Origin of the sequence: Pseudomonas sp. HD6422, from assembly GCF_025377065.1 — a bacterium.
Lineage (GTDB): Bacteria > Pseudomonadota > Gammaproteobacteria > Pseudomonadales > Pseudomonadaceae > Aquipseudomonas > Aquipseudomonas putida_U.
Map to the genome: position 1 here is coordinate 1 of NZ_JAHWIW010000013.1, position 113,367 is coordinate 113,367.

At 63.5% G+C, this 113,367-nt stretch carries 107 protein-coding genes and 1 riboswitch (1 of these 108 only partly in view); of the genes, 52 read left to right on the top strand and 55 right to left on the bottom strand.

Going from position 1 to position 113,367, the window contains the following annotated elements; translation table 11 throughout:
* Window positions 1-842: 842 nt before the first annotated feature.
* A complete protein-coding gene (locus tag KY379_RS11390; protein ID WP_261239951.1) occupies window positions 843-1,124 on the top strand; it encodes a DUF3077 domain-containing protein in 282 nt (93 codons plus the stop codon).
* Window positions 1,125-1,314: 190 nt separating this feature from the next.
* A complete protein-coding gene (locus KY379_RS11395; RefSeq protein ID WP_261239954.1) occupies window positions 1,315-1,566 on the top strand; it encodes a DUF3077 domain-containing protein in 252 nt (83 codons plus the stop codon).
* A gap of 179 nt (window positions 1,567-1,745) precedes the next feature.
* Here the strand turns inward: KY379_RS11395 and KY379_RS11400 are convergent, their stop codons facing one another.
* The 3 genes from KY379_RS11400 to KY379_RS11410 form a co-directional block, all read right to left on the bottom strand.
* Window positions 1,746-2,189, bottom strand: a complete 444-nt coding sequence (locus KY379_RS11400) for a hypothetical protein (protein WP_261239956.1) — start codon at window positions 2,187-2,189, stop codon at window positions 1,746-1,748.
* Between the two features lie 342 nt (window positions 2,190-2,531).
* Window positions 2,532-2,894, bottom strand: coding sequence for a ribonuclease toxin immunity protein CdiI (cdiI, locus tag KY379_RS11405; RefSeq protein WP_261239959.1), 363 nt, complete (start codon window positions 2,892-2,894; stop codon window positions 2,532-2,534).
* Between the two features lie 595 nt (window positions 2,895-3,489).
* Window positions 3,490-3,873 carry a hypothetical protein gene (locus tag KY379_RS11410; protein ID WP_261239963.1) on the bottom strand — a complete coding sequence of 128 codons (384 nt, stop codon included), beginning with the start codon at window positions 3,871-3,873 and terminating at the stop codon, window positions 3,490-3,492.
* Between the two features lie 426 nt (window positions 3,874-4,299).
* On the opposite strand from KY379_RS11410, the gene KY379_RS11415 reads away from it, so the two are divergent.
* Window positions 4,300-4,581 (top strand): DUF3077 domain-containing protein, encoded by a 282-nt coding sequence (locus KY379_RS11415; protein ID WP_261239965.1) that lies wholly within the window; start codon window positions 4,300-4,302, stop codon window positions 4,579-4,581.
* Window positions 4,582-4,687: 106 nt separating this feature from the next.
* The gene (locus KY379_RS11420; protein WP_261239967.1) at window positions 4,688-4,939 is read left to right on the top strand and encodes a DUF3077 domain-containing protein; all 252 of its coding nucleotides are present in this window, start codon (window positions 4,688-4,690) and stop codon (window positions 4,937-4,939) included.
* 276 nt (window positions 4,940-5,215) lie between these two features.
* On the opposite strand, the gene KY379_RS11425 is transcribed toward KY379_RS11420, so the two are convergent.
* The 5 genes from KY379_RS11425 to hrpB form a co-directional block, all read right to left on the bottom strand.
* Window positions 5,216-5,608: a hypothetical protein gene (locus KY379_RS11425; RefSeq protein ID WP_261239969.1), complete on the bottom strand. Its 393-nt coding sequence runs from the start codon at window positions 5,606-5,608 to the stop codon at window positions 5,216-5,218.
* Complete coding sequence (locus tag KY379_RS11430) at window positions 5,605-16,566, bottom strand: hemagglutinin repeat-containing protein (RefSeq protein ID WP_261239971.1); 10,962 nt, start codon at window positions 16,564-16,566, stop codon at window positions 5,605-5,607. Before KY379_RS11430 ends, KY379_RS11425 begins: the two co-directional genes overlap by 4 nt.
* A 123-nt stretch (window positions 16,567-16,689) precedes the next feature.
* Window positions 16,690-17,970 carry a filamentous hemagglutinin N-terminal domain-containing protein gene (locus KY379_RS11435; protein WP_261239972.1) on the bottom strand — a complete coding sequence of 427 codons (1,281 nt, stop codon included), beginning with the start codon at window positions 17,968-17,970 and terminating at the stop codon, window positions 16,690-16,692.
* A 24-nt stretch (window positions 17,971-17,994) separates the two neighbouring features.
* A complete protein-coding gene (locus KY379_RS11440) occupies window positions 17,995-19,677 on the bottom strand; it encodes a ShlB/FhaC/HecB family hemolysin secretion/activation protein (protein WP_261240142.1) in 1,683 nt (560 codons plus the stop codon).
* Between the two features lie 166 nt (window positions 19,678-19,843).
* Entirely contained in the window at window positions 19,844-22,372 is a 2,529-nt protein-coding gene (hrpB, locus tag KY379_RS11445; protein WP_261239973.1) for an ATP-dependent helicase HrpB, read from the bottom strand.
* Window positions 22,373-22,489: 117 nt separating this feature from the next.
* On the opposite strand from hrpB, the gene KY379_RS11450 reads away from it, so the two are divergent.
* Window positions 22,490-22,909 (top strand): polyribonucleotide nucleotidyltransferase, encoded by a 420-nt coding sequence (locus KY379_RS11450; protein WP_261239975.1) that lies wholly within the window; start codon window positions 22,490-22,492, stop codon window positions 22,907-22,909.
* A 23-nt stretch (window positions 22,910-22,932) separates the two neighbouring features.
* The gene (locus KY379_RS11455; RefSeq protein ID WP_261239976.1) at window positions 22,933-23,802 is read left to right on the top strand and encodes a cation diffusion facilitator family transporter; all 870 of its coding nucleotides are present in this window, start codon (window positions 22,933-22,935) and stop codon (window positions 23,800-23,802) included.
* Window positions 23,803-23,814: 12 nt separating this feature from the next.
* Here KY379_RS11455 and KY379_RS11460 read toward each other — a convergent pair whose 3' ends face one another.
* Window positions 23,815-24,639 carry a DUF6515 family protein gene (locus KY379_RS11460; RefSeq protein WP_261239978.1) on the bottom strand — a complete coding sequence of 275 codons (825 nt, stop codon included), beginning with the start codon at window positions 24,637-24,639 and terminating at the stop codon, window positions 23,815-23,817.
* Between the two features lie 395 nt (window positions 24,640-25,034).
* On the opposite strand from KY379_RS11460, the gene KY379_RS11465 reads away from it, so the two are divergent.
* Window positions 25,035-25,511, top strand: a complete 477-nt coding sequence (locus KY379_RS11465) for an Lrp/AsnC family transcriptional regulator (RefSeq protein WP_003249795.1) — start codon at window positions 25,035-25,037, stop codon at window positions 25,509-25,511.
* An 18-nt stretch (window positions 25,512-25,529) separates the two neighbouring features.
* Window positions 25,530-25,733, top strand: a complete 204-nt coding sequence (locus KY379_RS11470) for a DUF2788 domain-containing protein (RefSeq protein WP_133330244.1) — start codon at window positions 25,530-25,532, stop codon at window positions 25,731-25,733.
* A 15-nt stretch (window positions 25,734-25,748) separates the two neighbouring features.
* Here KY379_RS11470 and KY379_RS11475 read toward each other — a convergent pair whose 3' ends face one another.
* The 4 genes from KY379_RS11475 to KY379_RS11490 form a co-directional block, all read right to left on the bottom strand.
* The gene (locus KY379_RS11475) at window positions 25,749-26,378 is read right to left on the bottom strand and encodes a pseudouridine synthase (protein ID WP_261239984.1); all 630 of its coding nucleotides are present in this window, start codon (window positions 26,376-26,378) and stop codon (window positions 25,749-25,751) included.
* Window positions 26,379-26,384: 6 nt separating this feature from the next.
* Window positions 26,385-27,848: an AMP nucleosidase gene (gene amn / locus KY379_RS11480; protein WP_133330240.1), complete on the bottom strand. Its 1,464-nt coding sequence runs from the start codon at window positions 27,846-27,848 to the stop codon at window positions 26,385-26,387.
* A 72-nt stretch (window positions 27,849-27,920) separates the two neighbouring features.
* Window positions 27,921-29,573 carry an acyl-CoA dehydrogenase family protein gene (locus KY379_RS11485; RefSeq protein WP_261239995.1) on the bottom strand — a complete coding sequence of 551 codons (1,653 nt, stop codon included), beginning with the start codon at window positions 29,571-29,573 and terminating at the stop codon, window positions 27,921-27,923.
* Between the two features lie 95 nt (window positions 29,574-29,668).
* A complete protein-coding gene (locus tag KY379_RS11490; protein WP_133330236.1) occupies window positions 29,669-31,660 on the bottom strand; it encodes a hybrid sensor histidine kinase/response regulator in 1,992 nt (663 codons plus the stop codon).
* A 266-nt stretch (window positions 31,661-31,926) separates the two neighbouring features.
* On the opposite strand from KY379_RS11490, the gene KY379_RS11495 reads away from it, so the two are divergent.
* The 4 genes from KY379_RS11495 (at window position 31,927) to KY379_RS11510 (ending at window position 35,398) form a co-directional block, all read left to right on the top strand.
* On the top strand, window positions 31,927-32,724 hold the full coding sequence (locus tag KY379_RS11495) for a hydroxymethylpyrimidine/phosphomethylpyrimidine kinase (RefSeq protein WP_133330234.1): 798 nt from the start codon (window positions 31,927-31,929) through the stop codon (window positions 32,722-32,724).
* Between the two features lie 14 nt (window positions 32,725-32,738).
* On the top strand, window positions 32,739-33,362 hold the full coding sequence (gene thiE / locus KY379_RS11500) for a thiamine phosphate synthase (protein WP_261240006.1): 624 nt from the start codon (window positions 32,739-32,741) through the stop codon (window positions 33,360-33,362).
* A 17-nt stretch (window positions 33,363-33,379) separates the two neighbouring features.
* The gene (gene hemL, locus KY379_RS11505) at window positions 33,380-34,663 is read left to right on the top strand and encodes a glutamate-1-semialdehyde 2,1-aminomutase (protein WP_196171947.1); all 1,284 of its coding nucleotides are present in this window, start codon (window positions 33,380-33,382) and stop codon (window positions 34,661-34,663) included.
* A gap of 189 nt (window positions 34,664-34,852) precedes the next feature.
* Entirely contained in the window at window positions 34,853-35,398 is a 546-nt protein-coding gene (locus KY379_RS11510) for a tetratricopeptide repeat protein (RefSeq protein WP_261240009.1), read from the top strand.
* A gap of 3 nt (window positions 35,399-35,401) precedes the next feature.
* On the opposite strand, the gene KY379_RS11515 is transcribed toward KY379_RS11510, so the two are convergent.
* Window positions 35,402-35,728, bottom strand: a complete 327-nt coding sequence (locus KY379_RS11515) for a DUF1820 family protein (protein WP_133330226.1) — start codon at window positions 35,726-35,728, stop codon at window positions 35,402-35,404.
* Between the two features lie 184 nt (window positions 35,729-35,912).
* On the opposite strand from KY379_RS11515, the gene KY379_RS11520 reads away from it, so the two are divergent.
* The 4 genes from KY379_RS11520 to lnt are packed head-to-tail and all read left to right on the top strand — an operon-like array spanning window position 35,913 to window position 39,770.
* The gene (locus KY379_RS11520; RefSeq protein ID WP_133330224.1) at window positions 35,913-36,911 is read left to right on the top strand and encodes a PhoH family protein; all 999 of its coding nucleotides are present in this window, start codon (window positions 35,913-35,915) and stop codon (window positions 36,909-36,911) included.
* The gene (ybeY, locus tag KY379_RS11525) at window positions 36,904-37,377 is read left to right on the top strand and encodes an rRNA maturation RNase YbeY (RefSeq protein WP_261240143.1); all 474 of its coding nucleotides are present in this window, start codon (window positions 36,904-36,906) and stop codon (window positions 37,375-37,377) included. Before KY379_RS11520 ends, ybeY begins: the two co-directional genes overlap by 8 nt.
* 27 nt (window positions 37,378-37,404) lie before the next feature.
* Window positions 37,405-38,244 (top strand): HlyC/CorC family transporter, encoded by an 840-nt coding sequence (locus KY379_RS11530; protein WP_201173128.1) that lies wholly within the window; start codon window positions 37,405-37,407, stop codon window positions 38,242-38,244.
* 8 nt (window positions 38,245-38,252) lie between these two features.
* Entirely contained in the window at window positions 38,253-39,770 is a 1,518-nt protein-coding gene (gene lnt, locus KY379_RS11535; RefSeq protein ID WP_261240016.1) for an apolipoprotein N-acyltransferase, read from the top strand.
* A gap of 35 nt (window positions 39,771-39,805) precedes the next feature.
* On the opposite strand, the gene KY379_RS11540 is transcribed toward lnt, so the two are convergent.
* Together KY379_RS11540 and KY379_RS11545 are read right to left on the bottom strand one after the other, a co-directional pair.
* A complete protein-coding gene (locus KY379_RS11540) occupies window positions 39,806-40,567 on the bottom strand; it encodes a YdcF family protein (protein WP_133330218.1) in 762 nt (253 codons plus the stop codon).
* A gap of 128 nt (window positions 40,568-40,695) precedes the next feature.
* Window positions 40,696-41,010, bottom strand: coding sequence for a hypothetical protein (locus KY379_RS11545; protein ID WP_133330217.1), 315 nt, complete (start codon window positions 41,008-41,010; stop codon window positions 40,696-40,698).
* A gap of 226 nt (window positions 41,011-41,236) precedes the next feature.
* Here KY379_RS11545 and leuS point away from each other — a divergent pair, with 226 nt between their 5' ends.
* The 5 genes from leuS to KY379_RS11570 all read left to right on the top strand — a co-directional run bounded on the left by leuS (window position 41,237) and on the right by KY379_RS11570 (window position 47,313).
* The gene (leuS, locus tag KY379_RS11550) at window positions 41,237-43,843 is read left to right on the top strand and encodes a leucine--tRNA ligase (protein ID WP_261240026.1); all 2,607 of its coding nucleotides are present in this window, start codon (window positions 41,237-41,239) and stop codon (window positions 43,841-43,843) included.
* Window positions 43,844-43,903: 60 nt separating this feature from the next.
* Complete coding sequence (lptE, locus tag KY379_RS11555) at window positions 43,904-44,509, top strand: LPS assembly lipoprotein LptE (RefSeq protein WP_196171949.1); 606 nt, start codon at window positions 43,904-43,906, stop codon at window positions 44,507-44,509.
* A 38-nt stretch (window positions 44,510-44,547) separates the two neighbouring features.
* Window positions 44,548-45,585, top strand: coding sequence for a DNA polymerase III subunit delta (gene holA / locus KY379_RS11560; RefSeq protein WP_133330212.1), 1,038 nt, complete (start codon window positions 44,548-44,550; stop codon window positions 45,583-45,585).
* A gap of 186 nt (window positions 45,586-45,771) precedes the next feature.
* Complete coding sequence (gene arfA, locus KY379_RS11565) at window positions 45,772-45,936, top strand: alternative ribosome rescue factor ArfA (protein WP_016489355.1); 165 nt, start codon at window positions 45,772-45,774, stop codon at window positions 45,934-45,936.
* A 60-nt stretch (window positions 45,937-45,996) separates the two neighbouring features.
* The gene (locus KY379_RS11570) at window positions 45,997-47,313 is read left to right on the top strand and encodes a lytic murein transglycosylase (protein WP_261240049.1); all 1,317 of its coding nucleotides are present in this window, start codon (window positions 45,997-45,999) and stop codon (window positions 47,311-47,313) included.
* Window positions 47,314-47,400: 87 nt separating this feature from the next.
* Here the strand turns inward: KY379_RS11570 and KY379_RS11575 are convergent, their stop codons facing one another.
* From KY379_RS11575 to KY379_RS11635, 13 genes are all read right to left on the bottom strand, one after another.
* Complete coding sequence (locus tag KY379_RS11575) at window positions 47,401-48,339, bottom strand: LD-carboxypeptidase (protein WP_261240050.1); 939 nt, start codon at window positions 48,337-48,339, stop codon at window positions 47,401-47,403.
* Between the two features lie 86 nt (window positions 48,340-48,425).
* Window positions 48,426-49,442 carry a lipoyl synthase gene (lipA, locus tag KY379_RS11580; protein ID WP_133330206.1) on the bottom strand — a complete coding sequence of 339 codons (1,017 nt, stop codon included), beginning with the start codon at window positions 49,440-49,442 and terminating at the stop codon, window positions 48,426-48,428.
* 2 nt (window positions 49,443-49,444) lie between these two features.
* Window positions 49,445-50,092, bottom strand: a complete 648-nt coding sequence (gene lipB / locus KY379_RS11585; RefSeq protein ID WP_133330204.1) for a lipoyl(octanoyl) transferase LipB — start codon at window positions 50,090-50,092, stop codon at window positions 49,445-49,447.
* Window positions 50,092-50,367: a DUF493 domain-containing protein gene (locus tag KY379_RS11590; protein ID WP_133330202.1), complete on the bottom strand. Its 276-nt coding sequence runs from the start codon at window positions 50,365-50,367 to the stop codon at window positions 50,092-50,094. The genes lipB and KY379_RS11590 overlap by 1 nt, the downstream gene beginning before the upstream one ends.
* A gap of 73 nt (window positions 50,368-50,440) precedes the next feature.
* The gene (locus tag KY379_RS11595) at window positions 50,441-51,601 is read right to left on the bottom strand and encodes a D-alanyl-D-alanine carboxypeptidase family protein (RefSeq protein WP_133330200.1); all 1,161 of its coding nucleotides are present in this window, start codon (window positions 51,599-51,601) and stop codon (window positions 50,441-50,443) included.
* A 214-nt stretch (window positions 51,602-51,815) separates the two neighbouring features.
* Window positions 51,816-52,817, bottom strand: coding sequence for a septal ring lytic transglycosylase RlpA family protein (locus KY379_RS11600; RefSeq protein WP_133330198.1), 1,002 nt, complete (start codon window positions 52,815-52,817; stop codon window positions 51,816-51,818).
* Complete coding sequence (mltB, locus tag KY379_RS11605) at window positions 52,817-53,839, bottom strand: lytic murein transglycosylase B (RefSeq protein ID WP_397466503.1); 1,023 nt, start codon at window positions 53,837-53,839, stop codon at window positions 52,817-52,819. The genes KY379_RS11600 and mltB overlap by 1 nt, the downstream gene beginning before the upstream one ends.
* Before the next feature lie 5 nt (window positions 53,840-53,844).
* Complete coding sequence (gene rodA, locus KY379_RS11610) at window positions 53,845-54,948, bottom strand: rod shape-determining protein RodA (protein ID WP_165976092.1); 1,104 nt, start codon at window positions 54,946-54,948, stop codon at window positions 53,845-53,847.
* Window positions 54,949-54,986: 38 nt separating this feature from the next.
* Window positions 54,987-56,876: a penicillin-binding protein 2 gene (mrdA, locus tag KY379_RS11615; protein ID WP_196171954.1), complete on the bottom strand. Its 1,890-nt coding sequence runs from the start codon at window positions 56,874-56,876 to the stop codon at window positions 54,987-54,989.
* A 16-nt stretch (window positions 56,877-56,892) separates the two neighbouring features.
* A complete protein-coding gene (rlmH, locus tag KY379_RS11620) occupies window positions 56,893-57,360 on the bottom strand; it encodes a 23S rRNA (pseudouridine(1915)-N(3))-methyltransferase RlmH (protein WP_196171955.1) in 468 nt (155 codons plus the stop codon).
* A gap of 9 nt (window positions 57,361-57,369) precedes the next feature.
* Window positions 57,370-57,789, bottom strand: coding sequence for a ribosome silencing factor (gene rsfS, locus KY379_RS11625; protein ID WP_133330188.1), 420 nt, complete (start codon window positions 57,787-57,789; stop codon window positions 57,370-57,372).
* Window positions 57,790-57,832: 43 nt separating this feature from the next.
* On the bottom strand, window positions 57,833-58,492 hold the full coding sequence (gene nadD / locus KY379_RS11630) for a nicotinate-nucleotide adenylyltransferase (RefSeq protein ID WP_196171956.1): 660 nt from the start codon (window positions 58,490-58,492) through the stop codon (window positions 57,833-57,835).
* A gap of 1 nt (window position 58,493) precedes the next feature.
* Complete coding sequence (locus tag KY379_RS11635; RefSeq protein WP_261240071.1) at window positions 58,494-59,765, bottom strand: glutamate-5-semialdehyde dehydrogenase; 1,272 nt, start codon at window positions 59,763-59,765, stop codon at window positions 58,494-58,496.
* A 244-nt stretch (window positions 59,766-60,009) separates the two neighbouring features.
* Here KY379_RS11635 and KY379_RS11640 point away from each other — a divergent pair, with 244 nt between their 5' ends.
* Window positions 60,010-60,702 carry a DNA-3-methyladenine glycosylase gene (locus KY379_RS11640; protein WP_261240072.1) on the top strand — a complete coding sequence of 231 codons (693 nt, stop codon included), beginning with the start codon at window positions 60,010-60,012 and terminating at the stop codon, window positions 60,700-60,702.
* A 3-nt stretch (window positions 60,703-60,705) separates the two neighbouring features.
* On the top strand, window positions 60,706-62,022 hold the full coding sequence (locus tag KY379_RS11645; protein ID WP_261240073.1) for a bifunctional DedA family/phosphatase PAP2 family protein: 1,317 nt from the start codon (window positions 60,706-60,708) through the stop codon (window positions 62,020-62,022).
* 25 nt (window positions 62,023-62,047) lie between these two features.
* On the opposite strand, the gene KY379_RS11650 is transcribed toward KY379_RS11645, so the two are convergent.
* The 3 genes from KY379_RS11650 to KY379_RS11660 are packed head-to-tail and all read right to left on the bottom strand — an operon-like array spanning window position 62,048 to window position 63,723.
* Entirely contained in the window at window positions 62,048-62,638 is a 591-nt protein-coding gene (locus KY379_RS11650) for an LON peptidase substrate-binding domain-containing protein (protein ID WP_133330178.1), read from the bottom strand.
* A 9-nt stretch (window positions 62,639-62,647) separates the two neighbouring features.
* Window positions 62,648-63,364, bottom strand: coding sequence for an LrgB family protein (locus KY379_RS11655; RefSeq protein ID WP_133330176.1), 717 nt, complete (start codon window positions 63,362-63,364; stop codon window positions 62,648-62,650).
* Entirely contained in the window at window positions 63,361-63,723 is a 363-nt protein-coding gene (locus tag KY379_RS11660) for a CidA/LrgA family protein (RefSeq protein WP_133330174.1), read from the bottom strand. Before KY379_RS11660 ends, KY379_RS11655 begins: the two co-directional genes overlap by 4 nt.
* A gap of 145 nt (window positions 63,724-63,868) precedes the next feature.
* Here KY379_RS11660 and KY379_RS11665 point away from each other — a divergent pair, with 145 nt between their 5' ends.
* The 3 genes from KY379_RS11665 to KY379_RS11675 all read left to right on the top strand — a co-directional run bounded on the left by KY379_RS11665 (window position 63,869) and on the right by KY379_RS11675 (window position 66,801).
* Complete coding sequence (locus KY379_RS11665) at window positions 63,869-64,324, top strand: MaoC family dehydratase (protein ID WP_133330172.1); 456 nt, start codon at window positions 63,869-63,871, stop codon at window positions 64,322-64,324.
* Window positions 64,325-64,394: 70 nt separating this feature from the next.
* Window positions 64,395-66,128 carry a C13 family peptidase gene (locus tag KY379_RS11670; RefSeq protein WP_261240075.1) on the top strand — a complete coding sequence of 578 codons (1,734 nt, stop codon included), beginning with the start codon at window positions 64,395-64,397 and terminating at the stop codon, window positions 66,126-66,128.
* A 28-nt stretch (window positions 66,129-66,156) separates the two neighbouring features.
* The gene (locus KY379_RS11675; protein ID WP_133330168.1) at window positions 66,157-66,801 is read left to right on the top strand and encodes an oxidoreductase; all 645 of its coding nucleotides are present in this window, start codon (window positions 66,157-66,159) and stop codon (window positions 66,799-66,801) included.
* A 49-nt stretch (window positions 66,802-66,850) separates the two neighbouring features.
* Here the strand turns inward: KY379_RS11675 and KY379_RS11680 are convergent, their stop codons facing one another.
* The 4 genes from KY379_RS11680 to KY379_RS11695 form a co-directional block, all read right to left on the bottom strand.
* Window positions 66,851-67,138, bottom strand: a complete 288-nt coding sequence (locus KY379_RS11680; protein ID WP_133330166.1) for a YceK/YidQ family lipoprotein — start codon at window positions 67,136-67,138, stop codon at window positions 66,851-66,853.
* On the bottom strand, window positions 67,135-67,764 hold the full coding sequence (gene ubiX / locus KY379_RS11685; protein ID WP_133330164.1) for a flavin prenyltransferase UbiX: 630 nt from the start codon (window positions 67,762-67,764) through the stop codon (window positions 67,135-67,137). The genes KY379_RS11680 and ubiX overlap by 4 nt, the downstream gene beginning before the upstream one ends.
* Entirely contained in the window at window positions 67,761-69,110 is a 1,350-nt protein-coding gene (gene mpl, locus KY379_RS11690; protein WP_133330162.1) for a UDP-N-acetylmuramate:L-alanyl-gamma-D-glutamyl-meso-diaminopimelate ligase, read from the bottom strand. Before mpl ends, ubiX begins: the two co-directional genes overlap by 4 nt.
* A 66-nt stretch (window positions 69,111-69,176) precedes the next feature.
* A complete protein-coding gene (locus tag KY379_RS11695) occupies window positions 69,177-71,090 on the bottom strand; it encodes a sigma-54-dependent Fis family transcriptional regulator (protein WP_133330160.1) in 1,914 nt (637 codons plus the stop codon).
* 259 nt (window positions 71,091-71,349) lie between these two features.
* On the opposite strand from KY379_RS11695, the gene KY379_RS11700 reads away from it, so the two are divergent.
* From KY379_RS11700 to chrA, 10 genes are all read left to right on the top strand, one after another.
* Window positions 71,350-72,870 carry an aldehyde dehydrogenase family protein gene (locus KY379_RS11700; protein WP_133330158.1) on the top strand — a complete coding sequence of 507 codons (1,521 nt, stop codon included), beginning with the start codon at window positions 71,350-71,352 and terminating at the stop codon, window positions 72,868-72,870.
* A gap of 197 nt (window positions 72,871-73,067) precedes the next feature.
* Complete coding sequence (gene eat, locus KY379_RS11705) at window positions 73,068-74,516, top strand: ethanolamine permease (protein WP_133330156.1); 1,449 nt, start codon at window positions 73,068-73,070, stop codon at window positions 74,514-74,516.
* A gap of 49 nt (window positions 74,517-74,565) precedes the next feature.
* Complete coding sequence (locus KY379_RS11710) at window positions 74,566-75,960, top strand: ethanolamine ammonia-lyase subunit EutB (protein WP_133330154.1); 1,395 nt, start codon at window positions 74,566-74,568, stop codon at window positions 75,958-75,960.
* Between the two features lie 9 nt (window positions 75,961-75,969).
* Window positions 75,970-76,788 carry an ethanolamine ammonia-lyase subunit EutC gene (gene eutC, locus KY379_RS11715; protein ID WP_133330152.1) on the top strand — a complete coding sequence of 273 codons (819 nt, stop codon included), beginning with the start codon at window positions 75,970-75,972 and terminating at the stop codon, window positions 76,786-76,788.
* Window positions 76,789-76,886: 98 nt separating this feature from the next.
* Entirely contained in the window at window positions 76,887-77,345 is a 459-nt protein-coding gene (locus KY379_RS11720) for a GNAT family N-acetyltransferase (protein ID WP_133330150.1), read from the top strand.
* 286 nt (window positions 77,346-77,631) lie between these two features.
* Window positions 77,632-78,279 carry a DedA family protein gene (locus KY379_RS11725; RefSeq protein ID WP_133330148.1) on the top strand — a complete coding sequence of 216 codons (648 nt, stop codon included), beginning with the start codon at window positions 77,632-77,634 and terminating at the stop codon, window positions 78,277-78,279.
* A gap of 7 nt (window positions 78,280-78,286) precedes the next feature.
* Window positions 78,287-79,102 (top strand): zinc-dependent peptidase, encoded by an 816-nt coding sequence (locus tag KY379_RS11730; protein ID WP_261240098.1) that lies wholly within the window; start codon window positions 78,287-78,289, stop codon window positions 79,100-79,102.
* 92 nt (window positions 79,103-79,194) lie between these two features.
* Window positions 79,195-79,722: an inorganic diphosphatase gene (ppa, locus tag KY379_RS11735; protein ID WP_003255365.1), complete on the top strand. Its 528-nt coding sequence runs from the start codon at window positions 79,195-79,197 to the stop codon at window positions 79,720-79,722.
* 174 nt (window positions 79,723-79,896) lie between these two features.
* On the top strand, window positions 79,897-80,607 hold the full coding sequence (locus tag KY379_RS11740; protein WP_261240100.1) for a helix-turn-helix transcriptional regulator: 711 nt from the start codon (window positions 79,897-79,899) through the stop codon (window positions 80,605-80,607).
* A gap of 322 nt (window positions 80,608-80,929) precedes the next feature.
* Window positions 80,930-82,291, top strand: coding sequence for a chromate efflux transporter (gene chrA, locus KY379_RS11745; RefSeq protein WP_261240104.1), 1,362 nt, complete (start codon window positions 80,930-80,932; stop codon window positions 82,289-82,291).
* Between the two features lie 45 nt (window positions 82,292-82,336).
* Here chrA and KY379_RS11750 read toward each other — a convergent pair whose 3' ends face one another.
* The 3 genes from KY379_RS11750 to KY379_RS11760 form a co-directional block, all read right to left on the bottom strand.
* A complete protein-coding gene (locus KY379_RS11750; RefSeq protein ID WP_196173186.1) occupies window positions 82,337-82,999 on the bottom strand; it encodes a hypothetical protein in 663 nt (220 codons plus the stop codon).
* The gene (locus tag KY379_RS11755; protein WP_207955640.1) at window positions 82,992-83,657 is read right to left on the bottom strand and encodes a hypothetical protein; all 666 of its coding nucleotides are present in this window, start codon (window positions 83,655-83,657) and stop codon (window positions 82,992-82,994) included. Before KY379_RS11755 ends, KY379_RS11750 begins: the two co-directional genes overlap by 8 nt.
* Before the next feature lie 166 nt (window positions 83,658-83,823).
* Complete coding sequence (locus KY379_RS11760; protein WP_261240115.1) at window positions 83,824-86,001, bottom strand: TonB-dependent siderophore receptor; 2,178 nt, start codon at window positions 85,999-86,001, stop codon at window positions 83,824-83,826.
* Between the two features lie 355 nt (window positions 86,002-86,356).
* Here KY379_RS11760 and KY379_RS11765 point away from each other — a divergent pair, with 355 nt between their 5' ends.
* The 3 genes from KY379_RS11765 (at window position 86,357) to KY379_RS11775 (ending at window position 89,411) form a co-directional block, all read left to right on the top strand.
* Complete coding sequence (locus tag KY379_RS11765) at window positions 86,357-87,049, top strand: response regulator transcription factor (protein WP_314733524.1); 693 nt, start codon at window positions 86,357-86,359, stop codon at window positions 87,047-87,049.
* Window positions 87,049-88,395, top strand: coding sequence for a sensor histidine kinase (locus KY379_RS11770; protein ID WP_133330136.1), 1,347 nt, complete (start codon window positions 87,049-87,051; stop codon window positions 88,393-88,395). Before KY379_RS11765 ends, KY379_RS11770 begins: the two co-directional genes overlap by 1 nt.
* An 89-nt stretch (window positions 88,396-88,484) precedes the next feature.
* Window positions 88,485-89,411: an alpha/beta hydrolase gene (locus tag KY379_RS11775; RefSeq protein WP_196173194.1), complete on the top strand. Its 927-nt coding sequence runs from the start codon at window positions 88,485-88,487 to the stop codon at window positions 89,409-89,411.
* Here KY379_RS11775 and KY379_RS11780 read toward each other — a convergent pair.
* On the bottom strand, window positions 89,402-89,677 hold the full coding sequence (locus tag KY379_RS11780) for a hypothetical protein (protein WP_261240116.1): 276 nt from the start codon (window positions 89,675-89,677) through the stop codon (window positions 89,402-89,404). The genes KY379_RS11775 and KY379_RS11780 overlap by 10 nt on opposite strands.
* Window positions 89,678-89,854: 177 nt before the next feature.
* A riboswitch (FMN riboswitch) is annotated at window positions 89,855-89,996 on the top strand.
* 79 nt (window positions 89,997-90,075) lie between these two features.
* Between KY379_RS11780 and ribB the strand changes: the two genes are divergently transcribed.
* The 5 genes from ribB (at window position 90,076) to KY379_RS11805 (ending at window position 95,998) form a co-directional block, all read left to right on the top strand.
* The gene (gene ribB / locus KY379_RS11785; protein ID WP_261240117.1) at window positions 90,076-90,732 is read left to right on the top strand and encodes a 3,4-dihydroxy-2-butanone-4-phosphate synthase; all 657 of its coding nucleotides are present in this window, start codon (window positions 90,076-90,078) and stop codon (window positions 90,730-90,732) included.
* Between the two features lie 155 nt (window positions 90,733-90,887).
* Window positions 90,888-91,130, top strand: a complete 243-nt coding sequence (locus tag KY379_RS11790) for an exodeoxyribonuclease VII small subunit (protein WP_133330127.1) — start codon at window positions 90,888-90,890, stop codon at window positions 91,128-91,130.
* On the top strand, window positions 91,127-92,014 hold the full coding sequence (ispA, locus tag KY379_RS11795; protein ID WP_133330125.1) for a (2E,6E)-farnesyl diphosphate synthase: 888 nt from the start codon (window positions 91,127-91,129) through the stop codon (window positions 92,012-92,014). The genes KY379_RS11790 and ispA overlap by 4 nt, the downstream gene beginning before the upstream one ends.
* Window positions 92,015-92,124: 110 nt before the next feature.
* Window positions 92,125-94,020, top strand: a complete 1,896-nt coding sequence (gene dxs, locus KY379_RS11800) for a 1-deoxy-D-xylulose-5-phosphate synthase (protein WP_261240118.1) — start codon at window positions 92,125-92,127, stop codon at window positions 94,018-94,020.
* Between the two features lie 106 nt (window positions 94,021-94,126).
* Window positions 94,127-95,998: a TonB-dependent receptor domain-containing protein gene (locus KY379_RS11805; RefSeq protein ID WP_261240119.1), complete on the top strand. Its 1,872-nt coding sequence runs from the start codon at window positions 94,127-94,129 to the stop codon at window positions 95,996-95,998.
* Here KY379_RS11805 and KY379_RS11810 read toward each other — a convergent pair.
* From KY379_RS11810 to nrdR, 11 genes are all read right to left on the bottom strand, one after another.
* On the bottom strand, window positions 95,976-96,785 hold the full coding sequence (locus KY379_RS11810; protein ID WP_133330118.1) for a cobalamin-binding protein: 810 nt from the start codon (window positions 96,783-96,785) through the stop codon (window positions 95,976-95,978). The two genes, KY379_RS11805 and KY379_RS11810, sit on opposite strands and share 23 nt — an antisense overlap.
* A gap of 12 nt (window positions 96,786-96,797) precedes the next feature.
* Window positions 96,798-97,415 (bottom strand): GTP cyclohydrolase II, encoded by a 618-nt coding sequence (gene ribA / locus KY379_RS11815; RefSeq protein ID WP_133330116.1) that lies wholly within the window; start codon window positions 97,413-97,415, stop codon window positions 96,798-96,800.
* A gap of 128 nt (window positions 97,416-97,543) precedes the next feature.
* Window positions 97,544-98,281 carry a substrate-binding periplasmic protein gene (locus KY379_RS11820; RefSeq protein ID WP_261240120.1) on the bottom strand — a complete coding sequence of 246 codons (738 nt, stop codon included), beginning with the start codon at window positions 98,279-98,281 and terminating at the stop codon, window positions 97,544-97,546.
* Window positions 98,282-98,303: 22 nt separating this feature from the next.
* On the bottom strand, window positions 98,304-98,807 hold the full coding sequence (locus KY379_RS11825) for a phosphatidylglycerophosphatase A (protein WP_133330112.1): 504 nt from the start codon (window positions 98,805-98,807) through the stop codon (window positions 98,304-98,306).
* Window positions 98,804-99,766 (bottom strand): thiamine-phosphate kinase, encoded by a 963-nt coding sequence (gene thiL / locus KY379_RS11830; protein ID WP_133330110.1) that lies wholly within the window; start codon window positions 99,764-99,766, stop codon window positions 98,804-98,806. Before thiL ends, KY379_RS11825 begins: the two co-directional genes overlap by 4 nt.
* Window positions 99,767-99,784: 18 nt before the next feature.
* Window positions 99,785-100,285 (bottom strand): transcription antitermination factor NusB, encoded by a 501-nt coding sequence (nusB, locus tag KY379_RS11835; protein ID WP_261240122.1) that lies wholly within the window; start codon window positions 100,283-100,285, stop codon window positions 99,785-99,787.
* Window positions 100,282-100,758, bottom strand: coding sequence for a 6,7-dimethyl-8-ribityllumazine synthase (gene ribE / locus KY379_RS11840; protein ID WP_133330105.1), 477 nt, complete (start codon window positions 100,756-100,758; stop codon window positions 100,282-100,284). Before ribE ends, nusB begins: the two co-directional genes overlap by 4 nt.
* A 91-nt stretch (window positions 100,759-100,849) precedes the next feature.
* A complete protein-coding gene (gene ribBA / locus KY379_RS11845; RefSeq protein WP_133330103.1) occupies window positions 100,850-101,941 on the bottom strand; it encodes a bifunctional 3,4-dihydroxy-2-butanone-4-phosphate synthase/GTP cyclohydrolase II in 1,092 nt (363 codons plus the stop codon).
* A 16-nt stretch (window positions 101,942-101,957) separates the two neighbouring features.
* Window positions 101,958-102,623, bottom strand: a complete 666-nt coding sequence (locus KY379_RS11850; RefSeq protein WP_261240123.1) for a riboflavin synthase — start codon at window positions 102,621-102,623, stop codon at window positions 101,958-101,960.
* Between the two features lie 40 nt (window positions 102,624-102,663).
* A complete protein-coding gene (gene ribD / locus KY379_RS11855) occupies window positions 102,664-103,794 on the bottom strand; it encodes a bifunctional diaminohydroxyphosphoribosylaminopyrimidine deaminase/5-amino-6-(5-phosphoribosylamino)uracil reductase RibD (RefSeq protein ID WP_196173204.1) in 1,131 nt (376 codons plus the stop codon).
* 2 nt (window positions 103,795-103,796) lie between these two features.
* Window positions 103,797-104,261 (bottom strand): transcriptional regulator NrdR, encoded by a 465-nt coding sequence (gene nrdR, locus KY379_RS11860; protein ID WP_165976087.1) that lies wholly within the window; start codon window positions 104,259-104,261, stop codon window positions 103,797-103,799.
* A gap of 105 nt (window positions 104,262-104,366) precedes the next feature.
* On the opposite strand from nrdR, the gene KY379_RS11865 reads away from it, so the two are divergent.
* The 3 genes from KY379_RS11865 to trxA are packed head-to-tail and all read left to right on the top strand — an operon-like array spanning window position 104,367 to window position 106,397.
* Window positions 104,367-104,819 carry a YbaY family lipoprotein gene (locus KY379_RS11865; RefSeq protein ID WP_261240124.1) on the top strand — a complete coding sequence of 151 codons (453 nt, stop codon included), beginning with the start codon at window positions 104,367-104,369 and terminating at the stop codon, window positions 104,817-104,819.
* Window positions 104,819-105,478 (top strand): class I SAM-dependent methyltransferase, encoded by a 660-nt coding sequence (locus tag KY379_RS11870; RefSeq protein ID WP_133330093.1) that lies wholly within the window; start codon window positions 104,819-104,821, stop codon window positions 105,476-105,478. The genes KY379_RS11865 and KY379_RS11870 overlap by 1 nt, the downstream gene beginning before the upstream one ends.
* 31 nt (window positions 105,479-105,509) lie before the next feature.
* A complete protein-coding gene (gene trxA / locus KY379_RS11875; protein WP_133330091.1) occupies window positions 105,510-106,397 on the top strand; it encodes a thioredoxin in 888 nt (295 codons plus the stop codon).
* A 79-nt stretch (window positions 106,398-106,476) separates the two neighbouring features.
* Here trxA and KY379_RS11880 read toward each other — a convergent pair whose 3' ends face one another.
* A complete protein-coding gene (locus KY379_RS11880) occupies window positions 106,477-106,818 on the bottom strand; it encodes a hypothetical protein (RefSeq protein ID WP_133330089.1) in 342 nt (113 codons plus the stop codon).
* Window positions 106,819-106,949: 131 nt separating this feature from the next.
* Between KY379_RS11880 and KY379_RS11885 the strand changes: the two genes are divergently transcribed.
* From KY379_RS11885 to KY379_RS11905, 5 genes are all read left to right on the top strand, one after another.
* A complete protein-coding gene (locus tag KY379_RS11885) occupies window positions 106,950-107,525 on the top strand; it encodes a DUF2796 domain-containing protein (RefSeq protein ID WP_261240125.1) in 576 nt (191 codons plus the stop codon).
* A gap of 2 nt (window positions 107,526-107,527) precedes the next feature.
* Window positions 107,528-108,238 (top strand): ATP-binding cassette domain-containing protein, encoded by a 711-nt coding sequence (locus tag KY379_RS11890; RefSeq protein WP_196173209.1) that lies wholly within the window; start codon window positions 107,528-107,530, stop codon window positions 108,236-108,238.
* The gene (locus tag KY379_RS11895) at window positions 108,238-109,503 is read left to right on the top strand and encodes an ABC transporter permease (RefSeq protein ID WP_261240126.1); all 1,266 of its coding nucleotides are present in this window, start codon (window positions 108,238-108,240) and stop codon (window positions 109,501-109,503) included. Before KY379_RS11890 ends, KY379_RS11895 begins: the two co-directional genes overlap by 1 nt.
* A gap of 10 nt (window positions 109,504-109,513) precedes the next feature.
* Window positions 109,514-110,038 (top strand): DUF3299 domain-containing protein, encoded by a 525-nt coding sequence (locus KY379_RS11900; RefSeq protein WP_261240128.1) that lies wholly within the window; start codon window positions 109,514-109,516, stop codon window positions 110,036-110,038.
* 109 nt (window positions 110,039-110,147) lie between these two features.
* The gene (locus KY379_RS11905) at window positions 110,148-110,831 is read left to right on the top strand and encodes an OmpW/AlkL family protein (RefSeq protein WP_133330079.1); all 684 of its coding nucleotides are present in this window, start codon (window positions 110,148-110,150) and stop codon (window positions 110,829-110,831) included.
* 115 nt (window positions 110,832-110,946) lie between these two features.
* Here the strand turns inward: KY379_RS11905 and KY379_RS11910 are convergent, their stop codons facing one another.
* From KY379_RS11910 to KY379_RS11920, 3 genes are all read right to left on the bottom strand, one after another.
* The gene (locus KY379_RS11910; RefSeq protein ID WP_133330077.1) at window positions 110,947-111,879 is read right to left on the bottom strand and encodes an NAD-dependent epimerase/dehydratase family protein; all 933 of its coding nucleotides are present in this window, start codon (window positions 111,877-111,879) and stop codon (window positions 110,947-110,949) included.
* Window positions 111,872-112,756, bottom strand: a complete 885-nt coding sequence (locus KY379_RS11915) for a sugar nucleotide-binding protein (protein WP_133330075.1) — start codon at window positions 112,754-112,756, stop codon at window positions 111,872-111,874. Before KY379_RS11915 ends, KY379_RS11910 begins: the two co-directional genes overlap by 8 nt.
* 102 nt (window positions 112,757-112,858) lie before the next feature.
* Window positions 112,859-113,367, bottom strand: partial view of a helix-turn-helix domain-containing protein gene (locus KY379_RS11920; protein WP_133330073.1) — the 3' portion only. Its footprint extends 301 nt past the window's final position; the window shows 509 of its 810 coding nt (coding positions 302-810); its start codon lies off the right edge, out of view — the gene reads right to left on this strand; it ends in the stop codon at window positions 112,859-112,861.

The following is a 113,367-nucleotide window of genomic DNA, read 5'->3' on the forward strand; positions in this document are numbered from 1 at the left end:
CCTCACCGAACTGCTCCAGCAGTTCTTTGGGGATTTTGGGCAGGTCACGCAGGGGTTTCTTTTTGGTTGGCATACATACACCTCTTACTCATGTTATGCCCGAACACAAAATTTCTGACACCCTCACAGCGACGCCATCTTTCAATCACCGCACTGTTCTCTCCAGTAAGACTTTTCCCAGCTTGAAACCAATTCCTTCAAAGCGAAACAGTCCTTTTTTGAACTTTTGCCGCACAAGCCACGGTGTATTCATTTCTGTCCGAAACAATCCGAGCAAATAGTTGAGGCAGAAAAATCAGATTTGGGCTCTTTTCTGTAGGACGTTTCCCAAAGATACTTCCAAAGCCTGTTTCTCGTTGCGCATGCCAACTATGGGTTCTAGTCTCGATCTGTCGCTGCCAGATCAGCGACCGGTCTTGACGGGCCGTCTATCGTTGTCCGTGTGCACACGCTTATGGCGACTGTACGTGCGGGCACCTCGTGTGCGCCGAGTGCCAACGATCTCGGTCCGTCAACCCTCGTACAGTTGCCACCCTCTTGCTTGACGGCTGGTGGATGGCAGCTCAACTATCGTTGGAGTTTGAGCATGCTGAAGATAGTCCCCGACCCGCCTAACAGTCCCCATCCAACCCGGAGGCATTTGGCCCTTGTCCAGATACCTCCCGGTCATCTGAAGCGCTACTAAGCCACCTCACGTCATGCCTGGCCTGACTTGATCACGAGCGACCTTGCCTTACATGTCCACCATCCCCTTCCCCTTGTTGAGACAGGTGGGCATGTAGGATTCGGCTTGCTGGCGATAAGGCCAGCCCAGGCACCCAAAGATTCAGGGAGATAGAACCATGCCCATGGACGATACCAGCCGCAGCTTCACAGTCGGCAAAACCAAGTTTTACCAAGGTGAAAACCAGACCCAACCCTTGTTCTGCATCGAGCCCGGCATTCCTTGCCAATACGCTCGAGAACAAGCTTCAGAGTTAATGGGCTGCGCCCGCGACATGAGCATCGCCGGCGTGATGGACGACAAACCTCAATGTGTGTGGGCTGCGCACTACCTCAGCGCCCTGGCCAAGGCGCTTTTAGATGATGCCGAGTTGGGCATGAAGCGCCGAGATGAGTGCTGACTGAGCCGGCCTCTTCGCGGGGCAAGCCCGCTCCCACAAGTACAGCGCCCAGCCCAACAACTGCGCGGATGCTGTGGGAGCGGGTTTACCCGCGAACACGGGCGAAGCCCGTGCCATCCCCCACCAAACCCGAGGACAAACCACCATGCCACCCTGCAAACCCTCCCGAATCCCGCCACCCGAAGACCCAATGCCGCTGCCAACCTTTCGCTCCTCCCAATCCATCTTCACCGTGACCCCAACCACAACCCTCTCCTACGCCCAGGCAGAGGCGCAGAAATTGATGGAATGTGCCCGTTATCTGAACCACACCGGTGTATTGACGGGGGATCATCGCATGACAGCGGCGTCCCACCACATCAGCGCCATGGTCAAGATGCTGCTGGATGAAATCGAACAGGGGATGCTGCCGTCGCGGCTTCGGGGGCAATATTACGCTTGACCTGATGGGGCGTGATCGAATTGTCGGTCACGCTCCATCAGGCCGACCTGGTGAAAATCAGGGCCCGGCTGATGGCAATCCCCGTTACCGGCCCGCACACAAAAAATCTGACACCCTCCGCGGGGCCGGTGTCAGATTAATATTGCATTTGAACACATAGCACAGTCAGTATTGTGCGTCTAAACCCACGAAACTGCATCACCATCTAGGTAGCCAAGGCCTTCAAGCACTCCAGATAACTCTGGCAGCCCAAGGAGTGGCTCCGATATATAAGTGATAGGTAAAGACTTTCTCAGTGCCTGAGCCTTCTCCGAATACTCCGCCCATGACGGTTTAGCTATACCAGACCAAAAAGAAATAGCTGAACCGTCATCAAGGAGCACCACAGGCTTCAAATACTCAACCCCCCCATTACCATCCCAGTACAAGTAGCCAAGATACCTAGCGCCATTTCGCCCCTCAAAGTGGGCTCGAACAATCAACTGGGCATCAGCACAAGACTCCACCTCCTGAAGAGGACGCACAGTCAGCTCATCCTCAACAGAGTCATCCATCGGGAAAAACCAGACGCCAGAATGAGCAAGATCGTCAATGGTCAGCTCGTAAACCTGCTTATCTGACATACCCACACACCTATCTAATCAAATATTCAACTGAATCAAACAGTTCCGGGCGCCCTATTTCACCATAAGCCTTCTGCAGGCCTTCCCTTATTTGCCCAGAAGTGTAATTCGCCTGCTTACCACCGACCATGGGCGGAAGGTACTTACTTATAGCCTTAAGCGAAAAAGAGCGAAAAAGGGGACAGATTTATTTAATATAACCAAATAGGGGCAGGCCATCTCTATTCGTCTAGCGAAAAATAAATCCGCCCCCATTTCTTTTTCTCGCCCCCTTTTCTCATTGGGTGATTACGACGGAGCGAAATAAATAGCCCGGTAGTGCCGGGCTATTTTTATTCAGATTTAGAAAGAGAGCTTATCCAAAATTTCGTTTACTTTCGCAGTATCCTCCGGATGGCGTTGAAGGTATTTTTCACAAGATAACCGAATATATTCAGAACAAACCGTTTCGCTCACAACAACTGTATCTTCATCCTTGGGGGGATAGCCATAAGCAAACTCAACCCCCTCAAAGCGCTCTTCATCAAACGGACTATTTTCATCAGGCAAATTACAGTACGCCCCGTCCGTACTGAACCCCCATCTCTTCACGATATAACCAACCGCCTCAATAAAATAGTCATCGTTATACATCCTATCAAAATACCCTTTAATTATCCAATAAGGGTCTGACTCGCTATATGGCTGACCGAACAGCTCTTTCATAAGTGCCTCACCATCACTTCGGGTGGAAGTTTGTCACCGTCCCCGTAGAAAAAAGGGGACAGATTTATTTAATAGAACCAAATAAGGGCAGACCATCTCTATTCGTCTAGCGAAAAATAAATCCGTCCCCATTTCTCGCAGAAATGGGGACAGATTTATTTAATGACCCAAATAGGGGCAGGCCAATCTATTTGTCTAACGAAAAATAAATCTGTCCCCATTTCTCATTCCTGAGAAATTATTTACTCTTCATCCCAAAAATTTCCGGGAGGCGCATACTCCCCACTCCGTAAGACAGCGCACCAGCCGTAACTTCTATAAAACATCTCAAGGTCAAGGATCCTGTAAACTCCTTCATCAATTTTCTGCAATGTAATCAAACCATTAGCGAAATGCGTATATTGACCGCCCGCCCCTGCAACGGCCCTTAACTCCAGCTCTCTACGATCCCATTCCGATACCACCCCCGATGAATGAGGGACAGTATCCGAAAACGAAACTTCAAACTCTTTTGAAACCTTGCAAAAGCAGGGAATTCGCTCCTGCCGGAGCAACTCATCCGTGATCAAGTTTCTAGGGAAGTCAATATTTAATTTCACTTAAGCGCACTCCGAGGAACAACAACCTCACCTGAAAAATTTCTTTGAAAGGTACTCACGGGACTAAAATATTGTGCCCCATGCGGATCGCGAATAGCTACAACGGAGACTCCATTTCTAGTTGTAACCCCATCCACCACAACAAAGTGGGAAAATTCAGTACCTTTCGTGTTGTCAACAATGCGGACAACCACCGGGGTTCCATCACTGGTGTACCTAGCCAAATCAGCAACATTTCTGCTCCCAAAGGCACTTGCAGGAACACCTTCAGCAGTCATCAGGCTTGCAACATCTCTAGCGTAAATCCCACCCTCAGAAGGCGCAATCCTTGACCAAAAGGGGACAGATTTATTTAATAGAACCAAATAGGGGAAGACCATCCCTATTCGTCTAGCGAAAAATAAATCCGTCCCCATTTCTTTCATTTCTTTTAAAAAATAAATTTTCTTCCCGGAAACTTAACCCAGATAACTGTAACCGTTGGTTAGCAGCGGCACGCCAACAAATAACAAAAAATAAATCCGTCCCCTTTTCGGTCTAAAAATAAATCTGTCCCCTTTTCTCCACAAGATATTGAAAAATCGTTAGATGACGTCATTCTGGCACCCACGTGTTGGTGGAGGAGTTAAATACCACTTTCCGCCCCTGAGGGTTTAAATACTTTGTATTAGCATCATAAATAGCGAAAAAAGGGGACAGATTTATTTAATATAACCAAATAGGGGCAGACCATCTCTATTCGTCTAGCGAAAAATAAATCTGTCCCCATTTCTCGCAGGCACCCAAAGATTCAGGGAGATAGAACCATGCCCATGGACGATACCAGCCGCAGCTTCACAGTCGGCAAAACCAAGTTCTACCAAGGTGAAAACCAGACCCAACCCTTGTTCTGCATCGAGCCCGGTATTCCTTGCCAATACGCTCGAGAACAAGCTTCGGAGTTAATGGGCTGCGCCCGCGATATGAGCATCGCCGGCGTGATGGACGACAAACCTCAATGCGTGTGGGCTGCGCACTACCTCAGCGCGCTGGCCAAGGCCCTGTTGGATGATGCCGAGTTGGGCATGAAGCGCCGAGATGCGTACTGACTGTCCCGCGAACACGGGCGCAGCCCATGCCATCCCCCAGCAAACCCGAGGACAACTCACCATGCCACCCTGCAAACCCTCCCGTATCCCACCATCCGAACACCCAATGCCGCGTCCAACCTTTCGCCCTTCCCAACCCATCTTCACCGTGACCCCAACCACGACCCTCTCCTATGCTCAAGCAGAGGCGCAGAAGTTGATGGAATGTGCCCGCTATCTGAATCAGACCGGTGTACTGTTGGGGGATCGTCGAATGACAGCGGCGTCCTACCACATCAGCGCCATGGTCAAGACGCTGTTGGATGAAATCGAACAGGGGATGCTGCCGTCGCGGCTTCGGGGGCAATTTTACGCATAACCTTGATGGGGCGTGATCGAATTGTCGGTCACGCTCCATCAGGCCGACCTGTTGAATATCAGGGCCTGCCTGACGGCAGGCCGTTACCGGCCCGCACACAAAAAATCTGACACTCCCGTCACCGTAGACCAAGGTCAGCCATTCTTATTTTTTCCTCTGGGATCAAATGGCTACCGCCTAAGTAAGTGCCATTCAAATCCGTCCAATTTCTCCCACCCCCCATTTCTCGCCCATTTTCTTGCCCCACTTCTTCATTTTAGGTCCTTTTTTTCAGTTCTACCCCACCATCTCCTTTAAGAAGCGAAGCCCATTCTCATCCCGGATCGCATATACGCTCTCATATTGAAACGAAAGAATAAACCTGCAGCCCTTCTTCTCAGAAAAAAAATTCAAAAAAAGCTTAATCTCACTAGCACTCGCTTCAAGAGAATCAATTGGGCAATGAAATGCACCTCTCACACCCACAACCCAATTTACAGCCACGCCTTCAGTTACAACCTCATCTAACCCATTAGAGTCGCGAAATACAAAATATGCATTAGAAAGCCTAAAATTTCCTGACACCCCGTCACTATCGACGCAAAGCTCAGCACCGAAATTAGATAAAGCTTGGGAAATCTCATCCAAAGCAAAACCAGACTCTATCTCAAGATTCATAGTCACTGTCATTTCGCAACCTCAATTACCTTGAACTCTCCATTCTTCATTATATATAGATTCTTCAGGCCCTCAACCGGCCTCACACTCAAGGCGTCCCCCAGTTGATTTATAGTCAGAGGAGAGTCAGCCAAATTAATCACCACACTACTGGCTTGCTTCCTGACTTTATCATTTATTGTCATAAGTACCGAGCCGACACTGCCAGTTCTTGGAGATGCTACATCGGCCAGCTCTCCATTAATACGCAAATCCGGGTTGGCCCCTTTCTTACCCGTATTAGCCAGTTGTTCGACGTTATAACCAGCTCTAGCAAGGCTCTTAGCGGCCTCATTCTGGCGCTCAATTGAGCGAATCATATCTGCATTCGCATTTTTTGGCGGTAATTCTGGCTCACCCTTCAGGGAGCCAATTCTGGGCAATCCGGTAGAGCCGGCTTCCGCGTCTGTAAGTGCACTGGATGGGTTTGGATTCTTGTGTACGACCTCTTTTGTACCGGACGCTATGTACGCACTGCTTTCATTAATCAACCGCGACGCTTCAGCAAGGTCCCCTTTCCTAAGGGCCGCTCTAGCCGCTTTAAGCGCCTTGCCTGCCAACGCTCCGACGCCCGGAAACACCCCAACTGCGGCGGCCAGATAATCCAGCGCACTCTCTGCTTCCGCAAAGCTTTTTATGTCACCAACGACCGGTACAAAATCCGCCCCCGTCGACGCAATGTCTTGCAGATTCTCCCGCCGCTGCTCATACATTTTGACCGAGCAGGCATCCGAGCTTAACCCCGCGCAATTCTCCTGCTTGAAGCGCTCGTTTTCTGCCTCGACACGCTCTCCGGCGACCACCTCCAGTGTCTTACCTGCCGCCACGGCCTCGGCAATATCACTCAGCGAGTTGTTTTCCACAGCGTTCCTTCCCGCCTGGCCCGCTGCGACGGCATCTCCCAGGCCGCCTCCCGTTGCAGCGCCAGCCAGCCCTGAAGCGAGCGTTGCCAGCGCAGATACGGTCTGCTTCTCTTCCTCACTCAGTTCATCCCGGGGCGTACCCGGGTAGATCTGCGCCGCTATCAGCTCACCCGTGGTCGCACCTGCCGCACCGGCGATTGCCGAATTCCCTTGGGCCTGCGCCACCACCGCGCCCAATACGGCATGGGCCATGATCCGGACGTTGTTGTTATCTCCCGCGACTTGCTTGATAACTCCGGCCAGGTAAGGTGCCGAGGCGCCGGCGAGTGCCCCACCGATATCGCCCCCCACCAGCCCCTGCAAGGCAGCGGTAACGGCTTGATTCACCTTCTGGTAGTCACCACCGGTGCCGTACTTACCCATGATCCGCTGGTAAGCGTCGGTGGCGATCAGCTGGTCTTGATACGCCTTGACGACCTTCTCACTTGCGCCTTCACCTGGCTCCTCGATGCCGCGCGCCTTCAGCTCCGCACGTGCCTCTTTATCGGCCTTGAGCTGGCCCTCGGTGCGGACGATATCCGACACCTGGGTGCCGATCTCGCCGATCAGTTGCACCTGTCGCAAGCGACGTTGCTCTTTCTCCTTGTCGAAGATCGGGCTGATGCTGTCGTTGGCGTGTTCGACGTCATGACTCAGGCTCGCGACATCTTGCTTCTGCTGGTCCGGGTCACGGATTTCCAGAGCACCCTCAGAAATGGCCGAGGACGTGGTACCGCTTGCACTGCCACTGTGGTTGTAAGCGATCAGCGTGCCGCTAGGCATGTTGCTGGTGAAACCCGACGAGCCACTGTTGCCACCACTGATGCTGGCGCTGGCCATCTGGCTCTTGAAGTGGGCCTTGTTCTCGATATCGCTCCAGCCCAACGTACCCGTGCTCAGGCGGTTCTTGCCCGCCTCTGCGGTACTGGAAATCACACTCCCATCAAGCTGGGTGTGCTTACCCACATCGATTTGATAACCATCCTTGCCAGCAAACAGTCCTGTCTGTTCCTGAACGCTCTGGTAGTTGGAATCGAGTTTGTTCTGGCTGACACTGAGACTGCCGCTCGCCCCGCCTGCACCGATGATGGTGACGCTCAGCCCGCCGCTGATATCGGTCTGCTTGGACTTGTAGTTGTCGGTGTCCTGCAGGCTTTGCAGGGTCAGGTCGCGCCCCACATCGGCGGTGATTTTCGCAGCATTGACCTGCGCCCCTTTGAGCGTGGTATCCCGCCCGCTGAGCAGGGTCGCCTCGTTACCGGCATCAAGTGTGGTTTCAGTCCAGGTGGTGCCGTTGCCTTTCTCGTTGCCGGTACCTTTGTTGGCGTTGGCGAAGATGCTCAGCCCCCCACCGTCGGAACCCACACCGATGCTGGCACCGATAGCCCCACCGCTGCTGCTGTTCTTGCCATCGAGCTTTTGCGTGTTCGCCGCAGCCTCAAGGTGAATATCACGTTCGGCGGACAGCAGCAGGTCATTGCCGGCTTTGAGTTGGCTGCCCTGAACTCGAATGTCTCCCCCGCTGCCGTCGGCAGCATTGCCGGTCGCCACGATCGTCAGGTCATTGCCACTGGTCAGGCTGCTGCCTTGGCTGACGGTCTGTTCCTGGGTCTGGCGAGAGCTCGACTTTTGCCCACCCAGCGATACAGCGATACCGACGAACTCGCTGACGTTATCTGCAGTCATGCCGCCGCTCTGTTGGGCCGCTTGCCAAGCTTGAACCCCGGTCAAGCCGGCTTTGATGCCCTGAAGAGCAGATAACCGACTGTCCTCTTCCTGGGTCGCTTGCTTGGTGGTCCGGTAAGCGGTGTCGATCGCACTGCCCACCGTACCGGAGAGCGCCAGGGTCAAGCCGCTGCTTTTGCTCTTGGACGTCTGCTCACTGGTGTTGTGGTTTTCGGCAGCGACAATCTCGACGCTCTGCCCGACCAGCGTGATGTCCTTGCCGGCAATGACCTCCGAACCCTTGACGCTCAGATCCTTGCCAGCCTCGATGGAGACATTGCCCAGCACACTGCCAATCGTGCTGGCCTTGCCGCTCTCGGTCTTGCTGGTAGAGGTGTTTTCCAGGCTGGTCGAACCAAGGGTGAAGCCGATACCGCCACTGCTCAGCAGGCCGGATTTTTTCTTCGAGCTCGCGTGGCTTTGTTCGAAGGTTTCCGTGGCGCTCTCGATCTGGACGTTGCCCCCGGCCAGCAGACTGGTATCGTTGGTCGAGACGATGCTGCTGCCGGAGACGCCAATATCCTGCCCGGCGCGGATCGCCACCGTGTCGCCGCTGACCGATGAGCCTACCTGGGTAACGGCATTCGAACTGTCGATCCGCGTCTTCTGGCTGCTGGATAGCCCGGAACGACTGGTCTTGGTCTTGCGGTAATAGCTGTAGTCGCTGTTCTGATCAGCGACGAGACTCACATCACCACCGGCGTATAGGTACGCCTCATCGCCTGCCGTCACACGGCTGGCGCTCAGGGCAAGATCTTCCCCTGCCTTCAAGGCCACATCACCACCAGCGACGACGGTACTGGCCACCTGCTGGACATGATCTTCCTGGCTCGTGACTTTTTTGGTCTTGCTCGCCGAGTGTTGCTCGTTGGCAGCGGACACCAGGCTCAGATCCCTGGTCGCCGACATCACCACATCCCGCTTGGCCTCAATCGCACTGGCCACCGCACTGACATCGCGCCCCGCACTCACCGTCAGGTCCCGCCCAGCCTGCACACTCGAGCCGTTCTGGGTCACGCTGCTGTCGGTATGGCGCACGCCGCGGTCATTGATCACCACCTGCTCGACCGAGGTCAGCTTCACATCGCGCCCGGCCTGCAGGGTGGTGTCGGCACCACTGCTGAGCACCCCGCCGTTGTTGTCCAGGTCACGCCCGGCCTTGATCACCAGGTCGTTCGCCGCTTCCACCCGGGCAGCGGTGTCGACGAAGTCGCGCTGCTGGGCGTAGCTGCCGTTGCTGCTCTGGTGCGAGGTCAGGGTGCGTTCGTTGATCACGTCCTGCACGGCAGTCAGGCTCACGTCGCGCCCGGCGATGATGCCGCCGGACTTGTTCACCAGGTCGTTGCCGGCCAGCAGGTCGAGGCGGTTGCCGGCTTGCACCAGGCCGCTGTTGATCAGGTCGTTGCCGGCCTGGGCCGAGAGGTTGTTGCTGGCGCGCAGGGTGCCGACGTTGTCGAGGTTCTGTCCGGCGATCAGGCTGACGTCGTTGCCAGCGATCAACGCGCCGTTGGGCGCCAGGCGGTCGGTGCCGTGGGCCAGGTAGAGCACCGGCACCAGCACTTGCTCGCCGTTCACCTCGGCGGTTTCCAACCAGACGATGTCGTGGGTCAGGGCGGCGACCTGCTCGGAGGTCAGGCTCACGCCCACGGCCAGGTCGAGCTGTTGCTTGCTCTGGATGGCGTTGTCCATCAGGTACTTGAACAACTGCTCGTCGCTGCTCTGGCCATCGATGAAGCGTTGGCCGGTGCGGGCGAGCACGGCTTGCTGGATCAGCTTCTGTTCGTAAAAGCCGTCGCCCAGGCGCTTGGCGCTGTCGTCGGGGTCGTAACCGAGGTTTTCCAACAGGTAGTCGGAGCTCATGAACTGCTTGAGGTCGGTGAGCACCGGGTTAGTTTCGATCAAATACTTGTGCGGGTTGCTGCGTACGCTGCTGTCCGGCAGGCCTTGCACCCGCTCGATGGTGAGCGGGCCCTGGCCATTGAGCACGGTCGCCTGGGTGATGCTGTCCTCCACGCCCAGGCGGGTGTCGACTGCGCTGGCGGGGCCGGCGCTAGCTGCCTGGGCACGCTCGGCGGTGCTCAATGCGGTACTGCTGGCGGTCGCCAGGCTGGCGTCGGCGGCACGAATGTCGTGCCCCTGTATCAGCGGCAGGGGTTGCTGACGTTGGGCCAGGCCCAGGCTTGCGCCGCCGATGCTCCAACTCTGCGGGCCGCTGGCGGAGGTGCTGCCCGCCTCGCTGCTGAGGCGGAACAGGCCGTTCTGGCCGGTGGGCAGGCTGAAACCTGGGAGCGCCAGCGGGTTGACTTGCTGTTGGGCGAGGTCCGGGGGCAGCTGCTGGTTGAGGGTGATACGGGTGGAGAACGCGGTGCCAGGTGCCGTGGTGTCGGTGCGCGCACCACTGCCGATGTAGGCATAGCCCGGGCGTACCACGCTGTTGTCGATGCCGTTGCCGGCGTTGATGCTGACGTTGCCGTTGGCCTGCATCACGGCGGCGTAGCGCTGATCACCTGCAGACAGTGTGCGAGTGCTGCCGAGGCTCACCAGCTCCGCTTCGGTCTTGCCGATGAACCGCGCCAGGTCGGCTTCCAGCCCACTCAGGTTAGCGGGGTCGTAGGTCGGACTCTCGAACCAGTACTTGCTGGTGATCGAGCTCGCGAGTTGGTACAGCGAGCCTGCATTGTTGGTGCGCTGCGAACGCACGATGCGGGTGGTCTCGGTCTCGCCGGTCTCCACGCCGGTGTTGGTCAGGTTGTCGACCGTGGCCACTAGGTTGCCGCCAGCGCCGATGGTGCTGCTGCTGTTGAGCAGGTCACCGCCGTGGATGGTCAGGTTACCGCCGGTGGTGATGCTGGAGGCGGCACTGGCGTCGATGACTTCGAACTTGTCGCGCTGGACGATTTCCCAGACGTGGTTGCGCTTGCCGCTGCAGTCGCCGGCGTTGTAGCCCTCGATACAGGCGACTTCGCCGACACGGGCGGTGTAGAGGCCTTTGTCATCGGTCTGCAGCACCGCACGCACGTTTTGAATGGTGCTGGCCGCCAGGCTCATGGACAGATCGCTCTGCAGCGAACCGGAACTGTTGACGATGCTGTTGGCCAGGCCGCCCAGGCCATCGCGGTCGATGCTGAGGCGACCCAGGCTGTAAACGTCGGCATAGCTGTTGGTCAGGCTGGCGACCCGCAAGCCCATGTCCTGGCCACTGAAGATCAGACCGCCGTCGCTGTTGAGCAGAGCGCCGGTGGTCAAGGTCAGTGCCTCGCCCGCCCCCAGGGTGCCCTGGTTGCTGACGCCGCCGGCGCCGAGGGTGAGCCCGGCAGCCGAGGTCAGCCGGCCAGCATTGTTCAACTGCCCCGCCACGGTAACGCGGGTGGCGCCGCCACCGGCAATGCTGCCCGTGCTGCCGAGATTCACCTGCCCGGCACCCAGGCCGAGGGTGCCGCGGCTGCTCAGGCGACCATTGCCGGTGTAGGTGCCGGTCAGATCGAGGCTCAGGCTGCCATCGCTGGCGATCAGGCCGTCATTGCTCCAGTTGCCGCCGCTGCCCGCCAGCGCCTCGCTGGCCAGTAACTGTCCGCTGGCGGTCTGGCTGAAGTCGCCGACATTGACGCTCAGGCGCCCGGCCTGGATGACGTTGCTGTTGCTCCAGCTGGAGGCGTTGAGGGTCAGGGCGCCGCGGGTGACGATGCTGCCGCCGGCGCCGGTGACGTTGGCGGTGCTGATGGCGAAGTTGCCGTTGCCGACGTGCAGCAGGTTGCCGCCACCATTGAGGAAACTGCCGACACCCAGGGAGAGATCGCTGTTGGCCGTTTCCAGGGTGCCGTTGCGGTTGTCGAACTGGCCACCGATCTGCAACCGCGTGGTGCCACCGCTGCCCAAGGCACGCAGTTGGCCGGTCTGGTTGTCGAGGCTGGCTGCGCTGATCGCCAGGGTGCTGTCGCTCTCGATGATGCCCAGGCGGTTGTTCAGTGCGCCGCTGAGGTCGAGGTCGATGCGTTGGCCGGCGATCTGGCCATCGTTGTCGCCGCTGTTATCGAAGCTGCCGCCGCTGACCTTGACCAGGCCCTGGGCGTACAAGCCGCCGTTGCGGTTGTCGAAGTCGGCGGTGGTGACCAGGGCGTCGCCGGCCTGCGCGGAGATCCGCCCACCGTAGTTGTCGATCCCCGCCAGTGCCTTGAGGGTGAGGGACTGCGCCTGGGTGATACCCCCTTGGCGGTTGTTGTTCAGGTCGTAGCCGTTCTTCAGCACGCCGCGCAGGTCGGCGTTGAGCGTTCCTTGCAGGCTCGACAGCACGCCGCCGCGGTTGTCCAGGTTGCCGGCCGTGACGCCGAGGTCGCCGGCGTCGGCAAGGAGGCGGCCACTCTGGTTGTCGATATCACCGGTCACCAGCACCAAGGCACCCTGACTCTGCAGGGTGCCCTTGGCGTTGCCCAGGCTGGCGGCGCGCACGTCGAGGCCGCCGTTCTGGCTGTAGATCAGGCCATCGGCGCCGTTGTGCAGTTCGCCGTCAACCGCCAGGGTCAGTTGCTGGTTGGCCGCGACGGTGCCGCGATTGCGGTTGTCCAGGCTGCTGGCGAACAGGCTCAGCAAGCCTTGGCTGGCGATCTGGCCGCCCTGGTTACCGACCTGGGTGGCGTCGATACGCAGCGGGCCGGCGCTGGCCAGCTTGCCGTTGACGTTGGTCAGGGCGCCGAGCAGCTTCAGGGTCACGGCGGCGTTGCCGATCAGGCTGCCGGCGCTGTTGTCCAGGCTATTGGCATTCACCTCCAGGGCCTGCTGGGCGCTGATGCTGCCGGCGCCATTGCCCAGGGCCATGGCGTTGAGGGTCAGGGCCGCGCCACTGTCGATCAGGCCGCCTTGGCCGTTGTTCAGCAAGCCACGGATGATCAGGCGTTGCCCGCCCGCACTGGACAGGATGCCGGCACCACTGTTGTCCAGGTTCGCCGCCGACACGCTCAGGGCCTGCTGGCTGACCAACGCGCCACCGGCGCTGTTCTGCAGCTCGCCGCTGACCTGTACATCAAGCGCGCCGCTGCGGCTGGACAAGGTACCTTGGTTGCGGTTATCGAGGCAGCCCAGGTCGGCGCCCAGGCCTTGCCAGCCCGAAACCAGACCGCCCTGGTTGAGCAGGCGCTGGGCAGTGACATGCAACTGCCCGCTGCTGATCAGTTTGCCGGCACTGTTGTCCAGGTCACGGCCGGACAGGTCGAGGCTTTGCTGGGTGGAGATTTCACCGCTGCGGTTGCTGAGGTCGCGTAGATGATCGAAGGTCAATGCGCCAGCGGTCGTGATCAGGCCGCCGTCGTTGTTCAGGTCGCCTGTGGCACTGCCGAAGTCGAAGCGAATGGTGTTGCCCAACAGCGAACCTGCCTGGTTGTCCACGGAGCGGGCAGCGATATCCAGCAGGCCTGCGGCGTTGATCAGGCCTTGCTGGCCGTTGTTCAGGCGGTCGAGCACCTGCAGGTCGAGGCCGCCACGGCTGCTCAGCGTGCCGCCGCTGTTGTCCAGGCTGGCAGCGTGAATATCGAGACTTTCGGCGGCGACCAGGCCTTTGATGGTGTTCAAGGCCTGGGCGATGCGCAGGGTCAGCGACTGGTTGCTCAGTACCTTGCCGCTGCCATTGTCGAGGCTGCGGGCAGCGAGGGTGAAGGCCTGTGCCGAGGAGATCTCGCCGCCCTGGTTGTTTACCTCGCCGAGGTTGTCGAGCACCAGCAGCGGGGCATTGATCAGGCCCTGACGGTTATCCAGCAGGCCGTGGTTCAAGTCCAAGGTCAATGCGCTGTTGCTGAACAGCTGCCCACCTTGCTGGTCCAGGCCAGTGGCATTGACCGCGAGCGCGCCGTCACTGGCGATGCGTCCGCCGTCGCGATTGCTCAGCTGACCGGTGGCCAGGTCGAGGCTGGCGCCACTGTCGATCCGGCCTTTGCGGCTGTTGTCGAGGCTGCTGGCCTCGATGCTGGCCAGCCCTTTGGCGCTGATGATGCCCAGGTCGGTGTTGGCGACCTGGGCCGCGCGCAAGTGCAGCGCGGCATCGGTGACCAGTTCACCGCCCTGGTTGAGCAGGTTGCCGGTGTGCTCGAGGGTCAACACACCTGCGCTGGACACACTGCCGGCGCGGTTGTCGAGTTCGCCGCTCGCCAGGCTCAGAGTGCCCTCGGCACTGATCAGGCCCTGGCGGTTGTCGAGCTTGCCTTGCAGCCTGGTGTCGATGGCGTGCTGGCTGAGCAGCAGGCCGCCGGTGTTGTCCAGGCTGTCACCGCGCATGCGCAGACCGACCTGACCAGAGAGCACCCCCTTGCTGCGATTGATCACCTCGGCGACGGCCATCTGCAACGAACCGTCGGCGAGTACCTTGCCGGCATCACTGTTGTCCAGGCGATTACCGCCCAAGGTGACGTCAGCCTTGCTCGACAGCTCGCCAGCGCGGTTGTCCACCGCTGCGAACTGCAGATCGAGGTTGTGGGTGGCGCCTACCAGGCCGCCCTGACGATTGTCGAGGGTGTCACCGCTGAGTGCCACGGCCCCGGTTGAGACCAGCACACCGGCCTGGTTGTCGAGGTTGCCGACCTGCGCGCTCAACTCGGTGCCGGCAGAGACCTGCCCCTGCTGGTTGACCAGGCTGCCGGCGCGGACGTCCAGGCGTCGATCAGCGATCAGCGTGCCGCCCTGGTTGAGCAATTCGCCAGCGACGACCAGTACCTGGTCGGCGCGACTGCTGATCAGGCCCTGGCGGTTGTCCAGGCTGGCGCTGTGCAGATCCAGGGCATCGGCCGAGACCAGCCCCTTGAGATTGTTCAGCAGCTGGTCGATGCGCAGGGTCAGGCCCTGTCCGGCGATCAGTCGACCGTTGCGGTTATCCAGGCTGCGCGCCGCTAAGGTGAAGCTGTGGTCACTGGATATCTCACCTTGCTGGTTGTCGACTTCAGCGAGATTTTTCAGCACCAGCAGCGGCCCGTTGATCAGGCCCTGGCGGTTGCTCAACACGCCGTGGTTCAGGTCGAGGGTCAACGCAGCTTTGCTGAACAGTTCGCCGCCATCCTGGGTCAGGCCGGAGACGCTGGCGACCAGTGCCTTTTCACTGGCGATACGACTGCCCTGGCCGTTGTTGACCTGACCCGCCGTCAGCTCAAGACCCTCGCCACTGACCAGTTGGCCGCCCTGGAGATTGTCCAGGTGACCGAGATTGGCAGTGAGGTGCCCTTCGGCACTGATCAGCCCCTGAAGGTTGGCCAGCCCGCCGCCCAGACCAATATCCAGATCCTCGCCACTGACCAGGCGCCCCTGCTGGTTGTCCAATCGCTGGCCGACGATGCTCATCGGCCCTGTGGCAGACAGCAGGCCGAGGTTACGGTTGAGCACCTCGGCGACCTGCACTTGCAGCGTGGTGCCGGCCAGGACCTTGCCGCTGTCGCTGTTGTCCAGTCGGCTGCCTTGCAGGGTCAGGCCTTTGCTGGTGGAGATTTCCCCGCCACGGTTGTCGACTTCGGCCACGTTCAGTTGCAACGCGCTGGTGCCACCGACCAGACCGTTGCCACGGTTGTCCAGGTGGGTGCCGGTGAGCAGCAGGTCACCTTGGGCTACCAGCTCGCCACTTTGGTTGATGACCCGACCAAGCTCGGCCACCAGCGCACGCTGGCTGGAAATCCGCCCACCGCTGTTGTCCAGGCTGTTGGCTTGCAGACGAACCGGGCCGCCGGCACTGAGCAGGCCGCCACGGTTGTCCAACTGCGTACCGCTGTAGCTGAGGGCTGCCAGGCTGCTGAGCAGACCTTGCTGGCGATTGTCCAGGCTCGCGGCACGCACATCGAGCCCGGTCGCGGAAATCACCCCGCCTACGTTGTTCAGCGCCTGGTCCAGATGCAGGGTCAGGCTCTGGTTGCCAAGCAGCTTGCCGAGGCTGTTGTCGAGGCTTCGTGCGATCAGCACGAATGCTTGGGCGCTGGAGATCTCGCCCTGGCGGTTATCCACGCTGTCGAGTTCATTCAGCGTCAGGCGCGGCGCATTGATCAGGCCGCCCTGGTTGTTCAGATGGCCTTTGTTCAGTGTCAGGCTCAGTTCGCTGACGCTGGTCAGGCGACCACCGTTGCTCTGGTCGAGCCCCGTGACATTGGCGGTGAGTGCCTGGTTGCTGGCGATACGCCCGGCATCGCCGTTGCTCACCTGGCCGGCCTTGAGGTCCAGCGTCTTGAGGCTGGTGAGCTGGCCAGCGCGGTTATCCACAGCGCCACTGGCCGTCAGGCCAAGGTGCTGGCCGGCGCGCACGGTCCCGGCAGCGTTGTCCAACTGGCCAACCTTGGCGTTGACCACGGTCGCGCCGTCGATCAGCCCGCCCTGGCCGTTGAGCAGGCGGGCGCCAGCAAGGTCGGCTTGGCCGCCGCTGAGCAGCCTGCCGGCGTTGCGGTTGTCGAGGGTGTCGGCGCTGGCCGTCAGTTACCGCTTGGCACTGAGGGTGCCGCCTTGGTTGTTCAAGGTTTGCTGCGCTGTGACGTTCAGGTCACGACTGGCCACCACGGTGTTGCCCTGGTTATCGACGTGCTGGGCATTCAGGCGTACGTCGCCCGTGGTATTGCGGCTGTTGTCGGCGTTGATACCCGCTTCGATGATGCCCTGGTTGCTCAGGCGCCCACCGCTGTCGAGGTTGATGCGCTGGCCGGCTGCGAGGGTCTGGCGGTTGTTCAGGTCACCGCGGGTGCGCACCTTCAGTTCATTGCCGGCATACACCGCCCCTTGGGCATCGAGCTGGCCAGCATTGATCGCGACCGAGCCCTTGGTTGCAGTGGCTTCGGCCATGCGCAACTGGCCGTTGGCATCGAGCTGGATATCGCCACCGCTGGCGATGAGTTTGCCGTCGAGCTTCACCCCGACACCGGCCTCGGTGCCCACCAACTTGATAGTGTTGGCGTACATGCCGCCCAAGGCCGAGGAATCGATGGCCAACTGCGGTGCCTGGGAGGGATCGCCAGCACGCGGGGTGGCGGCCAGCGTGCGTGCATCGACATCGTTACTGCCGGCCACCACCGCCAGGTTGCGGGCCTGGATCTCGGCGTTGATCTTGGCACTGCGGGTGATGATCTCGAACTGATCGACATTGTTGGCGTTGAGCCCGGCACCCTCGATGGCGACGCTGCCCTGCTCCACCTGGTAGCGCTGCAACTGGCCATTTTCGATGACCGGCTTGCCGGTGGTGAGCGTGGCCTTGGGCGTGTTGATGAAGCCGCAGCCATTGCAGGTGACGCCATAGGGGTTGGCGACGATGACGTGGGCCGACTTGCCCGCCACCTCGGTATAGCCCTTCAACTGGCTCGGGTTGCCACCGTTGACCTCGTTGAGGATGGTGCTCGCCGCACGCCCGCCCAGGTTGCTGTTACCGATGATGATCCCGCCCAACTGCGTTGACTGAGTGCGCTCGGTGGCGTTGTTGAGGATCACGCCCTGCTGGCCGACGTTGTAGTCGCTGAATTTGTTGTGCGACAGCCCGGAACCATTGGGCTTGGCGATATTGACGATGGGCACGCCATTGCCTGCCTGGCCGACGGTGGTGCCGCTGCCGTTGACCTTGATGCCGTCGGCCATGACCACCAGCGGATGCCAGAACATCATGTTGGCCAGCATGAATGCCAAGCCGCGCTTGGACAGGCCCCAGAAGGTCTGGCGGGGTTGCAGGGCAGCCGAAGGCTGACGGGCCAGGAAGGCGAATTGACGAACGTCCATGTCGGTACTCGGAAAAGTCGAAAATTAGAGGTAGAAGTCCAGGCGGAAGTAAATCGGAGCCTCTGACTGCTCGATGGCGCTCGGCCGTTCGAGGGAGTGGGCGAAGGTCACGCTGGCGGCCAGGTTCTTGCCACGGGCGAACAGTTCGATGGCATCGCTGGACAGCCGCCCGCTCTGCCCGCTGTTGTAGCGATCATGGCGAATGGCGCCGACGTCGTAGGCCAGTCCCAGGCCATACTCGGTCAGCGTCGGGCGCAGCCAATCCCAGGCCACCTGCCGGCTCCAGCGCAGGTCGTTGCGCCAGTAGTAGCCGCTGTCGCCATTGAGGCTTTGGTCCTTGTAACCGCGGATCGACGATTGGCTGCCCAGGCTCATGCGCTGCGAGCTGAACAGTGGGTCCTCGCTGCGCTGGCCGGTGACCAGGCTGCTGAACAGCAGCGACTCGCCCCAGAGCTGGAGCGGCTGCAGGTAGCTGACCGTGGCGGTGTACTTGCGGTAGCGGGCGTTGGCCAGGCGCTCGCCAGTTTTGTTGTCGCGCTGTTTTTCACGCTGGGCATCGAAGGCGCCAATGCCTTCCTGCATGCCCAGGTCGAAGTTGACGAACGCGTTGCCGATACGCCGCCCGTGGTTGATACCGAACTGCGCTTCACTCAAGCGGTTGCTGTTGACGTCCACCTTGCTGTCTTCGATGAAGTTGTTGGTGCGCAGGTAGCTCAGGCCAGTGTTGAGGGAAGTCTTGCTCAGGGCATCGCGGTGGATCACACGTTCCAGGCGCAGTTGGTGGCTCTGGCTGTCACCGGTCTGCTTGAAGGTGAAACCCTGCCCCTCGCCCAGTGCGCGGTACTCGTTCTGGCTGTAGCTGTAGCTGAGGTTCCACCAGCCGAACGGCAGGTTGTAATAGAGCATGGCGCTGCGCGAGGTCTTCTGGTGGTCGCTGATGGCATCGTGGCTGCCACGCAGCATCAGCTGGTCGGCCAGACCCAACGGGCTGTCCCACTCCAAGCTGCTGCCCCACTGCTGTTCACCGGTGCTGCGCTGGCCGTCGTTGCTGCGCGACAGCCCCACACGCCAGGGCTTTTGCGGGGTGTTGCGCACCACCACTTCGCTGCCTCCCACGGCCTTGCCTGGGGTCAGCTCCATTTGCGCCTGATTGGACGGCAGGCGGTTGAGCTGGTCGACCATTTGTTCGATCTGGCGCAGATTCAAAAGATCGCCAGCGCGACCCGGGAAGCTCATGTCCAGTTCGCGGGCCGACAGTTTGCTGCCGTCAGCGGGCCTGAGCCCCTCTAGTCGCCCCTCCACCACGATGACCTTCAGGTGGCCACTGGACAGGTCCTGCTGGGGCAGGTAGGCACGGCTGGTGACCAGGCCATTGGCGATGTAGCGATCGGTGATGTCCTTGAGCAGTGCGTTGAGCTGCACGACACCCAGGCATTGGCCCAGGTAAGGTTCGAGCAGGCGCTCACGCTCCGAGGAGGAAAGCCCATCGGCGCCGTCGAGCACGATCTCGTCGATCGGGAAGCAGCGGCTATCGCTGGGTTTTGCCGGCGCCACCGTTTCGGCTTCTTTACCGGGCAACGCCTTGAGTTGCTCCAGGCGCCGTTGCTGCTCTTCCAGCAGGCGGTTCTGGCGATCGCGGATCAGATCCTGATCACCCGGCGTGCCGAGGGAAGCACCCGCGGCAACGGGAGAAACAGCGACCAGCATGGCGTACACGAGCCAGTCTTTGGCGCGCAGGCGCAAGGAGGGGAAAAGCATGTTCGATCCTTCGAACCCGGGTAATACGGCAAAAAGCCGGTGATGTTAGGTGGCCATTATTTTGACGTCAATCACTCACCGACCTGCGGTATATGCTTAGCCCCCGCGCTTGCAATCAGGTCCCCCGCGGCTTGGCCCGCGCGGTGGCTTCGGCGATCAATGGATCTTCGGGCCAGTAATGCTTGGGATAGCGGCCTTTGAGATCCTTCTTCACCTCGGCATAGGTGGTGCGCCAGAAGTTGGCCAGGTCCTGGGTCACCTGCACCGGTCGCCGCGCCGGCGACAGCAGGTGCAACTTGACCTGCTGGCGACCTTGGGCGATGCGCGGGGTGTCGGCCAGACCAAACAGCTCTTGTAGGCGCACGGCAAGGATCGGTGGGTGTTCGCTGTAGTCCAGGCGGATGTTCGAGCCGGACGGCACCGTCAAGTGAGTCGGCGCCCACTCGTCCAAGCGCTGCGGCAAGGGCCAAGGCAGCAGGTTGCGCAGCATCGACGGCAGGTCCAGGGCGGCGAAATGGCTCAGCCGCGAAACCTTGCCCAGGTAAGGCTGCAACCAGTCTTCCAGGTTCGCCAACAGGGCCTCGTCGCCAAGGTCGGGCCATTGGCTGTGGCCGTCCTTGTCCAGGTCGAGCTGGCGCAGCAGCGCGACCCGCGCCTGCCATTGGCGCAGTTCAGGGGTCCAGGTCAGCAGATTCAGGCCTTTGCGCCGCACCAGGCCGAGCAGCGCCTTGGCCCGTGCCTCGTCGTCGAGGCCCGGCAGTGGTTCGCGGCTGAGGATCAGTTCACCGACCTTGGTCTGGCGTTCGGCACGCAGCAGCTGCTCGCGCTCGTCCCAGTCGAGGATATCGACGCGCTCGACCTGCTCGGCGAGCACATCGTCGAGCAGGCTCGGATCGAATTCGGCAGCGAGGTAAATCCGCTCTTCGCGCTGGCCCTGGCGGCTGCCCAGGTCGGCGATCACCAGCCAGGGACATTTCATCAGCGCATCGACCTCGGCGAACAACGCCGCCCGGCCATTGGCCAGGCGGTACTCGGCCCCCCCTTCGCGGCGCTGCTGGGCGACGCGGTCTGGGTAGGCCAGGGCCAGCAAGGCCCCCAACCAGCGTGGATGATCGGGGTCGGTAACCGCGGCCCGTGCCTTGCCGCGCAGCAGCCCGCGGTATTGGCGCGCCAGTTGCCGGGCTCGTTGCACACCGCCCTGCCCGCCTCGGCTGGCCTTGCTCTCGCCGCTGACCAGCGCCAGCCGAGTGTGCAGGTCGGCACCGCCACCACGCAGGATATCGCGCTCGCCGAGCAAGGCGGCGACATCGCAGGCCATGTTCGCCAGGCCCAGGTCCTGGCCTCGTAACAACAGATGGGCGATGCGCGGATGCGCCGGCAGTTCGGCCATGGCCTGGCCATGCTCGCCGAGCTGGTCACGGCTGCCCGGCTTGAACGCCCCGAGCCGCGCCAACAGGTCCTGGGCTTGGCCGTAGGCGGCAGTGGGCGGCTGGTCGAGCCAGCGCAACTGGTCGGGGGCGACGCCCCAGCGCGCCAGTTGCAAAGCCAGGCCAGCCAAATCGGCCTGGAGGATTTCTGCGCTGCCATGGGCGGCCAACTGCTCATGCTGGGCCTCGGACCACAGCCGGTAGCAGACGCCGGGCTCCAGGCGGCCAGCGCGGCCGGCACGCTGGGTGGCGCTGGCGCGTGAGATACGTTGCGTGTCCAGCCGGGTCATGCCACTACCGGGGTCGAAACGCGGTACCCGGGCCAGACCTGCGTCGATCACCACGCGCACGCCATCGATGGTCAGGCTGGTCTCGGCGATGTTGGTCGCCAGCACCACCTTGCGCAGGCCCTTGGGCGGCGGGTCGATGGCGGCGCGCTGGGCATTTAGGTCGAGCTCGCCGTGCAGCGGGCACAGCAGGATGTCCTCGCGCTGACCGAGCGCCTCCTGCAGGCTCTGGTGGACGCGACGGATCTCGGCTTGACCGGGCAGGAACACCAGCACGCTGCCGGGTTGCTCGGCCAGGGCCTGGAGCACGCTGTCGACGACCCGCGGCTCGATGAACTCGCCTGGCTGGAACGGGCGCCCCCAGCGGATATCCACCGGGTGCATGCGCCCTTCGCTGCTGATCACTGGCGCATCGTCGAGTAACCGCGACAAGCGCTCGCCCTCCAGGGTCGCCGACATCAGCAAGATCTTCAGCGGCGGGTCGTCGCGCAACAGCTCGCGGCCATTGAGGCTCAGCGCCAGGGCCAGGTCGGCGTCCAGACTGCGCTCGTGAAACTCATCGAAGATCACCAACCCCACGCCTTCGAGCGCCGGGTCGGCCTGCAGGCGGCGGGTGAGGATGCCCTCGGTGACCACTTCGATGCGGGTATTCGGCCCGACCTTGCTGTCCAGGCGGATGCGATAGCCCACCGTCTCACCGACCTTTTCACCCAGCTCGCTGGCCAGTCGTTCGGCGGCGGCGCGGGCGGCGAGCCGGCGCGGTTCGAGCATGAGAATGGTCTGCCCGGCCAGCCAGGACGCATCCAGCAGCGCCAGCGGCACGCGGGTGGTCTTGCCGGCGCCGGGCGGCGCCTCGAGCACGGCTTCGTCGCGGTTTTCCAGGGCCTGGCGCAGGGCGGGCAAGACAGCATCGATCGGTAATGAAATCATGGTGGTCCTCGAACAGTGCGGCGAGTATAACGGCGAACCGAGCCTGCCCTATCATGGTCTTAGCTTCAGGTGCTGGCGCTTCGCTTGCCCTGCTGAACATCTATTTCGGAGATCTACATGCGCATCCCATCCCGCGTCATCGGTGGCGCCCTCATCGTCACCCTGCTGACCCAGCTGACGGCCTGCGGCACGATTTTCTATCCCGACCGCCGCGGCCAGATCGGCGGCAAGATCGACCCCGTGGTCGCTGCAATGGACGCCATCGGCATCCTGTTCTACGTGATCCCCGGCCTGATCGCTTTCGGCATCGACTTCGCCACCGGCGCCATCTACTACCCAGGCGGGCGCACCGCCCAGGTCGATCCGGTCAAGCTGCGCGATGCGGTGAACGCGGACGGCAAGGTTGACAACGTCAAGCTGCAGGCCATTCTGGAAAGCGAACTGGGCCAGCGCCTACCGCTCAACGACCCGCGCCTGATCCAGCACCGCGGCAGCGTCGAGCAACTGGCTGCCTACGGCCTGGTCCCAGTCGCCTGAACCACGAGGACGCCAGCCCACGCATGATCACCTCGAGCGAACATCAGCGCCTGCTGCGCCTGGCCACCCGCGCTTCACTGTCGGTGGCCGTCATTCTGGTGGTCGGCAAGGCGCTGGCGTGGTGGTTGAGCGGCTCGGTCAGCCTGCTCGCGGGGCTGACCGACTCGGCCCTGGATGCGGTGGCGTCGTTCCTCAACCTGCTGGCCGTGCACTACGCCCTGCGCCCGGCCGATGATGACCACCGCTTCGGCCACGGCAAAGCCGAGGCACTGGCTGGTATGGCCCAGGCGCTGTTCATCGGGGTCAGCGCGGTACTCATCGGCCTGCAGGCGATCGACCGCCTGCAGGCGCCCAAACCCTTGGGCGACACGGCCATCGGCATCGGCGTGATGCTGCTGTCACTGGTGCTGACCATCGCCTTGCTGGCCTTGCAGCGCAAGGTCATCCGCCTCACCGGCTCGACCGCCGTGCGCGCCGATTCGCTACACTATCGCTCCGACCTGCTGCTCAACGGCAGCATCCTGCTCGCCCTGCTGCTGGCGCGTTTCGGCTGGCCACAGCTGGACGCGCTGTTCGGTCTGGGCATCGCCCTGTACATCCTCTGGAGCGCGCTGCAGATCGCCCGGGAGAGCACGTCGATCCTGATGGACAAGGAACTGCCAGGGGACATCGGCGAGGAGATGGTCGGGTTGGTGTTGGACATTCCTGGGGTGAAGGGCGTGCATGACCTGCGCACACGGGTGTCGGGCAACCAGTGGTTCGTCCAGTTGCATCTGGAGTTGCCTGGGCAGTTGCCGCTGCATGAAGCGCATACCTTGTGCGTGCGCGCCTCGGAGGTGATCCGCCAGCGTTATCCGCGAGCGGATGTGATGGTGCATGCCGATCCGGTGTGAGCGTGCCCGGCCTCAGTTGACGCTATACCCCCGCCCGCCGAAACAGGCTCCCAGGGCTCGTCGGTAATTGTCGGCGACATTGGTCGGCGGCGCATAGGTCGCCGTGGCCGGGTCGAACCCGGACTGGCTGACCGCCCAGCGGTGGCACTGGTAGCGGTCCTGGTCCTGTTGCTCCTGGCCCTGGCCGTACATGGGATAGGCCACCACGTCGTAGCCGCTGGCCGCCGGTGCCGCCACCACCGGTGCGGGCACTTGCGCCGGCGGGCTGACCACGACGTACTCCTGGCTGTCGGCCAGGTACTGGTAGTACGTGTCGGCCACCAGGAAGAACAACGCACCGCCCAGCCAGACCTCACGCGCGTAGGGCGGCAGGTAGCCCACTCGCACGCCGTAGGGCGGCGTCACCACCCGGTAGCCGCCGCCATGGGAGCGGTACCAGTAGCCACCGGAATAGAAATAATCCTCGCCGCGATACGGCACCTTCCAGTAGCGGTCCGGGAATCGGTCGACCTGTTGCCCTGGTCGGTACTGCGGTCCAGGTCCCCAGCCATTGCCATGGCCATCGGGACGGCCCTGCCAGTCGCCGCCGGGGCGCTGCCCGCCTTGCCAATGGCCGTCACCGCGACGGTGCGGGATATCCTGGTAATACCCTTGCCGCGCAGGCTGGGTCTGACGGACTTCGTCGCGCGAATTCAGTGCCCGCCCGCCGCCGTTGTCGTAAGCGCCTTGCGGGCCTGCGCCGGCATGCCCCTCCCCCGGGCCTTCGGCCTGGGCTCCCAGGCTGACCGCCAGGCCAAGCAAACCAACACCTGCCAACTGCCAGATGCGCGACTTCATGGTGTTCCTCTCGGTAATCAACGGCATGACGCCAGTTTACCCTGCCCCCAGGCGTGGCCCAGATGAAATTCGCGGCATTAAAAAAGGGAGGCCGTTGGGCCTCCCTTTGGGAATTGTCGTCCGTGCTCGACACTTGTGGCGTCGGCTCACCTCGCGCCGTCTTCTGGACGGTGCGTAGCCCGGGGGCCTGGCGGATCCTGTTGGATGGCTGGCCGCGACCGCCCGCTTGAGGCGCGTCGCCTTGGACTGTTGTCCGGGCAGTGATTCTGTAGGTAAAAAGATACGGGATGAGCTCCAGCAGCGGATTGCGAAGATTGCACGGATAAATAGCACTTGCGCAATTTTTCACCCTGGATTGATAATTCGACGCAATCCGAACAGAAAAGGCCTTTTCCATGAGCAAACTTGACCGCTACGACCTGAGCATTCTCGCCGAACTGCAGCGCGACGCCCGCATCTCCAACCAGGAGCTGGCCGAGCGCATCGGGCTGTCGCCGTCACCCTGCTCTCGTCGGGTCAAGCAACTGGAAGACGACGGCTACATCTCGCGCCAGGTCGCCCTGCTCGACCGCAAGAAGCTCGGCCTGAGCCTGACGGCCTATGTGTTGATCGGTATGGACCGCCACACTCCAGAGCGCTTCGAAACCTTCGAGGCGGCCATCCGCAACCTGCCGCAGGTCCTCGAATGCAGCCTGGTGACCGGGATGGATGCCGACTATCAGCTGAAAGTGGTGGTGCCGGACATGGACCACTACCAGAAACTGCTGCTCGGCAGCCTGACCCGCATCGAAGGCGTGACCAGCGTGCGTTCGAGCTTCGTGCTCAACCAGGTATTGGCCAGCACCGAACTCCCCCTGACCCACCTGCGTTGATCGCCCAGGAGAACATCGATGGATCCCGCCGTATTCGAAGAGTGGATGATGATCGTCCTGGTGACGATCCTCATCGGTTTCATGGGCTTCATTGTCTGGGACCTGGCGAAGAAGTCCAAAGCCGGGCGCTTCGGCACGTTGATTCTGTTCTTCGTGCTGGGACTGGGGGTGCTGGCCTTCATCATCAAGAGCGTGGTGGTGGCGTTTCTCGAAGGGGTCTAGCGAATGACCACCGACCTACAGCCGAGCCTCGACCTCACGCCAGCAGCCCTGCTCCAACCCCTCCAACGCCCACTTGCCAATCCGCACCCGCACCAGCCGCAACGTCGGCAACCCGACCGCCGCCGTCATGCGCCGCACCTGGCGGTTGCGCCCTTCACGAATCACCAGCTCCAGCCAGCTGGTCGGCACGCTCTTGCGAAACCGCACCGGCGGATTGCGCGGCCATAGCTGCGGTTCGTCCAGGCGTCGCGCCTCGGCAGGCAAGGTGGGGCCGTCGTTGAGCTCAACGCCGTCGCGCAGGCGCTGCAATTGCTCGTCGCTCGCTTGACCTTCGACCTGAACCCAGTAGGTCTTGGCCAGCTTGTGCTTGGGGTCGGCGATGCGCGCCTGCAGGGTGCCATCGTTGGTCAACAGCAGCAGACCTTCGCTGTCACGGTCCAGACGTCCCGCCGGGTACACGCCTGGGATGTCGATGTAGTCCTTGAGCGTGGCGCGCCCTTCACCGTCGCTGAACTGGGTGAGCACATCGAACGGCTTGTTGAACAGGATCAGGCGTGGTTCGGCCGGCGGCGCCTTGGGCTGGCGGCGCGGGCCAGAAGGCCGCGCCTGAGGACGGCGCGGCTTGTTACGGGGAGGCAGGGACATGGATCCTCAGCGGAACGGCGGTTCATCGAAGCTGCGCAGTTTACGCGAGTGCAACGAATTGAGCTCGGTACGCAGCAGATCGAGGGCCGCGATGCCGATCTTCAGGTGCTGACTGACCGCCCGGTTATAGAACGCATTGGCTGAACCGGGCAGTTTGATTTCGCTGTGCAGCGGCTTGTCGGAAACGCACAGCAAAGTGCCGTAAGGCACCCGCAGACGGTAGCCCTGGGCGGCGATGGTGCCGCTTTCCATGTCCACGGCCACGGCACGCGAGAGGTTGATCAATGGCCGCTCCTGGGCCCAGCGCAGCTCCCAGTTGCGGTCGTCGTAGGTCAGCACGGTGCCGGTGCGCAGGCGTTTCTTCAACTGCTCGCCTCGTTCGCCGGTCACTTGCGCGGCCGCTTCCTGCAATGCCAACTGCACCTCGGCCAGGGCCGGGATCGGAATGTTCGGCGGCACCACACGGTCAAGAATACCGTCGCGGCGCATGTAGGCATGGGCCAGCACGTAGTCGCCGATGGTCTGCGACTGACGCAGGCCGCCGCAGTGGCCGATCATCAACCAGCAGTGCGGACGCAGTACCGCCAGGTGGTCGGTGATGTTCTTGGCGTTGGACGGGCCGACGCCGATATTGACCAGGGTGATGCCGTCGCCGTCGGCGGCGATCAGGTGATACGCCGGCATCTGGTAACGGTGCCATACCACGCTGGCCACCAAGGCCTGGGCTTCGCCATTGTCCATGGCTTTTTCGATGATCACGTTGCCCGGTAGCACCATGCGCACGAAACGCGGGTCGTCACGCAGCTGCTCCAGGCCATGGGCGATGAACTGGTCGACATAACGGTGATAGTTGGTCAGCAGGATCCACGGCTGCATGTGCCGCCAGTCGCTGCCGGTGTAATGCACCAGGCGACGCAGCGAGAAGTCCACGCGAGCGGCATCGAACAGCGCCAGGGGCAGGCTCTCGGCCTTTTCCCAGTCATACAGGCCGTCGGCGATGTTGTCGGTGGCCGCCGACAGGTCGGTGCTGGGGAACACACGCGCCAGCTGGGCGGCGGTGATGCCGCTGCCGGCCAGTTCGTCACCCTGGTCGACGACGTAGGGGTATGGAATGTTCTGTTCGCTGACGCCGACTTCGACGGTGACGGTGTAGTCGTGCATCAGCGGCCGCAGCTGCTCCAGCAGATAGCCCCGGAACGCCGCCGGCTGAGTGACGGTCACGCTGTAAGTCCCGGCGACCTGCACCTTGGCATAGGCCCGGGTGGTGGCAGCCACCTCACCGTGGCTGAAGTAGGTCAGGCGCAGCGCCGGGTAGCGGAACAGCGCACGCGCATCGGCGTCCGGTTCGGTACGGTCCTTCAGATAACGCTTGAGGGCTTGGCTGAGGGCTCCGGTGGCCTGTTCATGCAGGGCCGCCAGACGATCGACGGCCTGTTCTGGGGTATCAACGACGATAAACGCTTGGCTCACACTGGGCTTCCTGTCTGGGCATGCATGGAAACATCTTGCCTGCCTTGCGTGGCAATTACACCCCCATCGTGATCAGCTCGGCCACAGTGGCGTGGCCCGCGCCACCAGCGCCTCGACATCCACGCCGCGGGGCAGTGCGCCATAGGCACGCCCCCCTCCCCCAAGACGACTGCCGATGAAGGCGTCGCTGACCGCTGTGTTGCCCGCTTCGAGCAGCAATTTGGCCTGCAGCGCCAGGGCGATGTCCTCTGTAAGTTGCCGGGCGCGGTACTGGATATCGCTGGTATCGGCGAACGTCCCCTTGAGGTTGCCGATGTGCGTCGCCAAGCGCGGGTCGCCATGACCATCGCCCAGTTCGGCGAACAGTGCCTCCAGCACACCCGGCTCTTTGGCCAGCGCCCGCAGCACATCCAGGCACTGCACGTTGCCCGAGCCTTCCCAGGTGGAGTTGACCGGCGCTTCCCGATACAGCCGGGGCAAAATGCTGTCCTCGACGTACCCCGCCCCGCCGAGGCACTCGGCGGCCTCGTTGATCATCCCTGGGGCGCGCTTGCAGATCCAGTACTTGCCCACGGCGGTGACCAGACGGGCGAAATGCGCCTGACTGGGGTCGTCCAACTGCTCCAGGGCCTGACCCATGCGCAGGCTCAGGGCCAACGCCGCCTCGCTTTCCAGGGCCAGGTCGGCCAGCACGTTCTGCATCAGCGGTTGCTCGTTGAGCAATCGCCCGCCGACCTTGCGGTGCGCGCAATGGTGGGCGGCCTGGGTCAGGGCCTGGCGCATCAAGGCGCTGGAGCCGACCATGCAATCGAAGCGGGTCATCGCCACCATCTCGATGATGGTCGGCACACCCCGCCCTTCCTCGCCGACCATCCAGGCCAAGGCCCCGCGCAGCTCGATCTCGCTGGAGGCGTTGGAGCAATTGCCGAGCTTGTTCTTCAGGCGCTGGATGTAGAACTGGTTGCGGCTGTCATCGGGGCGATGGCGCGGCAGCAGGAAGCAGGACAGGCCCTTCTCGGTCTGGGCCAGGGTCAGGAAGGCATCGCACATCGGCGCCGAGCAGAACCATTTGTGGCCGACCAGCTCGTAGGCTTCGCCGGGCCCTGGGGTGCCGACCGGATAGGCGCGCGTGGTGTTGGCGCGCACGTCGGTGCCACCCTGCTTCTCGGTCATGGCCATGCCCAAGGTGACCCCAGCCTTGTGCCGATCGCCGACGTTGCGCGGGTCGTATTCGCGGCTCAGCACCTTGGGCAGCCAGTATTCGGCCAGTCCAGGTTGCAACTTCAACGCCGGCACCGCCGCAAAGGTCATGGTCAGCGGGCAACCGCTTCCGGCTTCGGCCTGGCTGTGCAGGTAGGTCATGCAAGCGCGCGCGACATGTGCGCCTGGGCGGGGATCGGCCCAGGGCAGCGAAGGCAGGCCATGTTCGACCGCCGTGCGCATCAGTTCGTGGTAGGCCGGGTGGAACTCCACCAGGTCGATCCGATGACCATATCGGTCATGGCTGTGGAACTCGGGCTTGTGCGCGTTGGCCAGAAAGCCCGCTGCCATCAACGGCCCTCCGGCCAAAGCGCCGTAGGCATCGATTCGCGAAGCCGCCCAACCGGCGCCGAATCGGCTTGACCACTCCTGCAGCGGCAGGTCGAGGCGGTAGAGATTGGCACCGTCCAACGGCGGCGGCTGGTTGGTGACTTCGTGGGTCTCAGCGTACTGGTGCAGGTTCATCGGGTGCTCCTGGATCCGGGCATGCATGAACCCCCAGTGAAGCACCCCTCACCTCTCAGTCAAAGGGACAAAAATGACTAAACGTGTAGTTGACGCTAGAACCGCGTCACCCCAGACACCGCCCTCCCAGTCTGCGTCTGCACTTGGGCCAGGCTCACCTCGAGGCTGAATTCGAAGCGGCTGCCCAGCCCTCGCGTCGATTCATGGGACAGACGGGCTCCCAGCAACTCGCCCATCTGACGGCAGATCGACAGGCCGATGCCAAGACCGCCATAGCGTCGGGTCATCGAGCCATCGACCTGGAAGAAGCGTTGGTAGAGGATCGCCTGGTCGAGGTCGTCGAAACCAATCCCGCTATCGCTGACGACGAAGCTCAGGGCCAGCCGCTCAGGCCCCAGTCGGCGGCCCCTGACCTGCACGACCACGCCTCCCTGGTGCGTGAACTTGAGGCCGTTGTCCATCAGGCAGCCCAGGCAGCGCGCCAGTTTTTGCGCATCGCCCAGCAGTTCGTCGGGCACATCGGCAGGAATGTCCAAGCTCAGATACAGCCCTTTGCCAAGGGCCTGGGCGGCGCGGCCGGAGCGCAGGTCCTGAAGCATGCGCCGCAGGCCGAACGGCACGGCCTGAACCCGTAGGCGCCCGGCCTGCAGCTCAGTGAGAGTGAGGATGTCGTCGACCATCGCCATCATGTCCTGGGCCGAGCCTGCGGCCGTGCGGTGGTACTGAACCATCTCACCCTCCATGGGCAAGGTGTGCATCAGTTCCAGCGAGCCGATGACGCCGTTCATCGGCGTACGCAGCTCATGGGTCACGGTGGCGAGGAATTCGTCCTTCAGGCGATTGCTCCTGGCCAGTTGCTGGTTCAACTGCTCCAGGGTCCGGCCCGTGTCGCGCAGAGCCTGGGCCTGCTGCTCGCGCAAACTGTTGATGCGGTCGGCAAGGGCCAGCGACAACAGCGCCACTTCCAGCGCCGAACCGAGCTGGCTGGCATACATGGTGATGAACACATTGGGCAGATAGCCCAGCACCATCAAGGTGTTGACCAAGCCACCAAGGAGAAACGCCGACCAGGCGATAATGAACCAGCGCGCCACCCGCAGGCCGCGCCACCAGGCATAGATCCCGGCGGCGAAGATGCTGACGGTGAACAGCAGCGCCAGCAGCGTGGCCATGCGCAGGGCGATGCCGTAATGAAGGGTCACCGCCAGCACCATCACCAAGGCGCCGCCGACCATCAATAGCTGCAACAGCCGATCGAAACCTGGGCTGATCGTGCTCAGGCGCAGGAAATGGCGAGCGAACTGACAGCCGAACAGCCCTGCAGCACCGATGAACAATGGCGTCGCAGTGTTCGCCCACCAGGGGCTGTCGGGCCAGAAGTAGGCGACCCCGGCGCCGTTGACCGACACCTGGTAGAGCCCGAACGAGGCGATATAGAGGATGTAATAGAGGTAGCTGATGTCGCGCACGCTGAGGAAGATGAACAGGTTGTAGACCAGCATCACCAGCAATACGCCGTAGATCATGCCCAGTACATAGAGGCGCGTGGGCTGGGCTTCCAGGTAGGCTTGGGCGGACCACAGCGCCAGCGGCGCCTGCACCGAGCCCTCGCTTTGCAGGCGCAGATAGGCTGTGGTGGCCTGGCCCGGTTGCAGCGGCAGTTCGAAGAGGTAATTGTCCTGCTGGATCTTCCGACTGCTGTAGGGCAGCGTGTCGCCGGTGCGCTGGACCAGACGATGGACGCCCTGGGCATCCGGCAGATAGAGCTCGATGTGGTCCATCGGCGGATAGGCCAACTCCAGCAACCACTGTCGAGGCGCGGCTCCGGGCCTGGGCACGTAACGCAGGTCGACCTTCAACCAGAACACCGAGGTCGAATAACCGGCGTTGAGCACATTTTCATGATGGGTGCGAAAGCGGCTGGCGAAGGCGGCGGAGCTGACCTGGGCGATACTGGTGGTGCCATCCTGGTCTTCGAAGACCTGCATCGTCCGGCCCAATGGAAGGTGTCGGGTGGCGTCATCGAAGTCGACCGCCCCGGCCAGTGCGGGCAGCAGGCCCAACAGCACGATCAGCAAATAGCGCATACAGCCCCAGAATAGCCCGTCCAGTCGCGTCGCGTTTACCCTCCCATTCCTTTGAGGCGACGAAATCCGGCAGGCGCCGTTTATCGAGTTATCGGAGCACTCTAGCATAGCTATGGCAGCTATCAATGGGCCACCATTGAATTTGAAGAAACCGCTCTAATTCAATGCGTTAGACGATATTCCAGCACCGGAGCTGACCACTCGATCAGCAAATCCCGTTTGTAGGACGATCCGCGCAAAAGGGTTTGGTGGTAAGCTCGCCGACCATGAATACCTACAGCTCCCGCCCCGTTGTCCTCTGTCTCTCCGGCCACGACCCCAGTGGCGGCGCCGGCCTGCAGGCAGATATCGAAGCCCTGATCGCCCAAGGCTGTCACGCCGCCCCTGCAGTGACCGCCCTGACCGTTCAGGATACCGTCAACGTTTCCGACTTCCGCGTGCTCGACCGCGAGTGGGTGCTGGCCCAGGCCAATGCCGTGCTCGCCGACTCGACCGTGGCCGCGGTCAAGCTGGGCATGCTCGGTTCGATCGAGATGGTCGACACCGTCGCCGAACTGCTCGCCGCCCACCCGCACCTGCCAATGGTCTGCGACCCGGTGCTGCGTGCCGGGGGCGGTGGCCGTCTGGGCAAGGACGAGGTCGGCTACGCGCTGCGTGAACGCTTGCTGCCGCTGGCCACCATCGCCACGCCCAACCTACCGGAAGCGCGCATTCTTGCAGAGCTGCCCGAGGGCACCGCGGATGAGTGCGCCGAGAAGCTGCTGCCGTTCTGCCGGCACTTGCTGATCACCGGGGGTCACGGCGACGAGGAGGAGATTCACAATCGCCTGTACAGCCGCGACGGCCAGCACCATACCTGGACCTGCCAGCGCCTGCCGGGCAGTTACCATGGTTCGGGCTGCACCCTGGCCAGCGCCCTGGCCGGTCGCCTGGCCCTGGGCGAACAGCTCGACAGCGCCGTGCGCAGCGCCCTGGACTACACCTGGCGAACCCTGCGCGATGCCGAGCAACTGGGCAAAGGGCAGTTCGTTCCACGCCGTCTGCCCCTGGACTTCTGCTCCTGACACGAGGCCTTCAGATGAAGCTACGCGGTCTGTACGCAATCACCGATAGCCAGCTGCTCGCCGGCCGTTTCCTGTCCCATGTCGAGGCGGCGCTCGAAGGCGGCGTCTGCCTGTTGCAGTACCGCGACAAGAGCGACGACGCCGCGCGTCGCCTGCGCGAAGCCGAAGCGCTGATGAAGCTCTGCGAGCGCTACGGCACCCAGTTGGTGATCAACGACGACGCCGAACTGGCCGCGCGCCTGGGCGTGGGTGTGCACCTGGGCCAGACCGACGGCCCGCTGACCCCGGCCCGCGCCCTGCTCGGGCGTAATGCGATCATCGGCTCGACCTGCCATGCGCGCCTGGACCTCGCCCAACAAGCTGCCCACGAAGGCGCCAGCTATGTCGCCTTTGGGCGCTTTTTCAATTCCGTGACCAAACCCGGCGCCCCTGCTGCCAGCCTCGACCTGCTGGAGCAGGCCCGGGATCAGGTCAAGCTGCCGATCGCCGTGATCGGCGGCATCACCCTCGACAACGCCACCCCGTTGGTTGCCCATGGCGCCGACCTGCTGGCGGTCATCCACGGCTTGTTCGGTGCCGACAGCGCGCAGGAAGTCACCCGCCGCGCCCGCGCCTTCAACGCCCTGTTCGCTTGCTGATTTCGAGAGAAAATCCCATGTCCCGTTCCGAATCCCTGTTCGCCCAAGCCCAGAAGCACATCCCCGGCGGCGTCAATTCGCCGGTCCGCGCCTTCAAGAGCGTCGGCGGCACGCCGCTGTTCTTCAAGCACGCCGAAGGCGCCTACGTGGTCGATGAGGATGACAAGCGCTACGTCGACTATGTTGGCTCCTGGGGCCCGATGATCCTCGGCCACAGCCATCCCGAGGTGCTCGCCTCGGTGCGCAAGCAGCTCGAGCATGGGCTGTCGTACGGCGCACCGACGGCCATGGAAACTGAGATGGCCGATCTGGTCTGCTCGATCGTGCCCTCGATGGAAATGGTGCGCATGGTCAGCTCCGGCACCGAAGCCACCATGAGCGCGATCCGCCTGGCCCGTGGCTACACCGGCCGTGACGCCATCATCAAGTTCGAGGGTTGCTACCACGGCCACTCCGACAGCCTGCTGGTCAAGGCCGGCTCCGGCCTGCTGACCCAGGGCGTGCCGAGCTCGGCGGGCGTACCGGCGGACTTCGCCAAGCACACCCTGACCCTGCCGTTCAACGATATCGCCGCGGTGGAGAAAACCCTGAGCGAAGTCGGCAGCACCGTGGCCTGCATCATCGTCGAGCCGGTGGCCGGTAACATGAACTGCGTACCGCCGGCGCCGGGCTTCCTCGAAGGCCTGCGCGAGCAATGCGACAAGCACGGCGTGGTGCTGATCTTCGACGAAGTGATGACCGGTTTCCGCGTGTCGCTCGGCGGCGCCCAGGGCCATTACGGCATCACCCCTGACCTGTCGACCTTCGGCAAGATCGTCGGTGGCGGCATGCCGGTCGGCTGCTTCGGCGGCAAGCGCGAGATCATGGGCTGCATCGCCCCGCTCGGCCCGGTCTACCAGGCCGGCACCCTGTCGGGCAACCCACTGGCGATGGCCGCAGGCCTGACCACGCTCAAGCTGATCAGCCGCCCAGGCTTCCACGACGAGCTGACTGCGTTCACCAGCCGCATGCTCGACGGCCTGCAGCAGCGCGCCGACGCCGCCGGCGTGCCCTTCGTCACCACCCAGGCCGGCGCCATGTTCGGTCTGTACTTCACCGGTGCCGACGACATCGTCACCTTCGAGGACGTGATGGCCAGCGACGCCGAACGCTTCAAGCGCTTCTTCCACCTGATGCTCGACGGTGGCGTGTACCTGGCGCCGAGCGCCTTCGAGGCCGGCTTCACCTCCATCGCCCACGGCGAAACCGAGCTGAAGATCACCCTGGACGCAGCAGAAAAAGCCTTCGCCGCGCTGAAGTGATGGGGCAGTCTGCACGGCCTCTTCGCGGGCAAGTCGGAGAGGCCGGTGCGGGCAATAACTGCCGATGCAATCAGCAGATGCTTCTTCAAAAGAGAATTTCGCGTAAAACTTTGTAAGGTTGGCGCTGCTTATCCCATAATGTGCCACCAGAGACATTGGCCGTAGCTTTGCAGAGGTAAGTCGATCCCCATGAACCGCACCGGCCGCGCCCTGACCCTGGGCTGCCTGTTGCTTCTTCAGCCCCTGCTGGCCCTGGCGGAGGGTAGTAACTCGTTGCTGATTCCAGCCACGGGCCGCTGCACCCTGAATGTCCAACCGCAAGATCTGGACAATGCCATCAAGGCCTGCGAGAAGATCGCCAGCGACGGGGATGCGCAGGCGCAGTACGAGCTGGGCGAGTTCTACTACACGCAAACGCCAAAAGCCTTGGACAAAGCCCTGAACTGGTTCGAGAAGGCCTCGCTGCAAGGCCACGCCGAAGCCCAGTATCGTCTCGGCGCCATGTTCTTCCATGGCGAAGGCGTCAATGCCAACAACGTGCAGGCCTACATCCTGCTGAAAATGGCCGCGGTCAACGGCGCCGAGGATGCCTTGGACATGGCCGACGAAGTGACCGAGCAGATGCCCCGTGACGAGCTGGAACACGCCACCCAGGTGCTCGGCCAGATTTTCCGCAAGTACCTGCTGGAACTGCAGAACGCCGAAGGGCGCACGCCCTTCTCGCCGCTCCCCTGAGCCTTACCTCTCCGGCATCGGCATCGGGAACGGCATCACGTTGCCCCCGCCTTTGGCCTCGCTGATCTTCGCCGTGCCCAGCCGCTCCACTTCGTCGATGCGCACGATCGAATGCATCGGCACGAAACTGCGGATCACGCCCTCGAATTGGGTCTTGAGCTTTTCCTCGCTCGGATCGACGACCACCTGGGTGCGCTCACCGAAAACGAATTCCTCGATTTCCAGAAAGCCCCACAGGTCGCTCTGGTAGATCTGCTTGGCGTACATCTCGAAGACCTGACCCTGATTGAGGAAGATCACTTTATAGATGGCGGGTTCGCGTTTGCTCATGTTCGGCGGAATAACACATGCGTAAGAAAAGTCGCGCATGATACCTGCTCCGGCCCGTTCGCGGGCAAGTCGGGGTGCCGGAACACGCCGCACAGACCCTTGATCGTATCAGTGCTTTCGCCACTGCCCTTCTAGGGTTATTCTTGAGTTCACATTCATTGCCGTCGAGCGGCCAAAAAAGACCTTGAACGCACCCATACAACCTCATCGCTTCATCCTCGAGCCCTTCGAGGCCAACCGTTTCGCCAACTTGTGCGGCCAGTTCGACGAGCACCTGCGCCTGATCGAACAACGCCTGGCCATCGAGATCCGCAACCGCGGCAATCAGTTCGAACTGATCGGCGAACCCAAGACCACCTCCGCCGCCGAGCAGCTGCTACGCCGCCTCTACCGTGAGGCCAAGGCCACCGAGCTGTCCCCGGAAACCGTGCACCTGTACCTGCAGGAGTCCACGGTCGAGAACATCGACAACCCGGCGGTCAACGAAGTCAGCGTGTCGCTGCGCACGCGCAAGGGCAATATCCGCCCGCGTGGCGTCAACCAGCAGCGCTACGTCAAGGAAATCCTGGCCAACGACATCAACTTCGGTATCGGCCCGGCCGGCACCGGCAAGACGTACCTGGCCGTGGCCTGCGCCGTCGATGCCCTGGAGCGCGAGCAGGTGCGCCGCATCCTGCTGGTGCGCCCGGCGGTGGAAGCGGGCGAAAAGCTCGGCTTCCTGCCCGGCGATCTGGCCCAGAAGATCGACCCGTACCTGCGCCCGCTGTACGACGCCCTTTACGAAATGCTCGGCTTCGAGCACGTGGCCAAGCTGATCGAGCGCCAGGTGATCGAAATCGCCCCGCTGGCGTACATGCGCGGCCGCACCCTGAACAACAGCTTCATCATCCTCGACGAGAGCCAGAACACCACGCTCGAGCAGATGAAGATGTTCCTCACCCGCATTGGTTTCGGCTCCACCGCGGTGATCACCGGCGACATCACCCAGGTCGACCTGCCGCGTGGCACCAAGTCCGGTCTGGCCCACGTGATCGAGGTGCTCAAGGACGTACCGGGCATCAGCTTCACCCACTTCCAGCCCAAGGACGTGGTGCGTCATCCGCTGGTGCAGCGCATCGTCGAAGCCTACGACCGCTTCGACGCCCGCCAGACCAAGCCCGAGGTCAATGGCAAAGATGCTTGAACTCGATCTGCAACGGGCCACGGATGCCGTCGCCCCGGATGACGACGCCTTCCGCCGTTGGTGCGCGCTTGCCTTGCGCCAGCGCAGCGCCGACTCGGAAATGACCATCCGCCTGGTCGACGAAGCCGAAGGACGTGAGCTCAACCATACCTATCGGCACAAGGACTACGCGACCAACGTGTTGTCGTTCCCGGCCGACGTGCCCGACGAACTGCTCGATATCCCGCTGCTCGGCGACCTGGTGATCTGCGTCCCGGTGGTCGAACGTGAAGCGGCCGAGCAAGGCAAGGCGCTGGAGGCCCACTGGGCGCACCTGGTGATCCACGGCTGCCTGCACCTGCTGGGCTACGACCACATCGAAGACGACGAGGCCGAGGAAATGGAAGCGCTGGAACGGCAATTGCTTGCCGAACTGGGGCATCCCGACCCCTATGCCGAAGACGAATCAGATTCCCTTACACACTGAACACTGCAAGGATCACGAGTAACCGCCATGAGCGAAGACCGATCGAGCAACGGGCAAAAGTCCTGGCTGGGTAAACTGACCCAGGCTTTTGCCCATGAGCCGAAAAACCGCCAGGAGCTCCTCGAGCTGCTGCGCGAAGCCCATCAGAACAAGCTGCTCGACAGCGAAGCGCTGACCATCGTCGAAGGCGCCATCCAGGTCGCCGACCTGCAGGTGCGCGACATCATGGTCCCACGCTCGCAGATGATCAGCATCAAGGCCCACCAGTCGCCTCGCGAATTCCTGCCGGCAGTGATCGACGCCGCGCACTCGCGCTATCCGGTGATCGGCGAGAGCCACGACGATGTGCTCGGTATCCTGCTCGCCAAGGACCTGCTGCCGCTGATCCTCAAGGAGAACGGCGACAGCTTCAACATCAAGGATCTGCTGCGCCCAGCCACCTTCGTGCCCGAGTCCAAGCGCCTGAACGTGCTGCTGCGCGAGTTCCGCGCCAACCACAACCATATGGCCATCGTCATCGACGAATACGGTGGCGTGGCCGGCCTGGTCACCATCGAAGACGTGCTGGAGCAGATCGTCGGCGACATCGAGGACGAGCATGACGTCGAGGAAGACAGCTACATCAAGCCGCTGCCCAGCGGCGACTTCCTGGTCAAGGCGCTCACCCCGATCGAGAACTTCAACGAGTTCTTCGATAGTGAATTCTCCGACGATGAGTTCGACACCGTCGGCGGCCTGGTGATGAGCGCCTTCGGTCACCTGCCCAAGCGTAACGAGACCACCGAGATCGGCGCCTACAAGTTCCGTATTCTCAACGCCGACAGCCGGCGGATACACTTGCTGCGCCTGACCCCGATCACCCGCTAAGGACAATCATGCGTTGGATCACCCGCCCCGGCTGGCCCGGTAACCTGCTGGCCGTGGCGGCCGGCGCTTCCACCCTCCTGGCCCTGGCGCCGTTCGACATCTGGCCGCTGGCCATCCTGTCGATCGCCCTGTTCTACCTCGGCCTGCGCGAGCTCAGTCCGCGCCAGGCCATGGGCCGCGGCTGGTGCTTCGGCTTCGGCCTGTATGGCGCTGGCACCTGGTGGATCTACGTCAGCATGAACACCTACGGCGGCGCCTCGCCGCTGCTGGCGATCCTCTTGTTGCTGGCGTTCTTCGCCGCTCTGGCCTGGTTCTTCGCCCTGCCCGCCTGGTTGTGGGCGCGCTGGTTGCGGCGTAACGAAGCCCCCCTTGCCGACGCCCTGTGCTTCGCCGCCCTGTGGCTGCTGCAAGAGGCCTTCCGGGGCTGGTTCCTCACCGGATTCCCCTGGCTCTACGCCGGTTACAGCCAGCTCGACGGGCCATTGGCCGGTCTGGCGCCGCTGGGTGGCGTGTGGCTGGTGTCCTTTGCCCTGGCGCTGAGCGCGGCACTGTTGTGCAACCTGCATCGGCTGCGTGTACGCCCCTCGTTCCTGGCCGTCGGCGTGGTGTTGTTGCTGGCACCTTGGGTAACGGGGCTGGCACTCAAGGACCACGCCTGGACCAAACCAGCCGGCGAACCGCTCAAGGTTGCGGCGTTGCAGGGCAATGTCGCCCAGGACCTGAAGTGGGACCCGGCGCACATCGATGCGCAGCTGGCGCTGTACCGCGACATGAGCTTCAGCTCCAAGCCGGTCGACCTGCTGGTGTGGCCGGAAACCGCCGTGCCGGTGCTCAAGGACCAGGCTCAGGGCTATATCGATGTGATGGGCCGATTCGCTGCCGACCGCCATTCGGCGCTGATCACCGGAGTGCCGGTGCGCGAGGTGGTGCATCACCAGCGTCGCTACTACAACGGCATCACGGTCACAGGCGAGGGCGACGGCACCTACCTCAAGCAGAAACTGGTGCCATTCGGTGAGTACGTGCCGCTGCAGGACATGCTGCGTGGCCTGATCGAGTTCTTCAACCTGCCGATGTCGGACTTCGCCCGTGGCCCCGAGGACCAGCCGCTGCTACAGGCCAAGGGCTACCAGATAGCCCCGTACATCTGCTACGAAGTGGTCTATCCGGAGTTCGCCGCCGGCCTGGCGGCACGCAGCGACCTGCTGCTGACGATCAGCAACGATACCTGGTTCGGTACCTCCATCGGCCCGCTGCAGCACTTGCAGATGGCGCAAATGCGGGCACTGGAGGCCGGCCGCTGGATGATCCGCGCCACCAACAACGGCGTGACCGCGCTGATCGACCCGTTCGGGCGGATCACCGCGCAGGTGCCCCAGTTCCAGCGAGCGGTGCTGTATGGCGAGGTGGTACCGATGCAGCAACTGACGCCGTACCTGCATTGGCGTTCGTGGCCACTGGCGATCGTCTGCGTGTTGCTGTTCGGCTGGGCGCTGGCGGCTGGGCGGATTGCCAAGACCGTCTGAGGTGCCACTCGGGGCGGTTCGGCGCCCCGACAACCTCAATAGAACAGCCGGTACCCCACCAATCCCACCGCTTCGTTGAGCAACTGCCCGCTCTGCCACATCGCCCGACTCTCGGGCAGCAACCCCGCGAAGGGCCGGGCATGGTCGCCACCGAGGAACCCCATCGGCGCCGGCACCACCTCGAACCCGGCACGCTCGAAACTCCAGCGTGAGCGCTGCATGTGCCAGGATTGGGTCACCAACACCACTCGGCGAATGCCCAAGGGTTGCAGGATCCGGGCGCTGAACTGGGCGTTCTCCCAGGTGGTGCGGCTGGCCTCTTCCTTCCACTTCACCTCGACACCGAAATCCTCTTTCAGGCGATCGGCCATCAACTGCGCCTCGCTGGGCGGCGTGCCGTAATGCAGCCCACCACTGATCAGTAATGGCAGGCCGCTGGCCTTGGCCAGTCGCGCGGCAAAGCGCATGCGCTCCAGGGCCGTGGCAGTCGGCTGGTCGTCGCCGCCCCAGGCCATGTCGCCCCGCTCACGGCCAGCGCCCAAGACGACGATGGCCTGGGCCTGTTCGGCCAGCCCGGACCACGCCGTCAGCGGCAATGGTGGCTCGGTTTCCAGCAGTCGTGCCGACTCCTGCACCACCCATGGCAGGCTCATCAGCCACAGGCCACCCAAGCCCAGGGCAAAACACAGTGCTGCCAGCCGTGGCCGCCGCGTGCGCAGCCACCACGCGGCGAGCAGCAGCAGAAACAGCAGGCCGGGCGGCAACAACCATTGTTTGATGAAAAATCGAATCGGCATCTACACACCTCCATGGAAGGCGTGCAGCCTAAGAGGAACGGCGCCGGGCAACAAGTCGTCGCCGGCGCCGATCGTGAGCAGTGCATTGAAGTCCCGGGGCGCGATGGCCTGCGCCAGGTGCTGAACGGCTAGCGATGCGGCAGCGTCCTGGATCTCGCCGTGCTGGCGGGGCGTCTCTTGTCCTTGAGCCAGATGATCTTTGCCGAGGTCGGTTCCGCTTGCGGGTAAGCACCGGCACAGGCATTGCGGCGTTCCGGGAGCGAATCCAGGTAGGCCTTGATCACTTCGAACTCTGCGTGGCTCAGGCCGCGCAACTCCAGCTCGGCTGGCATCTCGTCACGCAATCGCACCGATGTCCGGGCCACTTCCAAGGCCAGGCCAAGACGGTCGATCAGGCGTTCGTAAAGCTCCGGTTTGATTGCGGGTAGCTGCGTCTCTCCCATCCGTTCACCTCATTGAAGATAAGAATATCTCCCCCCAACAGTGAGCTTAGCGTCACTGCGAAAAGCAGCCGGGCGCTGCGACCAGCGGGCATTCGCAATCAGGGTTTCCCACGATGCGCGGCGCTGCTGTATGCTACGGCGTTCACTCTCACGACACCGGAGTGCCGGACGCAGCGAGGTTCCGCTGCCTGGAACAAGGTCTCTTCTCTCTCAGCATAAAGTAGCCATGCACGAACAATACACGCCCCGTGATATCGAAGCCGCCGCCCAGAAGTTCTGGGACGAGCAACAATCGTTCGCTGTTACCGAACAGCCAGGCAAGGACACCTACTACTGCCTGTCGATGTTCCCGTACCCGAGCGGCAAGCTACACATGGGCCACGTGCGCAACTACACCATCGGTGACGTGATCGCCCGCTACCAGCGCATGCTCGGCAAGAACGTCCTGCAGCCGATGGGCTGGGACGCCTTCGGCATGCCGGCGGAAAACGCCGCGATGAAGAACAACGTCGCGCCGGCCAAGTGGACCTACGAAAACATCGACTACATGAAGACCCAGCTCAAGAGCCTGGGCCTGGCCATCGACTGGGCACGTGAAGTCACCACCTGCAAGCCGGACTACTATCGCTGGGAGCAGTGGCTGTTCACCCGCCTGTTCGAAAAAGGCATCATCTATCGCAAGAACGGAACCGTGAACTGGGACCCGGCCGACCAGACCGTGCTCGCCAACGAGCAGGTCATCGACGGCCGCGGCTGGCGTTCCGGCGCGCTGATCGAGAAGCGCGAGATCCCGATGTACTACTTCCGCATCACCGACTACGCCGACGAGCTGCTGGAAAGCCTCGACGAGTTGCCGGGCTGGCCTGAACAGGTCAAGACCATGCAGCGCAACTGGATCGGCAAGTCCCGCGGCATGGAAGTGCAGTTCCCGTTCGACCAGGCCAGCATCGGCCACGAAGGCACGCTGAAGGTCTTCACCACCCGTCCTGACACCCTGATGGGTGCCACCTATGTCGCCGTTGCCGCCGAACACCCGCTGGCCACGCAGGCCGCGCAGGGCAACCCGGCGCTGCAGGCGTTCATCGACGAGTGCAAGAGCGGTAGCGTGGCCGAGGCCGACATGGCCACCCAGGAGAAGAAGGGCATGCCCACTTCCCTGTTCGTCCAGCACCCGCTGACCGGCGAGAAGCTGCCGGTTTGGGTGGCCAACTACGTGCTGATGCACTACGGCGATGGCGCCGTGATGGCCGTACCGGCCCACGACGAGCGTGACTTCGAGTTCGCCCACAAGTACAACCTGCCGGTCAAGGCCGTGGTCCGCACCAGTGCCGGCGATGAAGTCGGCAGCGAGTGGCTGGCGGCTTATGGCGAGCACGGCCAACTGATCAATTCCGGCGAGTTCGACGGCCTGGACTTCGCCGGTGCCTTCGACGCCATCGAAGCGGCCCTGATCCGCAAGGAGCTTGGCAAGTCGCGTACCCAGTTCCGCCTGCGCGACTGGGGCATCAGCCGCCAGCGCTACTGGGGCTGCCCGATCCCGATCATCCACTGCCCGTCCTGTGGCGACGTACCGGTGCCGGAAGACCAGCTGCCGGTCACCCTGCCGGAGAACGTGGTACCGGATGGTGCCGGTTCGCCGCTGGCGCGCATGCCCGAATTCTACGAATGCACCTGCCCGAAATGCGGCGCCGCGGCCAAGCGCGAAACCGACACCATGGACACCTTCGTCGAGTCGTCCTGGTACTTCGCCCGCTACGCCTCGCCCAACTACGAAGGCGGCATGGTCGACCCGAAAGCCGCCAACCACTGGCTGCCGGTCGATCAGTACATCGGCGGTATCGAACACGCCATCCTGCACCTGCTGTACGCACGCTTCTTCCACAAGCTGATGCGTGACGAAGGCCTGGTGACCTCCAACGAGCCGTTCAAGAACCTGCTGACCCAGGGCATGGTGGTCGCCGAGACTTACTACCGCGTGGCCAGCAACGGCGGCAAGGACTGGTTCAACCCCGCCGACGTCGAAGTCGAGCGCGATGCCAAGGCCAAGATCATCGGCGCCCGCCTGAAGACCGACGGCCAGCCGGTGGAAATCGGCGGCACCGAGAAGATGTCGAAGTCGAAGAACAACGGCGTCGACCCGCAATCGATGATCGACCAGTACGGTGCCGACACCTGCCGTCTGTTCATGATGTTCGCCTCGCCGCCCGACATGAGCCTGGAATGGTCCGACTCCGGCGTCGAAGGCGCAAGCCGCTTCCTGCGCCGCGTCTGGCGTCTGGCCCAGGCCCATGTCGGCCAGGGTCTGCCGGGCAAACTGGACGTCGCCGCCCTGGATGACGCGCAGAAGGTCATCCGTCGCGCCATTCATGCCGCGATCAAGCAGGCCAGCACCGACGTGGGTCAGTTCCACAAATTCAACACCGCCATCGCCCAGGTGATGACCGTGATGAACGTGCTGGAAAAAGCCCCGCAAGCTACCGCACAGGACCGCGCCCTGCTGCAGGAAGGCCTGGAGGCCGTGACCTTGCTGCTGGCGCCGATCACCCCGCACATCTCCCACGAGCTGTGGCAGCAACTGGGCCACACCGAGGCAGTCATCGACGCGGCCTGGCCGCTGGTCGACGAGAGCGCCCTGGTGCAAGACACCGTCACCCTGGTGGTGCAGGTCAACGGCAAGCTGCGCGGCCAGGTGGAAATGCCGGCCGCCGCGAGCCGCGAGGAAATCGAAGCCGCCGCCCGCAGCAACGAGAATGTCCTGCGCTTCATCGATGGCCTGACCATCCGCAAGGTCATCGTAGTGCCGGGCAAGCTGGTCAACATCGTCGCCAACTGATGGCAACGCCCGCCCGCAGACCTGCGGGCGGGCGGAACAGGCTCAAGAGGGAGCAACAACATGATCAAACGCAATCTGCTGGTGATCGGCCTGGCCGTCGTGCTCAGCGCCTGCGGTTTCCAGCTGCGCGGCACCGGCACCACCGAACTCAGCCTGAAGGAAATGGACGTCAGCGCACGTAACGCCTATGGCGATACCGTCAAACAGCTGCGCGAAGTCCTCGAGCGCAGCGGCGTCAAGCTGACCACCGCCGCACCCTACCGCCTGGTCCTGACCAACGAGAAGGAATCCCAGCGCGCCGCGACCTACAGCGCCGGCAGCCGCTCTACCGAGTATGAGCTGACCACCGAACTGGACTACAGCATCCTCGGCCTGAACAACCTGGAGCTGCTCAGCGACAAGCTGGAAGTGCGCAAGGTCTATGTGCATGACGGCGACAACATCACCGGTTCCGACCAGGAAGCCACCCAGGCCCGCGAAGAAATGCGGCGCGACCTGGTGCAAGCCATGGTCGTGCGCCTGCAGATGCTGACCCCGGCCCAGCTCGACCAACTGCAGCAGGAAGCCGACGCCCGTGCCAAAGCCCAGGCCGAAGCCCTGGAAGCTGCACGTCGTCAGCAGGATGAAACCCCGCAACAATCGCCCATGGAAGTCCCGGCCAACTGAGCCGCTGCGGGGCACTTAGGTGCCCCGCTCTTATCCCCATGAAGCTCGCTCCCGCCCAACTCAACAAACACCTGCAAGGCAACCTGGCCCCTGTCTACGTGGTCAGCGGCGACGACCCGTTGCTGTGCCAGGAGGCCGCCGACGCCATTCGCAATGCGGCTCGTCAGCAAGGTTTCGATGAACGCCAGGTGTTCAGCGCCGACGCCAACTTCGATTGGGGCACGCTGCTGCAGGCCGGCAATAGCCTGTCGCTGTTCGCCCAACGCCGGCTCTTGGAGCTGCGCCTGCCCTCGGGCAAGCCTGGCGACAAGGGTGGCGCGGCGCTGATGGAGTATTGCGCCAACCCCGCCGAGGACACCCTGCTGCTGGTCAGCCTGCCCAAGCTCGATGGTAGCGCGCAGAAGACCAAGTGGGGCAAGGCCTTGATCGAAGGCGCACACTGCCAGTTCATTCAGATCTGGCCGGTGGACGCCCAGCAATTGCCGCAGTGGATCAACCAACGCCTGTCACAGGCAGGGTTGTCGGCCCAGCGTGACGCGGTCGACCTGATCGCCGCGCGGGTCGAAGGCAACCTGCTGGCTGCCGCGCAGGAAATCGAAAAGCTCAAGCTGCTCGCCGAAGGCAACCAGATCACCGTTGAAACGGTGCAGTCTGCCGTAGCCGATAGCGCCCGCTTCGATGTCTTCGGGCTGGTCGATGCCATTCTCAATGGCGAGGCGGCACATGCCCTGCGCATGCTCGAGGGGCTGCGCGGCGAAGGCGTCGAGCCGCCGGTGATTCTCTGGGCACTGGCCCGCGAGTTGCGCCTGCTGGCCGGCCTGGCCCAACAGTTCAGCCAAGGCGTGCCTTTGGACAAAGCCTTCAGCCAGGCCCGCCCGCCGGTCTGGGACAAGCGCCGGCCCCTGGTCAGCAAAGCCCTGCAGCGCCTCTCGGCGCGGCGCTGGGCCCAACTGCTGCAGGATGCCCAGCGTATCGACGCGCAGATCAAGGGCCAGGCCGAGGGTTCGCCGTGGACCGGGTTGGCGCGGCTGGCACTGTTGATGGCTGGGCAGCGGCTGACGCTGCCGCCGGAGTGATGGCGTTGGCGGCTCTGGATTAGCGGTGGTTATGAGATCGAGCGCCGCGCGGGCGGCGCTCGATCTCATAACCTCCACAAATTTCGCGACAAGCACCACACTCTTGCCCCATAAGCAGAATCAATTGGCCCACCCCCGCCCAAGCCCCTAAAGTGCCCCCGACACCAACCCCCATGGGAACCCACCATGAGCAAAAAGCCGAAAAAGCACGGCCCCAACAAGGCCAAGTCCATCGTCGCCCAACCCTTGTTCCGCTGCCGTCAGGAACGACCGGACAAGGGCAAAGGCAGCTACCGCCGCGAAGCCTTCCAATCGAGAGATTGGGAGGCTTCTTACTTTTTGGCGGCATGAAAGCATCGTAAGCGCAGGCATGATATGGTCATCACCTGACCTGTATTTCTGGATCTGTGCATGCTCCTCAGTCTTCTCCCTCGCTGGGAATCCCGCCAGCTGATCGCAGCTTCGAGCTTCATCCTGCTTGTCGCCTGCGCAGAAAAACCCACGGCGGCCGATGCCCTGCCCCTGGCGCCCGCCCAGCCCGCCCCCGTCGTGAACCTGCCCAGCAGCACCCCTGACACCAGCACCGAAATCCAACCGCTGCAAACCTTCGCCCAATGGCAAGCCGGGTTCCGCCAGCAGGCCCTGCAGGCCGGTATCACGGCGAGCCTGTTCGACCGAGCGTTTCTCGGCGTCACACCCGACATAGACGTGATCAAGGCCGATCGTAGCCAACCCGAATTCACCCGCCCGGTCTGGGAATACCTCGACGGCGCCTTGTCGCCACTACGGGTGCGCAAAGGCAAGCGCCTGCTGGAAGAAAACGCCGAGTTGCTCACCCGCATCGAGCAGCGCTACGGCGTAGACCGCCAGGTACTGGTCGCGGTCTGGGGCATGGAAAGCAACTTCGGCCAGTTCCAGGGCAACAAGTCGGTGATCCGCTCGCTGGCCACCCTGGCCTACGAAGGGCGCCGTCCCCAGTTCGCCCAGGACCAACTGATCGCGGCCCTGCAGATCCTCCAGCACGGCGATATCCAGCCCGACGCCATGCGCGGCTCGTGGGCCGGGGCCATGGGCCAGACCCAGTTCATCCCGACCACCTACAACACCCATGCGGTCGACTTCGATGGCGACGGTCGCCGCGATATCTGGAACAGCACGCCAGACGCCCTGGCCTCGACCGCGCACTATCTGCAGAGCTCGGGCTGGAAGCGTGGCCAACCCTGGGGCTTCGAGGTACAGGTGCCGTCGGGGTTCGACTACTGGCAGGCTGACGGTACCTCGCGCAAGCCGGTCAATGAATGGCTGCAGATGGGCGTGAAACTGCCTGCTGGCACTCAGCTACCGGCCGGCAGCAACCAGCTGCCCGCCGCCCTGTTGTTGCCTGCCGGAGCCCGCGGCCCGGCGTTCCTGGTGCTGGACAATTTCCGCAGCATTCTCAAGTACAACAACTCGTCTTCATACGCCATGGCCGTGGGCTTGCTCGGCGACCGTTTCTCGGGGTGGGGTTTCATTGCCGGCAGTTGGCCGAAGGAAGACCTGCCGCTGAGCCGTAGCGAGCGCATGGAACTGCAGAACCTGCTCAACGCCAATGGTCATGATGCGGGCAATGCCGATGGCATCATCGGCGCGAACACCCGCAAGGCCATCCGCAACGCCCAGCAAGCCCTGGGCTGGCCGGCTGATGGATATCCGACGCACAAACTGCTCGAGAGCCTGCGCCGACAGTGACGCCCCAATCGCCGGCAACCTGGCTCCTGCACATCACCTGCAGGCGCTGGCTTGCCGGCGATGGGCTGCTTTGCAGCCCCGGCCATCTCAAACTGCGAACAAATCCTGCTGCAACACCAGCTGTTGCTTCTCACTGTCCAACAGCACCCGAGCCCCCAGCGGCAGGCACACGTTCGGGTCGCAATGCCCACTGCGCCACCCCGCCAGCACCGGCACGCCCAACGGGCCGAATATCTCCAGCAATAGCGGCGTCAAGGCCGCCACCGTGATCCCGGCAAAGTCGCCTACCAGCACACCCTTCAGGCCCTCGAGTTTGCCCGCCAGGCGCAACTGGGTCAGCAGCCGATCGACACGGTACAGTGGCTCGTTGACGTCCTCGATGAACAGGATCGCCCCTTCGCATTGCAACTCGCCGGTCGTGCCCAGCGTGGCGCCCAGCATCGACAGGTTGCCGCCAAGCAGACGCCCCGTTGCCGTACCCGGCACCACGCAGTTCAAGGGAAACTCGGCGGGATGCGCAATGGCGTCGCCCCGCCGTACATGTCCGCCCAACTGAGCGAACAATGACGACTCGGTCGGCTGCAGCTTCGCCCCCAGCAGGTCGGCATTGAGCATGGCGCCATGAAAGGTCACCAGTCCGGCATGCTGGTTGAATACGTTATGCAGCGCGGTGACGTCGCTGTAGCCGATGAACGGCTTTGGATGGCGGCGAACCAGGTCGAGGTCGAGGCGATCGAGCAGGCGCATACTGCCGTAGCCACCGCGCATGCACAGGATGGCATCGATGGCCGGGTCGGCGAAGGCATCGTGCAGGTCTTGCAGGCGCTGCCCATCGCTGCCGGCCAGGTAGCCTTCGCTGGCACTGACGCTCGGGTACAGCCGGCTCCGATAACCACGCTCGGCAAACCATTGCTGGGCCTTCTGCACGTCCAGCCGTGCCGGGCCGGCGGGTGCCACCACGGCAAAACAGGCTGCCGCCGGCAACGCCTTGGGCAAGCAGGATTCAGTGGATTCGGCGCAGTTCATCTGCGACTCCTTGCAACCATCGTTCTCAAACAAAAATGCCGATGCCACCTCACGGCGTGCATCGGCATGTATGGCTCAGGCCAGGCTCAGAGCTTGATCTTGGCCTCGTGCGCCTGCTGGTCGGCATGGTACGACGAACGCACCAACGGACCGGAGGCGACGTTCTTGAAGCCCATCTTGTAGCCTTCCTCGGCGAACCAGGCGAAGGTGTCCGGATGCACGAAACGCTGCACTGGCAGGTGGCTGCGCGAGGGCTGCAGGTACTGGCCGAGGGTCAGCATGTCGATGTCATGCTCGCGCATGCGGTGCATCACTTCGATCACTTCATCGTCGGTCTCGCCGAGGCCGAGCATCAGGCCCGACTTGGTCGGCACGTGCGGCACCAACTGCTTGAAGCGCTGCAGCAGGTCCAGCGACCAGTCATAGTCCGACCCCGGCCGCGCGGCCTTGTACAGGCGTGGCACGGTTTCCAGGTTGTGGTTGAACACATCCGGTGGCTCGTTGGCGGTAATCTCCAGGGCCACGTCCATCCGGCCACGGTAGTCCGGGACCAGGGTCTCGAGCTGTACGCCTGGCGACAGTGCGCGGATCTCGCGAATGCAGTCGGCAAAGTGCTGGGCACCGCCGTCACGCAGGTCGTCACGGTCCACCGAGGTGATCACCACGTACTTCAGACGCAGGTCAGCGATGGCGATGGCGAGGTTTTTCGGCTCGTCCACATCCAGCGGCTTCGGCCGGCCGTGGCCGACGTCGCAGAACGGGCAGCGGCGGGTGCAGATATCACCCATGATCATGAAGGTCGCGGTGCCGCCGGAGAAGCACTCGCCCAGGTTCGGGCAGGAGGCTTCTTCGCAAACGCTGTGCAGCTTGTGCTTGCGCAGCAGTTGCTTGATGCGGTCGACCTCGGGCGATACCGGGATGCGCACGCGGATCCAGTCGGGCTTTTTCGGCAGTTCTTCGGTGGGAATGATCTTCACCGGGATGCGTGCCACCTTCTCGGCACCACGCAGCTTGACCCCGGCTTCCACCTTCTTCGGTGCTGGGCGCGGGGGGGCATCCTGGGTAGGGATCTGGTTCGGCACGGCTTCTTGCACAGTTGTCATAATCAGTCGATTCCGCCCGTCAGGGTCGTCTGCTCAGCATAGTCGAGGTGCTTGACCAGCTGTCCGCGCAGCCTTGTCCTGACCTCGTCGAGTTCGATCGGACCTGCCAGGTCGCGCAGCTGGGTCATGGCCAGCCCCGCATACCCACAGGGGTTGATTCGGCGGAATGGCGCAAGGTCCATGTCCACGTTCAAGGCAAGGCCATGGAAGGAGCGGCCATTGCGAATCCGTAGGCCGAGGGAGGCGATCTTCGCTCCGTCGACGTAGACGCCTGGGGCGTCGGGCTTGGCCACGGCAGTGACGCCGTAGCTGGCGAGCAGGTCGATCAGGGTCTGTTCGATCCGGCTGACCAGTTCGCGCACACCAAAGCCCAAGCGGCGGACATCCAGCAACAGATAGGCTACCAGTTGCCCGGGGCCATGGTAGGTCACCTGGCCACCGCGGTCGGTCTGCACCACCGGAATGTCGCCTGGCACCAGCAGATGCTCGGCTTTCCCGGCCTGGCCCTGGGTGAATACCGCTGGATGCTCGACCAGCCAGATTTCATCCTGGCTGTCCGGGCTGCGTTGCTCGGTAAAGCGACGCATGGCCTCGAGCACCGGTTCATAGGGCTGCAGGCCAAGCTCGCGAATACCGAGACACAAGGGCATCAGAGCACCATTTTCACGATGCCGGTCGCGCGCAAGGCGCTGTTGATGTCGTGCAGCTGGTTCTCGCTTTCGGCAACGATGTGCAGCTGCACCGTGGTGTACTTGCCTTCCTTGCTCTGACGCTCGGCCAGGGTGGACAGGTCGACCTTGGCATGCTGGCAAAGAATGTCGATCACCGTGTCCTTGAAGCCGACAACGGTGTCGCCGATGACCTTGATCGGATAATCGGCGCAGGGGAATTCGATTTTGTGCGACTTGACGTCAGGTTCGCTCATGGCGGAAACGGCCTCGTAAGCCGTGGCAACAACAATGCCCCCGCGCGATACGCGGGGGCATGCAGGTCACGTATCAGTTGAACAACCCGTAGAAGAATAGACGGATGCTATCCCACATACGACGGAAGAAACCACCTTCCTCGACGCCGTCGAGGGCAATCAGGTCGGCGCTGTGAACCACTTTCTCGTCCAGTTTGACTTCCACTTTACCGATCACGTCACCTTTGGCGATCGGAGCGGTGAGCTGCGGGTTCAGGGTCATCGAAGCGACCAGGCGTTTCAATTGGCCTTTAGGCATAGTCAGCGTCAGGTCGTTGGCGAGGCCCGCCTTCACCTGGCTGGTGGCGCCCTTCCAGACCGGGGCCTGGGTCAGCTCGGTGCCCTTCTGGTAGAAGGTCTGGGTTTCGAAGAAGCGGAAACCATAGGTCAGCAGCTTCTGGGTCTCGGCGGCACGAGCCTGCTCGCTGTTGGTGCCGAAGACGACGGCGATCAGGCGCTGGCCATCGCGTACGGCCGAAGCCACCATGCAGTAACCGGCCTCCTCGGTGTGGCCGGTTTTCAGACCGTCGACGGTCTTGTCACGCCACAGCAGCAGGTTGCGGTTGGGCTGCTTGATGTTGTTCCAGAAGAACTCTTTCTGCGAATAGATGGCGTAGTGGGCCGGGTCGATGTCGATGATCGCACGGGCCAGCAAAGCCATGTCGTGGGCCGACGAGTAGTGCTCCGGGTTCGGCAGGCCGGTCGGGTTCATGAAGTGGCTGTTGCTCATGCCCAGATCAGCGGCGGTCTTGTTCATCATGTCGGCGAAGGCGTCTTCGCTGCCGGCGATGTGCTCGGCCAGGGCGACCGAGGCGTCGTTGCCGGACTGGATGATGATGCCGTGCAGCAGGTCGCTGACGCTCACCTGGCTACCCACCTTGATGAACATGCGCGAACCGCCGGTACGCCAGGCGTTTTCGCTGACGGTGACCGGGTCGTTCTCGCCGATCTGGCCACGGCGGATGTCCAGGGTGGCGATGTAGGCGGTCATCAGTTTGGTCAAGCTGGCCGGTGGCAGGCGTTCGTCACCGTTGTTCTCGACCAGCACGTTGCCGCTGGAGGCGTCCATGAGCACGTAGGACTTGGCGGCCAGTTGCGGTGGCGCCGGCATCATCTGCTCCGCTGCGAAGGCAGCAGGCATGATCATCAGCAGTACGGGCAGGCAAAGGCGTTTGGCAAGGTTGGTGATATTCATCCGTCTCTCGAGAATCGCTAATGGTCTGATGTTCCCTGGGCTACATCATGCGCCCAGCGCCAGTCAGTCTAATGGTTGCGGCTGTGCTGCCGCTTTGCCCGGAAAATGCGGCGCGATGTCGCGGCGGGCAAAAGCGGCCATTGTACATGGGCGGGCGTTGCAATTCATGACAAAACCGACAGCTTGAGGCACAGGCATCAAGCCGCGACAGCTGTCAGTCTGCTGTGACCAGCTTGGCCTGCCCAAGGTTCGCCATGCGAATGCTGTCCTGCGCTTGCTGGACCTCACCCTGGCTGTTGATCGGCCCAAGCCGCACGCGATGCAGGGTCTGCTGGTTACGCACGATGGAACTGATGAACACCGGCGCGCTGACCATGGTGCTCAGTTTCGCCCGCAACAACTCGGCGGCGTCCGGGTTGGCGAAGGCACCCACCTGAAGGAAGCTGCCGCCATTGTTTACCGGCACGCTGCCGCCACCCACCTGCACCGGCACCACCGGTGCCGCATGCTGTTGCGCCGGAGGTGTCCACTGCTCGACCCGACCGGTGCTGGCTGGCACCGGCTGGGCCTGGGCCACCTGCGGCTCCTTCAGCACCAGCGGCGGCTTCTGGCCACGCTGGGCCCACCACTGCTGCGGATCGATGCCCTCGACGCGGACATGGGCCGTGCCGATCTCGGCGTAACCGAGCTTCTTCGCCGCGGCATAGGACAGGTCGATGATGCGGTCGGAATAGAACGGACCACGGTCGTTCACCCGCAGGATGACGCTGCGGCCGTTGGCCAGGTTGGTCACCTTGACGTAAGCCGGCAACGGCAAGGTCTTGTGCGCCGCGCTCATGCCGTACAGGTCGTACAGTTCGCCGTTGGCGGTGTTCTGCCCGTGGAACTTGGTGCCATACCAGGAGGCGGTGCCTTCGGCGCGGTAGTTGCGCGAGTCCTGCATGGGGTAGTAGGTCTTGCCCAGTACCGTATACGGGTTGGCTTTGTAGGGGCCGGTGTGCACGGTGGGCGTGGCATCGGGAATCTTGTTCACGTCCACGTCCCACCAAGGCGCGCCGTCCTTGTGGGCTCGGTTGATGTCGAGGCCCGGTTGGGCGCGGACGACATTACCGCTCTGGGTCGGGGTCGGGCGGTGGGAAGAGCAACTGGCCAACAGCACGCCGACGGCGAGGCAGGTCAGCAGCTTGAAGGAGTTACCAGAGATGATTGCGCGCATTACTTGACGCCCCGTGCTTGGACCAGCTGTTCCGAAAGCTGATGCACCGCCATGGCGTACATCACGCTGCGGTTGTAGCGAGTGATCGCGTAGAAGTTCTTCAGGCCCATCCAGTACTCAGGGCCATTGTCACCCTCCAGACGGAAGGCGGTGACCGGCAGATCATCGCGCAGCGCATCATGACTCGACCAGCCCAGCGCTCGCAACTCCCCAACCGTCTTGACCGGCTCGATACCGGTGGTCAGGCCTTCGTCGACGCGCTCGCCCTGGACCTGGGCACGGCTTACCACCGGTTCGCCGGCGACCCAACCGTGACGCTTGAAATAGCTCGCGACACTGCCGATGGCATCGTCGGGGTCGGTCCAGATATTGATGTGGCCGTCGCCGTCGAAGTCCACCGCGTAGTTGCGGAAACTGCTCGGCATGAACTGTGGCAGGCCCATGGCACCGGCATAGGATCCCTTGAGGGTCAGCGGGTCGAGTTGCTCCTCGCGGGCCAGCAGGAGGAATTCGCGCAGCTCCTTGCGGAAGAACTCCGCCCGCGGCGGATAATCGAAGCCCAGGGTCGACAGTGCATCGATCACCCGGTAACTGCCAGTGTTGCGGCCGAAGAACGTCTCCACACCGATGATCGCGACGATCACCTGTGCCGGCACACCGTACTCCTGTTCGGCACGCGCCAGGGCAGCCTCGTGCTGACGCCAGAAATCCACACCACGGGCGATGCGCGCGTCGGTGATGAACATTGGCCGGTATTCCTTCCACGGCTTGACCCGCTCGGCCGGACGCGAGATGGCGTCGAGAATCGACTGTTTGCGCTGCACCTCACGGAACACGCCCATCAACTGCTCGCCGGCAAAGCCATAGTCGCGGGTCATCTCGCCGACGAATTCGGCTACCTGCGGCGAGCCGTCGTAATCGCCGGCCTGGGCCTGCTGGACAGCGCCGAACAGGCTTACCGCACCGATCCACGGTACACAACGGACAGCCCAGTTACGCACTGCTTGCATGAAATTCTTCACCTTATTCAAACCTGCGCGATCCATTTGCGGTGCGTGTGGATCGACATCAAAACGCCAAACGCTGACAGCAGCGTCACCAACGAAGTTCCGCCATAGCTGATGAAGGGCAGCGGCACCCCCACTACGGGCAACAGGCCACTGACCATACCGATATTGACGAACACGTACACGAAGAAGGTCATGGTCAAGCTGCCTGCCAGCAGCTTGCCGAACAGGGTCTGGGCCTGGGCGGTGATCACCAGACCACGGCCGATCAGCAGCAGGTAGACGATCAGTAGCAGGCAGATGCCGACCAGACCGAACTCTTCCCCGAGCACGGCGATGATGAAGTCGGTATGGCTCTCAGGCAGAAAGTCCAGGTGCGACTGGGTGCCCAGCAACCAGCCCTTGCCGAACACCCCGCCGGAGCCGATCGCGGCCTTGGACTGGATGATGTTCCAGCCCGTCCCCAGCGGATCGCTTTCCGGGTCGAGGAAGGTCAGTACCCGCTGCTTCTGGTAGTCGTGCATGACGAAGAACCACATGGCCACCGCCACCGGCACCGCCGCCGCCAGCACGCTGAGAATCCAGCGCCAGCGCAGGCCGCCCATGAACAGTACGAAGGCACCGGAAGCGAGAATCAGCAGCGCGGTACCCAGGTCGGGCTGACGCACGATGAGGATGAACGGCACGCCGATCAGCACCAGGCTGATCGCCACGTGCTTGAGATGCGGTGGCAGGGTGCGCTTGGACAGATACCAGGCGATGGTCGCCGGCATGATGATCTTCATGAATTCCGAGGGCTGGAAGCGAATCACCCCGGGAATGTTGATCCACCGCGTGGCGCCCATGGCGTTGTGGCCCATCACGTCCACCACCACCAGCAGGCACACGCCCGCCAGGTAGGCCAGCGGCACCCAGCGGGCCATGAAACGCGGTTCGAGCTGGGCGATGATGAACATCGATACCAGGCCGATGCCGAACGAGCTGGCCTGCTTGAGCAGCAGGTCCCAATTCTTGCCGCTGGCCGAATACAGCACGAACAGGCTGCCGGCCGCGAGAGTGAGAAGGATGATCAGCAAGGGGCCGTCGACGTGGATACGCTGCAGGAAGCTGGCGCGTCGACGCATCACGTCCTCGCTGGAGAGCATGCGATCGAAATTGTTCTTCACGGGGCCGTTTCCTCGGCGACGGTGGCAGGCGCGAACTCGGGCTTGAGATGGCCACTTTCATCGAGCAGCCAGGCGTCCATGACCTGACGCACCACGGGGGCGGCGACACCAGAACCGGACTCACCGTTCTCGACCATCACCGAGACCACGATCCTCGGATCGTCGGCCGGGGCAAAGGCCACGAACAGGGCGTGGTCGCGGTGGCGCTCCTGGAGTTTGTTGCGGTCGTACTTCTCGCCCTGCTTGATCGCCACCACCTGGGCGGTGCCGCTCTTGCCAGCGATGCGGTACTGGGCTCCTGCGGCGGCCTTGCGCGCGGTGCCTCGAGCGTTGTGCATCACCTGCTCCATGCCGTGGGTCACCTTGGCCCAATCGGACTTGTCGCGCAGGACGATGTTGTCCATCGGGTTCTCGTCCACAGGCGGCTGTCCTTCGATGGTCTTGGCCAGATGCGGTCGGTTCCACACACCTTTGTTGGCGATCAGTGCGGTGGCCTGGGCCAGTTGCAAAGGCGTGGCCTGCATGTAGCCTTGGCCGATGCCGAGAATCAAGGTCTCGCCCGGGAACCAGGCCTGGCGACGGGTGGCGCGCTTCCACTCACGCGACGGCATGAGCCCTGCGGACTCCTCGAACATGTCGAGGGAGACCTTCTGGCCGATGCCGAACTTGTTCATGTAGGTCGACAACCTGTCGATGCCCATCTTGTGCGCAAGATCGTAGAAGTAGGTGTCGTTGGAGCGCATGATCGCGGTGTCCAGGTCGACCCAGCCGTCGCCGGTACGGTTCCAGTTGCGGTACTTGTGGTCATAGTTGGGCAACTGGTAGTAGCCAGGGTCGAACACCCGGCTACTGGCATTGACCACGCCGCTGTCCAGGCCGGCGATGGCCACCGCCGGCTTGATGGTCGAGCCTGGCGGATAGAGGCCACGCAGCACCCGGTTGAACAGCGGCCGGTCGATCGAGTCGCGCAATTCGGCATAGGCCTTGAAGCTGATGCCGGTGACGAACAGATTGGGATCGAAGCTTGGCTGGCTGACCATCGCCAGCACCTCGCCAGTGCGCGGATCGAGCGCCACCACCGCGCCACGCCGCCCGCCCAGGGCAGCCTCGGCGGCCTCCTGCAACTTGATGTCCAGGCTCAGCACGATGTCCTTGCCCGGTTTCGGATCGGTGCGTTTGAGCACCCGCAAGACCCGGCCACGGGCGTTGGTTTCGACTTCCTCGTAACCGACCTGGCCGTGCAGTTCGGCTTCATAGAAGCGTTCGATGCCAGTCTTGCCGATGTGGTGAGTGCCGCTGTAGTTCACCGGGTCGAGGGTCTTCAGCTCTCGCTCGTTGATCCGTCCGACATAGCCCACCGAATGGGCGAAATGCGCACCTTGGGGGTAATGCCGGACCAACTGCGCCACTACCTCGACGCCGGGCAGACGGAATTGATTGACCGCCACCCGTGCGATCTGTTCTTCGTTGAGTTCGAACAGGATCGGCACCGGCTCGAACGGCCGGCGCCCCTGCTTCATGCGTTTCTCGAAGAGGGCGCGGTCATCGGCGGTGAGCTCCAGCACTTCGACGATGGTATCCAGCACTTGCTGCCAGTTACCCGCACGTTCGCGGGTCATCGACAGACTGAAGCTGGGCCTGTTGTCGGCGATGATCACACCGTTGCGGTCAAAGATCAGGCCGCGAGTCGGTGGAATCGGCTGCACGTGCACTCGGTTGTTTTCCGACAACGTCGAGTGATAGTCGTACTGGATGATCTGCAGGTAATACAGGCGGGCGACGAGCACACAGATGAGCAGCACGACCACCACCGCGCCGACCACGACGCGGTTGCGCACCAGGCGGGCGTCTTTTTCGTGGTCCTTGAGACGGATCGGCTGCGACATCGGACGGCTTACAGGCTCATTTGTGGTAAGGGTGCCCGGACAATACGGTCCAGGCGCGGTAGATCTGCTCGCCGATGAGTATCCTTACCAACGGGTGCGGCAGGGTCAGCGGCGACAGCGACCAGCGTTGCTCGGCGCGTGCGCAGACTTCCGGCGCCAGCCCTTCCGGGCCGCCCACCATCAAGTTGACCGTGCGCGCATCCAGGCGCCAGCGATCCAGTTCGCTCGCCAGTTGCTCGGTACTCCAGGGCTTGCCATGGACTTCGAGGGTGACGATTCGCTCCCCTGGCTGGACCTTGCTCAGCATGGCCTCGCCCTCCTGACGAATCAGACGGGCGACGTCGGCATTCTTGCCTCGGGTGTTCAGCGGAATTTCCACCAGCTCCAGCGACAGCTCCTGGGGCAGGCGCTTGGCATACTCATGCCAACCGTCCTCGACCCACTTGGGCATGCGCGAGCCGACCGCGATCAGGCGCAGACGCACGGCGTGTCCTTATTCCCGGTCCTTGAGCTTGTCGGAGTAGTCGTGGCTGTTCTCCGGGCTGTGGTGCTTGCCATCGGCGGCACGGCTCTGCTCGGCACCCAACCACAGGCGCTCCAGGTCGTAGAACTGGCGAGCGGCGGCGGTCATCATGTGCACGATGACATCATTGAGGTCCAGCAGCACCCAGTCGCTGTCGCCCTTGCCTTCTTCGCCCAGGGGCTGTGCACCCTGCTTCTTCACCGCCTCGCGGACTTTTTCCAGCATCGCGTTGATCTGGCGGTTGGAGGTACCGGTGGCAATGATCATGTAGTCGGTCAGGCTGTGCTTGTCACGTACGTCGATGACCTGGATGTCCTGGGCCTTGACATCTTCCAGCGCGGCCTTGGTCAGCTCGACCAGCTGTTCGCCATTGATTTTCTGCTTGCTCATAAAAAACTCTTCAACTCGTTGGATGAGGCGCCGTGGGGCACCGTCAGTTAGGCACACGATACAGTTCGTGCGCCTCGATATAGGCCAGTACGGCGTCCGGCACCAGGAACCTCACCGATCTGCCGCTGGCCAGCAGCTGTCGGATCTGCGTGGCGGACACCGCGAGCGGGGTCTGCCAGACGAACGAAATATGCCCCGCCGGGCCGGACATGGCGGTGGGGTCGCTCACCGAGCGCGCAGCCAGCAGGTTGCGCAGCTCGTCTGGGGGTTCTACGTCGGCATCCGGGCGTTGCAGCACCAGGATGTGACAGTGTTGCAGCAGTTCGTCCCAGCGGTGCCAGCTCGGCAGGCCGCAGAATGCGTCCCAGCCCAGCACCAGAAACAACTGATCGTCGGCGTGCAGTTCGGCACGCACCGACTCCAGCGTATCGATGGTGTACGACGGCTTGTCGCGGGCCAGTTCGCGGGCATCCACGCTCAGGCGCTCGACGCCCTGCACCGCGCTACGCACCATGGCCAACCGGTCATGCGCGGCCACCTGGGGCGTGTCGCGGTGCGGCGGGCGGGCATTGGGCAGCAGGCGCAACTCATCCAGTCGCATGAACTCGGCCACCTCCAGCGCGCTGCGCAGGTGGCCGATGTGCACGGGATCGAAGGTGCCGCCAAGAATGCCGATACGCCGGACTGCCGGGGCTTTGCTCAACTCAACAGGTCCCCTGACCGCGCAACTGGCCGTCGCCGATCACCACGTACTTCTCGCAGGTCAGGCCTTCCAGGCCAACCGGGCCGCGGGCGTGCAGCTTATCGGTGGAAATGCCGATCTCGGCACCCAGGCCGTACTCGAAGCCATCGGCGAAGCAGGTCGGGGTGTTGAGCATCACCGACGCCGAATCGACCTCGGTCATGAACTGGCGAGCCTGACCCTGATGCTCGGTGATGATCGAGTCGGTATGGTGCGATCCATAGTGATTGATGTGCTCGATGGCCTGCTCCAGGCCGTCGACGACACGGATCGACAGGATCGCGTCGAGGTACTCGGTGTGCCAGTCGTCTTCGGTGGCCGGCTTGGCCTCGATGATTGCCCGGGTGCGTTCGCAGCCGCGCAGCTCGACGCCCTTCTCCTGGAAGCGGCGGGCCATTTCCGGCAGGAAGTCGGCGGCCACGCGCTGATCGACCAGCAGGGTTTCCATGGCGCCGCAGATGCCATAGCGGTAGGTCTTGGCGTTGAAGGCCACGGCCAGGGCCTTGTCCAGCTCGGCGTGAGCGGCGACGTAGACGTGGCAGATGCCATCGAGGTGCTTGATCACCGGCACCCGGGCATCGCGGCTGATGCGCTCGATCAGGCCACGGCCGCCGCGCGGCACGATGACGTCGACGAACTCGGGCATGCTGATCAGTGCGCCCACGGCTTCGCGGTCAGTGGTCTCGACCACCTGCACCACCGCCGCTGGCAGGCCGGCTTCGGCCAGGCCACGCTGGATGCAGGTGGCGATGGCTCGGTTGGAGTGGATGGCTTCGGAGCCGCCGCGCAGGATGGTGGCATTGCCGGACTTCAGGCATAGGCTCGCCGCATCGATGGTCACGTTGGGACGCGACTCGTAGATGATGCCGATCACCCCCAGCGGTACGCGCATCTTGCCGACCTGAATGCCCGACGGGCGGTAGCTCATGTCGCGGATGGCACCGACCGGGTCCGGCAGAGTGGCTACCTGGCGCAGGCCGGTGATCATGCCGTCGATGCGCGCCGAGGTCAGTGCCAGGCGGTCGAGCAGTGCAGGCTCCAGACCGTTGGCGCGGCCGGCGGCCAGGTCCAGTTCGTTGGCAGCCGTCAGCTCGGCGCGCGCAGCATCCAGCGCGTCGGCGGCGGCCTGCAGGGCACGGTTCTTCTGCGCGGTGCTGGCACGCGCGATCACCCGGGAGGCCTGGCGGGCGGCGTGACCCAGGCGGGTCATGTAGTCAAGAACGGACTCAGTCATGGGTGCGGTGTCTTGGCAAAGGGGAAATCGGCTGATTATAACTGTCGCGCAGGTATACGCCCAGCGGCGGGAGGCGGATGGTTGAAAATGATGGGATCGCCTTGGGGTTTGCAGCGCGTTGAAGATCGAGCGCCGCCCCCAGCGAACCGAAACATACAGAAACCATTCCCCCACCCCCACCGTTCAGCCTCGATTAAGCCAATCATTGCTATCATCCCCGACCTCATCGCCACGAAACGCCAGCATGCCAGCCCCAAGCCCCTGCCCTGCCCGCGCCCTGCCCGACAGCTTCTTCGACCGTGACGCCCAGACCCTGGCCCAGGCCCTGCTGGGAAAGGTCATCCGCCACCGCCACGGCGACCTGTGGCTGGCCGCGCGCATCATCGAGACCGAGGCCTACTACCTCACCGATAAGGGCAGCCATGCCTCGCTGGGCTACACCGAGAAACGCAAAGCGCTGTTCCTCGATGGCGGGCATATCTACATGTACTACGCCCGTGGCGGCGACTCGCTGAACTTCAGCGCCCACGGCCCAGGCAATGCGGTGTTGATCAAGTCCGCCTATCCCTGGGTCGATGCCATCTCCGACGCCAACAGCCTGGCGCAGATGCAGCTGAACAACCCCGACGCCAGCGGTGAAATTCGTCCTGCAGAACGCCTGTGCGCCGGCCAGACTCTGCTGTGCCGCGCCCTGGGCCTGAAAGTGCCACAGTGGGACGCCCAGCGCTTCGACCCCGATCGCCTGTACGTCGAGGACTGCGCCATCGACGTGCCCCGGGTGATCCAGACCACGCGCCTGGGCATCCCCCAAGGCCGCGACGAACACCTGCCATACCGCTTCGTCGATGCCGCCTTCGCCCGCTTCTGCACGCGGAACCCGCTGCGCCGGGGGCAAGTCGAAGGGCGCGACTTCTTCATTCTCGAACAAGGAAGCTGAACCATGGGCCAATGGCTCGACAGCCTGACCAACTGGCTCGGCGCCAACCCCGAGTGGCTGGGCCTGGCGATTTTCCTGGTGGCCTGCGTGGAATGCCTGGCCATCGCCGGCATCATCGTGCCCGGCACTGTCTTGCTGTTCACGGTTGCCGTGCTGGCCGGCAGCGGCGCCCTGGGCCTGAGTGAAACCCTGTTGCTGGGCTTCCTCGGCGGTCTGTTGGGTGACGCGCTTTCCTACACAGTCGGCAAGCATTTCCACCAGAACATTCGCCGCCTACCCTTGTTGCGCCACCACCCTGAATGGATCGGCAGCGCCGAGACCTACTTCCAGCGCTACGGCATCGCCAGCCTGCTGGTAGGCCGCTTCATCGGCCCATTGCGACCGATGCTGCCAATGGTCGCCGGCATGTTCGACATGCCGCTCCCACGCTTCATCGCCGTGAGCCTGCTGGCCGGCGCGGGCTGGTCGGTGGTGTACCTGCTGCCGGGCTGGGCCACCGGCGCGGCGATGCGCCTGCCATTGCCCGAAGGCTTTTGGCCGGAGGCCGCCGTGGTCGCCGGCACCTTGGCGGTGGTGATCGGGCTGAGCCTGAACGCCAGCATCCGTGACCGCCGCCATGGCACCCGACTGATCGCCGCCCTGAGCTTTCTTGCCCTGGCCGGGGTTTTCCTCGGCTGGCCGCTGCTGCATGACCTCGACCAGGGCATCATGACCCTGGTGCAGGAACATCGTAGCCAGGCCATCGATGGCACCGTGGTGCTGGTGACCCGCCTGGGTGACTTCCGCACCCAGTTCTTCCTCGGTGGCTTGCTGACCGGCTTGCTGCTGCTGACCCGACAATGGCGCCACGCGGTGTTCGCCGGTAGCGCGCTGATGGGCACCGCCATCGCCAACGGCACGCTGAAATGGCTGTTCGCCCGCGCCCGCCCGGAAGTCCTCGCCGACCCGCTGACCAGCTACAGCATGCCCAGCGGGCACAGTTCGGCATCGTTCGCGTTCTTTCTGGTGATGGCGGTACTGGCCGGACGTGGCCAACCGCCGCGCATGCGACTGACGTGGATCATGCTCGGCTGTGTTCCCGCGCTGTCGATTGCCCTGTCGCGGGTGTACCTGGGAGCCCACTGGCCGACCGATATCCTGGCCGGGGCGTTGCTCGCCTGCTGCGTCTGCGCACTGAGCCTGACCTTGGTGCAGCATCGCGCCCCGCTGAACGCTCTGCCCCAGCGGGTGTGGTGGCTGGTGGTGCCGGCGTGCGTGGCGTTGCTGGCGTTCTTTGCCATGCATGCCCTGCCGCAGGCGTTGCTGCGCTATCAATATTGATCGTGGCCGAGCCGGCCACGATCGATCAGGCGAACAACTCGCCCTGGATCCGCTCCAGCAAGCGCTGGATCTCCGCCAGGCGCTCCTGGGGCGAATCGATGGTCAACAGGTCGAGCTTGTCTTCCTCCATGAACGGCAACAGGTATGCCAGCTGATTGGCCAGGGACTGGCGACCGTCGACCGCACGCGGCATGTCCAACGCCTCGACCATCGGGTGCTCGCCTAATGCCAGCAACAGCGCCAGCAGGTCATCGTCCTGCTCGCCCAGCGGACTGTCGGGCTGTTCGGCGAGCCAATGGACCTGCCCCAGCATCAGTTGGTCCTTCTGCACTTCGGTCTGGGTCAGCTCGAAGCGGCGCACACCTTCCACGCGGATGCCGAGCAGGCCGTTGTCCTGCTGGACGAAGTCGCGGATCAGCGCCTCGCAGCCGATCGACGCCACAACCGGGGGCGCCTTGCCGACCTGCTCACCTTCGAGGATGCAGACCACGCCAAAACCTTCGCCCTGCTTCATGCAGCGGCCGATCATGTCCAGATAGCGTGCCTCGAAGATCTGCAGATCCAGCAGGCATCCGGGAAACAACACGGTATTGAGGGGAAACAGCGGTAGCGTCATCACAACTCCTCAAGCCACCAGGCTGACCGCCAACGGCAGGAACACCGCCGTGGCCACCCCCATGAGACTCATCGCCAGCGCGGCGAAGGCGCCGCATTCGTCACTTTCCTGCAAGGCCACCGAGGTACCGACCGCATGTGCGGTGATACCCAGGGACATGCCTCGCGCCTCCGGGCTGAGCACGCCCAGACGGGTCAGCAGGGCCGGGCCGAAAATCGCCCCGATGACCCCGGTAATCAACACGAACACCGCCGCCAATGCCGCCACCCCACCGATCTGCTCGGCGACCAGCATGGCGATCGGCGAAGTCACTGACTTGGGTGCCATGGTCATCAGGATCATGTGTTCGGCGCCGAACCACCACCCCAGCAACACGCACGCCACGGTGGCAAAAACGCCTCCGATTACCAGCGTAGTAAAGATCGGCCAGAACAGTTGGCGAATGCGCCGCAGGTTGAGGTAGAGGGGGACCGCCAGGGCCACCGTGGCCGGGCCCAGGAGGATATTCATGATCTCGGTGCTCTTGCGGTACTCGGCGTAGTCGATACCACTGAGCAACAGCACGCCGATCACCAGCAGCATCGACACCAGCACCGGCTGCAGGAAGATCCAGCGGGTTTTCTCGTAGGCCGCCAGGACCATTTGATAGGCGGCCAAGGTGATGCCGATGCCAAAGAGCGGATGATGCACCACCGCATCCACGGTCCCCTGCCAATCGAGGTTCATGGCTGCTCCTCGCGGGGGGCCTGGCGATGGATAAGCTTTTGCATCAGCACACCGACGAACACCAGGGTAAGCAGGCACGATACCAACAGCGCCCCGACAATGGCCCAGAAATCAGCGGCAATCGCCTTGGCATACACCATCACCCCGACCGCCGGAGGCACCAGCAGCAACGGCAGATAGCGCAGCAGGCTGCTGGCGGCCTCGTTCAGTGGCTTGCCGACCTCGCCGCGGGCCATGAGGAAGCACAGCAACAACAACAGACCGATGATCGGGCCCGGCAGAATCGGGGCAAGCAGATGATTGATCGCTGTACCCAGCAGCTGGAACAGCACCAGCCAGGTCAAACCACGCAACAGCATACGTCTCTCCTCGAGGCATCGCGGCCATTATAAGCATGCCGTGCCTGTATGCCGATATTCGGCAAAGTGCAGGCAACTTGACGGCAACCAGCGGCCGTGCTGATCTTGCACTCTCGTACCAACTAGAAGCCTCTGGAGAGTCGCCATGCCCCATGTACCGGTTACCGAGCTCGTGCAGCATGTTGGAAAGGAACTGGGTCGTTCCGACTGGCTCAAGATCGATCAGCAACGTATCGACCTGTTCGCCGAGGCTACCGGCGATTTCCAGTTCATCCACGTCGACCCACAACGGGCAGCGAATACCCCGTTCGGCAGCACAATCGCCCATGGTTTTCTCACCTTGTCGCTGTTGCCGATGCTGATGGAAGACATCCTGCTCCTACCCGAGGGGCTGAAGATGGTGGTCAACTATGGTCTGGACAGCGTGCGCTTCGTGCAACCGGTGAAGGTCGACAGCAAGGTGAGGCTCAAGCTGGAGCTTCGCGAAGTGACCGAGAAGCGACCCGGGCAATGGTTGCTGAAGGCAACCGCCACCCTGGAGATCGAAGGCGAAGAAAAGCCGGCCTACATTGCCGAGCCACTGACCCTCTGTTTCGTCTGAACGACATGGGGGCTGCTATGCAGCCCCCATTCTGCGGCATACTCGGCAGATCTTTTGCCCGGGTTCGACCATGCGTCCATTGTTGCCTCTCGCCCTGACCCTGTTGCTTGCCGCCTGTGGCGATGGCGAATCGTTATTGCCGCCGGACGCCCGCCTGCCCGACGGCGGGCGCTATCGAGGCGAGGTGGTGAATGGCCTGCTGCAGGGCCAGGGTCGTATCGACTACCCCAATGGCAGCTGGTACGCCGGCACGTTCAAGGATGGCCAATGGCACGGCCAGGGCGAATGGCACGGTAGCAATGGCGAGGTCTACCGCGGCCAGTTCGCCGAAGGGCTGTTCCAGGGCCTGGGCGACCTGACCACCCCAGGCAGCCACTACGCCGGCACCTTCAAGCATGGCCGGCGCGATGGCGAAGGCACGCTCAAGCAAGCCGATCAGACCTACCGGGGCCAGTTCAAGGACGATCAGTACGACGGTGCGGGCCAGCTCGAACTGGCTGACGGCAGCCGCTATCAGGGGCTGTTCGCCAAGGGCCAGCCCAATGGCGATGGCGTACGCAGCGACGCCAGCGGCAACCAGTTCAGCGGGCGTTTCGTCAATGGCCAACTGCAGGGCAGCGGCACCTACGACAGCGTCGACGGTGAGCAGTACATCGGTGAGTTCAAGGACAACCGTTTGGAAGGCCGGGGCCGCTATGAAAGCGCCGAGGGTGATGTGTGGATCGGCGAATTCAAGGATGGCTCGCTGATCGGCGAAGGCGAAATGCTCGCCAGCGATGGCAGCCACTACAAAGGCGAATTCGTCGACTGGCGCTTCGACGGCCAGGGCACCCTGCAACTGGCTGACGGCAGCCACTACAGCGGCGGCTTTGCCAACGATGCCTACCACGGCGCAGGTCGCCTGACCCTGGCCAACGGTAAGGTGCAGGCTGGTGAGTGGGTGAACGGCGTGCGCGTGCGCGACCAGCACGGCAAGCTGTTGCCCGACCCTCTCGACCTGGCCTTGCTCAACCAAGGCCGACTGCTCGACGAAGCACTGGCCAACGTGCCGCATTCGGCACCACCGATCCAACTGTACAGCCTGGTGGTGGCCGGAGATGGCCAGCAGAGCGTATTCCTGCGCGAAGCCGACTATGTCAGCAACATGCTGAAGGTGCGCTTCGGCGCCAGCGGCCAGGTAACCCTGGTCAATCACCGGGACCAGCTGGCGACGCGCCCGATGGCGACACGCGAGAGCCTCTCCCGCGCCGTGCGTACCCTGGCCGAGCGTAGCGGCCCGGAAGACCTGGTGTTCATCTACCTGACCAGCCACGGCAGCGCCGACCACCAGTTGGTGCTCGACCAGCCGCGCCTGCAACTGGCCGATCTGTCCGCTGCCGAGCTGAGCAGCGCCCTGGCCCCGCTGAAGGGCCGCGACAAGGTGATCGTCATCTCCGCCTGCTATTCCGGAGGCTACATCGCTCCGCTCAAGGACGAGCGCACGGTGATCATGACTGCAGCGCGAGCTGATCGGGTGTCGTTCGGCTGTTCGGAAGAGGCTGATTTCACCTACTTCGGCGATGCGTTGTTCGCCCAGGCACTGAATCAGACCGATGATTTGAAACAGGCGTTCGAACTGGCGCGAGCCACCGTTGCCGAACGTGAACAAAGGGAAGGTTTTGAAGCCTCCGAGCCCCAGATGTGGGCACCGCCTGCGGTCCTGGCGCACTGGCAGTGCCTGCGCCGGCAGCAGGCCGAGGAGGCCTTGCGCAACGCCGCACAGGCGAACGTGGGGGAACAGGCGAAAACGCCCGGCAACCACTAAACTCTGTGTGTAACAAGGGAGAGACATCATGTACTTGACGCCTCAGCATGTCCTGCTTGCCGGAGCCACGGGTCTAACGGGCGAACACCTGCTCGACCGCCTGCTCAACGAACCCACCATCAGCCGGGTACTGGCCCCAACGCGCCGCCCCCTGGCCGAGCATCCGCATCTGGAAAACCCGGTTGGCGACCCGGCAGTGTTTCTGCCACAGCTGGCCGGACGCGTCGACATCGCCTATTGCTGCCTGGGCACCACGCTCAAGCAGGCGGGGTCGGAGCAGGCGTTCCGTGCGGTGGACCTGGACATGGTCGTGGCCTTCAGCAAGCGTGCCCGGGAGATGGGCGCGCGGCACCTGCTGGTGGTCAGCGCGATCGGTGCCGATCCCAAGTCGTCGATTTTCTACAACCGGGTCAAAGGCGAGATGGAAGAAGCGCTCAAGGCCCAGGACTGGCCACAGCTGACCATCGTGCGGCCTTCACTGCTGCTGGGTGACCGCGTCGAGCCACGCCTGGGCGAGCGGATGGCGGCGCCGTTCGCGCGGTTTCTCCCAGGCAAGTATCGCGGTATCGAGCCCTGCACACTGGCGCGGGCGCTATGGCGACTGGCGCTGGAAGAAGAAGACGGGGTGCGCATCGTCGAGTCGGATGAGCTGCGTAGGCTCGGCAAGAAGTAATCCTGCGTTCAATCAGGCCTCTTCGCGCCAGTTCGGCGCGAAGAGGCCATCACAATCCACCGCTAGCCTGGAAACCGATGCCCGCCGCCGTCAGCAACGACAACGGCAGGAACAGGGTATCGAGCAGCATGCTCCCCGGCAGATCCAGGCGCGGATACGTCGGTGCCTCGGCGCCGAAGTGGTCCTTGGGGCAGCACCCGCCATTGATCACATACCAGTCCAGCCGCGTCCCGGCATACACCACCGGCGCCCCCGGCTTGTTGGCATCCAGGGTTCGCACGGTGGCGCAGCCGCCAAGCGTCATGCCCGCCAGCAGTATCACCAGCACGCGCTTCAATCATCGACCCCGAAGTGATGCTCGCCCCAGCGCGGGAGCATGTCCTGCGGAATGTTCAGCAGGTTGAGCACACGCGCCACGACGAAGTCGACCAGGTCATCGATGGTCTGCGGCTGATGGTAGAAACCCGGCGCAGCCGGCAGGATCACCGCCCCCATCTGCGACAGCTTGAGCATGTTCTCCAGATGAATCGTCGAGAATGGCGCCTCACGCGGCACCAGGATCAACTGCCGACGCTCCTTGAGGGTGACATCGGCGGCGCGCTCGATCAGGTTGTTGCAGGCGCCGGTGGCGATGGCCGACAGCGTACCGGTGGAGCACGGCACTACTACCATCGCCGCCGGAGCACCGGAGCCTGAAGCCACCGGCGACATCCAGTCCTCCTTGCCATACACCCGCACCTGGCCATCGGCGGCACCGGTGTACTCGGTCAGAAACGCCTGCATCGCCTGTGGCTTGGGCGGCAACACCACGTCGGTCTCGGTGGCCATCACCAGTTGTGCGGCCTTGGAGATGAGAAAGTGCACCTCGCGATCCTCGCGCACCAGGCAGTCGAGCAGGCGCAGGCCATACTGCGCCCCGGAGGCGCCGGTCATGGCCAGGGTGATGCGTTCCGGCCCGTTCACTTCAGGGCCTCGGCCAGCTTGCCGTGCAGGCCGCCAAAGCCGCCGTTGCTCATGATCACCACATGGGTGCCGGGACGCGCCTGGCCCTTGACCCGCTCGATGATCGCCTCGAGGCTGTCGGCCACCACGCTCGGCACCTTGCACTGCTCGGCGGTGGCCGCCAGGTCCCAACCGAGGTTGGCCGGGGCGTACCAGATGACCTGATCGGCGTCGTTGACGCTGTCCGGCAGGCCATCACGGTGGGCACCCAGTTTCATCGAGTTGGATCGGGGCTCGACCACCGCGATCACCGGCGCCTCGCCAACGCGCTTGCGCAGGCCATCGAGGGTGGTGGCGATAGCGGTCGGGTGATGGGCGAAATCGTCATAGATAGTCACGCCCTGAACTTCAGCGACCTTCTCCATACGGCGTTTGACACTCTTGAAGGCGCTCAGACCGTCGATGCCCATGGCCGGCACTACGCCGACATGGCGGGCGGCGGCCAGGGTCGCCAGGGCATTGGCGACGTTATGCTGGCCGGTCAGGGCCCAATCGACCACACCCTGTGGCTCGCCCTCGAACAGCACTTCGAAGCGCGACCCATCGGCGCTGAGCAGCTTGGCCTGCCACTGGCCGCCGGCTCCGGTGGTCTGCACCGGCGTCCAGCACCCCATGCCGATCACCCGTTCCAATGCCGGTTCGGTGGTGGGATGGATGACCAGACCCTCGCCTGGAATGGTCCGTACGAGGTGATGGAACTGCCGCTCGATCGACGCCAGGTCGGGGAAGATATCGGCATGATCGAACTCGAGGTTGTTGAGGATCGCGGTTCGCGGGTGGTAGTGGACGAATTTCGAGCGCTTGTCGAAGAAGGCACTGTCGTACTCATCGGCCTCGACCACGAAGAACGGCGTGTCGCCAAGGCGCGCCGACACCGAGAAATTCTGCGGCACACCGCCGATCAAAAAGCCCGGGCTCATGCCGGCATGTTCGAGTACCCAAGCCAGCATGCTGCTGGTGGTGGTCTTGCCGTGGGTACCGGCGACGGCCAGTACCCAGCGCCCCTGCAGCACGTGGTCGGCCAGCCACTGCGGGCCGGAGACGTAGGGCAGTCCCTTGTTGAGCACGTATTCCACTGCCGGATTGCCGCGCGACATGGCGTTGCCGATCACCACCAGATCAGGTGCCGGGTCCAGTTGCGCCGGGTCGTAGCCCTGGGTCAGCTCGATACCCTGGGCCTCGAGCTGGGTGCTCATCGGTGGATAGACGTTGGCGTCGGAGCCAGTGACGCGGTGACCAAGCTCCTTGGCCAGCACCGCCAGCGACCCCATGAACGTGCCGCAAATACCTAGAATGTGAATATGCATGGTCGACCTCGCAAAACTTCGAGGCAGGGTAGCCCAGGGCGAAGAAAATCGCACACGATGTTTCGCTCAGACGGCTCGGGTTATGCCGTGCTTGCGCAGTTTTCGATAGAGGGTATTGCGACTGATGCCCAGGTGCTCGGCGACGCGGGTCAGGTGCCAGCGATTGGCCTCCAGCATTTCCATTAGCGCCTGACGCTCGGCGCTCTGCAGTAGATCGACACCCTCCAATGTTCCAGACCCGATAACGGACCTGTGGGAGCGGGCCTCGTTGGCCCTGACCATAGTGGGAATGTCAGAGAATCGGATCAACGTGTCCTCGCACAGCGCCAGCAAAGTCCGCAGCACGGTACGCATCTGCCGCACATTGCCAGGCCAGGCAAAGTCCAGCAGCGCCTGCCGCGCCCGTGGCTCGATGGCGATGGCCTGGCCCTGGGCTTCCTGGCGCAGCAACAGGTCCAACAGCGCCGCCTTGTCGCTGCGTTCGCGCAGTGCCGGCAAGGTGACCTCCAAGCCGTTGAGCCGGTAGTACAGGTCCTCGCGGAAAGTGCCCTGCTCGACCCGTTCGAGCAGGTCGCGATGGGTGGCACTGACGATGCGCACGTCCACTGCCTGGGGCTCGCCCCCGATCGGCACCACCTGGCGCTCTTCCAGCACCCGCAGCAGACGCGTCTGCAGCGCCAGTGGCATGTCGCCGATTTCGTCCAGCAACAACGTCCCGCCATCGGCCTGCAACAGTTTGCCGCGCATACCCTCCTTGCGCGCACCGGTAAAGCTGCCGCCGCGATAGCCGAACAGCTCGCTCTCGATCAGGTTTTCGGGGATGGATGCACAGTTGACCGCCACGAACGGCTTGCCACGGCGCTGGCTGGCCTGGTGCACGGCCTTCGCGAACGCCTCCTTGCCGCAACCGGTCTCGCCGCATAGCAGCAACGGTACATCGCGCTCGAACACGCGAACGGCGCGCTGGAACTCGCGCTGCAGCGCAGGATCCAGCAGACATACACCGTTGGCCGGAGCTTGCACCGGCGCGGTACTGGCCGGCACCGACCACAACGGCCGTTGCGCTTGCCCGCGCAAGCTGGCGAAGAACCGTCGTCCGTCACGGGTTCGCAACGGCCAGGCGGTGCTGCCTGAGGGCGTGGCGCGGCTGAACAACTCATCGTGGCTGCAAGCGAAGCACTGCTCCATGGTCTGCCCCAGCAGGCCATCGCGCCGACAACCGAGCAGGTTCAACGCGCCTTGGTTGGCCGCGCAGATACGCCCATCGCCGTCGAACGCCAGCAGGCCTTCGCCCACCAGGCCGGGCGATTCGACCTGCAGGTGCAAGCGCAACAGCCAGTGTCGCTCGAAGTGACGCAAAAAATAGGCACTTTCGATCAGTTTGGCCGACAGGGTGACCAGGGCCATGGTGTGGAACTGACTCTGTCGCGACACGTCGGGGCGGGCCGAGGACACGTCGAGCACCGCCAGCAATTCGCCATGGGGGTCGAACACCGGGCTGGCCGAGCAGGTCAGGCCCGTATGACGGCCACGGAAGTGCTCATGTTGGTGAATGGTCAGGGCCTGACGCTCGACCAGGCAGGTGCCGATGCCGTTGGTGCCCTCACGCGCCTCGCTCCAGTCCGCACCCAGCCACAGTCCCGCGCGCTCGAACACGCGCCGCTCGGTCGGTGCGGTGACGCAGTTGAGGATCACCCCTCGGGCATCGGTGAGCAGCACCGCGTGACCGGCACCGGAGAGTTGCTGATGCAGGCTGTTCATCTCGCCGCCGGCGATTTCCAGCACCTGACACAGGCGCTCGCGGCTTTCGAGCAGCCGCTCGTGTTCAAGCACCAGCGGCGCCTGGATCAGTGCTGGGTCGAGGTGATAGTCCTCCAGGCAACGCAGCCAGGAGCGGGTGATCGACGGGTCACCGGTGGCCGCGCCGCGGGCGACGGTGTGCACCTGCCGGGCATGGCGGCTGAGTTCGTTGCTCTGCATTTGTTGTTTTGCTCCGCAGATAGAGACTTCACGTCAGCATCCTCCACCCGGGCGGGCTTTGCAATGCAGGTGCCGAGGGCGTGTCATCAACGGTACAAAGTGTCACCCCCCAGCGCGCCATGCCTGGCACGTTCCATCGCGCCTCCACTGCCGGGTCATGGTCCAAGCCGTTGATTGCATTGGCGCTGGCCACGCTGGCCCGGGCTTTGCTCTACGCTTCTCAACTCCACAACAAAACACATAAGCCAGGAGACACACCATGCGTTACGCACATCCCGGTACCGAGGGCGCGAAGGTTTCCTTCAAGAGCCGCTACGGCAACTACATCGGTGGTGAGTTCGTTCCTCCGGTCAAGGGTGAGTACTTCACCAACGTCTCTCCGGTGAACGGCCAGCCGATCGCCGAATTTCCCCGCTCCACTGCCGAAGACATCGACAAAGCCCTGGACGCCGCGCATGCCGCCGCCGATGCCTGGGGTCGCACTTCCGTACAGGACCGCTCCAATGTCCTGCTGAAAATCGCCGACCGCATCGAGCAGAATCTGGAAGTCCTGGCCATCACCGAAACCTGGGACAACGGCAAGCCGATCCGCGAAACCCTCAACGCCGATATTCCACTCGCGGTGGATCATTTCCGCTACTTCGCCGGCTGCATCCGTGCCCAGGAAGGCGGCGCCGCAGAAATCAACGAAGGCACCGTGGCCTATCACATCCATGAGCCGCTGGGCGTCGTTGGGCAGATCATCCCGTGGAACTTCCCGCTGCTGATGGCGGCCTGGAAACTCGCGCCGGCGCTGGCCGCAGGCAATTGCGTGGTGCTCAAACCCGCCGAGCAGACCCCACTGGGCATCAGTGTGCTGGTCGAGCTGATCGGCGACCTGCTGCCCAAGGGCGTGCTCAACATCGTCCAAGGCTATGGCCGAGAAGCCGGCGAAGCGCTGGCCACCAGCAAGCGCATCGCCAAGATCGCCTTCACCGGCTCCACCCCGGTCGGCTCGCACATCATGAAATGCGCCGCCGAGAACATCATTCCGTCCACCGTAGAGCTGGGCGGCAAGTCGCCGAACATCTACTTCGAAGACATCATGCAGGCCGAGCCGAGCTTTATCGAGAAGGCCGCCGAGGGCATGGTCCTGGCGTTCTTCAACCAGGGCGAGGTCTGCACCTGTCCATCGCGCGCCCTGGTGCAGGAGTCGATCTACCCGCAGTTCATGGAAGCGGTGATGAAGAAAGTCCAACAGATCAAGCGCGGCGACCCGCTGGACACCGACACCATGGTCGGCGCCCAGGCCTCGCAACAGCAGTTCGAGAAGATTCTCTCGTACCTGGAAATCGCCGAGAAGGAAGGCGCCGAGCTTCTGACCGGCGGTAAGGTAGAAAAACTCGAAGGCGCCCTGGCCACTGGCTATTACATCCAGCCGACCCTGCTCAAGGGCAACAACCGCATGCGCGTGTTCCAAGAGGAAATCTTCGGCCCGGTGGTCAGCGTCACCACCTTCAAGGACGAAGCCGAGGCCCTGGCCATCGCCAACGACACCGAGTTCGGCCTCGGCGCCGGCGTCTGGACCCGTGACATCAACCGCGCCTACCGCATGGGCCGTGGCATCAAGGCCGGTCGCGTGTGGACCAACTGCTACCACTTGTACCCAGCCCACGCCGCGTTCGGCGGTTACAAGAAGTCAGGCGTTGGCCGCGAAACCCACAAGATGATGCTCGACCACTACCAGCAGACCAAGAACCTGTTGGTCAGCTACGACATCAATCCGCTGGGCTTCTTCTAAACCGCGTTGCGGCATTCGCGGGCAAGCCCGCTCCCACAGGTCCCGTGATGGCCTCGGCCATCACACATTACCTGTGGAGGCGGGCTTCCATTGCCAAGCGGTTTCCGTGCACGAACCGCTCTGGCCCGCTTCCTGCAGTCTCGATCACCATCGGCCCGGAACCCCTCCGGACCTCAAGAAAAACAACAGGTGAATCCATGCCTAGCGATCACTCCACCGGCACGCCGGCGGGCTCTTCCGTCGATTTCGAAAAGGTCGGCTCCGACTACTTCCAACAACGTGAATTGAAAAAAGGTGCCGCCGGCTGGGTCCTGCTGGTAGGCCTGGGCGTTGCCTACGTGATATCCGGCGACTACGCCGGCTGGAACTTCGGCCTGGCCCAGGGCGGCTGGGGCGGTATGTTCCTGGCAACGCTGCTGATGGCCACCATGTACCTGTGCATGTGCTTTTCCCTGGCCGAGCTTTCTTCGATGATTCCTACCGCCGGCGGCGGCTATGGCTTCGCCCGCAGCGCTTTCGGCCCCTGGGGCGGCTTTCTCACCGGCACCGCGATCCTCATCGAATACGCCATCGCCCCTGCCGCCATCGCCGTGTTCATCGGCGCCTATTGCGAATCGCTGTTCGGCATCGGCGGCTGGATGATCTACCTGGCGTTCTACATCGTCTTCATCGGTATCCACATCTTCGGCGTGGGTGAGGCACTGAAGCTGATGTTCATCATCACCGCCATCGCGGCCATCGCCCTGGCGGTGTTCCTGGTGGGCATGGTGCCCCATTTTGATGCAGCCAACCTGTTCGATATCGCCAAGACCGACGCGGTCGGTGCCAGTAGCTTCCTGCCCTTCGGCTACGTCGGCGTGTGGGCGGCGATCCCCTATGCGATCTGGTTCTTCCTCGCCGTCGAGGGCGTGCCGCTGGCCGCCGAAGAGACCAAGAACCCCAAACGCGACCTGCCACGCGGCCTGATCGGCGCCATGCTGGTGTTGCTCGCCTTCGCCCTGTTGATCCTGGTGGTCGGCCCAGGTGGCGCGGGCTCCGAGGCCCTGAAAGCATCTGGCAACCCCCTGGTCGAGGCCTTGTCCAAGGCTTATGGCGGCAGTACCTGGATGGGCAGCTTCGTCAACCTGGTCGGCTTGGCGGGTCTGATCGCCAGCTTCTTCTCGATCATCTATGCCTATTCGCGGCAGATCTTCGCCCTGTCGCGAGCCGGCTACCTGCCACGCAAGCTCTCGGAAACCAACAAGAGCAAAGCCCCGGTCATGGCCCTGGTGATCCCCGGCATCATCGGCTTCGCGCTGTCGCTGACCGGCCAGGGTGACTTGCTGATCCTGGTCGCGGTGTTCGGCGCGACCCTGTCGTACGTGCTGATGATGGCCGCGCACATCACCCTGCGCATCCGCCGGCCGAAGATGGAACGGCCCTATCGCACCCCTGGCGGCATCGTGACCTCGGGCGTGGCCCTGGTCCTGGCGTGCATCGCCGTGGTGGCAGGCTTCCTGGTCGATCCGCGAGTGGTGATTGGCGCTGCGGTGATCTATGGGGTATTAATTGCCTACTTTGCTTTCTACAGTCGCCACCACCTGGTAGCGGGTACACCGGAAGAGGAATTCGCCGCGATCCAGCAGGCCGAAGAGGCGTTGAACTGATCGCCGACATCCGCCGCGGGCCACGCCCGCGGCGCTCTGGAGATTCTGTATGGCAAGTTTCGTACACACGGTGGGCAACCTGGTCTACCGCTTCGACAGCCTCCGGGAAGTCATGGCCAAGGCCAGTCCGGCGCGCTCCGGCGACTACCTGGCCGGTATCGGCGCCAGCAACGACGGCGAACGGGTCGCCGCGCAGATGGCCCTGGCCGATATCCCCCTCAGTCACTTTCTCAACGAAGCGCTGATTCCCTACGAGCAAGATGAAGTCACCCGGCTGATCGTCGACAGCCATGACGCCCAGGCTTTTTCCGCCGTCAGCCACCTGACCGTCGGCGGCCTGCGTGACTGGCTCTTGAGCGATGCGGCCAACGAGGACAGCCTGCGCGCCCTGGCCCCAGGGCTGACCCCGGAAATGGCGGCCGCGGTATCGAAGATCATGCGCGTGCAGGACCTGGTCCTGGTGGCGCAGAAAATCCGCGTGGTCACTCGTTTTCGCGGCACCATGGGCCTGCGCGGACGTCTGTCGACCCGCCTGCAACCCAATCACCCGACCGACGAACCGGCCGGAATCGCCGCCAGCATCCTCGACGGCCTGTTGTACGGCAATGGCGACGCCATGATCGGCATCAACCCAGCCACCGACAGCATCGCCTCGATCTGTGCCCTGCTGGAAATGCTCGACGCGATCATCCAGCGCTACGACATCCCTACCCAGGCCTGCGTGCTCACCCACGTGACCACCTCCATCGCCGCCATCGAGCGGGGCGTGCCATTGGATTTGGTGTTCCAGTCCATCGCCGGCACCGAGGCGGCCAACGCCGGCTTCGGCGTCAACCTAAACGTGCTGCAGGAAGGTTACGAGGCCGGCTTGTCGCTGCAGCGCGGCAGCCTCGGGCAGAATCTCATGTATTTCGAGACCGGCCAGGGCAGCGCACTGTCGGCCAACGCCCACCATGGGGTTGACCAGCAGACCTGCGAGACCCGTGCCTACGCCGTGGCCCGGCATTTCAAGCCGTTTCTGGTGAACACCGTGGTCGGCTTCATCGGCCCGGAATACCTGTACAACGGCAAACAGATCATCCGCGCCGGTCTCGAGGACCACTTCTGCGGCAAGCTCCTGGGCGTGCCGATGGGCTGCGACATCTGTTACACCAACCATGCCGAGGCCGACCAGGACGACATGGACACCCTGCTGACCCTGCTCGGCGTGGCCGGGATCAACTTCATCATGGGCATTCCTGGCTCCGACGACATCATGCTCAATTACCAGACCACCTCGTTCCATGATGCGCTCTACGCTCGCCAGACCCTGGGCCTGCGTCCCGGCCCGGAGTTCGAAGCCTGGCTGGAGCGCACCGGTATCTTTACCCAGGCCGATGGCCGAGTGCGCTTTGGCGACAACCTGCCGCCCGCCTTCCGCCAGGCCCTGGCGCAGCTCGCATAGGACATGACCATGGACCCTCGCACGCCCTCCCCGGCCAACCCCTGGCTAGCCCTGCGCAACCTCACCCCGGCGCGCATCGCCCTGGGTCGCAGCGGCACCAGCCTGCCCACCGGCGCACAGTTGGACTTCCAGTTCGCCCACGCCCAGGCCCGCGATGCCGTGCACCTGGCTTTCGATCACGCCAGCCTGGCCGAGCAACTCCAGGCACGGGGCCGCGATACGCTGGTGCTGCACAGTGCCGCCAGCGACCGCCACCAATACCTGCAACGCCCCGACCTGGGTCGGCGCCTGCATGAGGACTCGGCGCGGTTGTTGCGCGAGCATGCCCACGCCAACCCTGGCGGCGTCGACCTGGCGATCGTCGTCGCCGACGGTCTTTCCGCCCTGGCGGTGCATCGCCATACCCTGCCGTTGCTGGCGCGCTTCGAGGAGCAGGCCGCAGCCGATGGCTGGAGCTGCGCCCCGGTATTGCTGGTGGAGCAGGGTCGGGTTGCCGTGGCCGATGAAATCGGTGAACTGCTCGGTGCCCGCATGACGGTGATGCTGATCGGCGAGCGTCCTGGTCTCAGCTCCCCGGACAGCCTGGGGCTGTATTTCACCTATGCGCCCAAGGTCGGGCTGACCGACGCCTACCGCAACTGCATCTCCAACGTGCGCCTGGAAGGGCTGAGCTACGGCATGGCCGCCCACCGTTTGCTGTACCTGATGCGCGAGGCCTGTCGCCGGCAGCTGTCGGGCGTCAACCTGAAAGACGAAGCCGAGCTACACAGTATCGACAGCGAAAACCCCACCAGTAAAAAAGGGAACTTCCTACTCGACGAAGGGTAAAACACATGTCACGGACGGTTGGCGCCGCAGATTGGGGCAGCATGGCCCTGACTGCTGCTGGCATTCCGCCGTTTCCCAATGGACTCTGAGGGCCGCACATGCGCATCATCAAGGCAACCCTGCAACACCTTGACCTGCTGACGCCGTTGTTCGTGAAGTATCGCGAGTTTTATGGGGAGCTGCCCTACCCGGACAGTTCGCGGGCCTTTCTGGAAAAACGCCTCAAGCGTGACGAGTCGGTGATCTACCTGGCACTACCGGATGATGACGATGGCAAGTTGTTGGGCTTCTGCCAGCTCTATCCGAGCTTTTCGTCGTTGTCGCTCAAGCGCGTATGGATTCTCAACGACATCTATGTAGCCGAGGATTCCCGTCGCATGCTGGTGGCGGACCACTTGATGCGCGAGGCGCGGAAGATGGCCAAGGATACCCAGGCGGTGCGCATGCGGGTGTCGACCACGGCCAGCAACGAGGTGGCGCGCAAGACCTATGAGTCGATAGGGTTTCGCAAGGACACCGAGTTCGAGAATTATGTATTGCCGATTGGTGGGGATTGAGGGATGGCAACGGGCGCAGTGTGCGCTTGGAATATTTAGTGCCGCATCTATCGAGCGCCGCGCGGGCGCCCGATAGATGCCGCCCTGCATAAGCCCCACCATACCAATACCGCCCCCCACCGAAACCCAAAGCTACAATCTCCCCGGGCACGATCCCCGCATCGCCGTATAATGCCCTTCCTGACACAAAGTAATTTCCCCATCAGTAGGGTAAAAAAGCCTACCTCCTGGGCGTCGTCCGTCATCGCGTGCCCGTAGCCTCGGGTCAAGAACACAGGTGCTGTACATGGATTTCAACCCGCTGGACCTTATCCTGCATCTCGATACCTATCTCGACCTGCTGGTCACCAACTACGGCCCCTGGATCTACGCCATCCTCTTCACCGTGATCTTCTGCGAGACCGGCCTGGTGGTCATGCCCTTCCTGCCGGGCGACTCCTTGTTGTTCATTGCCGGGGCGGTAGCCGCAGGCGGTGGCATGGACCCCGTGCTGCTGGCCGGCTTGCTGATGGCCGCGGCGATTCTCGGCGACAGTACCAACTACGTGATCGGTCGCACCGTGGGTGAACGGTTGTTCAACAACCCCAACTCGAAGATCTTCCGTCGCGACTACCTGCAACGCACTCACGACTTCTATGAGCGCCACGGCGGCAAGACCGTGACCATGGCGCGCTTCCTGCCGATCCTGCGGACCTTCGCGCCGTTCGTCGCCGGCATCGCGCACATGCACTACCCGCGCTTCCTCGGCTTCAGCGTGGCCGGCTCGCTGCTGTGGGTGGGCGGCCTGGTCACCCTCGGTTACTTCTTCGGCAACGTGCCGTTCATCAAACAGCACCTGTCGCTGATGGTGGTGGGCATCATCGTCCTGTCGCTGGTGCCGATGATCCTCGGACTGGTACGCGGGCGCCTGGGCCGCACGGCCAAGGCCCACTGACCGCACCATGTGGTCGTTGAGCGCCTGGCGGCGCAAGCGCACCCTGGCGCGCTACCCAATCGACCCACAACTGTGGCAGGCGATCCGCGAGCGCCTGCCCCTGCTCGATGGCATCAGCCAGGCCGAAGACCGTTGGTTGCGCGAAGCGTGCGTCCTGTTCCTGCACGACAAGCACCTGACCACCCTGCCCGGCGTCGAACTGGACGACGAGCAGCGCCTGCACCTCGCCGCCCAGGCACAACTGCCGCTGATGCACCTGGGCGAGCTGAACTGGTACCAGGGCTTCCACGAGATCATCCTCTACCCCGATGACTTCAAGAGCCCCCAGCGCCACCGCGACGCCAGCGGCGTGGAACACGTCTGGGATGGCGAGCACAGCGGCGAGGCCTGGCAGCAAGGCCCGGTGATCCTCGCCTGGCATGGGGTGCTGGCCAGCGGCGGCTGGGATGCCTACAACCTGGTCATCCACGAGCTGGCGCACAAGCTCGACATGCTCAACGGTGACGCCAACGGCCTACCGCCCCTGCACCAAGACATGCATGTCGAGACCTGGGCCAAGGTGATGCAACAGGCTTACGATGATCTCAACCGCCAGCTCGATGCCGACCCCGACACTGACACCATCATCGATCCCTACGCAGCGGAAAACCCGGCAGAATTCTTCGCGGTCACCAGCGAGTATTTCTTCAGCGCGCCCGACCTGTTGCAGCAGGCCTATCCACAGGTCTATGGCCAACTTGCGCTGTTCTACCGCCAAGCCCCGCTCGAGCGTCTGCAGCGTCTGCAGGCCGAACATCCGGACTATCGCGAAAGCCACGCCTGATACCCCCGCGCGTCCGCCTAAGCGTGGCAGCCCTGCGCGGAATATGCCTATAATCGCCGCCACTTTTTGAACAGACACGGGGGCATCGCCCAATGAGCTACAGCAAGATTCCGGCTGGCAAAGACCTGCCGAACGACATCTACGTCGCCATCGAAATTCCGGCCAACCATGCGCCGATCAAATACGAGATCGACAAGGACAGCGACACCCTGTTCGTCGACCGTTTCATGGCCACCCCGATGTTCTACCCGGCCAACTACGGCTTCATCCCCAACACCCTGGCCGACGACGGTGATCCGCTGGACGTGCTGGTGGTCACCCCGTATCCGGTCGCGCCAGGCTCGGTGATCCGTGCCCGTCCGGTCGGCGTTCTGAACATGACCGACGACGGCGGCGGCGACGCCAAGGTCATCGCGGTACCGCACGACAAGCTGTCGCAGCTGTACGTCGACGTCAAGGAATACACCGACCTGCCTGCCCTGCTGATCCAGCAGATCGAGCACTTCTTCGCCAACTACAAGGATCTGGAGAAGGGCAAGTGGGTCAAGATCGAAGGCTGGGAAGGCGCCGACGCCGCCCGTGCCGCGATCACCAAATCGGTCGCTGCCTACAAGGGCTGATCCCGATCGCGAAACAACCCCGCTCCGGCGGGGTTTTTTTTATGGCATCGGCCGCCTGCATGGCGAAAATCCTACCGCGTCCTAAGAAACTGTCTTACATAGAGGCTTTTTCTGACTTTTCGCATCAACATCCGGTTCATTTCCCTGCGCGTACGCCGACGCTACACTCGGTCCATGAACAGATCCGGTGAACGCCTAAAGGCCCTGCTCCAGGAGTGTGGGCTGACCTCTTCCGATTTCGCTGCCCAGCGCGGTATCTCGCCGCAGCACGTCAACAACTGGTACAAGCGAGGCATCCCCTTCGCTCGCCTCGATGAACTGGCCGACGTGTTCTGCGTGAACCGACGCTGGTTGCAGAATGGCGAAGGCCCGAAGCACCCGGCGCCGATGCTGCGCAGTGGCCTGCCGGGTCCGCAACCGATCGAAGCGCCGGCCCTGCTCGGCGCCCAGAGCGGCTACATCCAGCAGGTGCCCCTGCATGCGTTGTACGAAGGCTCGCTGGTGCCAGTGCCAGGCAACTACCTGCCGCTGCCGGCCCAGGCGCTGCAGACCTTGGGGATTTCCAGCGAGGCGGCCATCTGCGTGGCCATGCCCGGCAGCAACATGGCGCCGCTGATCCCCAGTGGCGCGATCGTCGCCATCGACCGTAGCCTGACCCAGGTGATCGAAGGCGAGACCTATGCCCTGCTGCACGACGGCGTGCTCCGGGTGAACAGCCTCAGCCTGGGCCAGCAAGGCACCTTGTGCCTGCACAGCCACGACCGCAACCAGTACGCAACCGAGCGCTATACCCAGGTACAGCGCCAGGCCCAAAGGCTGCAGGTCCTCGGCTGGGTGTTCCATTGGTCGCATTTTCGCGGCCAGCGCCCGGGGGGCCCCTGCTAATGGCAATTTTTGCTGGGCATCTGGCGCCAGCCCTTGTATGCTACGCGCCACTTCAGCCCCGACCGGCGCAAGCCGCGATCCAGAGGGCTCGGCAACGTCCCACACGGTCGTCCGCCATTTCTATTCGGCCCTTGATGGCCACACGATTAAGGCGGTTGCGGCTTACCAAAAATTAGCCAAGACCGTCCCCGAGAAGCCGGCCACAAGCCGGCTTTTTAATGCCCGACCGAAAGTCCCCCTGAACCTCTGCGCCCATTCACCCACGGGACCAAGCGCAGGGCTAAGGTAGGGTTAATGACATTTCCAGTTCAGATCTCTACCAATGGCCAATCCCACTCCTCACAGCCACGAACAGCCTGAGACCGAACCACGGGCCGTTGGATTGTACGAAGCGTTCCTGTTCTGGCTGAAACTGGGGTTGATCAGTTTTGGCGGCCCTGCGGGGCAGATTTCGATCATGCATCAGGAACTGGTGGAACGCCGCCGCTGGATCAGTGAAAAGCGATTCCTGCATGCACTCAACTACTGCATGTTGCTACCTGGGCCCGAGGCGCAACAGCTGGCAACGTACATCGGCTGGTTGATGCATCGCTCCTGGGGCGGAATCATTGCAGGGACGTTGTTCGTGCTACCGTCATTGTTCATCCTGATCGGCTTGTCATGGCTGTACCTTGCGTTTGGCGAGGTACCCGCGGTCGCCGGCATCCTCTATGGCATCAAACCGGCGGTGACCGCGATTGTGGTACATGCCGCCCACCGTATCGGCACCCGAGTGCTGAAGAATGCCTGGCTATGGGCGATCGCGGCAGCCTCGTTCGTGGCCATCTTTGCGTTACATCTACCCTTTCCGCTCATCGTGCTGGCTGCCGGCCTTGTCGGTTACTTCGGCGGTCGCCTGCTGCCGGACCAATTTGCCTTGGGCGGTGGCCAGCGGGCCGCCACGGCCCGCCATGGCCGTGCTCTGATTGACGATGATACAGCGATCCCGGCGCATGCTCGCTTTCACTGGACGCGCCTGCTGCGCTTGTTATTCGTCGGTGCAGGCCTGTGGTTGCTGCCCATGGGCCTGCTGGTGGCGGCCTTTGGTTGGGACGGGACGCTGACGCGCATGGGCTGGTTCTTCAGCAAAGCGGCATTGCTGACCTTCGGCGGCGCCTACGCGGTATTGCCTTACGTGTATCAAGGGGCGGTGGGCCAGTACGGTTGGCTCTCGCCCGGCCAGATGATCGACGGCCTGGCGTTGGGCGAAACCACGCCTGGCCCGCTGATCATGGTGGTCGCATTCGTAGGGTTCGTCGGCGGCTACCTCCATCCCATGTTCGAGGCCTACCCTCCGTTCGTCGCCGGGGCCATCGCCGCTAGCCTCGTGACCTGGTTCACCTTCCTTCCCTCCTTCCTTTTCATCCTGGCTGGAGGCCCTCTGGTGGAATCGACCCATAACGCGTTGAAGTTCACCGCACCCTTGACCGGCATCACCGCAGCGGTGGTCGGCGTGATCTTCAACCTGGCGCTTTTCTTCGGCTATCACGTCCTCTGGCCGAATGGCTTCGCCGGTGCGTTCGAGTGGCCGTCTGCGCTGATTGCTGGCGCAGTTGCCATCGCGCTGTTGCGCTACAAGCGAAGCGTGATCCAAGTGCTGATGGCTAGCGCGCTGGTCGGACTTGCCATCCACCTCATCACCTGAAGAAGACCGGGTGCCGATTTCGCTGCGCCTCGCCCTGCGCGCGACTCATCCCTGGGCGCCGAGCCGCTCCACGGCTGGGAACAACTGTCCCAGGGTGCGCCGCGCCTGGGCGGCTTCAAGGTAGGCGTACAACAGGTCGGTCAGTTCCTCGAAGGCCAATGCCCTGCCGGCCAGGGTCGGTGTGCACGCCCACACCTTGACCCGCAGACCGCCGGCCAGGGGGGAGGCATCGGGTGTCACCAGCGACTTGTAGCAGGCGGGATACAATTCAGGGGCACGACTGGATGCCGAGACCGAAAACACCACCAAAGTACTGAGGTGGCGCTGATCGATGTCGAATGCATCGAAGGTATGCCAGGGTATGGGCGCGGGCGAATTGGCAAAGCACAGGGTGTCGGGGGTGATGCCCAGCACCCGTTTGCCGTGGCGGCGGCGCAGCGTCTCGGCCAAGGCCAACCCGGCCAGACCTGCCGCGAGCAACGGCAGACCACAGCCCCACAGCAGCCATTTGACCGGCGCCGCGGTCTGCGGGCCGAATAACAGCGGCAGGCTGGTCAGCCACAGGCCGACGGCAGCCACCGACAAGGCCAACACGGCGCACACCAGCGCCTTGCCCAGCGAGCGCTCATGGATCTCCAGGGACGCGCTCGGTCCATCGGCACAGGCCTGCAGATAATCCAGATGCGCTTCGCGTTCGCCTTCATCCATCGGCAAGCACTGCCTCGAGCTGACGTTGGGCATGGGCCGCGTCGCGGTAGGCCGCCAGCAATGCCAGCGCTTCTTCGTTGTCCAGCTTACGGCCGCCGATGGCCAGACCGGCGGACATGATGCGCAGTTGCAGACGGGGTTTTCTCAACACCATTGCCTGGTTACCGAAGAACTGCAGCCGTGCCACACGATGATCCGGCAGCACCGCTTCGTCGCTCATGTTCAGGGTCTGCATCGTGACCAGGCCTTCGTCCTTGATCGCCACATCCTCGACCTGGGCCAGGTCGACCGGCGTATCCAGAGTGTCGACGAACAGCTGGCGACGGGTCAGGCGCATGAACACGTGGGTGCCAGCATTGCGATGCTGCCAGGTCACCGCGGCGAAGACCGCCGCCAGGAACAAGGCCGCCACGATCATGCCGGTCTTGCCCATGTTGACGGCCAGGGCAAGCATGCCTAGCGATGCCAACAGCAGCACCGGCCCCCACACCTTGTAGCGGCGCGAGTTGGTGAGTTCGGTCTGTTCGGGTACACGCTCGATCACTTGCTTGAGTTCGGCGATCACGCGGTCGCGCTGGGCCGCGCGGGATTGATCGTATTCAGCACTGAGCGAGCCGCTCAGGTTGGACAGCGAGTCCGGGTTTTCAGGTGTGGTCATGGTAATCGTCCCGGTTGAAAGGCCTGTATTGAAGTGGCTGAACATCGACCTGCCAAGCCGAGAGGTCGCCACTCACAACAAACAGGCCGTCGATAACAATGGCCGATGTCCAAGCTGTGCTCGGGTTAACACTTGCGTGAACCGCGGGCACCGCAATGGGCAAGGATCAGAAGTCGTAGCGAGCACCCACGCTCATGCTGCGCGATGGGCCGTAGAAGTTGAAGGTCGAGGTCGAGCCCACCCGCGACAGATAATCCCGGTCGAACAGGTTGTTGACGTTGAAGGTGGCCGTGAGCTTGTCGGTGACCGGGTAGGACAACATGGCATCGACGGTGGCATAACCCGGCGCATCGATGCGCACGCCGCCGTTCTCGGCGTAGAAGCTGCTCATGGCCGAAACCCCGCCGCCGATGGCCAAGCCGTTCAGCGGACCTTGGTCGACGGTGTATTTGGTCCACAGCGAGGCCTGGTTGCGCGGCATGATGAAGAACGTGGTCTCGGCATCGCCCTTGACCGTGTCGGTCTGCATCCAGGTGTAGCCGGCCAACACTTCCCAGTTCTGCGCCAACTTGCCGCTGACTTCAACTTCCGCACCCTTGACCCGGGTTTTCCCGGACGCCACGGAGAAGCCGATGTCGACGCCGTCAGCATCGTATGCGGTGGTGGCGCGGTTCTTGTCGGTCAGGCGGAAGACCGACACACGGGTGTTGAGGTCGCCACCGAAGTAGCTGCTCTTGAGGCCGAACTCGTACTGCTCGCCTTGCCGTGGCTTGAGGACCCGGCCATTGCTGTCGGTATCGGACTGCGGCTTGAACACCTGCGAGTAGCTGGCGTAAAGCGCGTGGGTGTCAGTGAGGTCATAGACCACGCCGCCGTACGGGGTGAAGCGACCGTCGACACGCTTGTCGTCTTCAGTGGTCGAGCCGCTGCTCAGGGTGGTGGTGTAGAAATCACCGCGATACCAGCTGAAGCGGCCACCGGCGATCAGCGCCAGACGCTCGACCGGGCGGAAAGTGACCTTGGAATACAGGCCATATTCCTCTTCCTGCATACCGGTCTCAGTGCTGTAGTTCGGCGACGGCTTGGCGAACTGAGTCGGCGAATAGCTGTTGACGTCGATGGTGCCGAGGGTGCTGGAACCGTTGAGGTAGTCGGTGTCGTAGTTCTTGTAGTCGGTGCCGACCACGAATTCGCTGACCTGGCCGAATGTCTCGAACGGCTGGCTGTAGCTGGCGTCGAGCGAGTAGGTGTCCTGGGTGAAGTCCCGCGCACTGGCACGCAGCGAGTTGGCGCCAGTCTTGGCATTGGTCGCGGTGAAGCCATACAGGTAGTTGGTGTCGCGGTGCGAGCCACGGGCTGCGATGCGGCCGTAACCACCATTGTCGAAGCGGTGAGTCAGCTCGGCGACCAGGTCGGTGGTCTTGCCGTCGAAGTAGTTCCAGTCGGCACCGAGGAATTTGGAGTGGCTGAAATCGGGCACCTCGCCCGACAGTGTGGCCGGATAGCCATTGTGCGGAGTGATGTTCTTCACTTCGTGGATCAGGCCGAAGGACAGCAAGGTGTCTTCGTCCAGGTCGATGTCCAGCGCGCCGTAGTAACTGTTGCTGGTGTTGGCGTTGTAGTCCACCTCGCCATTGGTGTCGTCACGCGAGGCGACGAAACGCCCGCGTACCCGGCCCGCCTCGTCCAATGGACCGCTGAGGTCGATTTCCTCGTGGTTGGTGTCCCAGGTGCCGTAGCTGCCTTCGACATGCCCCTGGAATTCGGCGGTCGGGCGCTTGCGCACCATGTTGACGATGCCGCCCAGTTCGCTGGTGCTGCTGAACAGCCCGGCTGGGCCTCGCATGATTTCGACGCGGTCGAAAGCAGTCAGCGAGGGCACTGTGCCGAAGATGCTGGCCATCGGCGCTGGCAGGCCGTCGATGTTGTACTCGCTGTATTCATAGCCACGGGCGTAGATCGACGAGCGGCCGCTGTCGTTGGTCAAGGTCCGCAGGCCGGCGGTGTACTTGGCCAGGTCGTCCAGGTGCACGAACTGGCGATCCTTGACGTAGTCCTGGGTGTAGACGGTGATCGACTGGGGGATGTCCTTGAGCGCGGCAGGGGTTTTGGTGCCCACGGTGGCGGCGTCGACACTGTAGCCGCCGGTCTGCTCCGATGGCAGCATGTCGTACAGGCGGTTGCCCTCGATGGTCAAGGCCGGCAGGTCCAGTGCAGTATCGACGGTGGCTGCCTGTGTTGCCACCGTCTCGGCCAGTGCCGTCAGCGAGAACGGCGCCAACAGCCCCAGCACCAACCATCCCCGAACCCGTCGCGGGCTTCCCACACCTTTGATACCGCTCATGACACACCTTTGAGTTGAAGTTGCAGTGGACAGACCAGCAACGGCTCCGCTTGCACCGCGGCGAGAGGTTCGAACCTCTTTCTTGCGGGCAGCCGCCTCCCACGACGCTGTCGATGCAGACGCTGAGTAGGGAGAGGGACCAGTGGCGTCAGCCACCTAAATGACAGTTAATCGCAAACGAAACCAGTTGCTTTTTGCGAACGATACCCGAGGGCAGGCGGGGGTGCAGCAGGATTAACCTTCTTAACACACGCCGCCCGAGGCTTGGGCACGAGCAGCCCACAGGCAAGGATTGCCCTTGCACACCTCACAATGGGATGATCTAACTGATACGGATTCTCATTAAAGGCTCATCGTGCCCACATCACTGCTGCTTGCCGAAGACGACCCGCGCCTGCGCCAGGATCTCGAGTGCCATTTCCTCAGCCGCCACTTCCAGGTTCATGCCTGCGCCAATGGAACCCAGGCGCTGGCGGCGATCGAAGCTGCGCGTTTCGATCTGGTACTGCTGGATATCATGCTTCCCGGTATCGATGGCCTCAGCCTGCTCGATCAGCTACGCCGCCAGCAGGCCGTGCCGGTGATGCTGATGTCGGCGCTGGGCGCCGAGCAAGATCGCATCAGTGGCTTCACCCGCGGAGCGGACGACTATCTGCCCAAGCCGTTCAGCCTGGCGGAGTTGGATGCCAGAGTCGATGCACTGTTGCGGCGGGTGGCCTTCGACCGCGGCACCGTGCTGCACAGCGGTGCCGGCACGCTGCTGCTCGATCAAGCCCGCCAGGATGTCGCTCACCACGGCAAGGCCGCAGGCCTCACCGCTTCGGAGTTCCGCTTGCTGGCCACGCTCTCGGCCCACCCAGGCGAAGCCCTGAGCAAGGCCTTTCTCTACCAGACCGTACTGCACCGGGCCTACACCCGGCTGGACCGCGGTCTCGACGTGCATGTCTGCAACCTGCGCCGCAAGCTGGCCGATATCGATGCTCAGCATCTGCAGATCCAGGCCGTGCGCGGCCAAGGCTACATCCTGGTCGACACGGAACAGCCCTGATGCGCCGCCACCCCCTGCTGTGGAAACTGGCCATGCTGCAGGTCGGCTTCTGCCTGCTGCTGACCTGGCTGATCTGGACCTGGGGGTTGTCGGTAGAGCGCAAGAGCTACTTCCTTTCCCAGGCCGACCAGGACTACCTGGCGCGTTATGCACAGCAAGCCGAGCAGGCCTGGATGGAAGGCGGCGCTGTTGGCGCAGAAGCCTTCCGCCGGAAACTGGAACAGGCCGAGGACACCTGGGCAGTCGTCCTCGGTCCTTACCTGCAAAGCCTCGGCACCTCGCCACTGAGCGCCGAGGAAGCCAGTCACTTGACCTTCATGCGCAAGCTCAACTGGCCGATGAGCCGCCGGCTACGCGACGAACTGCCCTACGTCAGCATCGAGTTCCCCCAACACCCCGAACATGGCCGGCTGGTGATGCAGTTGCCCGAGCGACTGCTGCCCACCGGCCTGACGCCGTGGACCCACGTCATCACCCACGGCGTCGCCCCCACCCTGCTCGCATTACTTCTGGGCCTGGCGCTGTATCGTCACCTCGTGGTGCCGCTGAACCGCCTGCGGGATCGCGCCGACGCCCTGCGCGCCGATGACCTGGACGGCCCCAGCCTGCCGCTGCAGGAACGCCGCGACGAATTGGGCGAACTGGCCCAGGCCTTCGAGCACATGGCCGGGCGCCTGCGCCAGAGCCTCGAACAGCAACGCCTGCTGCTGCGTACCCTGTCCCACGAATTGCGCACACCACTGGCGCGTCTGCGCATCGCCCATGACAGCGACCTGCCGCCGGTGCAATTGCGCGAGCGCCTGGACCGCGAGGTGAACGACATGCAGAAGCTGCTCGAGAACACCCTGGACCTGGCCTGGATGGACACCGAGCAGCCACAGTTGGCCACCGAGCCGGTGCTGATGCTGTCAGTGTGGGAAGCACTGTGCCAGGACATCTGTTTCGAAAGCGGCTGGGACCGCGCCCGGTTGCCCTGTTCGCTCGGAACCGACTGCGTGGTCCAGATTCATTTGGACAGCCTGGCCCAGGCCTTGGAAAACCTGATGCGCAATGCCATCCGCCACTCACCCGCCGAAGGCCGGGTCAGTCTCGAAGGCTGGCGTGAGGGCGATCATTGGCACCTGCGTCTGAGCGACCAAGGCCCAGGTGTGCCGCAAGCGGACCTCGAACGCATCTTCAAGCCCTACCAGCGCCTGGCCGATAGCGGTACAGGCTTCGGCCTGGGCCTGGCGATCGCCCGCCGCGCCATCGAGCTGCAAGGGGGACGGCTATGGGCCAGCAACGGCCACCCAGGCCTTTGCTTGCATGTGGTCCTGCCTGCAGGCCAGGAATGTTTAGAAAGTTAATGCGCTTTACCGCCAATCGATAGTGAATATCATCCAGGGTTTCGCGTACTGCGCACCTGCGCCCCTCCCGACGCCCGAAGAGAGTTTCGATGAGCAAGCTGACCCTGTCCCTCGCCCTGGCCCTGGCCCTTGCCGCGCCGGTCGTCCTGGGCCAGCCCGAGCGTGACCAGAAGATGGACACCCGCCTGTTGCAACGCCAGGACCTGGCCTACCACTTCAGCCACCTCGACCTCGATTCGGCTGACGGCAAACGCCATTACCGCCTGTGGATCGGCAAGCCCGAACGCCCTGCTCCCGCTGCGGGCTACCCGGTGTTGTGGATGCTCGATGGCAACGCCGCGATCGGCGCGCTGGATGATGCCGACCTGCTGAACAAGCTCGCCGCCGGCCAGGCGCCGCTGCTGGTGGCAGTGGGTTACCAGACCGAGCAGCGTATCGAGCGCACTGGCCGCACCTACGACTACACCCCGGCACTGCCGGGGCAGGCGCAGCAACTCGATCCGTTGACCGGCCAAGCCAGCGGCGGCGTCGAGGTGTTTTTCGAATTGCTGCGTCAGCGCATGCGGCCGATGGTTGCCAGCGTCGCGCCAATCGATCCCACCCGCCAGACCCTTTGGGGCCACTCCTACGGCGGCCTGGCGGTGCTGCACGCACTGTTCGACCACCCAGGCGAGTTCAGCGACTATGCGGCTGCCAGCCCGTCACTGTGGTGGCATGACGGCGCCATCGTGAACGAGGCCGAGGGCCTGCAACAGCGTCTGGGCCGCAGCCGTGCGCACCTGTTGCTGATGCGCGGCGGCGTCGAGCCCGCACGCCCCGGCAAGCCGTCGAAGGGTGACGAAGAAGGGCCCGCACGCAGGCTCGCAGCGCAGTTGGGCAACGTCCGGGGGCTAACAGTACGCTTCGAACGCTTCGATGGCCTGGGGCATGGCCCGATGCTGCCCGCCTCGCTGCACCGGGTGATCGAGTTGATGTCCAATCCCCAGGAGCACGCCCGGCCCGTGCCTCAAGGGTAGATGTACTTGAGCACATACAGGCTCAGCTCGCGAAACGCCTCGATGGAAATGTTCGGCATTTGCGCCTGGGCCCGCTGCAGGGTCGAGCAGCAGGCCTGGACCATGCGCTGGCGGGTCTCTTTGGCGATCATGCCGGCATGCACAACCTCTGCGTATTGCAGATAGGAACAGGGGAAGTTGGCCTTGGGGTTACGCTCGATACTGAACGTCCGGTCCAGGTGCGGCACGTTGGCGAATGGTGCGCCATTGTAGTCCGGGTGGGGCACTAGGCTTTCGGGGTTTTCGCATCGACTGTGGCACAGTACCTGGCGGACGGAGGCCCACTCTAGGGCAGCGCACAGAACCGAAGATGGTAGATAGCCACTTCCCTCGCCTATCTACGCTATCGCCGAAGGTCGTAGGCCTGCGGCTTGCCACACCCGTGGCAGACTGCTGTATGCTGGCGCGGTCTTCAGGGCGGGGTGAAAGTCCCCACCGGCGGTAAATCGAAAGATGAGCCCGCGAGCGCCCCGACCATGTCGGGGGTCAGCAGACCTGGTGAGATTCCAGGGCCGACGGTCATAGTCCGGATGAAAGAAGGCGTCAGCCAAGGGCCATTCGGGCGCCCTTGCGCGCGCATTTTGTTCGCCCCGAGACGTTCATCGACCTTTACGAGGAGCGTTTCATGTCTTCCACGCTGTTCAAGCAATACCCCAACGTCACCGCCGCTATCGCCGCCTTCCAGGCCGGGCGCCCTGTTCTGCTGCTCGATGACGACGATCGCGAGGACGAAGCGGACATCGTTGCCGCCGCCGAGAACCTCTCGCTGCAGACCATGGCCATGATGATCCGCGACTGCAGCGGCATCGTCTGTCTGTGCCTGGACGAAGCCACCGTCGACGCCTTGCAATTGGCGCCGATGGTGCAGAACAACCAGGCCCGCCACGGCACCGGCTTCACCGTCACCATCGAAGCGGCCGAAGGGGTCACCACCGGCGTTTCGGCCCAGGACCGCATCACCACCATCGAAGCCGCCCTGCGCTCGACCGCGCAGCAGCGCCACATCGTCAGCCCAGGCCACGTGTTCCCACTGCGCGCACGTGACGGCGGCGTGCTGACCCGGCGTGGTCATACCGAAGGATCGGTGGACCTGGCGCGCCTGGCCGGCCTGCGCCCGGCTGCCGTACTGTGCGAGCTGATGAACCCAGATGGCAGCATGGCCCGGGGGGAAGAGGTCGCCGTGTATGCGCGCCAGTACAACCTGCCGGTGCTGACCATCGAGGAACTGGCTCGCTATCGTCAGGCGCTGGTGGAGCTGGAGGTGGAGGCCGAGAGCGTTTGATGGCGGATGAGTGTTCGTCTTGGTAGGTTTGGCGCCGCGGATGTCGAGCGCCGCCAAACCCCAGCCAGGCCCCTCCAACACCCCACACAAGTTTGCTCCCCCCGCCCCTCTCTGCTAGTGTCGCGCCGTTCTGACCAGCCTCCGAGACAGTCGCCATGGCCCGCAAAAAAGCCTCCATCGATTTCGAACAATCCCTCGCTGACCTGCAAGCCCTGGTCGAGCGCCTGGAGAACGGCGAACTGTCGCTGGAAGACTCGCTGGCCGCGTTCGAGCAGGGCATCGCCCTGACCCGCGACTGCCAGGGGGCGCTGGCCCAGGCCGAACAGAAGGTGCAGATTCTCCTGGAACGCGACGGCGAGCTGGCCGCCCAGCCCTTCGACGCGGAGCCAGAGGAATGATCGCCAGCTACCAGGCCAGCAGCCAGGCACGTGTCGACAACGCCCTCGAGCCGCTGTTCCAGGCACCGTCCAAGGAACTTGAACGGCTCTACGCCGCGATGCGTTACAGCGTGATGAACGGCGGCAAGCGGGTCCGCCCGCTGCTCGCCTATGCTGCCTGCGAAGCCCTCGGCGCCCCGGCCGAACAGGCCAACGGCGCCGCCTGTGCGGTGGAACTGATCCACGCCTATTCGCTGGTCCATGACGACCTGCCGGCCATGGACGACGACGACCTGCGCCGTGGCCAACCGACTACCCACAAGGCGTTCGACGAAGCCTGCGCCATTCTGGCCGGTGACGGCCTGCAGAGCCTGGCCTTCAGCGCCCTGCTCGACCCACGCCTGAGCCCGCAGCCGGATGCCATTCGTCTGGCCATGGTCCAGACCCTGGCCAAGGCCGCAGGCCCCGCAGGTATGGTCGGTGGGCAGGCTATCGACCTGGGCTCGGTGGGCATCAAGCTCGACCAGAAGGCCCTGGAATACATGCACCGGCACAAGACCGGCGCCCTGATCGAGGCCAGCGTGCGCCTCGGCGCCCTGGCCAGCGCTCGCGCCGAGCAGCCCCAGCTGGATGCCCTGCAGATCTATGCCCAGGCAATTGGCCTGGCGTTCCAGGTGCAGGACGACATCCTCGACGTGGAGAGTGACACTGCCACCCTGGGCAAACGCCAGGGTGCAGATATCGCCCGCGACAAGCCGACCTACCCTGCTCTGCTCGGCCTGGATGCCGCCAAGACCTATGCAATCGAACTGCGCGACCAGGCGCTGGTCGCACTGGAAGGGTTCGGCGAAAATGCAGAGCCTTTGCGGGCGTTGGCGCGCTATATCGTCGAACGCCGCCATTGATTGACCGGGGCTGCTTTGCAGCCCTTCGCGGGCAAGCCCGCTCCCACAGGGGCAGCTTTTCCTACAATGGGGTAAACTGCCGCGTCTTCACACCTATAACGACTCGCCTGATGCCCACGACGTTTCAAGAGATCCCCCGCGAACGCCCGGTCACGCCGTTGCTCGACCGCGCTGACACGCCCGCCGGCCTGCGCCGGTTGGCCGAAGCCGACCTGGAGACCCTGGCCGACGAGTTGCGCCAGGAGTTGCTCTACACCGTGGGTCAGACCGGTGGGCATTTCGGCGCCGGCCTTGGTGTCATCGAGCTGACGATCGCCCTGCACTATGTCTTCGACACACCGGATGACCGCCTGGTGTGGGACGTCGGCCACCAAGCCTACCCGCACAAGATCCTCACCGGGCGGCGCAACCGCATGCTGACCCTGCGCCAGAAGGACGGCATCGCCGCCTTCCCGCGCCGCAGCGAGAGCGAGTACGACACCTTTGGCGTCGGTCACTCCAGCACCTCGATCAGCGCCGCCTTGGGCATGGCCATCGCCGCCCGGCTGCAGAATGACCCACGCAAGGCCATCGCCGTGATCGGCGACGGCGCCTTGACCGCAGGCATGGCCTTCGAGGCGCTGAACCACGCCCAGGAAGTGGACGCCAACATGCTGGTGATCCTCAACGACAACGACATGTCGATTTCGCGCAATGTCGGTGGCCTGTCCAACTACCTGGCCAAGATCCTCTCCAGCCGCACCTACGCGAGCATGCGCGAAGGCAGCAAGAAAGTGCTGTCGCGCCTGCCGGGTGCCTGGGAAATCGCCCGTCGCACCGAGGAATACGCCAAAGGCATGCTGGTGCCTGGCACCCTGTTCGAGGAACTGGGCTGGAATTACATCGGCCCGATCGACGGGCACGACCTGCCGACCATGATCGCCACCCTGCGTAACATGCGTGACCTCAAAGGCCCGCAGTTCCTGCACGTGGTGACCAAGAAGGGCAAGGGTTTCGCTCCGGCCGAAATCGATCCGATCGGCTACCACGCGATCACCAAGCTCGAGCCTGCCGACAAGCCCGCAGCGCCGAAGAAGCCCAGCGGGCCGAAGTATTCTGCAGTCTTTGGCCAATGGCTGTGCGACATGGCGGCTGCCGATAACCGCCTGGTCGGCATCACCCCGGCGATGAAGGAAGGCTCCGACCTGGTGGCCTTCAGCGAACGCTACCCGGAGCGCTACTTCGACGTGGCGATCGCCGAGCAGCACGCGGTGACCTTCGCTGCCGGCATGGCCTGCGAAGGCGCCAAGCCGGTGGTGGCGATCTATTCGACCTTCCTCCAGCGCGCCTACGACCAGTTGATCCACGATGTGGCGGTACAGAACCTCGACGTGCTGTTCGCCATCGACCGTGCGGGCCTGGTCGGCGAGGACGGCCCGACCCACGCTGGCAGCTATGACCTTTCGTACCTGCGCTGCATCCCCGGCATGCTGGTGATGACCCCGAGCGACGAAAACGAACTGCGCAAGATGCTCAGTACCGGCCACCTCTACAACGGTCCGGCGGCGGTGCGCTATCCCCGTGGCACCGGCCCCAACGCCCCGATCAGCGGCGATCTGGAGCCAATGGAAATCGGCAAGGGCGTGGTTCGTCGCAAGGGCCAGAAAGTCGCCCTGCTGGTGTTCGGCGTGCAACTGGCCGAAGCCCTGCAGGTGGCCGAGCAGATCGACGCCACCGTGGTCGACATGCGCTTCGTCAAGCCGCTGGACGAAGCTCTGGTACTTGAGCTGGCCGGCAGCCATGAGTTGCTGGTGACCATCGAGGAAAACGCCATCATGGGCGGCGCCGGCGCTGCCGTAGGCGAGTTCCTGGCCCGTGAGGCAGTGGTCAAGCCGCTGTTGAACCTGGGGCTGCCGGACATCTACGTGGAGCATGCAAAACCTGCGCAGATGCTCGCAGAATGTGGCCTGGATGTGACTGGCATCGAAGCCTCGGTGAAGGCCCGGATGGCCAAGCTGGGTCTGTAGGGCCCTTTCGCGGGACAAGCCCGCTCCCACAGGGACCCCACAAATTTCAAGACTTGTGGTGTGCCTGTGGGAGCGGGCTTGTCCCGCGAATACGTTGGAACCGCCAATGAAAAAATCTGCCTGTGCCGCTTTACTCTGCGCCCCCACATTCCTGCTGGCCGCCGAACGCGACGACGCGCTGAAACTCCCCGATGTACTCATCAGCGCCAACCGCCAGGTCGAATCGCGCATCGCCACCAGTGCCGCCAACACCGTCTTCACCCGTGACGACATCGACCGCCTGCAGCCCACCAGCGTCACCGACCTGCTCACCCGCGTACCCGGCGTGCAGGTGGCGCCGACCGGTGGCCGTGGCAGCCTGCCGGGCATCTTCATCCGCGGCACCAAGGCGGCCCAAAGTCTGGTGCTGGTGGACGGGGTACGCATCGCCAACGCCACCTCCGGCGACAGCGGCCTGCAGTTTCTCGATGTCGACCAGATCGAGCGCGTCGAGGTGCTGCGTGGCTCGCGCTCGGCGCTGTACGGCAGCGATGCCATCGGTGGGGTGATCCAGATCTTCACCCGCCGCGCCAGCGGTGCCGGCCTGCACCCTCGGCTGCGCCTGGCTGCTGGCAGCAATCACACCTGGCAACGCAGCCTGGGCGTGTCCGGCAATGACGGCGCCACGCGCTTCAACCTCGGCGCCAGCCTGGACGAAACCGCCGGCATCGACGCCACCGGTCCTTCGTTCGCCAGCGATAACGATCACGATGCCTACCGTAACCAGTCGCTCAACCTGAGCCTCAGCCATACCTTCGGCGAACGCTTCGAAGCCGGGCTGAACCTGCTCGATAGCCGTGGGCGCAGCGAGTACGACAACCCATTCGGCCGCTTCGACCCGGTCACCTTCGACAGCTTCGGACAAAAACCCTACACCGACTTCAGCGTCAGTAGTCTGGGCACCTACTTCGACGCCCAATTGACCGACACCTGGCACTCGCGTCTGGAGGTGGCACACAGCGAAAACCGCGACGATAAACGCGACAAGCTCAGCGACGAGCGCTTCGTGTTCAATACCTATCGCGACCAGATCACCTGGCAGAACGACTTGGCGCTGACCGAGCAGCACAACCTGATGGTCGGGGGCGACTGGTACGAGGATCGCGTGCATGCCAGCACCGACTTCACCGAGGACAGCCGCTGGAACCGTGCAGTTTTCATCCAGCATCGCTACAGCGCTGAGCGCTTCTCCACCGAGCTGGGCGTGCGTCGCGACCAGAATCAGCAGTTTGGCGGCCAGACCACCTGGAGCGGCACCCTCACCCTGCCGCTGAACGCCGACAACGATCTGCTGCTGTCGTACAGCGAGGGCTTCCGTGCGCCGACCTTCAACGATCTGTATTACCCGCAGTTCAGCAACCCGGACCTCAAGCCCGAACGGTCCAAGAGCTATGAGCTGCAATGGCGCAGCCAACTGACCGCCGACAGCCGTCTGGAAACCTCGCTGTACCGCACCGACCTGCGCGATGCGATCATCTTCGGCCAGGACTCGATCCCCCGTAACGTCGCCTCGGCGCGCATCAACGGCGTGGAAATCGCCCTCGATCAGCAATGGGGTGCCTGGCACAGCCAGCTCGGCCTGGCCTTGATCGACCCCCGCGACCGCGACAGCGGTCACACCCTTGCCCGCCGTGCCCGACGCACGCTGAGCCTGGACCTGGACCGCCAGGTCGAGCGTTTCGATCTCGGCGTCAGTTGGCAAGCGGTGAGCGCCAGCTACGACGACGAAGCCAACCGCAACCGCCTGGGCGGCTATGGCCTGCTGGGCCTACGCGGAGGCTGGGCGGCAACCGATGAACTCAGGCTTGAACTGAAGCTGGATAACCTGCTGGACAAGGGCTACAGCCGGGCGCTGTATAGCTACGAGGGGGCCAGCTACGGCTACCGCGAAGAAGGCCGCACGGCGTTGCTGAGCCTCACCTGGACACCGGCGCTTTAGCCGCAAGCATCGCGCATAGCCGAGCAGTGGCCTCGATCATCTGGCCGCTGGGGCGCTCGATCCCCTTGTCCGGTATCACCAGCAGACGCCCCTGCGCCACCGCGTCGATGGCTGACCAGGCGTGCCAGCTCTGCAGTTGCGCCGCGTCGCCTGCCAGGATCACCTGCGGATTGCGCAACAGCACCGACTCCACACTCACCTGAGGTGCCGGCTGGTTCAGGTCGTCGAAGATATTGCGTGCCCCGCACACTGCCAACGCATCGCTGACCACCTGCCGTCCGCCGAGGGTATACAGCGGTCGATCCCAGACCTGGTAGAACACCCGTAGCGGTTGCTCGCGGTGATAGCGCTCGCGTAACTGGCGCAGGCGCTGACGCAACCCACTGGCATATACCTGCCCCCGTTCGGCCAGGCCCAGGCGCTGGGCAAGGGTATCGATCTGATCGATCAGTTGTGCAAGGGTGTGCGGCTCGGCGCTGTAGGTGGCGATGCCCAACCGCGTGAGCTGCTCGCGCTGGGCCGGGGCAATGCTGCCCGGCCACAACAGCAACAGGTCGGGCCGCAGGCTGACCAGGCGTTCGAGATCCAGCTGTCCCTGGCGCCCGACCGAGGGCAAGGCCTGCAGCGCAGCGGGTCGCTCGCCGCCGTCGAGTACGCCGACCAGCAGGCCGTCGGCCTGCAGTTCGAGCATGATTTCAGTCATTGAGGGCGCCAGGCTGATCACCCGCAGCGGCTCGGCCCGGGCGATGCAGGCCAGCAGTGCAAGGAGGCAGAGCAACAGGCGCATCGGCGCAGCCGATCAGGCGTGGGGGACTTCGCCTTGGTGCTTGTTGCCCATCATGTGGCCCAGCTTGTCGGCCTTGGTGGCCAGGTACAGGCGGTTATGCGGGTTGTGCCCGGTATGCAGCGGCACCCGCTCGGCGACTGTGATGTGCATGTCGGTCAGCGCCTTGACCTTGCGCGGGTTGTTGGTCATCAAACGCAGAGACTTGACGCCCAGGTGCTCGAGCATTGGCAGGCACATGGCGTAGTCACGCTGGTCGGCAGCAAAGCCCAGGCGTTCGTTGGCCTCGACGGTGTCGGCGCCGCCGTCCTGCAGCTCGTAGGCGCGGATCTTGTTCAGCAGACCGATGCCACGACCTTCCTGGCGCAGATACAGCAGCACGCCACGGCCTTCTCGGGCGATGGCCTGCAGCGCGGCTTCCAGCTGCGATCCGCAGTCGCAGCGCTGGCTGAACAAGGCATCGCCGGTCAGGCACTCGGAGTGCAGACGCCCCAGTACCGGCTCGCCATCGGCGATATCACCCAGGCTCAGCACCACGTGCTCGCGGCCGGTGGCTTCGTCAAGAAAGCCATGCATGGTGAAAGTCGCAAAAGGAGTCGGAAGCTTAGAGGCGGCAACAAAGACGACGGGCACGTTGTGCTCCTGGAATAAGTAGGACATTTCTCTGGATGCGATTGTATCAGCAGGTTGGCAGGTATGGGCGCGCTGAATACCGTCGCTTAAGATCGAAAAGTTCGATGCTTATGGGGCCCACCCTGGCATTACTGCGGCTTGCTGTCGGCACTGAACGGATAGGGCTGCTTCCAGTGCGCGAAAATCGCCTTCAGTTCGCCGCTGCGTACCAGTTCGGCCATGCGCCTGTCGAACAGGTCACGCAGGGCCTTGGCCTGCTCGCTGCGGGCAAATGCCAGGTACAACGGCAGTTCGGCGATGTGCGTGCGCCGGAACCGCTGGGGTTGCGAGGTCTGGTCAAGCACATAGTCGACCTCGGTCTGGGCATCGATGTAGAAATCAACCCGGTCATGCTCGAGCATCGGCAGGATGCCTTCACGGCGCTGGATCTCGCGAAAGTCGTGCACATTGGGCAGGTAACTGCCGTAGTCATAGCCGCGCACCCAGGCTAGCCGATAATGGCCGATGGTCTGCGGGGTTGGTATCGGCTTGCTGCCCAGACCCAGGGCATAGATGTGGTCCATGTCGAAGTGCCAACGCGGATACAGGTTGTCTTCGTTCTCGTCCTTGTACGAACCGACCCAGGCATCGGCCTCACCGCGCTTGACCAGGCCGATCGCGCGGCTGTAGGGCGCGCTCTGGGTCACCACCTTGACTCCGGCGGGCTCGAACACCTTGCGCAATACATCCCAGGCCACTCCGCTGCCATCGGCATTGGTATAGTCGATCCATTCCTCGCTGACCAGATGGACCTGCTTGGGCAGGCCGTCGGCGGCAGCGGCCCAGGGGGCCAGGCTCAGCAGCATTGCCAATAACAACGTCTTCATGACCTTCGCCCCATTCCCTGTATCAGCCCACCGCCCAGACCAGGACCTGCATCCCCAGCCAGGCGAACACACCGGCCAGGATATCATCAAGCATGATCCCTACGCCGCCATGCACGTGACGGTCGATCCAACGAATCGGCCATGGCTTGAGGATGTCGAAGAAACGGAACAGCAGGAACCCCGCCAGCAGCCATTGCCAGCCCTCCGGCACCAGCCAGAGGGTGATCCACATGCCGACCATTTCGTCCCAGACGATGCCTTCGTGGTCATGGACGCGCAGGTCGGTGGCCACTTTGCCGCACAGCCAGAAGCCGAACAGCATGGTGACGCCCAACAGCAGCCAGTAGCCCCAGTCCGGGAGCATCTGCCACAGCGGGATGAATGGCAGAGCCACCAGCGAGCCCCAGGTCCCTGGGGCCTTGGGCAGGGTGCCCGAGCCGAAGCCGAAGGCAATGAAATGCCACGGATTGCGCCAGACCGAAGGCGGCACGAACTCCGCGGGCACCTGATTGGGGTGATCGGTCACGGTGTCTCCCTAAAATGTTGATAGCCCCGCTGCAGCGGGGTGATGTCCTGACCTTGGCGATCGCGCAGGCTCACGCCCTGCCCCTCGAGCACACGCCCGATGACATGAACGGGGGTCTGCGCCTGCAGGGATGACAGCTGCCCTGGTGGCAAGGTGAACGCCAGCACGTAATCGTCGCCACCGGCCACAGCGGCCTGCAAGGCCGCCTGCGGGCCGACAAAGCCCTGCAAAGCGGCTGACACCGGTACCTGGTGCAGGTTCACTTCCAGTGCCACCCCGGATGCCTTGGCAATATGCCCGCAATCGGCCAACAGGCCATCGGATATGTCCAGCGCCGCGGTGGCGCGCCCGCGCAGCAACTGGCCGAGGGCGAACTGCGGCGAGGGTGACCAGTAGTGATCGAGCAGGGGTTGCGCCAGGGCGTTGGGCGCCTCGCGCTCGCCAAGCACCAACGGCAGGGCGCCGGCGGCATTGCCCAGCTCGCCGCCCACGCACAGCAAATCGCCCGGCCTCGCGCCACTGCGGCGCAAGGCCTGCCCAGCTGGCACACGGCCAAACACGGTCACGGTGATGCTCAGGGGACCGCGGGTGGTGTCGCCACCGATCAACCCCAGCCGGCAGCGTCGCGCCATACGGTCGAGCCCATCGGCAAAGGCACGCAGCCAGGCCTCGCCGACTTCCGGCAAGGTCAGGGCAAGGGTGAAGGCGATCGGGGTCGCGCCCATGGCGGCCAGGTCACTGGCGGCCACGGCCAGCGAACGCTGGCCGAGCAGGCCAGGGTCACAGACCCGGGGAAAGTGCACGCCGGCAACCAGGGTGTCGGTAGACACCGCCAGTTGCTCGCCGGGAGGCAGGTCCAACAGGGCACAGTCATCGCCGATACCCAACGCCACGCCTTCGCCGCCCTGCGCGCATTGCGCGGCGGCGAAATAGTGGTTGATCAGCTCGAACTCACCCATGGCCGGACAGCGCTGGAATCAGCGCTTGGCCGCCTTGACTTCCGCTTCGCGCAGGATCGGCGCGAGCTTGTCCAGCACGCCGTTGACGAACTTGTGCCCGTCGGTGGCGCCAAACACCTTGGCCAGTTCCACGCCTTCGTTGATCACCACGCGGTACGGTACGTCGACGCGCTTGATGAACTCCCAGGTGGACAGACGCAGTACAGCCAGCTCGACCGGGTCGAGCTCTTCCAAGGCCAGGTCCAGGCATGGAACCAGGGCCTTGTCGATTTCGCTCTTGATCGCCGGAACCCCATGCAGGATTTCGCGGAAATAAGCGCCATCGACATCGGAGAAATCGTTATCGACCCGGAACTGCGCTTCGACCTCGTTCAGCGAATGCTGAGCCATGTGCCACTGGTAGAGGGCCTGGGTCGCGAGCTTACGGGCTTCGCGGCGCTTGGCGCTCTTCGAGGGCTTGCCGGCATCCGCGGGTTTTGGATCGCGCGGGTTGAAACGATCGCTTTCGTCGCTAATCACTTGGCCTCCAACTGCGCCAGCAGGCTGACCATTTCCAGAGCGGACAGGGCAGCTTCAGCACCTTTGTTGCCGGCCTTGGTGCCGGAACGCTCGATGGCCTGTTCGATGGAATCGACGGTCAGGACTCCGAAGGCTACCGGCACACCGAACTCCATCGACACCTGGGCCAAGCCCTTGGTGCATTCGCCCGCCACGTATTCGAAGTGCGGGGTACCGCCACGGATCACGGCGCCCAGGGCGATGATCGCGTCGTATTCGCTTTGCTGGGCGACTTTCTGTGCCACCAGCGGGATTTCGAAGGCGCCCGGGGCACGGATGATGGTGATGTCGCTTTCGCTGACACCGTGGCGTACCAGGGCATCAACGGCACCGCTCACCAGGCTTTCGACGACGAAGCTGTTGAAGCGGCCAACCACCAAAGCATAGCGACCTTTGGGGGCGATGAAGGTACCTTCGATGGTCTTCAGGGTCATTCCGATGTTCTCATCTTCAAGAGCGAGGCCGCGCAAGGGCGGCCTCTGCAGGGTTTGGACTCGAGCGCAGGGGCGCGAACGCCGCCTCAAGTCACTCGGAGGGCACGTATTCTACAACTTCCAGATCGAATCCGGATATCGCATTGAACTTCATCGGCGAACTCATCAGGCGCATCTTGCGCACGCCGAGGTCGCGCAGGATCTGCGAGCCGGCACCGACGGTGCTGTAGGTGGTCGGCGCCTTGACCGGCGCGTCGCCCGCGCTTTCGCGGATGTGCGCCAGCAACACGTCGCCGTCCAGCGGGTGCCCCAGCAGCAGCACCACGCCACTCCCGGCCTCGGCCACCGCGGCCATGGCGGCACGCAGGCTCCAGCGACCCGGTTGCTTGACCAGCAGCAGGTCGCGCAAAGGGTCCATGTTGTGCACGCGCACCAGGGTCGGCTGTTCGGCGCAGATGGTGCCCAGGGTCAGGGCCATGTGCACATCGCCTTCCACCGCATCGCGGTAAGTGACCAGGTTGAATTCGCCCAGCTCGCTCTCGATACGCTGCTCGGAAACACGCTGGACGGTACGCTCGTGGATCATGCGGTAGTGGATCAGGTCGGCGATGGTGCCGATCTTCAGGCCATGCTCGGCTGCGAAGACTTCCAGCTCGGCGCGGCGCGACATGGTGCCGTCGTCGTTCATCACTTCGCAGATCACGCCGCTCGGCTCGAAGCCGGCCATGCGTGCCAGGTCGCAAGCGGCCTCGGTGTGGCCGGCGCGGGCCAGGGTGCCGCCGGGCTGGGCCATCAGCGGGAAGATATGCCCCGGGCTGACGATGTCCTCGGCCTTGGCGTCCTTGGCTGCGGCAGCTTGCACGGTGCGGGCGCGGTCGGCAGCGGAGATGCCGGTGGTCACGCCTTCGGCGGCCTCGATCGACACGGTGAACTTGGTGCCGAAGCCGGAACCGTTGCGCGGCGCCATCAGCGGCAGCTTGAGCGTTTCGCAGCGCTCACGGGTCATCGGCATGCAGATCAGGCCACGAGCGTGCTTGGCCATGAAATTGATGTGCTCGGGCTGGCAGCACTCGGCCGCCATGATGATGTCGCCTTCGTTCTCACGGTCTTCGTCATCCATCAGGATGACCATTTTGCCCTGGCGGATGTCTTCGACCAGTTCTTCGATGCTGTTGAGCGCCACTGGCACCCCCTCTCAATCAGGATTTCAAGAAGCCGTTGGCGGCCAGGAAGCTTTCGGTTATGCCACTGCCCTTGCTCGGCTCGGCCGCCTTGTCACCCAGCAGCAGACGCTCCAGGTAACGGGCCAGCAGATCGACCTCAAGGTTCACCCGACGCCCTGCGCGGTAGTCGGCCATGATGGTTTCGGACAGGGTGTGCGGGACGATGGTCAGCTCGAACTCGGCGCCGTCGACCTCATTGACCGTCAGGCTGGTGCCGTCGACGGTGATCGAACCCTTACGGGCGATGTACTTGGCCAGCTCCTTCGGCGCCCGCAGGCGGAACTGGATGGCGCGGGCGTTATCGCTGCGCGAGATGATTTCGCCGACACCGTCGACGTGGCCGCTGACCAGATGGCCGCCCAGGCGGGTGGTGGGGGTCAGGGCCTTTTCCAGGTTGACCTTGCTGCCGCTCTTGAGGTCGATGAAGGCGGTGCGCTTGAGGGTCTCGACACTGACGTCGGCCCAGAAGCCATCGCCGGGCAACTCCACGGCGGTCAGGCACACGCCATTGACCGCGATGCTGTCGCCGAGCTTGACGTCACCCAGGTCGAGCTTGCCGGTCTCGACGTAGACGCGCACGTCGCCGCCCTTCGGGGTCAGGCTGCGGATGGTGCCGATGGATTCGATGATGCCGGTGAACATGATGCTTCCTCAGGAACGGTTGCGCGGGGCAAGCCCGGCATTATACGCCGGGTGCTGGCAGAGGGATGGCTGTGACCCGCCAGTCATCGCCCACTGCGCGCATTTCGATGATTTTCAGCCGAGGCGCCTCGCTCATCTGGCTCAGCGGCCAGTCCAGCAGCGGCCGGGCCTGGGAACCGAGGAAGGTGCCGGCGACGAACAGCTGGTACTCGTCGATCAGCCCTTGCCGGGCGAAGGCGCCGACCAGGCCGGGGCCGGCCTCGAGGAGGATGTCGTTGACGCCACGGGCGGCCAGGACGCGCAGCAACGCGGGCAGGTCGACCTGGCCATCGCTGCCAGGCAGGCTGAGCAGTTCGTGGCCGGCCTCGGCATACCGCGAGTCTGCCGCCTGAGCGGTGACAACCAGGGCTGGGCCGGCCTGGAAGAATGGCGCGTCGAGCGGCAGACGCAGGCGGCCATCGATCAGCACGCGCAGCGGCGTGCGGCTCAATGCCAGCGCAGTGGTTTCGACATCCAGGCCAAGCTCGGCGCCGCGCACGGTCATCCGCGCATTGTCGGCCAGCACGCTGGCGGCACTGGTCAGCACAACGCTGGCACGAGCGCGCAGGCGCTGCACCGCCGAGCGGGCGGCGGGGCCGGTGATCCACTGGCTCTCGCCGCTGGCCATGGCGGTGCGACCATCCAGGCTCATCGCCAGCTTGGCGCGTACGAACGGCAGGCCGTGTTCCATGCGTTTGAGGAAACCTGGATTGAGCGCGCGCGCATCAGCCTCGAGCACGCCGCTGGTCACCTCGATACCGGCCTCGGCCAGGCGCCGCAGGCCAGTGCCGGCCACCTGCGGGTTGGGGTCCTGCATGGCCGCAACCACACGTGCTACGCCGGCCTTGACCAGCGCCTCGGCGCACGGCGGGGTACGCCCGTGGTGGCTGCACGGTTCGAGAGTGACGTAGGCGCAGGCGCCACGGGCACGCTCACCGGCCTGGCGCAGGGCATGCACCTCGGCATGCGGCTCGCCGGCACGCACATGCCAGCCCTCGCCCACCACCTCGCCGTCGCGCACGATCACGCAGCCCACACGCGGGTTGGGGTGCGTGGTGTAGACCCCCTTGCGGGCCAGTTCCAGTGCACGGGCCATGTAGTGGGCGTCGAGGATCGCGGTCTGGCTGGGCATGCTCATTCTTTGGCGGGCTCGCGGGCCAGACGGTCGATTTCTTCACGGAATTCGTCAAGGTCGCGGAAGCTGCGGTACACCGAGGCGAAGCGGATATAGGCGACTTCGTCGAGCTTGCGCAGCTCGGCCATGACCATTTCCCCGACCACCAGTGACTTGACCTCGCGTTCGCCGGTGGCGCGCAGGCGGCTCTTGATATGCGCCAGCGCCGCTTCCAGGCGCTCGACACTGACCGGGCGTTTTTCCAGGGCCCGCTGCATCCCGGCGCGCAGTTTGTCTTCATCGAAAGGCTGGCGGGTGCCGTCCTGCTTGATCAGCCGGGGCAGCACCAGCTCGGCGGTTTCAAAGGTGGTGAAGCGCTCGCCGCAGGCGACGCATTCGCGGCGGCGGCGCACTTGTTCGCCTTCGGCGACCAGGCGCGAATCGATGACCTTGGTGTCGTTGGCACCGCAAAATGGACAGTGCATGGTGGCAGGCAACAAAAAAAGGGAGAGCCATGGTAGCGCATTGCACTGGCAAGACAAGACAAAGGGTTTACCATCCAGATAAATCTGCCCTTTAAGGATGACTCCATGCAGCCTCGTGCGCTCGTCGTACTGTGCCTCTCCGGCCTCCTCGCCGCCTGTGGCAGCGACCGGCCCAAGCCCGAACAGGCCCCGGCGCCCAGCCCTGCCAAGGTGGCGAAAAAAGCCGAGCCCCTGGGTCCGCTACCTGCCTACCAACGCGAACTGAGCGGCACCTTGCTGGAGGTCCCCGCGGGCGCCGAGGTCGAGCTGGCGCTGCTGGTGATCGACGAGCGAGACCGCCCGAAGCGCCTGTTGGCCAGTAGCAACCTGACCGGCACCGGCCAGGCCCTGCCCTACCAGCTGCGCTTCAACCCCGAAGCGTTTCCGGCTGGCGCTCGCGTCGAACTGCGTGGGCGTGCCAGCCGCTCCGGCCAGTTGATCCTGCATTTGCCACCCCTGCGCATCACCCAGGCCCAGACCCAGGCCACCGGCCCGCTGCGTTTCGAGAAAGCCCCATAATGGTCCCCAGCGCCCTGCAACAGGCCCTCACTGGCCTGATCGGCGAAGCGCGCCTGGTGGTCAGTGAACTGCCTGCAAGCCCCCTGAAACTCTGGCTGATCGACGACCAGAACATGGACCGCGCCTTCAGCAGCGACGAAACCCGGCGCATCCTCGAAGAACCGCCCTACTGGTGCTTCTGCTGGGCCAGCGGGCTGGCCATGGCGCACTACCTGGCTGAGCACCCGCACTGGGTCGAAGGTAAGCGGGTGTTGGACTTCGGTGCAGGATCCGGCATTGCCGGCATCGCCGCCGCCCAGGCAGGGGCCCTGGAAGTGGTGGCTTGCGATCTCGATCCGTTGGCTCTGCAAGCGTGCCAGGCGAATGCGGCGCTCAATGGCGTGACGCTTGGCTACAGCAGCGACTTTTTCGCCGAGGCCGATCGCTTCGACCTGATTCTGGTGGCCGACGTCCTCTACGACCGCGCCAACCTGCCACTGCTCGATGCCTTCCTCGGCCGTGGCCGGCAAGCACTGGTGGCGGACTCGCGGGTGCGCGACTTCAGCCATCCGCTGTATCGGCAATTGGGCACGCTCGATGCCCTGACCCTGCCGGACCTGGCCGAGCCACACGAATTCCGCCGGGTCAGCCTGTACCACGCCAGCCGCGAGCCTTTATAGTGGTGCCATTCACGGATTTGCGAGAGTCATGATGAGCCAAGCTCCCTACAGCGAAGAAGTCCCGTACATTTTCGATGCCACCGATGCCAACTTTCAGCAGGCAGTGATCGAGAACTCGTTTCACAAGCCGGTGCTGGTCGACTTCTGGGCCGAATGGTGTGCGCCCTGCAAAGCGCTGATGCCGCTGCTGGCGAAAATCGCCGAGGGTTACCAGGGCGAGTTGTTGCTGGCCAAGGTCAATTGCGATGTCGAGCAACAGGTGGTTGCCCAGTTCGGCATCCGCAGCCTGCCCACCGTGGTGCTGTTCAAGGATGGCCAGCCGGTTGATGGGTTTGCCGGCGCCCAGCCTGAGTCGGCCATTCGGGCGATGCTCGAACCGCACGTACAGATGCCCGCGCCGCCGACCGCCGCACCGCTGGAGCAAGCCAAGGCGCTGTTCGCCGAGAGCCGCTTCGCCGAGGCCGAGGCGCTGCTGGTGGCTCTGCTGGGTGAAGACAACAGCAATGCCGAAGGGCTGATCCTGTACGCCCGCTGCCTGGCCGAACGAGGTGAACTGGGCGAAGCCGAGACCGTACTCGATGCGGTCAAGAGCGATGAGCACAAGGCCGCCCTGGCTGGCGCCAAGGCCCAGCTGACCTTCCTGCGCCAGGCAGCCAGCCTGCCGGAAGTCGCCGACCTGAAGAGCCGTTTGGCGCAAAACCCACAGGATGACGAAGCCGCCTACCAGTTGAGCATTCAGCAACTGGCGCGCCAGCAATACGAGGCTGCGTTGGATGGGCTGCTGAAGCTGTTCCAACGTAATCGAGGTTATGAGAACGGGCTGCCGCAGAAGGCCATGTTGCAGGTGTTCGAGCTGCTCGGTGGCGATCATCCGTTGGTGGGCGTGTACCGTCGCAGGTTGTCGTCGGCGATGTTCTGAGGCGTGCGCTGGAGAGGGGTGGCGCTGCGGATATCGAGCGCCGCCCTGCAAACCTAGTGGCGAGCCACTAACGTCAACCTCATCCCACCCAGTGATACACCGGCGCATCCACGCCACTCTCCACCTTCACATCGGCACTATGGCGCAACCGCACCAGTAGCCGCTTGCCCGCCGCGGTACTGCCTGCCAGCCCTTCCAGCCGATCGAGCAGCTCAGGCCCATTCATCTCCCCGGCCTGGCGCAATAGATCACGCGCTGCCGTCCACTGCCCGTCGTCCTGGCGTGGCGCCGCCGTGGTCGCCGCAGGCACCTCGGCGACCCCAGGTACATCCCTGGGGCGCCCCAGTTGTGCCCACTCTTCAGGCTCGAGCTCGATGGTCAGGTCCACCGGCCAGTCACCAATCTGTCCACGAATTCTCACGATGCGTTCCTTGAAGGGAGGTCGATGGCGACCATGCTACAGCAACATGAAACCTGCGAAAGGCAGGCTGGCGACGCCGATAAAAGTTGTTATAACATTACCAAATCATTTCTCTCGCTCCGGAGTCGTCCATGCGCCGCCTGTTGCTCGCCCTGCCTTTCGCCCTCTTGCCCCTGGCCATGGCCAACGCCCATGACGATCATGACCATGAACACGCCCATGGCACCCTCGGCGCCCATGAACATGGCGTGGCCAAGCTCAATGTTGCACTGGACGGCAACACCTTGGAACTGGAGCTGGACAGCCCGGCGATGAACCTGGTCGGCTTCGAACACGCCGCCAACAGCGATGCCGATAAGGCCAAGGTAGCGGCGGTGCGCCAACAACTCGAACAACCCCTGAAGCTGTTCGGCCTGGCCGCTGCGGCAGGCTGCAAGGAAGAATCCCAGGACCTGCAGAGCCCGCTGTTCGGTGATGCTCCCCACGCTGACGATGACGGTGACGAGCACGAACATGGCCATGTGCACAGCGACATCGGTGCCCACTACCAGCTGACCTGCGCGACCCCGGCCAAGCTCGTCCAACTCGACCTCGGCCCACTGTTCAAAGCCTTCCCGGCAACCCAGAAGATCAACGTGCAACTGATCGGCCCGAACGGTCAGAAGGGTGTGGAAACCAGCCCATCCAAGGCGATGGTCGAATTCTGAATATGAACCAGCCGCTGCTCGAACTGCATGACCTGCTGTTTGCCTGGCCTGGCCAGGCTCCGCTGCTGGATATTCCCGCACTGCGCCTGGAGGCCGGCGAGGCATTGTTCCTCAAAGGCCCCAGTGGCAGCGGCAAGACCACGCTGCTGGGCTTGCTGGGCGGGGTCAACCTGCCTGGCCAGGGCAGCATCCGCCTGCTCGGCCAGAATCTCGCAGACCTGGGCCAGGGCGCGCGAGACCGCTTTCGTGTCGATCACACCGGCTATATCTTCCAGCAATTCAACCTGTTGCCGTTCCTCTCGGTGCGCGAAAACGTCGAGCTGCCCTGCCACTTCTCACGCAGCCGCGCCGAACGTGCGGCGCGCCGCCATGGCAGCGTCGATCAGGCAGCCGGCGTACTGCTGTCTCACCTCGGGCTGGATGATCCAGCCCTGCTCGGCCGGCGCGCCGGTAGCCTGTCGATCGGCCAGCAGCAGCGGGTCGCCGCCGCCCGGGCGCTGATCGGCCAGCCTGAGCTGGTGATCGCCGACGAGCCCACCTCCGCGCTCGATACCGATGCCCGCGAAGCGTTCATCCGCCTGCTGTTCGACGAATGCCGCGATGCCGGCGCCAGCCTGCTGTTCGTCAGCCACGACCAGAGCCTGGCTCCCCTGTTCGACCGTCACCTGTCGCTCGCCGAACTCAACCGCGCCGCCAAGCCCCGGGAGGCCTGATGTACCTGCTTCGCCTTGCCCTGGCCAGCCTGGCCAACCGCCGCTTCACCGCCTTTCTCACCGCCTTCGCCATTGCCCTGTCGGTGTGCCTGTTGCTGGCCGTCGAGCGTGTACGCACCGAGGCCCGGGCCAGTTTCGCCAGTACCATCAGCGGTACCGACTTGATCGTCGGCGCCCGCTCGGGGTCGGTGAACCTGCTGCTGTACTCGGTATTTCGGATCGGCAATGCCACCAACAACATTCGCTGGGACAGCTACCAGCACTACGCCCAGGACCCACGTGTGAAATGGGCGATCCCGATTTCGCTGGGCGACTCGCACCGCGGCTACAGGGTGATGGGCACTACCGGCGACTACTTCAGCCACTACCAGTACGGTCACCGCCAACACCTGGAACTGAGCCAGGGCCGAACCTTCGAAAGCGATCCCTTCGAGGTGGTGCTGGGTGCCGAAGTGGCCGACGCTCTGCACTACAAGCTCGGCGACAAGCTGGTACTGGCCCATGGCGTGGCCGCCATCAGCCTGGTCAAGCATGACGACAAGCCCTTCACCGTGGTCGGCGTGCTCAAGCGCACCGGGACGCCAGTCGACCGCACCCTGCACATCAGCCTGGCCGGCATGGAAGCCATCCACATCGACTGGCACAACGGCGTACCGGCCCGCGGTGCCGGACGCATCAGTGCCGAGCAGGCCCGCAGCATGGATCTGCAGCCCACGGCAATCACCGCCTTCATGCTCGGGCTGAACAGCAAGATCGCCACCTTCAGCCTGCAGCGCGAGATCAACGAGTACCGCAGCGAGCCGCTGCTGGCGATCCTCCCCGGCGTGGCCCTGCAGGAGTTGTGGAGCCTGATGGGCACGGCTGAGCAGGCATTGTTCGTGGTGTCGCTGTTCGTGGTGCTGACCGGACTGATCGGCATGCTCACCGCGATTCTCACCAGCCTCAACGAGCGCCGCCGGGAAATGGCGATACTGCGCTCGGTAGGGGCGCGCCCCTGGCATGTGGCGGGTTTGCTGGTACTCGAGGCACTGGCCCTGGCCGTGGCGGGCTGCGTCGCCGGGCTGGGTCTGCTATACGGCGGCATTGCCCTGGCCCAGGGCTACGTACAGGCCAACTACGGTTTATACCTGCCGCTGGCCTGGCCGAGCGGCCATGAATGGACGCTGCTGGCGATCATCCTGGGGGCCGCATTGCTGATGGGCAGCGTGCCAGCGTGGCGCGCCTATCGGCAGTCGTTGGCCGATGGCCTGTCGATCAACCTCTGAGTCCCGTGCCATGATCCGAAACCTCTGTGCCCTCTTCGCGCTCCTGCTGGTCTTCCTGGCGCAGCCTGCGCTGGCCGGCGAGCCCCGCGAGCTGGACTGGCCCGCGCTGATTCCCGAGGGCGCGCCGGTCGTCGCGCCGCAGCTCACGCCAATGCACGACCTGTCGCAACTGAGCGATGCCCTCGCCGAATCGGCACCGCCGGCGCCCCAGCAAGCGCCCCACGCGCCGGTTGAAAAAAGCCTGGACGGGCAATTGGTCAAACTGCCGGGGTTCATCGTGCCTTTGGAGGTGAGCGAAGAAGGCCGCACCACCGAGTTCCTGTTGGTGCCTTACTACGGCGCATGCATCCATGTACCACCGCCGCCGTCGAACCAGATCGTGCATATCTTCAGTGAAATGGGCGTGCGCGTCGAAGATCTCTACCAGCCCTACTGGATCGAGGGCACGATGCAGGTCAAAGACTCCAGCAGTGAACTGGCCGACGCGGGTTATCAGATGGAAGCCGAGAAAATATACGCATATGAGCTGAATTGAGAACCGCTTCGAAATTATGAAAGCGCTTCGTTGAGCTGGGTCAAACGTTTGGTTTGAACCTCTCCGTACCATTGGACTACTCGATTACTCACGTCCTTTGGGAGCTTCCATGAACAAGTCCTTGCTCGGCGCCTCGCTCATTGCCCTGGCGTTCGCAGCCCCTGTCGCCAACGCCTACCAAGCGGGGGACATGATCCTTCGCGCAGGTGCCATCACCACCGCTCCCAACGAAGACAGCGGCGCACTGAAATTCGACGGCAACAAGGTTTCCGGCACCAAGGCGACCCTGGACAGCGACACTCAGCTGGGCCTGACCTTCGCCTATATGCTCACCGATCACGTCGGTCTGGAACTGCTGGCGGCCACCCCGTTCAAGCACACCGTAGGGGTCAAGGGCCTGGGTGGCGGCCTGGATGGCAAGTTGGCCGACATCAAGCAACTGCCACCGACCTTGTCGCTGCAGTACTACCCGATGGAGCCGACTTCGAAGTTCCAGCCATACGCCGGCGTCGGTATCAACTACACCCTGTTCTTCGACGAAGACCTCAGCAGTCAGCGCAAGCAGCAGGGCTTCAGCAACCTGAAGCTGCAGGACTCGGTAGGCTTCGCCGGGCAGTTGGGCATGGACTACATGCTCACCGACAATCTGCTGGTCAACGCCTCGGTCTGGTATGTCGACATCGACACCAAGGCCAGCGTCAACGGCCCGACCGCGCTGGGCTACAGCAAGACCAAGGTCGACGTCGATGTCGATCCATGGGTCTACATGGTCGGACTGGGCTACAAGTTCTGATCTGCCAGGGGCGCTTGGCGTCCCTTCGTAGCACAAGGCCGCTGCTATCGGGACTCGCGTTGACCCGATGACAGCGGCCTTGTGCCGTCAGGACTGCAGGGCAGACGTCATTCGCTCAAGCCTTGCCCAGCAGCCGCGCCAACCCCTCGACCATTGGCGTGGGCTGCGGAAAGTCGAAGCGCGCCAGCAGACGCTGGTTGTCCGCCCGTGAATGACGGATGTCGCCCGAGCGTGCCTGGCCATAGCTGATCGCCGGCAGGCTGCCGACCACCTGCTCCAGCGCCTTGAGCAGCTGGTTCAGCGAGGTGGCCTGGTTCAGGCCGATGTTCACCGCCCCCTCCTCCACCTGCTGTTGCTCCAGGGCCTGCACCATCACCTGCACCAGATCACCCACGTAGAGGAAGTCGCGGGTCTGCTCGCCGTCACCGAACACGGTAATGGGCAAACCCTGGCTGACCCGCTCGCTGAAGATGCTGATCACCCCGGAGTACGGCGAAGAAGGGTCCTGGCGTGGTCCGAAGATGTTGAAGAAGCGGAACACCACCGGTTCCAGATCATGCTGGCGGCGATAGAAGTCCAGGTACTGCTCGCTGGCCAGCTTGTCCACCGCGTAAGGCGTCAGCGGTGCTTTCGGCGTGTCCTCGGCGATCGACTGGCCTTCGCCATTGTTGCCGTAGACCGCAGCGCTCGAGGCAAAGAGCACACGGCGGATGCCATGCACGCGCATCGCCTCGCAGACGTTGAGGGTGCCGATGAAATTGCTCTGGTGGGTCTTCACTGGGTCTTCGACCGATGCCTGCACCGAGGCCACTGCCGCCAGGTGGACGACGGCGCCACAGCCCTGTGCGGCGCGCTGGACCAGTTCGGCATCGGCGACATCGCCTTCGATCAAGGTGAGTCGCGGGTTGTCCATCTGCAGGTTGGCGCGCTTGCCGGTCGACAGGTCGTCGAGAATACGCACCGCGTAGCCTTTTTCCAGCAACGCATCGCACAGGTGCGAGCCGATGAAGCCGGCACCGCCGGTGATCAGGATGGGGGCGTCAGCCATGGCGGTAGAATCGGTCCAGTAGTGGCGGCAAGCCGGCGCGCCAGGCGCGTGGCTTGATACCGAAGGTGTGAAGGATCTTCTTGCAGGCCAGCACCGCGTGCTGCGGCTCTTCGCTGGCGTCGGGGCGTGCGGCGTGGGCCTGCGGGGTCGGCGCCTGCACCGCCAACTGGCGGTACTGACCGGCCTCGGCGAGGATCGCCTGGCCCAAGGCCAGCAATGTGGTGGCCTCGTTGCCGGCGTAATGGTAGGTGCCCCACAGTGGCGCGTTGCAGTCGAGCTGCTTGAGTACCGAGAGGATCACCCGTGCGGCGTCATCGACCGGCGTCGGGTTGCCGCGTCGGTCATCGGCCAGCAGCAGCTCCTGAGGTTGCTCGGCACGGGTCAGGAAACGGCCCAGCGCTCCATCGATGCTCTCGTCGAGCAACCAGCCGAAGCGCAGCAGCACATGCTGCGGACTCGCCGCGCGCACGCTCTGCTCGATTCGCCACAATGCCTGGCCACGCTGACCAAGCGGCACGGGTTCATCCTTTTCGCTGTAGGCCGTGGCGCGCGAACCGTCGAACACCCGGTAGCTGGAAGGCTGCACCAAGGTGATCTGATGGTGCTGGCACAACTCGGCCAGACGCTCGACCGCCCGCTCCTGTTGAGCCAGGCGCTGGTCACTCACCGACTCCGCCTGGAACCAGTCGAAGTAATAGGCCAGGTTGACCAGGGCATCGGGGCGATGATCGTCGAGCAACTGGGTGAGGTTGGCCGGGGTCCAGCCATTTTCCGGGGGACGCGGCGCCAGGAATGCGATGTCCTCCTCGGCCCCGAGACGAATCAGCGCTTGCCCGAGGGCATTGCCACCACCCAACAGCATCAGGCGCATACGCATAGAGTCAGCAGATCCGAACAGGTTGATAGGGGGAAAGCGATCATTTTGCGGTTTCCTGCCTGGGAAGTCCAACCAGCAGGCGCTGGGGTGGTTTTGGCCACCTCACTCGATCTCGAACAAGCCGTTGCTCAGCGGCCCCACGGTGAGGCGCTGGCGCACATCGTCGTCGATGCGAGGGTCCTCCGGACGGTACAGCTTGACTTGGCGGTAGGCGTTGATGCGGTTGATTTCCTCGCCTAGGTATTCCCACACCACCCGGGTGCAGGCCGGATTGCGGCGGTCACCGCTGGACACGCCGGTCTTGAGCCCATTGAGGCGGGTGATGCGACTCTTGAAGCTGGGAATCAGGATGGTCTGGCTCATCTCGTTGAGTGTCAGCGACTCATAGTCGATGAGGAACAGTCGGTCCTGCAGTTGATAGGCCACGCCCAAGTAACGGCAGCGCACCTCGGCGTGAGGGTCGGTGGCGGTGGAGCGCTCCTGGCGCTCTTGGCGCTCAAATACGAAATGCCCGCGTTCTTCACGCAGGTGCACCAGCGACAGCAGGATCGAGCCGGGTACCGACATGCAGTTGGAGTATTCGAAGTAGTAACCACAATAGCGCGAGAGGT

Coding starts and splice junctions, on each gene's coding strand:
- KY379_RS11440 (WP_261240142.1), bottom strand. CDS start 19,677: ATGCTGGTCGCTGTTTCTCCCGTTGCCGCGGGTGCTTCCCTCGGCACG.
- KY379_RS11510 (WP_261240009.1), top strand. CDS start 34,853: ATGAACCGCACCGGCCGCGCCCTGACCCTGGGCTGCCTGTTGCTTCTT.
- KY379_RS11905 (WP_133330079.1), top strand. CDS start 110,148: ATGAACAAGTCCTTGCTCGGCGCCTCGCTCATTGCCCTGGCGTTCGCA.
- KY379_RS11545 (WP_133330217.1), bottom strand. CDS start 41,010: ATGGGAGAGACGCAGCTACCCGCAATCAAACCGGAGCTTTACGAACGC.
- eutC (WP_133330152.1), top strand. CDS start 75,970: ATGGACCCTCGCACGCCCTCCCCGGCCAACCCCTGGCTAGCCCTGCGC.
- KY379_RS11420 (WP_261239967.1), top strand. CDS start 4,688: ATGCCGCGTCCAACCTTTCGCCCTTCCCAACCCATCTTCACCGTGACC.
- KY379_RS11790 (WP_133330127.1), top strand. CDS start 90,888: ATGGCCCGCAAAAAAGCCTCCATCGATTTCGAACAATCCCTCGCTGAC.
- KY379_RS11910 (WP_133330077.1), bottom strand. CDS start 111,879: ATGGCTGACGCCCCCATCCTGATCACCGGCGGTGCCGGCTTCATCGGC.
- chrA (WP_261240104.1), top strand. CDS start 80,930: ATGGCCAATCCCACTCCTCACAGCCACGAACAGCCTGAGACCGAACCA.
- holA (WP_133330212.1), top strand. CDS start 44,548: ATGAAGCTCGCTCCCGCCCAACTCAACAAACACCTGCAAGGCAACCTG.
- KY379_RS11595 (WP_133330200.1), bottom strand. CDS start 51,601: ATGAATATCACCAACCTTGCCAAACGCCTTTGCCTGCCCGTACTGCTG.
- KY379_RS11470 (WP_133330244.1), top strand. CDS start 25,530: ATGGATCCCGCCGTATTCGAAGAGTGGATGATGATCGTCCTGGTGACG.
- KY379_RS11575 (WP_261240050.1), bottom strand. CDS start 48,339: ATGAACTGCGCCGAATCCACTGAATCCTGCTTGCCCAAGGCGTTGCCG.
- KY379_RS11530 (WP_201173128.1), top strand. CDS start 37,405: ATGAGCGAAGACCGATCGAGCAACGGGCAAAAGTCCTGGCTGGGTAAA.
- KY379_RS11450 (WP_261239975.1), top strand. CDS start 22,490: ATGCGCATCCCATCCCGCGTCATCGGTGGCGCCCTCATCGTCACCCTG.
- KY379_RS11670 (WP_261240075.1), top strand. CDS start 64,395: ATGCGTCCATTGTTGCCTCTCGCCCTGACCCTGTTGCTTGCCGCCTGT.
- mpl (WP_133330162.1), bottom strand. CDS start 69,110: ATGCATATTCACATTCTAGGTATTTGCGGCACGTTCATGGGGTCGCTG.
- KY379_RS11425 (WP_261239969.1), bottom strand. CDS start 5,608: ATGACAGTGACTATGAATCTTGAGATAGAGTCTGGTTTTGCTTTGGAT.
- KY379_RS11820 (WP_261240120.1), bottom strand. CDS start 98,281: ATGAAGACGTTGTTATTGGCAATGCTGCTGAGCCTGGCCCCCTGGGCC.
- KY379_RS11675 (WP_133330168.1), top strand. CDS start 66,157: ATGTACTTGACGCCTCAGCATGTCCTGCTTGCCGGAGCCACGGGTCTA.
- thiL (WP_133330110.1), bottom strand. CDS start 99,766: ATGGGTGAGTTCGAGCTGATCAACCACTATTTCGCCGCCGCGCAATGC.
- ribE (WP_133330105.1), bottom strand. CDS start 100,758: ATGACCCTGAAGACCATCGAAGGTACCTTCATCGCCCCCAAAGGTCGC.
- arfA (WP_016489355.1), top strand. CDS start 45,772: ATGAGCAAAAAGCCGAAAAAGCACGGCCCCAACAAGGCCAAGTCCATC.
- KY379_RS11720 (WP_133330150.1), top strand. CDS start 76,887: ATGCGCATCATCAAGGCAACCCTGCAACACCTTGACCTGCTGACGCCG.
- ribD (WP_196173204.1), bottom strand. CDS start 103,794: ATGCCCAGCCAGACCGCGATCCTCGACGCCCACTACATGGCCCGTGCA.
- eat (WP_133330156.1), top strand. CDS start 73,068: ATGCCTAGCGATCACTCCACCGGCACGCCGGCGGGCTCTTCCGTCGAT.
- lnt (WP_261240016.1), top strand. CDS start 38,253: ATGCGTTGGATCACCCGCCCCGGCTGGCCCGGTAACCTGCTGGCCGTG.
- KY379_RS11725 (WP_133330148.1), top strand. CDS start 77,632: ATGGATTTCAACCCGCTGGACCTTATCCTGCATCTCGATACCTATCTC.
- KY379_RS11770 (WP_133330136.1), top strand. CDS start 87,049: ATGCGCCGCCACCCCCTGCTGTGGAAACTGGCCATGCTGCAGGTCGGC.
- KY379_RS11740 (WP_261240100.1), top strand. CDS start 79,897: ATGAACAGATCCGGTGAACGCCTAAAGGCCCTGCTCCAGGAGTGTGGG.
- KY379_RS11390 (WP_261239951.1), top strand. CDS start 843: ATGCCCATGGACGATACCAGCCGCAGCTTCACAGTCGGCAAAACCAAG.
- KY379_RS11810 (WP_133330118.1), bottom strand. CDS start 96,785: ATGCGCCTGTTGCTCTGCCTCCTTGCACTGCTGGCCTGCATCGCCCGG.
- KY379_RS11415 (WP_261239965.1), top strand. CDS start 4,300: ATGCCCATGGACGATACCAGCCGCAGCTTCACAGTCGGCAAAACCAAG.
- KY379_RS11540 (WP_133330218.1), bottom strand. CDS start 40,567: ATGCCGATTCGATTTTTCATCAAACAATGGTTGTTGCCGCCCGGCCTG.
- mrdA (WP_196171954.1), bottom strand. CDS start 56,876: ATGTCGCAGCCGATCCGTCTCAAGGACCACGAAAAAGACGCCCGCCTG.
- cdiI (WP_261239959.1), bottom strand. CDS start 2,894: ATGAAAGAGCTGTTCGGTCAGCCATATAGCGAGTCAGACCCTTATTGG.
- hemL (WP_196171947.1), top strand. CDS start 33,380: ATGTCCCGTTCCGAATCCCTGTTCGCCCAAGCCCAGAAGCACATCCCC.
- nrdR (WP_165976087.1), bottom strand. CDS start 104,261: ATGCACTGTCCATTTTGCGGTGCCAACGACACCAAGGTCATCGATTCG.
- KY379_RS11755 (WP_207955640.1), bottom strand. CDS start 83,657: ATGACCACACCTGAAAACCCGGACTCGCTGTCCAACCTGAGCGGCTCG.
- KY379_RS11490 (WP_133330236.1), bottom strand. CDS start 31,660: ATGCGCTATTTGCTGATCGTGCTGTTGGGCCTGCTGCCCGCACTGGCC.
- ybeY (WP_261240143.1), top strand. CDS start 36,904: ATGCTTGAACTCGATCTGCAACGGGCCACGGATGCCGTCGCCCCGGAT.
- ribB (WP_261240117.1), top strand. CDS start 90,076: ATGTCTTCCACGCTGTTCAAGCAATACCCCAACGTCACCGCCGCTATC.
- dxs (WP_261240118.1), top strand. CDS start 92,125: ATGCCCACGACGTTTCAAGAGATCCCCCGCGAACGCCCGGTCACGCCG.
- KY379_RS11750 (WP_196173186.1), bottom strand. CDS start 82,999: ATGGATGAAGGCGAACGCGAAGCGCATCTGGATTATCTGCAGGCCTGT.
- KY379_RS11400 (WP_261239956.1), bottom strand. CDS start 2,189: ATGTCAGATAAGCAGGTTTACGAGCTGACCATTGACGATCTTGCTCAT.
- KY379_RS11485 (WP_261239995.1), bottom strand. CDS start 29,573: ATGAACCTGCACCAGTACGCTGAGACCCACGAAGTCACCAACCAGCCG.
- thiE (WP_261240006.1), top strand. CDS start 32,739: ATGAAGCTACGCGGTCTGTACGCAATCACCGATAGCCAGCTGCTCGCC.
- KY379_RS11600 (WP_133330198.1), bottom strand. CDS start 52,817: ATGCGCGCAATCATCTCTGGTAACTCCTTCAAGCTGCTGACCTGCCTC.
- lipA (WP_133330206.1), bottom strand. CDS start 49,442: ATGACAACTGTGCAAGAAGCCGTGCCGAACCAGATCCCTACCCAGGAT.
- ppa (WP_003255365.1), top strand. CDS start 79,195: ATGAGCTACAGCAAGATTCCGGCTGGCAAAGACCTGCCGAACGACATC.
- KY379_RS11885 (WP_261240125.1), top strand. CDS start 106,950: ATGCGCCGCCTGTTGCTCGCCCTGCCTTTCGCCCTCTTGCCCCTGGCC.
- KY379_RS11475 (WP_261239984.1), bottom strand. CDS start 26,378: ATGTCCCTGCCTCCCCGTAACAAGCCGCGCCGTCCTCAGGCGCGGCCT.
- KY379_RS11495 (WP_133330234.1), top strand. CDS start 31,927: ATGAATACCTACAGCTCCCGCCCCGTTGTCCTCTGTCTCTCCGGCCAC.
- KY379_RS11590 (WP_133330202.1), bottom strand. CDS start 50,367: ATGAGCGAACCTGACGTCAAGTCGCACAAAATCGAATTCCCCTGCGCC.
- KY379_RS11865 (WP_261240124.1), top strand. CDS start 104,367: ATGCAGCCTCGTGCGCTCGTCGTACTGTGCCTCTCCGGCCTCCTCGCC.
- KY379_RS11915 (WP_133330075.1), bottom strand. CDS start 112,756: ATGCGTATGCGCCTGATGCTGTTGGGTGGTGGCAATGCCCTCGGGCAA.
- KY379_RS11465 (WP_003249795.1), top strand. CDS start 25,035: ATGAGCAAACTTGACCGCTACGACCTGAGCATTCTCGCCGAACTGCAG.
- KY379_RS11870 (WP_133330093.1), top strand. CDS start 104,819: ATGGTCCCCAGCGCCCTGCAACAGGCCCTCACTGGCCTGATCGGCGAA.
- KY379_RS11665 (WP_133330172.1), top strand. CDS start 63,869: ATGCCCCATGTACCGGTTACCGAGCTCGTGCAGCATGTTGGAAAGGAA.
- KY379_RS11395 (WP_261239954.1), top strand. CDS start 1,315: ATGCCGCTGCCAACCTTTCGCTCCTCCCAATCCATCTTCACCGTGACC.
- KY379_RS11760 (WP_261240115.1), bottom strand. CDS start 86,001: ATGAGCGGTATCAAAGGTGTGGGAAGCCCGCGACGGGTTCGGGGATGG.
- KY379_RS11635 (WP_261240071.1), bottom strand. CDS start 59,765: ATGACTGAGTCCGTTCTTGACTACATGACCCGCCTGGGTCACGCCGCC.
- rodA (WP_165976092.1), bottom strand. CDS start 54,948: ATGCGTCGACGCGCCAGCTTCCTGCAGCGTATCCACGTCGACGGCCCC.
- KY379_RS11895 (WP_261240126.1), top strand. CDS start 108,238: ATGTACCTGCTTCGCCTTGCCCTGGCCAGCCTGGCCAACCGCCGCTTC.
- KY379_RS11645 (WP_261240073.1), top strand. CDS start 60,706: ATGGGCCAATGGCTCGACAGCCTGACCAACTGGCTCGGCGCCAACCCC.
- KY379_RS11805 (WP_261240119.1), top strand. CDS start 94,127: ATGAAAAAATCTGCCTGTGCCGCTTTACTCTGCGCCCCCACATTCCTG.
- ispA (WP_133330125.1), top strand. CDS start 91,127: ATGATCGCCAGCTACCAGGCCAGCAGCCAGGCACGTGTCGACAACGCC.
- KY379_RS11660 (WP_133330174.1), bottom strand. CDS start 63,723: ATGCTGTTGCGTGGTTTGACCTGGCTGGTGCTGTTCCAGCTGCTGGGT.
- KY379_RS11655 (WP_133330176.1), bottom strand. CDS start 63,364: ATGAACCTCGATTGGCAGGGGACCGTGGATGCGGTGGTGCATCATCCG.
- KY379_RS11410 (WP_261239963.1), bottom strand. CDS start 3,873: ATGGTCTTCCCCTATTTGGTTCTATTAAATAAATCTGTCCCCTTTTGG.
- KY379_RS11515 (WP_133330226.1), bottom strand. CDS start 35,728: ATGAGCAAACGCGAACCCGCCATCTATAAAGTGATCTTCCTCAATCAG.
- KY379_RS11695 (WP_133330160.1), bottom strand. CDS start 71,090: ATGCAGAGCAACGAACTCAGCCGCCATGCCCGGCAGGTGCACACCGTC.
- KY379_RS11730 (WP_261240098.1), top strand. CDS start 78,287: ATGTGGTCGTTGAGCGCCTGGCGGCGCAAGCGCACCCTGGCGCGCTAC.
- KY379_RS11650 (WP_133330178.1), bottom strand. CDS start 62,638: ATGACGCTACCGCTGTTTCCCCTCAATACCGTGTTGTTTCCCGGATGC.
- KY379_RS11640 (WP_261240072.1), top strand. CDS start 60,010: ATGCCAGCCCCAAGCCCCTGCCCTGCCCGCGCCCTGCCCGACAGCTTC.
- KY379_RS11710 (WP_133330154.1), top strand. CDS start 74,566: ATGGCAAGTTTCGTACACACGGTGGGCAACCTGGTCTACCGCTTCGAC.
- KY379_RS11455 (WP_261239976.1), top strand. CDS start 22,933: ATGATCACCTCGAGCGAACATCAGCGCCTGCTGCGCCTGGCCACCCGC.
- rsfS (WP_133330188.1), bottom strand. CDS start 57,789: ATGAGCAAGCAGAAAATCAATGGCGAACAGCTGGTCGAGCTGACCAAG.
- hrpB (WP_261239973.1), bottom strand. CDS start 22,372: ATGATTTCATTACCGATCGATGCTGTCTTGCCCGCCCTGCGCCAGGCC.
- KY379_RS11900 (WP_261240128.1), top strand. CDS start 109,514: ATGATCCGAAACCTCTGTGCCCTCTTCGCGCTCCTGCTGGTCTTCCTG.
- lptE (WP_196171949.1), top strand. CDS start 43,904: ATGATCAAACGCAATCTGCTGGTGATCGGCCTGGCCGTCGTGCTCAGC.
- trxA (WP_133330091.1), top strand. CDS start 105,510: ATGAGCCAAGCTCCCTACAGCGAAGAAGTCCCGTACATTTTCGATGCC.
- KY379_RS11570 (WP_261240049.1), top strand. CDS start 45,997: ATGCTCCTCAGTCTTCTCCCTCGCTGGGAATCCCGCCAGCTGATCGCA.
- KY379_RS11775 (WP_196173194.1), top strand. CDS start 88,485: ATGAGCAAGCTGACCCTGTCCCTCGCCCTGGCCCTGGCCCTTGCCGCG.
- leuS (WP_261240026.1), top strand. CDS start 41,237: ATGCACGAACAATACACGCCCCGTGATATCGAAGCCGCCGCCCAGAAG.
- KY379_RS11460 (WP_261239978.1), bottom strand. CDS start 24,639: ATGAAGTCGCGCATCTGGCAGTTGGCAGGTGTTGGTTTGCTTGGCCTG.
- KY379_RS11890 (WP_196173209.1), top strand. CDS start 107,528: ATGAACCAGCCGCTGCTCGAACTGCATGACCTGCTGTTTGCCTGGCCT.
- lipB (WP_133330204.1), bottom strand. CDS start 50,092: ATGCCCTTGTGTCTCGGTATTCGCGAGCTTGGCCTGCAGCCCTATGAA.
- KY379_RS11435 (WP_261239972.1), bottom strand. CDS start 17,970: ATGGACGTTCGTCAATTCGCCTTCCTGGCCCGTCAGCCTTCGGCTGCC.
- KY379_RS11700 (WP_133330158.1), top strand. CDS start 71,350: ATGCGTTACGCACATCCCGGTACCGAGGGCGCGAAGGTTTCCTTCAAG.
- KY379_RS11850 (WP_261240123.1), bottom strand. CDS start 102,623: ATGTTCACCGGCATCATCGAATCCATCGGCACCATCCGCAGCCTGACC.